This window comes from Paenibacillus sp. MAHUQ-45 (genome assembly GCF_058133325.1).
The window spans coordinates 57,672-173,014 of record NZ_JBYUPV010000010.1; the positions used below are offsets into that span (position 1 = coordinate 57,672).

90 protein-coding genes (2 of these 90 cut by a window edge) are annotated in these 115,343 nt (G+C 49.1%); 23 read left to right on the forward strand and 67 right to left on the reverse strand.

Going from position 1 to position 115,343, the window contains the following annotated elements:
* The 15 genes from AC3Y23_RS20745 to AC3Y23_RS20815 all read right to left on the reverse strand — a co-directional run.
* Positions 1-464, reverse strand: partial view of an ABC transporter permease gene (locus tag AC3Y23_RS20745; RefSeq protein ID WP_379202544.1) — the 5' end (the start) only. 562 nt of this gene lie to the left of the window's left edge; only the first 464 of its 1,026 coding nucleotides appear in the window; its start codon is at positions 462-464; its stop codon lies beyond the left edge, outside the window.
* Positions 465-468: 4 nt separating this feature from the next.
* Complete coding sequence (locus AC3Y23_RS20750) at positions 469-2,085, reverse strand: ABC transporter substrate-binding protein (RefSeq protein ID WP_379202546.1); 1,617 nt, start codon at positions 2,083-2,085, stop codon at positions 469-471.
* 45 nt (positions 2,086-2,130) lie between these two features.
* Positions 2,131-3,687, reverse strand: coding sequence for a hydantoinase/oxoprolinase N-terminal domain-containing protein (locus tag AC3Y23_RS20755; RefSeq protein WP_379202548.1), 1,557 nt, complete (start codon positions 3,685-3,687; stop codon positions 2,131-2,133).
* Positions 3,684-4,781 carry an S-methyl thiohydantoin desulfurase family protein gene (locus AC3Y23_RS20760; RefSeq protein ID WP_379202550.1) on the reverse strand — a complete coding sequence of 366 codons (1,098 nt, stop codon included), beginning with the start codon at positions 4,779-4,781 and terminating at the stop codon, positions 3,684-3,686. The genes AC3Y23_RS20755 and AC3Y23_RS20760 overlap by 4 nt, the downstream gene beginning before the upstream one ends.
* 102 nt (positions 4,782-4,883) lie before the next feature.
* Positions 4,884-6,464 carry a hydantoinase/oxoprolinase N-terminal domain-containing protein gene (locus AC3Y23_RS20765; protein WP_379202551.1) on the reverse strand — a complete coding sequence of 527 codons (1,581 nt, stop codon included), beginning with the start codon at positions 6,462-6,464 and terminating at the stop codon, positions 4,884-4,886.
* On the reverse strand, positions 6,461-7,573 hold the full coding sequence (locus AC3Y23_RS20770; RefSeq protein WP_175374215.1) for an S-methyl thiohydantoin desulfurase family protein: 1,113 nt from the start codon (positions 7,571-7,573) through the stop codon (positions 6,461-6,463). Before AC3Y23_RS20770 ends, AC3Y23_RS20765 begins: the two co-directional genes overlap by 4 nt.
* A gap of 253 nt (positions 7,574-7,826) precedes the next feature.
* Positions 7,827-9,548 (reverse strand): sigma-54 interaction domain-containing protein, encoded by a 1,722-nt coding sequence (locus AC3Y23_RS20775; RefSeq protein WP_379202554.1) that lies wholly within the window; start codon positions 9,546-9,548, stop codon positions 7,827-7,829.
* Between the two features lie 297 nt (positions 9,549-9,845).
* Complete coding sequence (locus tag AC3Y23_RS20780; protein WP_379202556.1) at positions 9,846-10,415, reverse strand: manganese catalase family protein; 570 nt, start codon at positions 10,413-10,415, stop codon at positions 9,846-9,848.
* A gap of 49 nt (positions 10,416-10,464) precedes the next feature.
* The gene (locus tag AC3Y23_RS20785; protein ID WP_379202558.1) at positions 10,465-10,731 is read right to left on the reverse strand and encodes a spore coat protein CotJB; all 267 of its coding nucleotides are present in this window, start codon (positions 10,729-10,731) and stop codon (positions 10,465-10,467) included.
* A gap of 3 nt (positions 10,732-10,734) precedes the next feature.
* On the reverse strand, positions 10,735-10,965 hold the full coding sequence (locus tag AC3Y23_RS20790) for a spore coat associated protein CotJA (RefSeq protein ID WP_379202560.1): 231 nt from the start codon (positions 10,963-10,965) through the stop codon (positions 10,735-10,737).
* Between the two features lie 237 nt (positions 10,966-11,202).
* The gene (locus AC3Y23_RS20795; protein ID WP_379202563.1) at positions 11,203-12,549 is read right to left on the reverse strand and encodes a hemolysin family protein; all 1,347 of its coding nucleotides are present in this window, start codon (positions 12,547-12,549) and stop codon (positions 11,203-11,205) included.
* Between the two features lie 18 nt (positions 12,550-12,567).
* A complete protein-coding gene (yfkAB, locus tag AC3Y23_RS20800; RefSeq protein ID WP_379202565.1) occupies positions 12,568-13,707 on the reverse strand; it encodes a radical SAM/CxCxxxxC motif protein YfkAB in 1,140 nt (379 codons plus the stop codon).
* Between the two features lie 281 nt (positions 13,708-13,988).
* Complete coding sequence (locus AC3Y23_RS20805) at positions 13,989-15,065, reverse strand: HD-GYP domain-containing protein (RefSeq protein ID WP_379202567.1); 1,077 nt, start codon at positions 15,063-15,065, stop codon at positions 13,989-13,991.
* A 196-nt stretch (positions 15,066-15,261) separates the two neighbouring features.
* Positions 15,262-16,089 (reverse strand): undecaprenyl-diphosphate phosphatase, encoded by an 828-nt coding sequence (locus AC3Y23_RS20810; protein ID WP_379202569.1) that lies wholly within the window; start codon positions 16,087-16,089, stop codon positions 15,262-15,264.
* Between the two features lie 77 nt (positions 16,090-16,166).
* On the reverse strand, positions 16,167-17,618 hold the full coding sequence (locus tag AC3Y23_RS20815) for a bifunctional metallophosphatase/5'-nucleotidase (RefSeq protein ID WP_379202571.1): 1,452 nt from the start codon (positions 17,616-17,618) through the stop codon (positions 16,167-16,169).
* A 419-nt stretch (positions 17,619-18,037) separates the two neighbouring features.
* Here AC3Y23_RS20815 and AC3Y23_RS20820 point away from each other — a divergent pair, with 419 nt between their 5' ends.
* A complete protein-coding gene (locus tag AC3Y23_RS20820) occupies positions 18,038-19,075 on the forward strand; it encodes an HD-GYP domain-containing protein (RefSeq protein ID WP_379202573.1) in 1,038 nt (345 codons plus the stop codon).
* A 753-nt stretch (positions 19,076-19,828) separates the two neighbouring features.
* A complete protein-coding gene (locus tag AC3Y23_RS20825) occupies positions 19,829-20,086 on the forward strand; it encodes a DUF7667 family protein (protein WP_379202575.1) in 258 nt (85 codons plus the stop codon).
* A gap of 965 nt (positions 20,087-21,051) precedes the next feature.
* Here the strand turns inward: AC3Y23_RS20825 and AC3Y23_RS20830 are convergent.
* Positions 21,052-22,911 (reverse strand): ABC transporter ATP-binding protein, encoded by a 1,860-nt coding sequence (locus AC3Y23_RS20830; protein WP_379202577.1) that lies wholly within the window; start codon positions 22,909-22,911, stop codon positions 21,052-21,054.
* Positions 22,912-22,915: 4 nt separating this feature from the next.
* Complete coding sequence (locus AC3Y23_RS20835; protein ID WP_379202579.1) at positions 22,916-24,676, reverse strand: ABC transporter ATP-binding protein; 1,761 nt, start codon at positions 24,674-24,676, stop codon at positions 22,916-22,918.
* Positions 24,677-25,113: 437 nt separating this feature from the next.
* Between AC3Y23_RS20835 and AC3Y23_RS20840 the strand changes: the two genes are divergently transcribed.
* A complete protein-coding gene (locus AC3Y23_RS20840) occupies positions 25,114-25,353 on the forward strand; it encodes a hypothetical protein (protein ID WP_379202581.1) in 240 nt (79 codons plus the stop codon).
* A 79-nt stretch (positions 25,354-25,432) separates the two neighbouring features.
* Entirely contained in the window at positions 25,433-25,681 is a 249-nt protein-coding gene (locus AC3Y23_RS20845) for a hypothetical protein (RefSeq protein ID WP_379202583.1), read from the forward strand.
* Positions 25,682-25,739: 58 nt separating this feature from the next.
* Here the strand turns inward: AC3Y23_RS20845 and AC3Y23_RS20850 are convergent, their stop codons facing one another.
* The 8 genes from AC3Y23_RS20850 to AC3Y23_RS20885 form a co-directional block, all read right to left on the reverse strand.
* Positions 25,740-26,663 (reverse strand): copper amine oxidase N-terminal domain-containing protein, encoded by a 924-nt coding sequence (locus AC3Y23_RS20850; protein WP_379202585.1) that lies wholly within the window; start codon positions 26,661-26,663, stop codon positions 25,740-25,742.
* Positions 26,664-26,840: 177 nt separating this feature from the next.
* Positions 26,841-28,238: a Fe-S cluster assembly protein SufB gene (gene sufB, locus AC3Y23_RS20855; protein ID WP_379202587.1), complete on the reverse strand. Its 1,398-nt coding sequence runs from the start codon at positions 28,236-28,238 to the stop codon at positions 26,841-26,843.
* A gap of 26 nt (positions 28,239-28,264) precedes the next feature.
* A complete protein-coding gene (gene sufU, locus AC3Y23_RS20860) occupies positions 28,265-28,693 on the reverse strand; it encodes a Fe-S cluster assembly sulfur transfer protein SufU (protein WP_379202589.1) in 429 nt (142 codons plus the stop codon).
* Entirely contained in the window at positions 28,680-29,903 is a 1,224-nt protein-coding gene (locus AC3Y23_RS20865; RefSeq protein ID WP_379202591.1) for a cysteine desulfurase, read from the reverse strand. The genes sufU and AC3Y23_RS20865 overlap by 14 nt, the downstream gene beginning before the upstream one ends.
* On the reverse strand, positions 29,900-31,201 hold the full coding sequence (gene sufD / locus AC3Y23_RS20870) for a Fe-S cluster assembly protein SufD (protein WP_379202593.1): 1,302 nt from the start codon (positions 31,199-31,201) through the stop codon (positions 29,900-29,902). Before sufD ends, AC3Y23_RS20865 begins: the two co-directional genes overlap by 4 nt.
* A 27-nt stretch (positions 31,202-31,228) precedes the next feature.
* Positions 31,229-32,011, reverse strand: coding sequence for a Fe-S cluster assembly ATPase SufC (sufC, locus tag AC3Y23_RS20875; protein WP_066374065.1), 783 nt, complete (start codon positions 32,009-32,011; stop codon positions 31,229-31,231).
* A 391-nt stretch (positions 32,012-32,402) separates the two neighbouring features.
* On the reverse strand, positions 32,403-32,864 hold the full coding sequence (locus tag AC3Y23_RS20880; protein WP_379202596.1) for a Dps family protein: 462 nt from the start codon (positions 32,862-32,864) through the stop codon (positions 32,403-32,405).
* A 191-nt stretch (positions 32,865-33,055) separates the two neighbouring features.
* Complete coding sequence (locus tag AC3Y23_RS20885; RefSeq protein WP_379202598.1) at positions 33,056-33,358, reverse strand: YunC family protein; 303 nt, start codon at positions 33,356-33,358, stop codon at positions 33,056-33,058.
* A gap of 221 nt (positions 33,359-33,579) precedes the next feature.
* Between AC3Y23_RS20885 and AC3Y23_RS20890 the strand changes: the two genes are divergently transcribed.
* Positions 33,580-34,095, forward strand: coding sequence for a hypothetical protein (locus tag AC3Y23_RS20890; protein WP_379202600.1), 516 nt, complete (start codon positions 33,580-33,582; stop codon positions 34,093-34,095).
* Positions 34,096-34,207: 112 nt separating this feature from the next.
* Here the strand turns inward: AC3Y23_RS20890 and AC3Y23_RS20895 are convergent, their stop codons facing one another.
* Positions 34,208-34,591, reverse strand: coding sequence for a DUF423 domain-containing protein (locus tag AC3Y23_RS20895; protein WP_379202815.1), 384 nt, complete (start codon positions 34,589-34,591; stop codon positions 34,208-34,210).
* Positions 34,592-34,758: 167 nt separating this feature from the next.
* On the opposite strand from AC3Y23_RS20895, the gene AC3Y23_RS20900 reads away from it, so the two are divergent.
* Positions 34,759-35,220, forward strand: a complete 462-nt coding sequence (locus AC3Y23_RS20900) for a hypothetical protein (RefSeq protein ID WP_379202602.1) — start codon at positions 34,759-34,761, stop codon at positions 35,218-35,220.
* An 87-nt stretch (positions 35,221-35,307) separates the two neighbouring features.
* Here AC3Y23_RS20900 and AC3Y23_RS20905 read toward each other — a convergent pair whose 3' ends face one another.
* On the reverse strand, positions 35,308-35,718 hold the full coding sequence (locus AC3Y23_RS20905) for a hypothetical protein (protein ID WP_379202604.1): 411 nt from the start codon (positions 35,716-35,718) through the stop codon (positions 35,308-35,310).
* A gap of 135 nt (positions 35,719-35,853) precedes the next feature.
* On the reverse strand, positions 35,854-37,443 hold the full coding sequence (locus AC3Y23_RS20910; RefSeq protein ID WP_379202606.1) for an amidohydrolase: 1,590 nt from the start codon (positions 37,441-37,443) through the stop codon (positions 35,854-35,856).
* A 68-nt stretch (positions 37,444-37,511) separates the two neighbouring features.
* Here AC3Y23_RS20910 and yhbH point away from each other — a divergent pair, with 68 nt between their 5' ends.
* Positions 37,512-38,750 (forward strand): sporulation protein YhbH, encoded by a 1,239-nt coding sequence (yhbH, locus tag AC3Y23_RS20915; protein WP_379202608.1) that lies wholly within the window; start codon positions 37,512-37,514, stop codon positions 38,748-38,750.
* 896 nt (positions 38,751-39,646) lie between these two features.
* Here yhbH and AC3Y23_RS20920 read toward each other — a convergent pair.
* The 5 genes from AC3Y23_RS20920 to AC3Y23_RS20940 form a co-directional block, all read right to left on the reverse strand.
* Entirely contained in the window at positions 39,647-40,816 is a 1,170-nt protein-coding gene (locus AC3Y23_RS20920) for an IS110 family RNA-guided transposase (RefSeq protein ID WP_379202610.1), read from the reverse strand.
* A 294-nt stretch (positions 40,817-41,110) separates the two neighbouring features.
* The gene (locus AC3Y23_RS20925) at positions 41,111-43,192 is read right to left on the reverse strand and encodes a methyl-accepting chemotaxis protein (RefSeq protein WP_379202612.1); all 2,082 of its coding nucleotides are present in this window, start codon (positions 43,190-43,192) and stop codon (positions 41,111-41,113) included.
* Between the two features lie 138 nt (positions 43,193-43,330).
* On the reverse strand, positions 43,331-44,176 hold the full coding sequence (locus AC3Y23_RS20930) for a sugar ABC transporter permease (protein WP_379202614.1): 846 nt from the start codon (positions 44,174-44,176) through the stop codon (positions 43,331-43,333).
* The gene (locus AC3Y23_RS20935; RefSeq protein ID WP_379202616.1) at positions 44,173-45,486 is read right to left on the reverse strand and encodes a sugar ABC transporter permease; all 1,314 of its coding nucleotides are present in this window, start codon (positions 45,484-45,486) and stop codon (positions 44,173-44,175) included. Before AC3Y23_RS20935 ends, AC3Y23_RS20930 begins: the two co-directional genes overlap by 4 nt.
* A 109-nt stretch (positions 45,487-45,595) precedes the next feature.
* Positions 45,596-46,918 (reverse strand): sugar ABC transporter substrate-binding protein, encoded by a 1,323-nt coding sequence (locus tag AC3Y23_RS20940; protein ID WP_379202618.1) that lies wholly within the window; start codon positions 46,916-46,918, stop codon positions 45,596-45,598.
* An 826-nt stretch (positions 46,919-47,744) separates the two neighbouring features.
* Between AC3Y23_RS20940 and AC3Y23_RS20945 the strand changes: the two genes are divergently transcribed.
* The 3 genes from AC3Y23_RS20945 (at position 47,745) to AC3Y23_RS20955 (ending at position 51,412) form a co-directional block, all read left to right on the forward strand.
* Positions 47,745-49,490, forward strand: coding sequence for an alpha-glycosidase (locus AC3Y23_RS20945; protein ID WP_379202620.1), 1,746 nt, complete (start codon positions 47,745-47,747; stop codon positions 49,488-49,490).
* Positions 49,491-50,322: 832 nt separating this feature from the next.
* On the forward strand, positions 50,323-51,033 hold the full coding sequence (locus AC3Y23_RS20950) for an SDR family NAD(P)-dependent oxidoreductase (protein ID WP_379202622.1): 711 nt from the start codon (positions 50,323-50,325) through the stop codon (positions 51,031-51,033).
* Positions 51,034-51,052: 19 nt separating this feature from the next.
* A complete protein-coding gene (locus AC3Y23_RS20955; protein WP_379202624.1) occupies positions 51,053-51,412 on the forward strand; it encodes a MerR family transcriptional regulator in 360 nt (119 codons plus the stop codon).
* A 278-nt stretch (positions 51,413-51,690) separates the two neighbouring features.
* Here the strand turns inward: AC3Y23_RS20955 and AC3Y23_RS20960 are convergent, their stop codons facing one another.
* Complete coding sequence (locus tag AC3Y23_RS20960; protein WP_379202627.1) at positions 51,691-58,899, reverse strand: pullulanase; 7,209 nt, start codon at positions 58,897-58,899, stop codon at positions 51,691-51,693.
* Positions 58,900-59,647: 748 nt separating this feature from the next.
* Here AC3Y23_RS20960 and AC3Y23_RS20965 point away from each other — a divergent pair.
* The 6 genes from AC3Y23_RS20965 to AC3Y23_RS20990 all read left to right on the forward strand — a co-directional run bounded on the left by AC3Y23_RS20965 (position 59,648) and on the right by AC3Y23_RS20990 (position 68,770).
* Positions 59,648-60,685, forward strand: coding sequence for a LacI family DNA-binding transcriptional regulator (locus tag AC3Y23_RS20965; RefSeq protein WP_379202629.1), 1,038 nt, complete (start codon positions 59,648-59,650; stop codon positions 60,683-60,685).
* A gap of 159 nt (positions 60,686-60,844) precedes the next feature.
* On the forward strand, positions 60,845-61,507 hold the full coding sequence (gene pgmB / locus AC3Y23_RS20970) for a beta-phosphoglucomutase (RefSeq protein WP_379202631.1): 663 nt from the start codon (positions 60,845-60,847) through the stop codon (positions 61,505-61,507).
* Between the two features lie 344 nt (positions 61,508-61,851).
* Positions 61,852-64,170: a glycoside hydrolase family 65 protein gene (locus tag AC3Y23_RS20975; RefSeq protein WP_379202633.1), complete on the forward strand. Its 2,319-nt coding sequence runs from the start codon at positions 61,852-61,854 to the stop codon at positions 64,168-64,170.
* A gap of 108 nt (positions 64,171-64,278) precedes the next feature.
* On the forward strand, positions 64,279-65,946 hold the full coding sequence (locus AC3Y23_RS20980) for a glycoside hydrolase family 13 protein (protein ID WP_379202635.1): 1,668 nt from the start codon (positions 64,279-64,281) through the stop codon (positions 65,944-65,946).
* A 904-nt stretch (positions 65,947-66,850) separates the two neighbouring features.
* A complete protein-coding gene (locus AC3Y23_RS20985; protein WP_379202637.1) occupies positions 66,851-67,711 on the forward strand; it encodes an AraC family transcriptional regulator in 861 nt (286 codons plus the stop codon).
* A gap of 207 nt (positions 67,712-67,918) precedes the next feature.
* Complete coding sequence (locus AC3Y23_RS20990; protein ID WP_379202639.1) at positions 67,919-68,770, forward strand: DegV family protein; 852 nt, start codon at positions 67,919-67,921, stop codon at positions 68,768-68,770.
* A 139-nt stretch (positions 68,771-68,909) separates the two neighbouring features.
* Here the strand turns inward: AC3Y23_RS20990 and AC3Y23_RS20995 are convergent, their stop codons facing one another.
* The 11 genes from AC3Y23_RS20995 to AC3Y23_RS21045 all read right to left on the reverse strand — a co-directional run bounded on the left by AC3Y23_RS20995 (position 68,910) and on the right by AC3Y23_RS21045 (position 80,324).
* Positions 68,910-70,439, reverse strand: coding sequence for an ATP-binding protein (locus AC3Y23_RS20995; protein WP_379202641.1), 1,530 nt, complete (start codon positions 70,437-70,439; stop codon positions 68,910-68,912).
* A 163-nt stretch (positions 70,440-70,602) separates the two neighbouring features.
* On the reverse strand, positions 70,603-71,295 hold the full coding sequence (locus AC3Y23_RS21000; RefSeq protein ID WP_379202643.1) for an ABC transporter permease: 693 nt from the start codon (positions 71,293-71,295) through the stop codon (positions 70,603-70,605).
* Positions 71,288-72,322, reverse strand: coding sequence for a PAS domain S-box protein (locus tag AC3Y23_RS21005; RefSeq protein ID WP_379202645.1), 1,035 nt, complete (start codon positions 72,320-72,322; stop codon positions 71,288-71,290). Before AC3Y23_RS21005 ends, AC3Y23_RS21000 begins: the two co-directional genes overlap by 8 nt.
* Before the next feature lie 169 nt (positions 72,323-72,491).
* Positions 72,492-73,193, reverse strand: coding sequence for a DUF2705 family protein (locus tag AC3Y23_RS21010; protein ID WP_379202647.1), 702 nt, complete (start codon positions 73,191-73,193; stop codon positions 72,492-72,494).
* The gene (locus AC3Y23_RS21015; RefSeq protein ID WP_379202817.1) at positions 73,177-74,097 is read right to left on the reverse strand and encodes an ABC transporter ATP-binding protein; all 921 of its coding nucleotides are present in this window, start codon (positions 74,095-74,097) and stop codon (positions 73,177-73,179) included. The genes AC3Y23_RS21010 and AC3Y23_RS21015 overlap by 17 nt, the downstream gene beginning before the upstream one ends.
* Positions 74,098-74,203: 106 nt before the next feature.
* The gene (locus AC3Y23_RS21020; RefSeq protein WP_379202649.1) at positions 74,204-75,139 is read right to left on the reverse strand and encodes a sensor histidine kinase; all 936 of its coding nucleotides are present in this window, start codon (positions 75,137-75,139) and stop codon (positions 74,204-74,206) included.
* Positions 75,136-75,855 carry a response regulator transcription factor gene (locus AC3Y23_RS21025; protein ID WP_379202651.1) on the reverse strand — a complete coding sequence of 240 codons (720 nt, stop codon included), beginning with the start codon at positions 75,853-75,855 and terminating at the stop codon, positions 75,136-75,138. Before AC3Y23_RS21025 ends, AC3Y23_RS21020 begins: the two co-directional genes overlap by 4 nt.
* A gap of 637 nt (positions 75,856-76,492) precedes the next feature.
* Entirely contained in the window at positions 76,493-77,272 is a 780-nt protein-coding gene (locus AC3Y23_RS21030) for an SDR family NAD(P)-dependent oxidoreductase (RefSeq protein ID WP_379202653.1), read from the reverse strand.
* A 432-nt stretch (positions 77,273-77,704) separates the two neighbouring features.
* Positions 77,705-78,145: a hypothetical protein gene (locus tag AC3Y23_RS21035; protein ID WP_379202655.1), complete on the reverse strand. Its 441-nt coding sequence runs from the start codon at positions 78,143-78,145 to the stop codon at positions 77,705-77,707.
* Positions 78,146-78,305: 160 nt separating this feature from the next.
* Positions 78,306-78,638: a hypothetical protein gene (locus AC3Y23_RS21040; RefSeq protein ID WP_379202657.1), complete on the reverse strand. Its 333-nt coding sequence runs from the start codon at positions 78,636-78,638 to the stop codon at positions 78,306-78,308.
* A gap of 24 nt (positions 78,639-78,662) precedes the next feature.
* Positions 78,663-80,324 (reverse strand): DUF262 domain-containing protein, encoded by a 1,662-nt coding sequence (locus AC3Y23_RS21045; protein WP_379202659.1) that lies wholly within the window; start codon positions 80,322-80,324, stop codon positions 78,663-78,665.
* 249 nt (positions 80,325-80,573) lie between these two features.
* On the opposite strand from AC3Y23_RS21045, the gene AC3Y23_RS21050 reads away from it, so the two are divergent.
* Complete coding sequence (locus AC3Y23_RS21050) at positions 80,574-81,968, forward strand: SpoVR family protein (RefSeq protein WP_379202661.1); 1,395 nt, start codon at positions 80,574-80,576, stop codon at positions 81,966-81,968.
* 236 nt (positions 81,969-82,204) lie between these two features.
* Here AC3Y23_RS21050 and AC3Y23_RS21055 read toward each other — a convergent pair whose 3' ends face one another.
* Positions 82,205-83,098 carry an AraC family transcriptional regulator gene (locus AC3Y23_RS21055; RefSeq protein ID WP_379202663.1) on the reverse strand — a complete coding sequence of 298 codons (894 nt, stop codon included), beginning with the start codon at positions 83,096-83,098 and terminating at the stop codon, positions 82,205-82,207.
* Positions 83,099-83,283: 185 nt separating this feature from the next.
* On the opposite strand from AC3Y23_RS21055, the gene AC3Y23_RS21060 reads away from it, so the two are divergent.
* Entirely contained in the window at positions 83,284-84,009 is a 726-nt protein-coding gene (locus tag AC3Y23_RS21060) for a hypothetical protein (protein WP_379202665.1), read from the forward strand.
* Between the two features lie 109 nt (positions 84,010-84,118).
* Here the strand turns inward: AC3Y23_RS21060 and AC3Y23_RS21065 are convergent, their stop codons facing one another.
* The gene (locus tag AC3Y23_RS21065; protein WP_379202667.1) at positions 84,119-86,014 is read right to left on the reverse strand and encodes a PrkA family serine protein kinase; all 1,896 of its coding nucleotides are present in this window, start codon (positions 86,012-86,014) and stop codon (positions 84,119-84,121) included.
* A gap of 225 nt (positions 86,015-86,239) precedes the next feature.
* Between AC3Y23_RS21065 and AC3Y23_RS21070 the strand changes: the two genes are divergently transcribed.
* Positions 86,240-87,142: a DUF2161 family putative PD-(D/E)XK-type phosphodiesterase gene (locus tag AC3Y23_RS21070; protein WP_379202670.1), complete on the forward strand. Its 903-nt coding sequence runs from the start codon at positions 86,240-86,242 to the stop codon at positions 87,140-87,142.
* 329 nt (positions 87,143-87,471) lie between these two features.
* On the opposite strand, the gene AC3Y23_RS21075 is transcribed toward AC3Y23_RS21070, so the two are convergent.
* Entirely contained in the window at positions 87,472-88,689 is a 1,218-nt protein-coding gene (locus AC3Y23_RS21075; RefSeq protein WP_379202672.1) for an aminotransferase-like domain-containing protein, read from the reverse strand.
* A 68-nt stretch (positions 88,690-88,757) separates the two neighbouring features.
* A complete protein-coding gene (locus tag AC3Y23_RS21080) occupies positions 88,758-89,414 on the reverse strand; it encodes a response regulator transcription factor (protein WP_379202674.1) in 657 nt (218 codons plus the stop codon).
* 286 nt (positions 89,415-89,700) lie between these two features.
* Here AC3Y23_RS21080 and AC3Y23_RS21085 point away from each other — a divergent pair, with 286 nt between their 5' ends.
* Both AC3Y23_RS21085 and AC3Y23_RS21090 read left to right on the forward strand, forming a co-directional pair.
* On the forward strand, positions 89,701-90,108 hold the full coding sequence (locus AC3Y23_RS21085) for a hypothetical protein (protein ID WP_379202676.1): 408 nt from the start codon (positions 89,701-89,703) through the stop codon (positions 90,106-90,108).
* Positions 90,105-91,169: a phosphodiester glycosidase family protein gene (locus tag AC3Y23_RS21090; protein ID WP_379202678.1), complete on the forward strand. Its 1,065-nt coding sequence runs from the start codon at positions 90,105-90,107 to the stop codon at positions 91,167-91,169. Before AC3Y23_RS21085 ends, AC3Y23_RS21090 begins: the two co-directional genes overlap by 4 nt.
* Before the next feature lie 376 nt (positions 91,170-91,545).
* On the opposite strand, the gene AC3Y23_RS21095 is transcribed toward AC3Y23_RS21090, so the two are convergent.
* The 8 genes from AC3Y23_RS21095 to AC3Y23_RS21130 all read right to left on the reverse strand — a co-directional run bounded on the left by AC3Y23_RS21095 (position 91,546) and on the right by AC3Y23_RS21130 (position 100,601).
* Entirely contained in the window at positions 91,546-91,800 is a 255-nt protein-coding gene (locus tag AC3Y23_RS21095; RefSeq protein WP_066373981.1) for an AbrB/MazE/SpoVT family DNA-binding domain-containing protein, read from the reverse strand.
* Between the two features lie 122 nt (positions 91,801-91,922).
* Complete coding sequence (gene trmL, locus AC3Y23_RS21100; RefSeq protein ID WP_175374163.1) at positions 91,923-92,387, reverse strand: tRNA (uridine(34)/cytosine(34)/5-carboxymethylaminomethyluridine(34)-2'-O)-methyltransferase TrmL; 465 nt, start codon at positions 92,385-92,387, stop codon at positions 91,923-91,925.
* A gap of 103 nt (positions 92,388-92,490) precedes the next feature.
* Positions 92,491-93,579, reverse strand: a complete 1,089-nt coding sequence (gene serC / locus AC3Y23_RS21105; protein WP_379202681.1) for a 3-phosphoserine/phosphohydroxythreonine transaminase — start codon at positions 93,577-93,579, stop codon at positions 92,491-92,493.
* Between the two features lie 104 nt (positions 93,580-93,683).
* A complete protein-coding gene (locus AC3Y23_RS21110) occupies positions 93,684-94,571 on the reverse strand; it encodes a hypothetical protein (RefSeq protein WP_379202683.1) in 888 nt (295 codons plus the stop codon).
* Positions 94,572-94,620: 49 nt separating this feature from the next.
* The gene (locus AC3Y23_RS21115; protein WP_379202685.1) at positions 94,621-97,371 is read right to left on the reverse strand and encodes a GH36-type glycosyl hydrolase domain-containing protein; all 2,751 of its coding nucleotides are present in this window, start codon (positions 97,369-97,371) and stop codon (positions 94,621-94,623) included.
* Between the two features lie 12 nt (positions 97,372-97,383).
* Positions 97,384-98,220, reverse strand: a complete 837-nt coding sequence (locus AC3Y23_RS21120) for a carbohydrate ABC transporter permease (protein WP_379202687.1) — start codon at positions 98,218-98,220, stop codon at positions 97,384-97,386.
* Positions 98,221-99,114, reverse strand: a complete 894-nt coding sequence (locus AC3Y23_RS21125) for a carbohydrate ABC transporter permease (RefSeq protein WP_379202689.1) — start codon at positions 99,112-99,114, stop codon at positions 98,221-98,223.
* A gap of 101 nt (positions 99,115-99,215) precedes the next feature.
* Entirely contained in the window at positions 99,216-100,601 is a 1,386-nt protein-coding gene (locus tag AC3Y23_RS21130; protein ID WP_379202691.1) for an ABC transporter substrate-binding protein, read from the reverse strand.
* 364 nt (positions 100,602-100,965) lie between these two features.
* On the opposite strand from AC3Y23_RS21130, the gene AC3Y23_RS21135 reads away from it, so the two are divergent.
* A complete protein-coding gene (locus tag AC3Y23_RS21135) occupies positions 100,966-102,033 on the forward strand; it encodes a LacI family DNA-binding transcriptional regulator (RefSeq protein WP_379202693.1) in 1,068 nt (355 codons plus the stop codon).
* Between the two features lie 118 nt (positions 102,034-102,151).
* Here AC3Y23_RS21135 and glnA read toward each other — a convergent pair whose 3' ends face one another.
* The 6 genes from glnA to AC3Y23_RS21165 all read right to left on the reverse strand — a co-directional run bounded on the left by glnA (position 102,152) and on the right by AC3Y23_RS21165 (position 110,241).
* On the reverse strand, positions 102,152-103,576 hold the full coding sequence (gene glnA / locus AC3Y23_RS21140) for a type I glutamate--ammonia ligase (RefSeq protein WP_379202695.1): 1,425 nt from the start codon (positions 103,574-103,576) through the stop codon (positions 102,152-102,154).
* A gap of 285 nt (positions 103,577-103,861) precedes the next feature.
* Positions 103,862-104,908 carry a 3-deoxy-7-phosphoheptulonate synthase gene (gene aroF / locus AC3Y23_RS21145; RefSeq protein ID WP_379202697.1) on the reverse strand — a complete coding sequence of 349 codons (1,047 nt, stop codon included), beginning with the start codon at positions 104,906-104,908 and terminating at the stop codon, positions 103,862-103,864.
* Between the two features lie 380 nt (positions 104,909-105,288).
* The gene (locus AC3Y23_RS21150) at positions 105,289-106,245 is read right to left on the reverse strand and encodes a 4-hydroxy-3-methylbut-2-enyl diphosphate reductase (protein WP_379202699.1); all 957 of its coding nucleotides are present in this window, start codon (positions 106,243-106,245) and stop codon (positions 105,289-105,291) included.
* A gap of 57 nt (positions 106,246-106,302) precedes the next feature.
* A complete protein-coding gene (locus AC3Y23_RS21155; protein ID WP_379202701.1) occupies positions 106,303-107,769 on the reverse strand; it encodes a sensor histidine kinase in 1,467 nt (488 codons plus the stop codon).
* Position 107,770: 1 nt separating this feature from the next.
* Positions 107,771-108,460, reverse strand: coding sequence for a response regulator transcription factor (locus tag AC3Y23_RS21160; protein WP_379202703.1), 690 nt, complete (start codon positions 108,458-108,460; stop codon positions 107,771-107,773).
* Positions 108,461-108,582: 122 nt separating this feature from the next.
* Positions 108,583-110,241: a S1C family serine protease gene (locus AC3Y23_RS21165; RefSeq protein WP_379202705.1), complete on the reverse strand. Its 1,659-nt coding sequence runs from the start codon at positions 110,239-110,241 to the stop codon at positions 108,583-108,585.
* Positions 110,242-110,466: 225 nt separating this feature from the next.
* Here AC3Y23_RS21165 and AC3Y23_RS21170 point away from each other — a divergent pair, with 225 nt between their 5' ends.
* Positions 110,467-110,637 carry a hypothetical protein gene (locus AC3Y23_RS21170; protein WP_379202707.1) on the forward strand — a complete coding sequence of 57 codons (171 nt, stop codon included), beginning with the start codon at positions 110,467-110,469 and terminating at the stop codon, positions 110,635-110,637.
* A gap of 600 nt (positions 110,638-111,237) precedes the next feature.
* Here AC3Y23_RS21170 and AC3Y23_RS21175 read toward each other — a convergent pair.
* The 4 genes from AC3Y23_RS21175 to AC3Y23_RS21190 form a co-directional block, all read right to left on the reverse strand.
* Positions 111,238-111,891 (reverse strand): response regulator, encoded by a 654-nt coding sequence (locus tag AC3Y23_RS21175; protein WP_379202709.1) that lies wholly within the window; start codon positions 111,889-111,891, stop codon positions 111,238-111,240.
* On the reverse strand, positions 111,888-112,970 hold the full coding sequence (locus AC3Y23_RS21180; RefSeq protein ID WP_379202711.1) for a sensor histidine kinase: 1,083 nt from the start codon (positions 112,968-112,970) through the stop codon (positions 111,888-111,890). The genes AC3Y23_RS21175 and AC3Y23_RS21180 overlap by 4 nt, the downstream gene beginning before the upstream one ends.
* 4 nt (positions 112,971-112,974) lie before the next feature.
* The gene (liaF, locus tag AC3Y23_RS21185; protein WP_379202713.1) at positions 112,975-114,096 is read right to left on the reverse strand and encodes a cell wall-active antibiotics response protein LiaF; all 1,122 of its coding nucleotides are present in this window, start codon (positions 114,094-114,096) and stop codon (positions 112,975-112,977) included.
* Positions 114,097-114,253: 157 nt separating this feature from the next.
* On the reverse strand, positions 114,254-115,343 hold the 3' portion of the coding sequence (locus AC3Y23_RS21190; RefSeq protein WP_379202715.1) for a methyl-accepting chemotaxis protein. It continues 845 nt past the right edge of the window; only the last 1,090 of its 1,935 coding nucleotides appear in the window; the start codon falls outside the window, past its right edge; it ends in the stop codon at positions 114,254-114,256.

Below are 115,343 nucleotides of genomic sequence, written 5' to 3' on the forward strand. Positions count from 1 at the left end.
AATACCAGCTGTAGGATCAGGCCCAGCCAAAAGGTAGGAATGGATACACCACCAACACTGAAAGTGCGGGTTAGCTGGTCTATCCATGAATCCTTTTTAACCGCTGATATCACGCCTAATGGAATGCCGATGACTACCGCAATCAACATCCCCGCCAGAATCAGCTCCAGACTGGACGGAAGGAAAGACAACAACTCTCGCAGTACCGGCTGGTGGGTACGAATCGAGGTCCCCCAATCCCCTGTGAACAAGCCTTTCATATAGGTGAAGAACTGTTGCGGCAGTGGCTTGTCGAGACCGAGCTCGATTCGGGCTGCCGCAATCTGCTCCGCATTCGCGCGTGGCCCCACCCAACGTGCAGCGGGGTCAGACGGAACCACACGTGCAACGGTAAATGTAATTACGGAGACTCCTGCCAGGACAAAGAGTCCCAGCAAGAGTCTTTTAATAATAAAGCGGATCATCAGCCTATTCCCGGTAAGTGTCGTAGAAGAACACTACGTTGGCATAATAAGGGTTGCTGCTGAAGCCCTTGAAGTTATCACGCAAGCCATAACCGTATTTCAGATCGAAGATGGAAATGCCCGGCACGTCATTAATCAGAATTTCCTGGGCTTGCTTGTACAAGGCAGCGGCTCCATCACGGTCGGCTCCGGCGTTCTTCCGCGCTTGATCGATCAAGTCGTCAAACTTGGTATTGCTGTAATAGCCCAGGTTATAGACAATTGGATTTTCAGTTTTGTAGGCAATGCTGAGGTAGCCATAAGGATCAGAGTAACCCGACCAGTAGTAGAGCAGGAACAGGTCTTGACGCTGGCTGGCATCTGGAGACTTGGCTAGATCCCATTGAGCATCCCAAGTCATCCCTTTAATCTCAAGATCTACGCCAACTTTTGCCAATTCAACCTTCAGCAGCTCAGCTACTTGACGCTCAGTATCGTCACCGGACAAGTAAGTGATCGACAATTTCCCTCCAGTTACACCTGCTTCTTTCAGCAGCTCTTTCGCTTTTTCCGGATTGTAGGAGTATTTGAATAGACTTGGATCTTGTCCCCATAACCCTTTCGGAAGGTAACCGGTTGACTGTTCTGCCATACCACCCATAATGTCTTTGACAATGCTGTCGTAGTTGATCGCATAGGCCAGAGCCTGACGTGCTTTCGGAGTGTTGAATGGCGCTTTCAGCGTATTGATTTGCAGCGTCAGGTTCTGGAATGCATCGGCCTTCAGAACTTGAACGCCAGATTTGCCGTCCAGTGATTTCAGCATTTCAGGGGTAAGCTGATTGGTGATATCGACTTCACCCGACTCCAGCTGCTGTACGCGGGTATTGGCTTCCGGTGTGGTTTTGAACACTACCTTTTCAAAGTTTTTAGGCTGCCAGCCTTTCCAGTATTCTGGATAGTCGGTCAGCACTAGCTCGCTACCCTTGGTCCACTTTTGTACAGTGTAGGGGCCAGAACCTGCGTCATTGCCTTGATTGATCCAATCTTCCCCATGCTGATCCAGCGCATCGGCGTCGAAGATAAAGGCAGAATAACCTGCAGAGACGATGCTATCCAGCGCTGCAGCATATTTCAGCTTAAATTCAACCGTGTATTGATCGACAACGTTAATTTCCTTGACGGCTTCCCAGATATAAGAAGCGCCCTTGCCTCTCTTGATGGTACGCTCAATCGACTTCTTGACCAGATCTGCGCTCAGCTCCGCTCCAGTATGGAACTTAACCCCTTTGCGCAGCTTGAAGGTCCAAGTCAGACCATCCTCCGATTTGCTATAATCTTCGGCGAGCAGCTTGTCGTAGCTCTTCGTTTCCGCATTGTAGCGCAGAAGTGTTTCGTACATGTTGTGCATCGCGATAATCTCATTGCTGAAGCTGTCACTTGGGTCCCAGAAGGTCATTACATCGGTATTCACACTGTAAACAGCAATGCCGCCTTTTGGTGCATTCCCGCTCGATGTATTGCTTCCGGTGCTACTTCCAGTATTAGCTGCCGGTGTATTCCCCTTGCTGCCGCAGGCTGATAACACCAGCACTACACTTAGCATCAGCAACAGCAGCGTATTTCTTGATCTCTTCTTCATCATTCTCTTCTCCCCACTCTCTGATCTCCTATTGGTAATACAAATCTATATTGTGAGCTGTCCAACAGCCTTTACCCGAATGCGTACAGCATTCCCTGGCAAATAAGCCAATGGCACCTCTTCAATATCTACAATCTCAACGGAATCGGCACTTGCACCGGCCGCTACCGCTTCCCCGGCAGCCAGCTGTCTGGCTTCCGTAAGCGCCTGGTCTCTGCCCCATTCCTCCAGTGAGTAGATCTTCTCGACCTGGCCACTCACTTCGGCAATAGTTACGCCGATGGCGTTGGCCACCTCGAAATGGAGCGGGCGAAGCACTTCGGACACACCAATCAGTTCATCAGGAAGAATAATGCTGCCTCCGCCGACCACGATGGCTGGGATCGAATCAGACGAGGTCTTCATCTTGTCGATGGCTTCCTCGACCAGGTTAATCATTGTCGCATAAGCTTCATCCACCAGTTGCGGAGACAAGTGAGTCAATTTCTCACGGTCCCCCAGCTCCGTCAGCCCTTTGGCTACTGCAATGTCAGTGGCAGTGAGTTCAGTACCGCCGAAGAGCAGCCCCTTCTCAGGTAACAGATACCCCACACTGTCCGGTCCAACGGTCAAGGCTGCACCCTCGCCGCGAATTCGTGTCCCACCGCCAAGTCCGAAGGACAGCAGGTCCGGCATGCGGAAGTTCGTGCGTACTCCGCCTATCTCGGCAACCAGAGAGGATTCACGCGGGAATCCCTGAACCAACACGCCGATATCGGTTGTGGTTCCGCCAACATCCAGCACCAGCGCTGCCTTGGCATCCGTCAGATAAGCCGCACCGCGGATGCTGTTTGTCGGCCCGGAAGCAATGGTCAATACCGGGAAACGGAGCGCGTAATCCGAGGTCATCAGCGTCCCGTCATTCTGCCCGAGGAAGATTCGTGCCCCATCAATGCCGTTCTCAGCCAGTGAGTCCTCAAACCCCCGTACCATCTGGCGTGCCACGTGAACCAAAGCTGCGTTCAGAATCGTGGCATTCTCACGCTCGATCAGTCCGATGCTGCCAATCTCGCTGGACAGCGAGAAATGGATGTCATCCCCGAGAATTTCCTGGAAAATAGCTTGTGCACGCTGCTCATCACCGGAGTCCACCGGTGAGAAGATGGAGGTGATCGCCACCGCGGCCACTTTTCCCTTCCATTCAGAAGCCATCTCTCGCAGTGCAGCCTCATCCAGCGGAGCGATTCTCCGCCCGTCGAATTCATGGCCTCCGCTGATAATATGACTTCCGACAAACACCTCATCCAGCAGTTCCTGCGGCCAGTTCAGGAACGGGGGAATTGCCAGACCAGCCGGAGCGCCGATTCTCACCACTCCGATCTTCGCCAGATTCCGCCGTTCAACAATTGCGTTGGTACAGTGTGTGGTCCCCAGCATCGCGAACCGGATTTCCCGCGGGTCAAGCTTGCTCTCTGCAAGCAGACCGGCGATAGCACGCTGAATGCCTGTCCCGATGTCCTCCGTTGTAGGCACCTTAATTTTGCTGACCAACTGTCTGTCTTTATCTATAATGACTGCATCTGTATGTGTACCGCCGACATCAATTCCGATTCTATAGCTCATCGAAGCACCCTTCTTTCCTTGCTTTCTGCACCTAGTGGGATGTAATCCACATCGTATCCGAAGTAACGCGGGCCCGCCGTTTCAATACCCTTCGCCGTTCTCCATTTTTCATTACAGGGAATAGCTATTACCGCCAGCCGATTACCGTAACGCAGTGATTCGGTAGTCACCGGCACGCCCGTCTCGGCATCCACAACGGTCAGCAGATCCGGCGTAGTAGCCACCACTTCACCGTCAGCCTCTGCCACCAGGAATTCATTCTGGAAGTACAGGGTGAACGTCCGGTCTTGATCCTGCCCCATGCCGCTGAGACTCACTTCGCCTTTCGTGAACCCGCCATCGTTGCGACGAAGCAAATTTCTGACCTTGCCGGTGAATAGCCGCGTACCTCCCACTTCAGCTACTAACGCCTCCACCGGACTCTCGTTCCGATGCTTCAGACTACGTACCGTCTCCCCGATACGCTGTGCCAGACTGAAGGTATGATGAATGCCGGCTTCCTTCAGCTGAAAGCCCTGCATCAAATAATCGCAGGTCGTTACCGAGCCTCCCATCGTAATCAGTGCTTGACGAGCGATTCGTTCACTCCATAAGCTATCCACACCATTCACAATTACGGAGTTTCCTTTCTCATCAGCCATCGCCACTGGACCGGAAGGGATATCCACCAGATGGAAGGTAACCATCTGCAGCTCTGGAAATGCACGTCCCATCCCGTCAATATCCACTAGTGGCAAGCCTGTTGTAGCAGCGAGGATAACGGGAATCAGAGAATTAATACCGCCGATCTCAATTGGAAAAATCGCGCTGATCTCCTTCCCCGTATGTGCTTTTAGCGCTTCAAAGGCCTGTAGGGGTTCTTGCCCTCCGGGAATCTTCTCCACTACTACCGTGGGCGCCCCCATCATACCAACGGACACTACCCAAGCTTCATCGTCCAGCTCTTCTGGCGAGATCAAGTTCACAGGGCCATATTTTTCAATAGCCGCCATAGCCATCAGTTGGCCCACATAAGGGTCACCTCCCCCACCCGTGCCCAGTACAGCAGCGCCTAATGCAATATCCTCCAAATGGTGACTTTCAATCTTACGCATACGCTCGGCTCCTTCATATGTCTTATCTTTTTTAGCAAATCAGTCCTGACTGTGAATCAAACGTTCAACTCGTCAAAAGCCTCTATCACCCATGCCTGCTCTTCACAGCTTAAGCTGTCCTACCGCTCTAATCCGGAACCGGATCACTTCTCCTGAGTAATAGTCGAAAGGAATCTCTTCCATCTGGACAAAAGAAATACTGTCCTCCAGGGCTCCGTCCTGCAGCAGCTGCTGGATCGCCTCCTGCTTGACCTTCTGCAGCGCCGCCTCCTTGGTCTCGTTCTGCAGCCAACAGATCCGATCCAGCTGCACCCCTACCGGCGCTACACAAGCGCCGACTGCGGTGCACAGCTGAAACGCCGGCGGCTGCACAAGCTCGCCGTATTTATAGAACAGCTTCTCCTTCAGCAGGGCGCTACCTCCACCTACGAGCACAACCGGCAGCTTGTCCCTCGCGGTCTGGAGCTGCTCAATCGTCTCGCGCAGCGTAGCAATGGTGCGGCGAACCACCTGTTCCGCGTCCGCTTCCCGCCAATGCCCAAGCGGTTTGCCGTATTCTCGGCGCAAAGGATGTTCCTCTGGCAGCCGCCGTAGAAAAGCCTCAGTCAAGCTGCCCGCCGCTGCTTCCAGCGGTTCCCCCTTTAGATGTTCGGGATTGGCTTGGCCCGCTTCTGATCCCGAAACGGGCCAGTCATGCCCAACAGTAATCTCTCCATCCCTGATATACACCGGGGTCTCGCCGCCAAATGGCAGAGTCACCACCTTCGGCAGCCGAAGGTTAACACGGATGCCCAGCAGTCTGGCGCTTTTGATATGCTCCTGCGGCTCTCCCCCGATGACCAGCCCTACCTCTGTTTTGCTGCCGCCCATGTCCACAACAATACAGTCGGGAATGCCGGTCAGATAGGCACTGCCTCGCAAGCTGTTGGCAATTCCCGATGCTACGGCAAATCCGGGAAAAGCAGCAGCCCGATCTAGGGAGAGAATCGATCCGTCGTTCTGTGTGAACCAATACGGGCAATGTAACTGTGCTTCACCGAACAGCCCTGAAAGCTGCTGGATTGAGTCCCGCATAACTTGGGAGAGCATGGCATTGATCAATGTCGCATTCTCCCGCTCCAAAAATCCTACACTGCCGATCTGGTGAGACAGGGAGATCGAGAGCTGCGGCAGCGCCTCACGGAGCAACGTCGCCATGCGCTGCTCCTCTTCTTCATAGAGCGGAGCGAAGGTGCCTACGATGGCCACTGCGCCTACCCCACTCTCTACCAGACGCCGGATGAGTCGATCCAGCTCCGGCTGGTCATTTTCCCCGCTTAGCTTCCGGCCCGTAAAATCAAAGCCGCCGGGAATCTGCTCCATCCATTTCACATGCTCCAGGAGCGCAGGCGGCCAGCCCAGTCCGTAATGGATTTTGGAAGGTTTGCAGATTCGTATGAGCGCCGTATCCGCAATTCCTTGACCATGGGACAAGACATTCAGTAGATGTGTGGTTCCTATGAAAATCCCTTTGACTTGCTGCGGTTCTATTCCATTCTCTGCCAGCAACTGTCCGATGACAGTCCGGATGCCTGACAAAATATCTGCCGTTGTCCTGGACTTGGCTTGCCCAAGCAGCCTGCCTGATTCGCTGATAATTACAGCGGCAGTGTAGGTGCTGCCCACATCAATGCCCATTCTCATTCCAGCCACCCCTTGCCAGCCAACAATTCAACAGGTGTGTAAGGCTCCATAATTCCACTGGCCTCTGGACCGATGTAACTCAACAATTCACCTGTCCGCAGGACGTTGGGAGCTGGAATCCCCATTACCGTCACCGTTATGCCTTCTTCAATCTCATCCACCATACAGGGAGATAGCCGTTCTTCATCAAGAACTAGCAGCAAATCCGGGGTGAGACATACGTATGAGTCACCGCGGCGGGCCGACAAATACTCATTTTTGTAGCGGATTTCTAGTGCAGCTCCTTCGTAGCGGCCGGTGCCGGCAATGTGAAAGCTACCCTCTACCAATCCGTCAACAAACTGCCGCAGCACGCCATAGATTTTGCCTCTAATCAGGACTTGCGGACGACCATAGATGGAATTAGAGAAGCAGGCATGGAAATCGCTCAAGCATTGCGGCACATCATTAGCCTCATGAGCAATCCGGCCAAGCTCGCAGGAGGTGCTTAACGTATTCGGAATAATAGCAGTAGACAACGCTTGTCCACTAACGCCTAATCCGGCAAAATAAGCAACTCCGCCCATGTCCTGCGTCGTCTGCATCACAAGCTGTGATAACAAGATATTATCCGGTTCGGCTAAGTACACCGTTTCTCCAGACACACTAGTCATCGCCAGCGAGTTCCCTTGGACCCCAGCTAGATGCAGTGAGGACATATGTAACTCAGGAAAGGTCCGGGACATGCCATCTCCATCCACCACCGGCAATCCGCACTGGGCTGCCAGAATCAGCGGAATAAGCGCGTTCGCGCCTCCAATATTAAGCGGCATCACTGCTGTTGCCCGGCGTCCGAGACGTTCCTCATAAGCACGGAGTGCCGTGATCACCTCCTGTCCTGAAGGAATCATCTCTTCACATAGGGCAGCTGATCCGGTGGCCCCGATGATCACAACGTAATCTTCAGCTCCCAGTTCACCGAAAGAGATAACTTCAATTCCACGCTGGTGATCGATTACCGACAGAGCCAATGCCTGAAAAGTGTAAGTATCTCCACCCCCGCCTGAGCTAAGCAGATTCGCACCTAGCCCGATATGTGCCAACTGTTCACCGGTAATTCTCCAGCCCATCTTTCTGCCCCCTTTCTTATGTCATTTTGTTTCTGAACACAGATAATTCCGAGAAACTTTTCAAATATTCAAGCTGGTTATTGGAGCCAAATCATTTTTATCATTTTAATTATCACTTTAAATTCTTTAAATTAGTTTAAAAAAGATAATATTTTAATATATATCTTTGTTTTTCTCTGTTTTTATCTATTTTTCTCATTTTTTAAATACAATAAAAATCCGATGATTCCCTGTCCTGAATTTTAAATCTGGGTTATTTAATTTTTAACTTCTTGATTTTGCGATAGAGGGTCGGCAAGCTGATCTGAAGCTTCTCTGCTACCATCCGTTTGCCTTCTGTATCTCTTCCGAGCTGATTCAACAGCTGAATGATCGTCTCTTTTTCGTGATTTTCTTCCAGATGACGAGCGCTACGCCGTCCCGGAGCCATTACCCCTGGAATTTGTCCGCGGATTTGCGCTGGCAGACTCTGTAGTGTAACCAGATCACCAATCTCTAGTTGAACAAAATGCTCTACCACGTTCTCTAGCTCACGGACATTACCCGGCCAGTCATACAGCAGGAGCCGTTCTAGCACCTGTGGCGAAAGCCGCTTCGGCATACGCCCGTATTTTAACGAGACGTTCTTCATGAAATATTCCAGCAACAGCGGGATGTCTTCCTTCCGCTCACGCAGCGGAGGGATGTGCAATGGAATGACGTTCAACCGATAATACAGATCCTCGCGGAATTTCTCTTCGGCCACCATTCTGTCCAGATTACGATGCGTAGCGGCGATAATGCGGACATTTACATCAATCGGCTCCATACCTCCGAGCCGCTCCACCTTACGCTCCTGGACTACCCGCAGCAGCTTGCCCTGCAAATGCAAAGACATATCTCCGATTTCATCAAGGAATATCGTTCCGCCATCGGCTAGCTCGAACCGTCCAGCCTTACTCTCATTCCGGTTTCCAATAAAGGCGCTGCTCTCATAACCAAAAAGCTCACTCTCCAGGAGCGTATCAGGGATCGCTGCACAGTTGATCGCGATGAACGCGCCATCCTTCCGGGAACTAGCCGCATGGATAGATTGGGCAAATACTTCCTTGCCCGTCCCGCTCTCTCCCAAAATCAGCAGGTTTACCTCGCTTAAAGCTACCCGCTGCGACATCTCCTTGATCGTACGAATCGGGGCACTTGTGCCCTTGATATCCTCGAAACGATAAGTGGTCTGCTTTTGAAAGAGATATTTCTTCCCTTCCAGCTTCTCGGCTTCGACTTGAAGCAGAATCGTTGCAAGCCGCCCACCATCATAGACCGGCTTCACACGTATCTTCCAATTGGCCCTGCTGCGGCCTGATCGTTCAGGAACGATCGTCCGCTCCTCTAAATCCCGGACTACTCTGAGATGATCCCAATCTCCAGGAGAAATCCACTCCTGAATAAAACTCCCCAAGACCTGTGTCCGCGGAGATTCCAGCAGACTGGACATTGCCGGATTCAACTCTACGATTCTTCCATCCGGGTCCATCACCAGCAGCGCCTCCTGTGCCACAGAGAGCATGGCACTTAGCTCTTTCTTGAGCAGGCTGTTCTCCGCGGCAAGCTTGCGACTGCTCTCGCTTCCAGCAAGCATCTCCCTAAAAGAACGGGCATAGCCTCTGATAACTGGAAGATTGGCAGCAAGCCACGCTGCGCCTTCCGGATTGTCCGCCTTCACCCACAACATGACTGTGGTGTTCAATCTATACCATAGGGCACGCAGCCCTTCTGACTCCTCTCCCGCTATTGCAGCAGAACCATAATCATCATTCTCCTGAATGGCTAGGCTTTCGACAATAACCTTCAATTCTCGAGCAATGAACGCAGCATCATAATGACCTGCACCCTTCCATTGCCTAATTTCCAGATTTACAGGCAAGAGACTCGATAACTGCTCTACCAGACCGTAAAGGCCTTGCCAGCTAAGACTCTCAAGTTGTTCTATACTCAATAATAAGCACCCTCTCATGAACAGGACTCACTAGTATACTCTACTAAATTATATGAATTCCTGTATACATGATTAGAAATATTGAATTCATTCTCGCATTTTTTGTCGAAAGAGTCCAGATTTTTTTACATAATTCCTATGAGTATTATTGGAATTTAATTTTACTAGCGTTTATCAACTGCTTTCATTTCATTAAATACAATTTTCGCCCATTTTATTTCTAAAATGATGTAGCATGAACATACAAAAAATCCCGTCACCCCATGGATGACAGGATTTTCTCGATTTGATCAACAATCAGAACACCTTCTTCTTTCCCCGATCATCAATCAAAATCTGTACCGACTCCTTAAAGCGCAGCGCATGCACAATCTCCCGCTCCCGCAGGAACTTCAGACTGTCTTGCAGATCCACATCATCCGTCATATCGATCAGCCACTGGTATGTAGCCCGCGCCTTTTCTTCGGCCGCAATGTCTTCATAGAGATCAGCGAGCGGATCTCCCTTGGCAGCAATATAGGTTGAGGTGAATGGGACGCCAGCGGCGTTATTATAGAACAGAGCGTGATCCCGGGTCGCATAGTTCGGGCCGAGTCCGGCGGCCTCCAGTTGCTCAATCGATGCATCTTTTGTCAGCTTATAGATCATTGTGGCAATCATCTCCAAATGCCCGAATTCCTCAGTCGAAATATCCGTTAACACACCAATCACCTTGTCAGGAATCGCATACCGTTGGTTCATGTAACGCAGCGCAGCGGCGAGTTCGCCGTCCGCTCCACCATATTGCTCCATCAGATAACGTGCCATCCGTACGTCACATTTACCGACCCGTACCGGATATTGCAATTTCTTTTCATAAATCCACATTCGGGACGTTCCCCTCCTTTAGTGAACTGCTGCTACCATAATCAGACCGCTACACTTGCCAAGGCCAAGGGGGCTGGTTCCACTCCCAAGGGCATTGGGAAAAGGCACGCCCAAAATTCTGTAGCGGTCCATACAGCTCCTGAAACTGGCCTGCCAGCCGTGTCCGTTCCTGGGTAATCTGGTTGAACTGCTCAATCGCCTTTAGATCCTCTGGATGGGTATTCAGATAGAGATTCAGTTCCACAAGCGCAAAATCCAGAACCTGCAGCTGCTCCAGCAATTCGTAATACCGTTGGTCGCATGGCTGTGCCTGCATGGCTTATCTCCCTCCTTTCGACTTCGACTTGGACTCATACGGACTGAATAGCGCCGGCCACAAGGTTCCGTACCTTAACGCTTCCGGCAGACTGAACTGGGGAAGATTCGGCGGCTGAAAGTTGATGAACTGGTTTGGGGGGACAACGTACGTCTTGAACGGTACTGGCGGGCAGGGATCAAAAGGCCCCCTAAACGGCGTATACACACGCTCCTGGGAATTCAATATGAACATCCTCCTTTGCTCATTTCACTGCTGGGGGCAGCAGTTATTCTGAACGCTTACCTTCGTAACTAATTTATGATAGGCAAAGGCGGAATACGACGGTTTGTGAAAAAAAAATCACTTGAATTCCCTATGCGACAAAAAAAAGGCCTTCCCCCCTCGTGCATGCAGTGCGCGATAGGAGAAGGCTTAATTTATAGCTGAAATATGGTTGGTACTCATTTCGTTCCTTCAAACCTGTGTTTACTATTCATTAACCTGAGATTCTTCTTCATTCTTCGCAGACGGCTCCCGGTGAATATTAATGCGGGTAATCCGCAGCCGGGTAGACTCTTCGACCTCAAAGACGACCTCGCCGACCACGACGCGCTTGCCCTTGGATGGATTGCCTTCCAGCTCTTTGAACAGCCAGCCGCCGATGGAATCCACTTCATCGTCTTCAATGACTATACCGGTCAAATCATTGACATCCTCGATTAGCATACGGCCTGCCACTGAAATGTACTCTCCGTTCTGCTCCACGCTGGGACGTTCATCCTCGAACTCGTCATGCAGATCCCCAACGATCTCTTCCAGAATCTCTTCCGCAGTTAGCAAACCGGCAGTTCCACCGTATTCGTCAACAACAAGTGTCATCTGAATCTTGTTCTTCTGCATCAAGCGCAGCACATGACTGATCTCCATCGACTCTGGCACGTTCGGAATCGGGCGAACCAATGTAGTCAAATCATTCTGCTGTTCAGGCGGTGCGAATAGTAAATCGGTAATGTGGATAAAACCAATAATTCGGTCTTTATCCTCCATCGCCACCGGGTAACGCGAATGCTTGGTTTCCGTAATAATGCGCATATTCTCTTCCAGCGAAAGGTTGCTGTACAGTACATCCATGTCCGTACGCGGCAGCATAACCTCACGAGCCAGCAAGTCAGAGAATTCAAAGATATTATCCATAAGCTTCATCTCATCTTTGTCAATAACGCCACTCTTGGCGCTTTGATTCATGAGAATGCGTATTTCTTCCTCTGAGTGAGCCGCTTCAGCTTCACTGGCAGGCTCAACGCCCACCAAACGCAATAGCCCATTCGCGGAAGCGTTGAGCACCCAGATAAAGGGCATGAACAGATTATAGAAGAACATCAACGGTGCGGATAGCAGCAGGGCTGAGCCTTCAGTTTTTTGAATCGCCAGCGACTTCGGTGCAAGCTCACCCAGCACAATATGTAAAAAGGTAATGATGGAGAACCCGATCACTACAGATACGGTAGAAATCAGCGTTTGATCTGTGACACCGAGCTTGAACATCAGCGGCTCCACCAGTAGTTCCGAAATAGCAGGCTCTCCCACCCAGCCTAGACCGAGTGAGGCCAGCGTAATCCCAAATTGGGTCGCAGACAGATAAGCGTCCAGCTTCTTGTTTACTTTTAACGCGTATCCAGCCATCTTGTTGCCCTCACTGACTAGCTGGGTCAGGCGTGACTGCCTGACCTTCACCAGTGAGAACTCTGCTGCGACGAATATGCCATTTAATAATACGAGCACCAGAACAAGCAAAAGATTAAGCAGCAATCTCCCTACTTCAAATTCCGTATGCACTATAACAACGCCTCATTTCTACAGGTTGATCGCTTTTCTTGATTTGAAATCAACACCCGGATAATACATATCCGCTACCAGAAGATTCGGTCCGCAGCAGCTAGCTGCATCACAGTGACAGTTCACTTCTTGGTTAAGCGGGTGCTGGGTCTGCCAGTCTGTAAAAATATCATCGAGCTTGTTGCTGCTGATGTTGCCAAACGCTGCGATGTCTGCAAAATCCGTCACAAATACATCTCCTGTAAACAGATTCACGTTCACGCGATTGCGTCCGTCTGGATCATTGCGAAGCGTAACATTTTTCTCGGAACGCAGTCGCTTCAGGAGCTTCTGATCTTCCTCCAGGAAGCTGCAGGCAAAGAACGGAAGAGTACCGAACAGCATCCACATCTCCGGATCACGGTGATCGAGCAGATCATGAATGGCAGCCTGCATATCCTTAAGCGACAACACAGGCAGCTTGGAGGCAAAGCTCGAAGCATACATTGGATGCACCTCATGGCGTTTTGCTCCCATATCGCCGATCAACCGGTGAATTTCTGGCAGCTTGGTATGCGTACGATAGTTGATCATGGATTCCGCAGAGATGAGCATACCGTCATCACTGAGTCTGCGGGAGTTCTCGATCATCGTGTCGTACAAGCGGTAAGCTGCTTCCTTCGCTACAGGATGGCCGCTGTTCGCAAAGCCAACTTCATGAAAATCATCACCATTAACATAGTTGAAAGAGATATGCATAACGTCCAGATAAGGAAGCAGCTTCTCATAACGGGAGTATGGCATGGTCAGATTGGAATTGATCTGCGAGCGAATTCCCCGCTCTTTGGCATACTTGAGCAGCGGGACAATCATATTGTCTACAGTAGAAGCGCGGAACATCGGCTCTCCGCCGGTAATACTGATCGTCTGCAGATGCTCCACTTCCTCGAGCCGATCAAGCATATTCTTAAGGGGCAGCATCTCTCCTTCTTTCATGGTAAGGCTGTCCCCGACAGCGCAGTGCTCACACCGCATATTGCATAAATTCGTAACCGTCATCTCCACACTGGTCAGTACATGCCGCCCGTACTGCCGCAGTGAAGTAATCGGGTCCCAAGGATCATAGCTTGGGGATAGCTCCTTCTGCGGGGATGATGACATTGGTCTTATAACATTCATTTGTGATAGCTCCTTCAAAGCTTAGTCCTTATTATTAACCTAAAACTCATCCGTATGAACGGATTATTATCCTATATCATACCACGAAGAACGAAAAAACTGCACTTTTGAGTTGCACTCGCCTGCTTTTTACTGATATTTTCTGAAAAAAACAGCATGCAGCGAAAAGATATCCGGGCCGTGTGCACTTTCGTACCCACCCGTATATCCATCTCGCTGCATGCGTGAGAGGCTGGAATTGCCTCATTGAGAAATCTATGAAGCGGTGCCAGCTGGCACCATTAATTGGCTACATCCACAATAACAATGGAGAGCATCACGGCAAGGTCGATTTCGAACGGAACCACCGATTCGCCCTCATGTCCGGTAAGAATGCGGACCACTGGACGGTGAGGAGTGTTAGGGTCAATTTTGACCACAACCCCGGTCTGGCCGGTGCTGAGCTTCACTGTAAGTCCTAGTGGATAGATGGCCACACGGTCCCGGAACAGTTCAAGCTGCCGCTGCTCATACAATGTGCCGGAGCCGACATAGAGCGCCTCTACCGCCTGATGGGGGAGCATCGCTTTCTTGTATACACGACTCGAGGTCATGGCATCATAAGAATCAGCCACGCCAATCCATTTGGCATACTCATGAATCTCCGCTCCCTTGAGTCCACGGGGATAGCCGGAACCATCAATCCGTTCATGATGCTGCAGCGCACAATGGGCGGCAAGCAGCGGAATATTCGGCTCATCCTTAAGAATCCGGTAGCCGATTTCGGTATGGGACTGCATCTGCCGGAACTCTTCATCCGTCAGTTTGCCGGGTTTTTGGACGATTTTAACCGGAATTTGCGTCTTGCCAATGTCGTGCAGCAGCGCCCCCAGACCAATGACCCGCAGTTCTGCTTGACTGTACCCGTGAGCGATAGCCATAACAAGCGTATAGAGACAGACATTCAACGAGTGGACATACAGATAGTTGTCGGCTGTATGCATTTCCAGCAGCATGATCATAGGCGTCTCCTGAGCAGACATTTCACCCAGAATGGAATCCATCACACCTGAGAATTTTTTATCCAGATGATAAAAACCCTTGGTAATTCCGGAAGCGCCGGACATGTCCTGGAACTGTGTCTTTATGACCTTGAGCGCCTGGTTGCGCGTCTCATCCTGAAGCATCCCCTCGATCACCACATCATCAGTGAGAGAATCCTCCACATATACATAGCCGATGTCGATCCTGCCGAGGCGTTTGATCAGTGAATCGGTGAGCTCTACGCCATCGGCGAGCAGAATCATACCTTCATCGCTATAAATTTTTTTACCCAGCCTCATGCCCGGTTGAAGCTGGTTGACGGATACTAAACGCACGCTGGTTCACTCCTGCCTTTAACGGTAGATTGCTATTCTGCTTGAAAACTTTGGGTCACACACCGTGTCTATACCGTTACCTTCAGAGAACTGGCAAGTACACTCATCGGTTTGCCTCGGATAACGCTTCCTCGGATACACCTTCTGGAAACAACCATAGCCGGGTACCGCTGTACCGATGGAATCTTAGAAATGTTTAACGCATAATAAACAACCAGAAAACAGCCGCCAGAATAAAACGGTAGATCGCAAAATGTGTCAATCTGATCTTTTGAATCCATCGCATGAACAGAATAACCACAAGATAAGCCACTACGAATGAAATCAGGAAGCCGATGGCAAAGTAACCGATCGTCTCACTAGTAAAATTACGATAAGAGTCCAGAAGCTCATACCCGGAAGCCGCACACATAATCGGAATGGCAATTAGAAAGGAAAAATCGGCTGAGGCTTTATAGCTGACCCCGCTGAGCATTCCCCCGGAAATCGTGGAGCCAGAACGTGAAAAGCCTGGCCATAATACAGAGATAATCTGATACAAGCCAATGGCCAAGGCCTGACCATAGGACAGATCATCCAGTTCATGGGCGGTAATACGAATCTTGCGACGGTTAACCCACTCGGCAACGATCATTAAAATCCCGCCGGCTACCAGCGCCCAGAGCACCGTACTGGCTCCGAAGAGGCTCTTGATGAAGTCGCGTGCGAAAAAAGCGACGGCCAGGGCCGGAGCAATCCCCAGAATCACGTGGATCAGATTCAGGCGGGACTCCGGCATTACACCGCCCCGACGCGTGCTACTGCGCCCGATCCCCAGCAAGTTAAGCACCCGATGACGGTAGACCAGTGCGATAGCCAGAATAGCACCCAGTTGAATAACGATCTCATAGGTCTTCATAATCGATTCCTGCTCGGCAAAACCCATCAGCTTGGCCGTCAAGATCATATGACCTGTGGAAGATACAGGAATAAACTCTGTGATCCCTTCAACAATGGCCAAAATAATGGCTGTAATAGTGTCCATACAATCCTCCTAATTCTGGCGGAATGAATATCAGGTACAACTTTGTTATTTTAAAATTTATGAAGCGCAGTCTTCATTCAGGCCTTCCCTTGTGTAGAATTGCTATTCCAACGGGGAAGGAAGCTTTCGTCTAGACTACCTGGTCGCTGCAGCTCCATCCGCAGCAGATCACGAAGGAAATGCGGAAGGAGGTAAACAGCATCCTTGCCGTTGGCAAGAGTCTCATAACCGATCCGGAAAGTGAACATGTCCAGCGTCCCGACTTCATACTCCCGATCATCTTCCAGAAGTTGGCCTTCGACAAAAACTGCAATATCGTTATCATAAGGCAAAACAAGTGGATCGTACAAGATATTTAAGCCATCTACTGCAAGACTGCCTAGCTGTTTTCCCCGGAAACCGTAGCCGTAGATGGCTTTATTACGAAAATCCTCCGTCAGACTCTGCTCCAAAGCTATGCGAATATCCCGCCCCTTAAGCTTGACTATGCAAGGATTGATCGGCGAAGGACACAGTCCATGCAGCATGCCCAGTGAAATATCTCCCTCCGGCAGTGGTCCCAGCAGTTGTCCGGTATTGACAATCGCAAGCTTAGCGCCTGTAAATCTGCGCACAGCCTGAGCGAGAAAATTGCCGAATGGGGATTCCCCCTGATAGTCAATCGGAAGCTCTCGATCCGTAATGGCCACCGATTCATGCAAAGCTTCCCGTCCCCGTTCCAGATGACTGGCGGCTGCAGAATGAATCATTTCCTCGCTCAGCTCAGGGGAAACAGCAAGGCATTCGCCCTGTACAAGTCTGAAACCAAGATCATGCTCCTGCCGTTCAAAAACAAGCCGGCCCAAATAACGGCCAAACTTGCCGGCGCCGCAGACAGCAGTACCTCCTATGATTTGCGGAGTCTCCAGCAGATGATGAGTATGTCCACCCAAGATGGCATGGACACCCTCCAGGTTCTCAGCCAGACGTTGATCTGTAGGCAGACCTAGATGAGATAGCACGATCAGAATGTCTACTTGTGAAGCCAGTAGGCTGCATTCCTTACGAAGCGCCTCTTCGGGGTCCAGTGCATCCCATCCCAGCAGGGCATAGAACGATGCAAAGGCCGCTGTCGCTCCTGTCACACCTATGCGGATGCCATCCCGGTCTAAGATAACATGGCGCTTCATCCAGTGCGGCGGCTCTCCGGTCGCGGTCTCTACAAAGTTGCAGCACACAACTGGACACTGCAGTCCGGAGAATACCGCCGAGAGCATCTCCGCAGTAAAGGTAAGCCCCTCATTATTACCAATGGTGACCGCATCGTATCCCGTCAGATTCAGAATATCAATGTTTGCCTGTCCCATCGTTCCTTCCGTCTCTATAGCTGCTCGATCCATATGATCGCCAACATCCAGTAACAAGAGTGGTTCATCGCCCACTGCGGCCCGTTGCTCGTCAATCATTGCTGCAAGTGGACTCATCATATCGAAATGACTATGTATATCATTGGTATGAAGTATCGTTAATCGCTCTGGTATAGGCTTCATCAATAACATCCTTCCCACCTGTATAAGGCCACCCTTTTATGGAAGCGCAGGCGCTTGATCTTTCAGAGCTTAGCATAACATTTCCAGACTCAACATGGTATATTCCAGTACTTACATAACCATTATACCAAGGCGTGCAAGTGCAATGAGACCTGCATTTTTGTACCTTTCTTTGCACCAGCTTCAGGAGGATGAATATGCATCCCTTCCTTCTTTGAAATACATGTTGGTTCGCAAATATACATCCCCTAGGCCTTAAAGCCTGTATAAGATTCGTAGAATTAGCCGTTTAGCATAAGCGAAATGTGCCGAAAGTTCAGCACACATCCGCAGATTGTGAATATTACTTGTTAACCATTGAATGTTTATCCTTTTCTTGCTATGCTGAGAAAAATTGACACATAAGGTGGCATAGGCAATTGAGAGTACACGTCATGGATGTTAAGCCGGGTGATTTTCTCGTCACAGACACCTTCAACGCCCGCGGGCTGCATGTATTGTCCAAGGGAACACAGTTGCGCATGGATGAAATATCCAAGCTCTTGCAACACGGTATTGATTACGTTGATATCGAATCATTGACAGAAACACTCTCCCCTCCCGATAAACCGTCCATCATTCAGACCGTTACCGCAAGCTTTGATAACATGATTGACGGTTTCGAGACCCTCTATTTGGAAGCGATAACTAAAGGCAGTTTCAATCCATCCCTGGTAGACGATGTTTTGCAGCCATCCTTGCAAACCTTGGACAAGCATAAAGACGTAGTAACCCTTCTTCTGCTGCTTGACCGGGAAGATGAATATACTTATAATCATTCCCTTCAGGTAGGTATGCTTTCCTATTATATTGCAACTTGGCTCGGTTATTCCAAGCAGGAATGCTACGAGATCAGCCGGGCAGGTTATCTGATCGACATCGGCAAATGCCGGATCTCTCCCGATTTACTGAACAAGCCGGGCAAGCTGACTTACGAAGAATTCGAGGAAATGAAGCGTCATACTACATACGGTTACGAAATTATCAGCAATTCCATGGACGACCCTACCGCTGCATTGGTTGCTCTCCAGCACCATGAACGGGAAGACGGCTCCGGCTATCCCGCTAATTTAACCAAATCCGAGATTCATCCCTATGCACAAATTGCCGCTGTGGCCGATGTGTATAGTGCCATGACTTCCCCAAGAGTATATCAGTCCAAGCAAGAGTTAATCTCTGTCCTGCACGAATTACATAATCTTAGCTTCGGCAAGCTGAACGGCAAAACCGTTCATGCCTTTATCCAGCATTTGATGCCAAATTTCATCGGCAAACGTGTCCTCCTCAACACCGGCGACATGGGCGTCATCGTCATGAACAACCCCGTAGATGTATTTCGTCCACTGGTGCAGATCGATCATAAATTCCTTGATCTGTCCCGCGAGCGTAGTGTGTCTATTGTGGAGATCTACACATAGGGCGGGGGCAACCCTCCCAAACCCTCCCTTCCTAAGGGAGGGCCCCAAGGGCGCCGCCCTCTGGACACCCGAAGGAACTGCGTGGTTGGCGGAATGGCGTGGCGTCGGTGGATGGATGATTTTGAGGGTGGGTGTGCTCGCCCTTGAGCAGTTCCTGTCTTGCTCCGCAAGATGCAGGACTGCTCAAAGCTTTACTGCGCTGGCCGCGCCCCGGGTAATGAAAACCCGGGGCGCGGCTTTTTGGGGTGGCCTCCGCGGTTCCCTCGCGGGGGCGGGGCTCGCCTTGAGTTCCCCCTACTTTGCTACGCAAAGGACCGGGGGCTACCTCAAGGCTTTTTGGGGTGGGGCCTCCGCTCTTCTCTCGCGGAGGCGGGCTTCGCCTTGAGTTCCCCCTTCTTTGCTGCGCAAAGGACCGGGGGCATCTCAAGGCTATTCGGGGTGGGGCCTCCGCTCTTCTCTCGCGGAGGCGGGCTTCGCCTTGAGTTCCCCCTTCTTTGCTACGCAAAGGACCGGGGGCATCTCAAGGCTTTTTGGGGTGGGCCTCCGCTCTTCTCTCGCGGAGGCGGGCTTCGCCTTGAGTTCCCCCTTCTTTGCTGCGCAAAGGACCGGGGGCATCTCAAGGCTATTCGGGTGGAGCCTCCGCGCTTCCCTCGCGGAGGCATTGCCGTTGCGGAGGCCGGCCAAGTTTATGGCCGGGTGCAATCGGTTAGACTGATCAGTAGAGTAGAACGTTGATCAGTCTAACCCGAAAGGATGAAACCTATGCTGCCGATTCATGGCCGTCTTGCCGAGCTATATACGCTGAGCCGCCAGCGGAAGCTGACAGAATCTGAAGAGCTGGAGCAGCAGCACTGCTTACAGGCGAATGCAGCCTACTGCTGGGAAATGGCCCGGCTGAATAATGAAGCCATGCTGGCGGCACGAACGCAAGATATCAACTGGCAGCAGAACATCGGCGCACAGATGGTTGAGCTGCGCACCTCTGGCCGGATCTCTAAACGCCGTAAGTAAGACAGTATCGTAGAGAAAGTAGCACAGTTGATCTACTATATAAATGGAACTGAAGCTTGAACGAAAAGGAAACTATATCAGCCGAACAAAAAATGAACAAACAACAAAGAGGAGCGAAGAGGGAAGTTTGGAATTGTAGACGCAAAGCATCACCTGAAAGCTTTTCATAGGAAAACTAGCACCGGATCATAGACTGTCGATAGATTCCAACCACTAGAATCGGTATACTCCCCTTCACCAGTCGTCTTAACAGTGATAAAAGGGGGCACCTCACCAACTAACGGCATTTTTGTATCTTATTTTTCGAAAAAGCAGGCCAGATGGGGTATTTTAGAATATTTAAGGTGCAATATTGCACTTAATCTCCACTAATCCCTAGCTGCAGTGGATTTAACGTACGAAAATGCCGTTAATTACACTTCGAGACTCCATATGTAAGCTCTCTTTTTACTTGGCTTGGTTTGTTACTTTAATGCATTCTTATGGAGAAAAAATCCGAATAGTATATACGATAGATTGCATGTAGAGGCGATAGTAGCTACCTGAAAAGGATCAGTGGATAGCAACTTAGGTCTTGAAGTTGATCACATGCAGGACTAGAGCGGAGGGCCTACGGGATTCTGCAGAAACGATAGTGGTCGCCTTTAAGACCCGGTTCCCCCCTCTAATTCCTTCTGCAATAAAGAAATCGGGCTTTAACAGTGATCGGAAGAACCCCCGACCCGCAGCGGCTTCACTCGCATCAAGCACTACTCCTTCTTTGATCCTGAAAACGAACAGCAAGATACTTCCAGCCTGTTCCAAATTACCAACGTTCTAACCAAAAAGCCCCCAGCCCCACGGTAGAGTGGAGTTGAAGGCTCTTTTGATGTCATCTTTTGAGGTCTTCTTTTTTATAAATCAGTTTATCAACTTGCCGTTAAAAGAGTTCTTCAGTTGTTTGCCACCTGGACCTAGACTTCGGTCTACAGGAACCGGAACTGTGCTTCGATCAATCCGTTGTAGACACCGTCCCGAGCAGTCAGTTCGCGGTGGTTGCCTTCTTCCTTGATCTCCCCGTGATCCAGTACCACGATCTTGTCGGCGTGGCGGATGGTGGACAATCGGTGGGCGACGATGAAGGAAGTCCGGCCTTGAAGCAAGGTTTTGAGAGCTTCCTGAATCTTGAGCTCGGTCTCGGTATCGATACTCGCCGTGGCTTCATCCAGGATCAAAATTCTTGGATTCGCCAGCAGCGCTCTAGCAAAGGACAATAGCTGACGCTGACCCATGGACAGTGCGTTGCCTCGTTCTTCGACCTCTGTGTCGTATCCACCGGGCAATTTGGTGATAAAATCATGAGCATCCACCGCTTTGGCGGCCTCCTCAACCTCCTGATCCGTGGCATCCAATCGTCCGAAACGGATATTGTCACGGATAGTTCCCGAGAAGATGAAGGTATCCTGAAGCACAACTCCGATCTGTCCGCGTAGACTCTCCAGGGTGACATCTCGGATATCTTGCCCGTCGATTGTGATTCTACCGGTGGTGATATCGTAAAAGCGGCTGATCAGGTTGATAATGGTACTCTTACCGGAACCAGTATGGCCCACTAGCGCAATGGACTGACCGGCTTTGACATCGAGATCAATACCTTTAAGAGCCGCCCGTCCCTTCTCATATTCAAAGATGACCTTTTCAAACTTGATATCGCCTCGAATGGTTGGGAGTGTCTTCGCACCCGGCTTATCGGATACGTTAGGCTTCTCGTCCAGATATTCAAAGATCCGTTCAGAGGAGGCCATAGCCACCAGAAGCTGGTTGTACATTTGACCCAGACGGTTGATCGGGTCCCAGAAATTGCTGACATAGGTACTGAAAGCAACCAGTAAACCTACGGTCAGCTCACCGGACTGGATGAGATAAGCACCGAGCCAGAATAGAATCAGGGTTCCGAAGCCGCCGGTGATCTCAATAATCGGACCGAACGCCTGGTTCATCGCCGAAGCTTTATCCCATGATTTCTTGCTATCTTTATTCATAGCATCAAAGTAATTCATATTCTCCAGCTCTTGGGTATACGCCTGGGTCACTCTGATCCCCTGAATGGATTCATTCAAGTGGGAGTTGATCCGTGAGTTCTTCATCCGTACATCCTGCCAGGCAATCCGGATCTTCTGCCGCAGCTTGGTGGAGACAAAGAACATGATCGGTACGGTAACCATTACCGCAAGACCAAGCTTCCAGTTGATGAGAAGCAAGATGACCATTATCCCGAGGAGCTGCACACAGTCGATCATCAGGTTGACGACCCCGTTGGTGAACAGATCCTGCAAGGAATTAATGTCATTCGTAACCCGTACCAGCACCGAACCTGCCGGTCGCTTGTCGAAGAAGTTAAAGGACAGCTTCTGAATATGTCGGAACAGGTCTGAGCGCAGATCATAAATCACTCTTTGCCCAATGATGTTAGTAAATTTGATCCGGTATATTCCGGCAATCCATTGAATCAGATACAGGACCACCACGCTCGCCGTAAGGGTATAAAGAAGCGTTAAGCTTGGACTTCCTGTCTTAGGTGCGATCGCCTTGTCTATCGCCATACTGGTCAGGAACGGCACCGTAAGCTTGGTGATCGTCCCCAGCACCATCATGACCAGTACAAGCGGCAGCATTTGCTTGGCATAAGGCTTCATGTAGCTAAACAGTCGCGTGAACTGCTTCCAGTCAAATGCCTTATCAATGACATCATCGTCCTTGTAGACGAACCGTTCGTCCAGCGTTTGCTCGGGCGCCGTTTTTTTCTTCGGAGTGGCTCCTGTACCCGAGTTGACTTGAGGTTCCATAACTTTACGCCTCCTTTCCTTCGGTTACTTTAGCAAGGTAATCTGCATATTGAATCCGGTACACATCCTGGTAAGGTCCAGGCACCTCGATTAACTCTTTATGGGTTCCCCGCTGCTGCACATGTCCTTCATTCATCACGATGATCTGGTCCGCATGGCGCAGAGAGGAAATCCGGTGGGCAATAATCAGCGTTGTCCGTCCACGCATAACCTCCTGGAAGCCGGTCTGAATCTCATGCTCGGTCTCCATATCGACGGCGCTTGTCGCATCATCAAGAATGAGGATACGCGGATTCTTAAGCAGTGCTCGCGCAATAGCGATCCGCTGCTTCTGCCCGCCGGAGAGGCCCATTCCCCGCTCCCCGACCACAGTATCATAGCCTTCGGGCATTTCCATGATAAAATCATGTGCTTTAGCCAGTTGTGCCGCACGGACGATCTCTTCCATGCTCACATTTTTTAGACCATAGGCAATGTTGTTGCGGATTGAAGAGGAGAACAAGAACGTCTCCTGGAACACAGTCGCAATCTGTGACCGCAGGCTACGCACACTGTATTCCCGGACATCCACCCCATCCAACGTAATATTGCCTTGATCCACATCATAAGCGCGCATCATCAGTTGGATAATTGTAGATTTCCCGGAGCCAGTGCCCCCAAGGAAGCCGATAACAGACCCTGCTTTGGCTTCAAAATCAATATCCGTAACCGCTGGCATTTTATTGCCGTATGCAAAGGTGACATGATTAAACGCTACATCACCTCTGACCTCATTATGAACCAGCTCCCGGGCGGTTTCGCTGTCTTTAACATCAATCTTCTGGTTCAGCACTTCAAGCACGCGCTCCCCTGAAGCCTTGGACTGCGTATAGTTGTTGATATGGAAGCCTAGACCCCATACCGGACCAATGATATACCAGATCAAGCTGAAGAATGCAACCAGCTCGCCCAGTGACATTTTCTCATGAATGACCAGTGTGCCGCCTACTCCGAGCAGGATCGCCACGCTAATCGATGCCAGCAGCTCCATCGCCGGGAAGTATTTGCTCCACAGCACTGCGGCAAAAATCTGGTTGTCCTTGTACCGTTCATTCCGGTGCGAGAACTTTTCGACCTCATGGTTCTCTCTGGCAAAAGATTTAACTGTCCGCACACCTGTGACGTTCTCTTGAACCGCTGTGGTCAAAGAACTTAGCGCCAGGCGCATCTCCTGAAAGGCAGGGTGTATCTTGGACTCAAATTTAAGTGCGACGATAGCCAGGAACGGCATGGTGATCAAGGTGATCAGCGTCAGCTGCCAATTGATCGAGAACATCATTATGGAACCGAATAATACCATGAAAAATACGTTAAGCAACTGGGCAAATCCGAAGCCAATGAACATCCGGATCGCTTCCAGGTCCCCGGTCAGCCGGGACATCAGGTCGCCTGTCTTCGCCGTGTCATAATAACGGAATGACAGGAATTGCAGTTTTTCATAACAGGCATTGCGTAGACGATACGCCAGGAAATTTCCGAGACGCCCACCAAAGAATCCGTGTGCAAATTGCAGGCATGCTTTTACAATCACAACAACCAGCACGGTGAGAGCCAACACAGGCACCTCGGTGAATTTCATTGGAACAATAACATCGTCAATCAACCTTCTTAACAAATTCGGGGTTATAAGCCCCACTGCAGTTGCGGCAGCCAAGCATACAATCGAAAGAATCAATAAGTGCAGTTTCTCCCGATAAAAGCCCCGCAGTTGCCTGAGAACATCCATGTCTCTCCTCCTTACGCTTTACGCAGCGTCGCTGGCTTTCATTATTAAGCCGGCTTCACAAGTATTTTTTAGCGCTTCCATTTTAGTGACTTTATGCAGTTTATCATCCATGTTTTAATGCGGCAAAGGGGAGAATCGACCGTATAACCCGTTATTTGCAATGAAAATGACATTTTCATAAAGGAAAAGGTCGCCTATGTCTTTAAATGCTTCCATTTCCTCCTGAATACTGTTGAATTAAGAATAAGCGAAATTCTTGGGGCAGGGGAACCCTCCCAAACCCTCCCTTCAGGGAGGGCCCCAAGGGCTGCCAGCCCTCTGGACACCCGGAAGTGTAAACCCGCAAACAGTGCGGCAATCGCGAACAGAAGCAGGCGGTAGCGGTAGGCCCGGCCCTCTGGGCCTTGTCATACGGTGCGGACGGATGAGTTACGGGGATGCGGGATGCGGCGGCTCTCCCTTCGGGAATCGCCTTACTTCGGCGCACGGGGATACGTTTAGAACCAGGTGAGCTACTGGCGGTGGGGCTGCGGCAGCTCTCCCTTTGGGAATCACTGGCGTCAGCGGTGACCGGACTTTTGTGCGGGGGAATGAGTTACGGCGATGCGAGCTGCGGCGGCTCTCCCTTCGGGAATTGCCTTACTTCGGCGCATGGGGCTACGTTTAGACACGGGTGAGCTATCAGTGGCGGGGCTACTTCGCTCTCCCTTCGGGAATCGCTGGCGTCAGCGGTGACCGGACTTTTTGTGCGGACGGATGAGTTACGGGGATGCAGACTGCGGCGGCTCTCCCTTCGGGAATCGCCTTACTTCGGCGCATGGGGCTACTACGTTTGTAGAACCAAGTGTGAGCTTTCGGCGGCGGGGCTATGTCGCTCTCCCTTTGGGATTCGCTGGCGTCAGCGGTGACCGAACTTTTTGCGCGGGCGGACGAGTTACGGGGATACGGGCGCGGCGGCTCTCCCTTCGGGAATTGCCTTACTTCGGCGTATGGAGCTACGTTTAGACACGGGTGAGCTACCTGCGGTGGGGCTACTTCGCTCTCCCTTCGGGATTCGCCTTATTCAACGAGTCTGTGAAGCCTCGCCATTAATATCATAGAATCCAATTCTCGCAGAGCGCTTCTGCCCGGATATGATCATTTGTCCCTTCCCGTCGATCATACCAAAGGTGGTACTCGCCTTGGGATAGTCATATTCGAAAAAAGCGATTTTACCGCTTATAGACGGCATTTTTCCATCCTGTAGTCTTACAGAATAAGGTAGAAATCCTAGCTCAGATGTGCTTGTCTGGTCTTCCAGATCAAGGGTGGCTGTCCACTTCAGCACACTCCGGTTATCAGTGATTTCATAGTAGCGGATGTAATCGGCCGTCCGGATGAAGAATTTACCGGCTTCTCCTTCAGGAAAATAATAATGATCCGTCAGGTCATCCGAATACTGGCTGCTCGCGGCCAGAGACTTGAGGGCTTCTATCCGTGGAAACTCGATGGCGGCGGCACGGGCTTCGGCCAGCTTGGAGCCCGACAGCTTCGTACTCAGGGCATCCGATGCCTTAGCCACATAAACCGTACGTTTTTCAGGTACCCACTGAACATAAGCGCCTGCGGCTTCAGAGATAAAACGCAGCGGAACCATCACCCGCCCCTGCTCCAAAGACACGGCTACAGGTAATATGAGTTTCTTACTGCCTACCACCACTGATTCTTGCCCCGGTACCAAAGTGATTTTCTGTGTCTTGTTTGTAATCATTATGGTCTTTGTGCTATTGTTCCAGGCAATGCTGACATTCGGGAGCTTCTGCACAACACCAAGTGGAACAATAACTGTATTATTCTTGATATAACTCTGAACATCAGTGTCGGCTGTTTCATTGTTAACAATCACAGAAATGGCCGATTCAGCAAACGTTTTGTGCTGATAGGAAAAAGACAAAATAGCAGCTAATACGGCTGCATATCCGCAAATGAGTAAAAGTTTTTTTAACATGAGGCCTCCTTGGTTGAACACTTTAATTAAACAGTACACGCTGTCTGCCCTAATGAAACAGCTAATATTTGGCATGATGAGAACAAACAAAAAAACGTGTCCGCACAGCCTGGATGTTTGTACCTCCAAGTTGCTGCGGACACGTTTTATATGTTAAATCCTAAAGACAGCTCTTGATTAACCGATGCTGCCTTCCATTTCGAATTTGATGAGTCTATTCATCTCTACCGCATATTCCATCGGCAGTTCTTTGGTGAATGGCTCAATGAAGCCCATGATAATCATCTGGGTCGCTTCTTCTTCAGACAGACCGCGGCTCATGAGGTAGAACAATTGCTCCTCGGATACTTTGGATACCGTCGCTTCATGCTCCAGAATGATGTTATCATTCTTGATCTCATTGTAAGGAATCGTATCCGAAGTGGATTCGTTATCCAGAATGAGCGTATCGCACTTGATGTTGGCTTTTGCGCCTTCTGCTTGACGGCCGAAGGAAGCCAGACCGCGGTAGGTTACCTTACCGCCGTGCTTACTGATCGACTTGGACACGATGGTGGACGTAGTGTCCGGTGCCAAGTGAATCATTTTCGCACCAGCATCCTGATGCTGATCTTTACCTGCTACTGCGATCGAAAGGACAGAACCCTTCGCTCCACGGCCTTTAAGCACAACAGCTGGATATTTCATAGTCAGCTTGGAGCCAATGTTACCATCTACCCATTCCATAGTCGCATTTTCTTCTGCAACCGCACGTTTGGTAACGAGGTTGTAGATGTTCGGCGCCCAGTTCTGGATCGTAGTGTAACGAACACGTGCGTTCTTCATACACAGGATTTCAACAACCGCGCTGTGCAGGGAATTCGTGCTGTAGATCGGTGCTGTACAGCCTTCTACGTAATGCACGAAGCTATCCTCGTCTGCAAGAATCAGCGTACGCTCGAATTGTCCCATGTTCTCGGAGTTGATACGGAAGTAAGCCTGCAATGGCACTTCACATTTCACGCCCTTAGGAACATAGATAAAGCTTCCCCCGGACCATACGGCACTGTTCAGTGCAGCAAACTTGTTATCGGCTGGTGGGATGATAGTTCCGAAGAACTTCTTGAACAGCTCTGGATGTTCACGCAGTGCAGTGTCGGTATCGGTAAAGATAACACCTTGATCTTCAAGATCCTTCTGCATGCTGTGATAAACAACCTCGGACTCATACTGAGCCGAGACACCAGCGAGGAACTTCTGTTCCGCTTCTGGAATACCGAGCTTGTCGAAGGTTTCCTTAATTTCAGAAGGAACCTCCTCCCAAGTCTTACCTTGCTTCTCGGAAGGTCTTACATAGTACTGGATATCGTCAAAATCAAGATCATCCAGGTTGCCGCCCCACTTAGGCATTGGCATTTTGTAGAATTGCTCCAGTGCTTTCAGGCGGAACTCGAGCATCCATTCCGGTTCGTTTTTGATTGCTGAAATTTCCCGTACGATTTCCGGGGTCAGTCCTTTACCAGACTGGAAAATGGACTTGTGCTCATCCCGGAAACCATACTGGTATTCCTCCAAATCAGGCGCTTTCTTAGCCATGGTGTCAGCCTCCTCGTTTGTTGTTATTAATGTTGCTCTTCTTCGTCTATGCCTTTACGAAGCGCGTTCCAGGCCAATGTGGCACATTTGATCCGCGCCGGAAATTTATTCACGCCCGAGAGGGCCTCAATGTCTTCATAGTCTTCGAACTCCACCGGATCACCCTTCATCAGCCCGGAGAAACGGTCAGCCATGTCCAGCGCAACCGCTACGGTTTTACCTTTGACAGCTTCGGTCATCATGGATGCCGACGACATGCTGATCGAGCAGCCTTCACCAGTATAACGTGCATCCTTGACAACGCCGTCCTCCACCTTGAGCTGAAGCGTAATGCGGTCGCCGCAAGTCGGGTTGTTCAGTTCAATCTTCAAGGCATCGTCCTCGAATGAGCCGCGATTACGTGGGTTCTTGTAGTGATCCATAATTACGCGTCTGTACAAATCATCCAAGTTCATAGCTGAAATACTCCTTTGCCTTGATTAACGCATCCACCAGCCGGTCTACATCCTCTTCGGTGTTGTAGAGATAGAAGCTGGCCCGTGCCGTTGAACTGACCTGCAGCCAGCGCATGAGCGGCTGACAGCAATGATGGCCTGCACGAACGGCAACGCCTTCTGCGTCGAGTACAGTTGCTACATCATGGGGATGCACATCCCCGAGATTGAAGGTTACAACGCCTACCTCGCGATTGCGGGGGCCATAAATCGTCAGATCGTCGATTTGGGACAACCGCTGCTCGGCATAAGCGGCAAGCTTCATCTCGTGACGGTGAATCTCATCCATTCCGATTTCCTGCAGGAAATCAATCGCAGCTCCCAGTCCGACAGCACCAGCGATGATTGGTGTGCCACCTTCGAATTTCCACGGAAGCTCTTTCCAGGTGGATTCATAAAGGCCCACATCATCAATCATTTCACCGCCGAATTCCACAGGCTCCATGGCTTCCAGCAGCGCTCTCTTTCCGTAGAGGGCACCGATGCCGGTAGGTGCGCACATTTTATGCCCGGACAGTGCGTAGAAATCACAATCCAGGTCCTGCACATCCACCTTAAGATGCGGGGTGCTCTGTGCACCGTCCACCACAATCACTGCACCATGACGGTGAGCGATAGCAGCAAGCTCCTTGATCGGATGGGTAACTCCCATAACATTGGACACATACGCGATCGCTACGATCTTGGTCCGGTCCGTGATGGTCTTCTCCGCATCCTCCAAGGTTATGTTACCATCCTGCTGCAGCGGGATATACTTCAGCGTTGCTCCCGTTTTCTTAGCAAGCTGCTGCCAAGGGATCAGGTTGCTGTGATGCTCCATCTGGGTGAGCACAATCTCATCGCCTTCGCCTACATTGGCAGGACCATAAGAGGAAGCAACCAGATTCAGAGCAGTTGTAGTACCACGTGTGAAAATGATTTCCTTCGTGCTGCGCGCATTGATGAACTTCGCAAGCTTCTCGCGCGCGCCTTCATAGGCATCCGTCGCCCGGCTGCCGAGAGTGTGCACGCCGCGGTGCACATTGGCATTGTCCCATTCATAATAATGCTTGATCGCATCAATCACCTGACGCGGCTTCTGCGAAGTTGCCGCGCTATCCAGATACACGAGCGAATGCCCGTTAATATTCTGGTTCAGGATAGGGAACTGTTCGCGGATGGTGCTATTCATTGTCCTAACTTCCTTTCCACTAGGGATTGGAGCTGGGTCCGCAGTCCCTCCAGTGGAATTTGAGACACGACAGGTGCCAGGAAGCCGTAGATGATCAACGCTTCCGCGTCACGTCTGGAGATTCCGCGGGACATCAGGTAGTAGACCTGCTCCGGATTGACCTGTCCTACGGAAGCGGCATGGCCTGCTGTAACATCATCTTCATCTATCAATAGAATCGGGTTGGCGTCGCCACGCGCTTTTGGACTCAGCATCAGAACCTTTTCAGTCTGCTGACCGTCTGCACGGGTTGCGCCCTTCTCGATCTTGGTAATTCCGTTAATGATCGAAGAGGCTTCCTCACGCATTACTGCACGGGTGATCATGTCACTTGGTGTGTTTTTACCGAAATGCTGTGCTTGTGTAGTGTAGTTCAGCTTCTGCGAACCGGAACCTACAGCAATAACTTTGGCATCAGAGCTTGAGCCATTACCCTTCAGGATCGACTTAGTGTCGCTTGCGGTATGGCCATAGTTCATCTCGCCGACGATCCATTCGATCGTTCCGTCATTATCCACGACAGCACGGCGATAGGTAATATCAGCAGTATCTGCACCCAGTTGGTGAACGGTAGCATAACGCACATGCGCACCCGCCCCAACGAATACTTCCACGGCACCGTTATGCAGACCAGCTTCTGCCTTGTCGGATACGTAGTTGTCTACATAGGTTACGGAGCTGTTAGTGTCCGCAACGACCAGGATATGCGGAACGAAAGCTGCTTCAGCGTCATCTGTAAGCAATACTGCCTGCAATGGCGTTTCAATAACGACATTCTTCGGTACATAGAGGAACACGCCTCCGTTCCAAAGTGCAGCATGCAATGCAGCAATTGAATGCTCTTCAGGCTTCACGGCTTGATGCAGGTACCGCTGAACCAAATCACCATGCTCTTTAGCTGCAGTCTGCAGGTCTGTGAAGATCACACCTTGTGCTGCGAGCTCTGGCGAGAGGTGAGTATATACTGTACCAGAGTTGCGCTGAATAATGAGGTTGCCCTGCTCCTGATCCTTCACCAGTTCTGCAATAGAAGCTGGGACTGCACTCAGGTCAGTCAGCGCTTGGCTTGATTTATAAGTTCCGTAATTGTCCACATTCCATGGATCAATCTTGGTTTTTTCAAGTTTAGGCAGTTCTAGTTCGGCTGCCAGTTCCAGTGCCTTCAAACGGCTTGCTTGAAGCCAGTTTGGTTCGCCATTGCCTTGCGATAGCTCGCTCAGAGCTTTGGCGTCCACCGGAAGAATGGTTTGCGTCGTCATAAGTGGTCTCCTCCTTCCTGGCGTCTCTTAAGCTTCTTGTCCTACAGTCTCGTCTTCAATGCCCAGCTCTTCCTTGATCCATTCATAACCCTCAGCTTCAAGGCGCTGTGCCAGCTCAGGTCCACCGGATTTCACGATACGGCCTTGCATCATTACGTGTACGAAATCTGGTTTGATGTAGTTAAGCAAACGTTGGTAGTGAGTAATAACCAGGAAGCCGCGCTCTTCGCTACGCATGGAGTTAACGCCTTCTGCTACGATTTTAAGAGCATCGATGTCAAGACCGGAGTCAATCTCATCCAACACGATGATCTTAGGGTCCAGCATCATCATTTGCAGGATTTCGTTGCGCTTCTTCTCCCCGCCGGAGAAACCTTCGTTAAGGTAACGGTGCAGGAATTCAGGGTTCATGTCCAGTTCCTTCATCTTCGCTTCCATTTGACGGATAAAGCGGATCAATGAAATTTCGTTGCCTTCCTCACGACGTGCGTTGATTGCACTGCGCAGGAAGTCGGAGTTAGTTACTCCGGAGATTTCACTCGGATATTGCATTGCCAGGAACAAACCGGCACGTGCGCGTTCGTCTACAGCCATCTCCAGAAGGTCTTCACCTTCAAGCGTTGCTGTTCCTTCAGTTACTTCATATTTAGGATGGCCCATCAAAGCGGAAGCCAGTGTACTCTTACCTGTACCATTCGGACCCATGATCGCGTGAATTTCTCCACCCTTCATGGAAAGGTTAATTCCTTTCAAAATCTCTTTTCCTTCAATTGTCGCTTTCAATCCCTCGATGACAAATTCTGCTGCCATAACTGTAATTCCCTCCATTTTTCGTGATTTGCGAAATCAGAAAGCTGCATGTGTATTTAGCAGGGTGTTCCCTGATTACCAGCACAATTAGATTGTATATCACATTAAAATTATTATAAATTGAAAAAGCATGATTATCAATGATTCTCATTAATTTTATTATAAATAAGGTTCTTTTACAAACGCTTATCTACATTTTCAAGTTATAAAAGTCTCTCCCTTCAAGCGTGATATGTATGAATTATATCTTTTGTGACAGAAGTCTACAAATTTTTAATACAATATAGAGAATTCAACCATTGCAAAAAAGAAAAGCCCCCAGCAGGAGGCTCGATTAGTCTCGAATTTTGATCATTCACGCTAAGAACGGCTTGTCCGCCGCCCTTGCTAATTATCCTAAAAAGGACCGAAGCATCCATTGCTGCTTCTCCAGATCGCTGCGGATTTTGATGAACAGGTCAGCTGTCGGCTGATCGTTTCCTTGTTCCGCCAGTTCAATGCCTTCCGTCAGCTCTTCCGCTACAGTCGCAAAGTCTTCAATCAGGGATTGAAGCATTGCCCGTGTATCCTCCTTGCCTGTCGCTTCCTGGATGGTAGCCAGTTCGAGATATTCCTTCAACGTAGCTGCAGGGCGTCCCTTGATGCTCAGCAGACGCTCCGCTACCTCATCCATTTTAAGCGTGATATCGTCATATAATTCTTCAAATTTAACATGCAGGGAAAAGAACTGTTCTCCTTTAACATACCAGTGATAGTTATGAAGTTTTACGTACAACACGTTCAGGTTGGCTACCTCACGGTTCAGAGTTTGCTCCAGCGAGGCAGTATCGACTTTGTTGGTTGCTTTAGCCATGTCTCTATCCCTTCCTTATCCGTTGATTAACCGGTGCAGGTTCCTGTCCGGCTTAGTGTTGTCTATTCTCCATTTACCCTTCCGTATGTAGGATGAACCAAGAAGCCTCCCCTTATGCCCCCTTTATCGCATTCAAAAAGGGCCCGCAGGCCCTCCGGACTCCCTATCCCTGGTAAAAGACACCTGGCATCTCAAAGCATGCGGAGCAAAGCCTCCGATCCAGGCATGCCCGGATGAATCCCCAGATTCTCTGCTTCTATAGTTACTGACTCCAGCGGTGCTTCGAGAAGTTGCGCCAACGTCCGCACGCCTACAGCACGTGCAGCAATAATTCCGCGGTCGCTCAGCTTCTCATTCAGCAGGCCAACATCCAGGGCACCGCACATAATGTAACCCCGGCTTGTGCTGATGGTGAGCAATGTTGTTTTGGGAAGTTTGACTTCCACTCCGACCAGTACATGGTCCCCTACCGTAATGGGCTCCAAAGTAACCACAGACAACACCTCCTTGTTTTGACGATCCACGATGTATTTGTATTCACACCCAGCTCTCCGCGTGTGGACGAAACGCCTATATTTTCCATATTAGCGAAGGGGGACTAAAGTCCGCAACCCCCTATAGCAAGGTATATGCTTTCGTCCTGTTTAGTGGTATAGTTTATTATGCTTTATTATTATTTGAAGGATCGTTTTCAAACGATTGAGCTGGGGGAAATATGGACAAAAAACTACAAAACACAGACGGCAATTATCTTTTCAACGTCGACATCCTGATCAATGCCCGTACTAACCCGCTTGCCTTGCAATATTTGCTTGAGATGTTGAACAACAATGACAAGATTACCGATTTCAACATTAATTCGGGCCTTGAATTGGGGCGTACAATAGACAGTCTTCTCCGTTCGGCTAAAATGGCTCTGCAACAAGAGACTCCCCCACCCACACCCATAAAATTGCCAGCGAAGCAGGCGAAGAAGCAATCAGCGCAGCAAGCGGCGCCACAAGCTAAGAATGCCCCTGACAACGGGCCTTCCGATGTTCATGGAAAGATCCGTCAGTATATTCAGAATAATCAGTTGGTACGCCTAAGAGCGAACCGTCGCGGACAGCAGGTATCCATTCCCTGCCGCATTTTGAATTTTGATGAGACAGACAACTCGATCAGCGTCTATCATGTCGATGAGAAGCAAGTTTACACCTTCAGTTTGTACGAGATCGACGAGTTTTCTTAAAGAACGGCATAACAGGCCACAACAAAGAAGCACCCGCCTTATCATCAAGGCCGGGTGCTTCTTTGTTGTTGGATCCAAAACATTCTTGTAAATAAGTTCGTAGAGTTTGTGACTAGCGTTGTGGCTTGCGTGCGAAAGCTTCCAGTGCCAGACATAGCCAGCCCGCAATGAAGCTCACACCGCCGAGCGGCGTGATGGCGCCGAGCACCTTGACTCCGGTAATACTCAGAACGTACAGGCTTCCAGAGAACAATACAATGCCAATCAACAGCAGCCAGCCCGCCCAGCGAAGTCGTGTGCTCTCTCCCCACTGTCCCGCGACCAGAGCAATCAGAACTAAGCCAAGCGCATGGAACATATGGTACTGCACGCCAGTCTCATAGACCGTCATGTAATGCTCGCTGATAACCGGCTTCAGTATATGGGCACCAAAGGCGCCAATAGCTACCGCCAGCATCGCCAGCAAGGCACCCCAAGCCATAAATGTGCGTTGCATCATAGACAACTCCTTAGAATATGCTTTCCCTATCTTAACGTATCACGACAGATCATTTCCAGCCGGAATCCATGAACTTTTTGCGTCCGGGGACTTGCTTTTAGCCCCACCTTATGAAAAAGTTAGGAGTACACATTTATTCTTAGCTTCAAAAAGGAGTGTAACCTGTGGAGTATAATGCTCAATCGAAGCCGGAGTCGCCGGACACAGAATTGGAAGAAGTGTTTTCCAACCAACAATCGCATGAAATTCAGGAACCTTACCACTACCAAGAGATGAAACAGAATTTCAAGCATTCTGGGCCTGGCATCGCTTCATTCGTCATCAGTATGGTCACCGTGCTCGGCTACGTCATTGCTTTTGTGATCGTAGGCGCGATGGCATCCACCGTATTCGATCAATCTGGGAATCTATTGGCTGATGCGTCTCAACTCATTATCACTGTTGGTTTTTCCGTACTGATTCTATCAGCCCTGAATGTGATCGGCGTAATTGTCGGCATCATCGGTCTCGTCCTGCGCAATCGTCGGAAGGTGCTTGGTATTATTGGCACCATTATCAATGGGGTCATCGTACTTCTTTTTATGCTGCTGATATCTACAGTCTTCGTCAATGCCGGCGGACTTTAATCCCGGTGATTCGCAGTAGACACAAACGGGTGTGCCCTCCTTGTCAGGAATGGCACACCCGTTATCCTTCATAATATAATTGCCGCGTCAGCCTCCCGTATCTGCCAAAGAAAGCTTCAACAGGATATGCTGCTTCAAGCTCTCATCGCCTTCTACGGTTTTGTCCACATATTCAAAGACCACAGAATCGCCCTCATTCAGACTCGCCGGTACATTCTCCGTGCCGAGTCCCAATTCGAATGATGTGGCCCCTTCCTTCGTCTCAATTTCCACAGAATGGTTGTCAATCTGACCGTTATAAATTCCAGTTCCCTTGATCGCACCAGCTTCCTCACTTGGCGAAGTTGTAGGCTCAGTGCTTTCAACCGGAATCACTGTTGGCACTGGCGTTGCACTGCTTTCGGCGGACTGGGCCGAGTTATTTCCGCTACAAGCGGTCAAAGCCACTAACAATACAGCTGCTGCTGCGGTGGCAGGGAATATACGTTTCTGTCTCATCTTGGCTGCCTCCTTGGAGTTCAGATCCTATTGTTTATAAAAATATTAAACCTACCCTATTATAAACGTATAACCGGGAGTTTTGGTTGCAAAAATATCCCGCAGACAGGTGCACCTCTGCAGTCTGACCATGGCTCAGGTCGCGCTATACGCCACCTGACCGTTCACGACGGTCATTTGGACCTTCACCTGCAACAGCTCCTGCGGATCGGCATAGATATCACGGTCAATAACCGTGAAATCAGCCCGGCGCCCGGCGGCGATGGCGCCACGCTCATGTTCTTCCCCGGCTGCTACAGCACTGCCGGACGTGAACAGTCCCACCGCTTCCTCTGTGCTGAGCTTCTCCCCAGGCAGATAGCCGTCATGGGTCTCCTCCGGCTTGCGACGGGTAACAGCGGCGTGCAGACCGAGGAATGGATTGATCGGCTCAATCGGTGCGTCGCTACCACCGGCGCATGGGATGCCCTCGGACAGAAGCTTGTTCCAGGCATACAGATAGTCCCTTCGCTCTGTCCCTACGCGGTCCAATACCCAAGGAAAATCACTGGCAACAAATCGGGGCTGGATATCCGCAATCAGCCGCAGCTGCTTCATGCGCTGGACCAGCCCGGCATTCAGCACTTGAGCATGGATGAACCGGTCCGGCAGCGCCGCGGACATTGGTAGCGGCGCATGCTCCATAGCCGTAAGCGTCATATGCGCAGCAGCATCCCCGATCGCATGGACCGCAATCGGAAAGCCCAGCCTGCGGGCAGCAACGGTGATCTCATGGATCTGCTCCTGCGTATAGATGGCGATGCCTGACGTATGCGGAGCATCGCTGTATGGCTGTTCCAATAGCGCCGTCCGCCCACCGATGGCTCCATCGGTAAACAGCTTGACTGCGCCAAGCCGAAGCCACTCATCGCCTTGACCGGCGCGAAGACCTAGCGCCTCTACCTCCGGCAGATAGGTGTTGTACAGCAACTGATGAGTGCGGAAGAACAGCCCCTCCTCATTAAGCTCCCGGTGAATCCGCAGCATGGTGTCCACACTGTCCAATAACCGTAGATCCTCGGTATGGACTGCCGTTAGCCCATGCGCCAAGGCATCCAGATAGCCGCGGCGCATCGCCTCTTTCTTGGCCGCGTAGTCCGGTGCGGGCTGCACGGCCATGAACGGTGCGGAAGCATCCTCGTACACCCAGCCGTTCAGACGGCCGTCCTCACCGCGCCCGTACGCGCCTGATGCGAAGTCAGGGGTTCCTTCCGTAATCCCGGCCCGGCGAAAGGCCTCGCTGTTCCCCAAATAAGCGTGGAAGCAGGTCCGGGTCAGGAAGACTGGATGACGGTCCGTGATCTCGTCCAGCTCTCCGATATGGGGAGCGACCGCCGGGCTGAACTCATTCTCGTTCCAGCCCAGGCCAAGAATCCACTGTCCGGCAGGCGTCACTTCTGCGCGCTCCCTGATCATGCGCAGCATCTCTCCCTTGGAGGACACACCGGTAAAATCAAGCATGTCCAGCTTCATCCCATGCATCCCCAGATGCAGATGGGAATCGACCAGACCGGGCAGCACATGAGCGCCCTCCCAGTCCACAGTGGAGTAAGACCGGCCTGTAAGCTGCAGGGCCAGCTCCTTGCCCTTCCCAACGGCGGTGATTACGCCGTTCTCAGCTACGATTGCATCTGCCACTCCGAGGTTGGACGGCAGCTTTCCATTTTTATATAGAATCGTTGTCATTAAGCTCTGCTCCTTTACGGGTCACTTCACCTTTTACTTTCTGAGATTATCACATATCCCTCGTCGCCATGAATATACTTTATTTACAAGCCGGCAAGGTCCGGCTTCACAGCGCAACTTATATCCATGGGGAGGTGGTCATCCTGTCGCAATCATCCGGTCCCTTTACCTTTGTCGTATCCAAAGAAGACTGGTCCCTGCACCGCAAAGGCCATCAGGATCAGGAACGCCATCAGCAGAAGGTCAGGGAAGCCATCAAGGATAATCTGCCCGACCTTGTTACCGAAGAGAATATTATATTGTCCGACGGCAAGCAAATCGTCAAGGTTCCAATCCGCAGTCTGGATGAGTATCGCATTATCTATAACTTCCGCAAGCAGAAGCATGTCGGGCAGGGTGACGGTGACAGCCAGGTTGGCGATGTGCTGGGGCGCGATTCTTCCTCTGCTCAGCCAGGCAAAGGCGAACGGGCAGGCGATCAACCAGGCCAGGATACCATCGAGGCCGAGGTTGACCTGGAGGATCTGGAGGATATTTTGTTCCAGGACATGGAGCTGCCGCACCTGAAGCCGAAGGACAAAGAAGAGATTGAAGTAAAGTCCATCGTCTTCAACGATATCCGCAAAAAGGGCATGATGTCCAATATCGATAAAAAGCGCACCCTGCTGGAGAATCTCCGGCGCAATGCCAGCAGAGGCACACCCGGCATCCACAGCATCAGCCCCGATGATCTCCGCTACAAGACTTGGGACGATATCACGGTTCCTCACTCCAATGCCGTTATTATCGCCATGATGGACACATCAGGAAGCATGGGTTCCTTCGAAAAATACTGTGCCCGCAGCTTCTTCTTCTGGATGACCCGCTTCCTGCGCCGCCAGTATGAGAAGGTCGAGATTGTTTTTCTGGCCCATCATACGGAAGCCAAGGAAGTTAGCGAGCATGATTTCTTCACTAGAGGTGAGAGCGGGGGAACTATCTGCTCCTCCGCCTACCAAAAGGCGCTAGACATTATCGATCAAAGGTATCCACCATCCAAGTACAACATCTATCCCTTCCACTTCTCAGACGGCGACAATCTCACCTCCGACAACGAGCGCTGCGTCAAGCTAATCGGCGAGCTGCTAAAGCGCAGCAACCTCTTCGGCTACGGCGAAGTGAACCAGTATAACCGCAGCAGCACACTGATGTCAGCCTATCGCCACCTGAAGCATGAGCAGTTCATGCATTATGTGATCAAGGATAAGAAAGAAGTCTACCAGGCGCTGAAAGCTTTTTTCGGCAAAAGAGAATCCGTGAACCGCTGACCGCGTTCCGATTGCCATTCACATTGAAAAAGGGCTGTCTCAAAATAGGCATATTCTTTGCTGAGAAGCCATCTGCTTAAAAAATAATGTAAAAAATAAAAAATGGCGGTGCTCAGGTGGATTCCTGAACCCGCCATTTTCTTTTTGTGGTAGACGATCCCCTTCTTGAGCAAGGGATGGGCAAGTGGGTGGGCATGCGATAGACATGCGATAGACATGCGATAGACATGCGATAGACATGCGGTAGCCGTACGAAAGTTATGCGACAGTCAAGCAACAGTCAAGCAACAGTCAAGCGACAGGAATGCGACAGGCATGCGATAGACTTGCGACAGCTAAGCGATAGACTTGCGACAGACTTGCGACAGACACTCGCTCTTCAGGCGCGCAGAGCCGCTTAAGTAACAGCGGATGTCATGCAGCGCTTAATCAACTGGAAATACTCCCGTTATTTATTCAAAAACGGCGTGTCTCCAAAAAATAACTGGAAAAACTCCTGTTAATCTCTAGCATACCCCTCGATTTTCATATAAAGAGGGAAATTAACTGGAGAATTTCCCGTTAATTCGAGTAAAACCCTTGAAAGGGGAGAATTAACGGTACATTTTCCTGCTATGAACGAATTAGTCAATTCCCCTGTTTTTCCTTTTAAACCAAAGGGTCTTCAATCCCTTGGGCACAGAGACAAAATGCGAGTCGTCGGCTGGCAATCTGCTATCCGTGGGTTGGTTACCACATATTATGCCTGCGTCGAAGGAGCTTTCGTAAACTGTTTTCGCACGTCAGATCATGGATCCTGTGCACAGGAAAATCACGGATTCTCCTCGAACCTTTCTCTTTGTCTCCATGCCCCAAGGATTCAATTCTCTCGGGATATTCACATTTTCCTATTCGGATTACGCCATTTTTTGTTCTGCGTCTACCGCAATCGACCAGATAAACCCAACTAACTCACGACCTATAGCAGCTATAGTTAAATTTCGATGTTTCCCACGTCTGACTAACTTTAGATACTTGCTGTGTAACCGTTCTTGGGCTTTCCATGACGTTTCATGGACATGAGCACTCTGTCCCTCCAGGCGCACGGCTAAATCTCCTTTTACAGCAGGACGGTGACGGTAACTCCATGCAGACTCTACCAAGGCGCGCCGTACCATGGAATTCCCGACTTTTGTAAGGCTCCCTCTTTGGGTGCTTGCTCCCGATGAATACTCCCGTGGTACAAGTCCCAGGTAACTCATGAGCTGGGCCGGTGAACGAAAACGCTCAAAATTCCCGATCTCGACAACTAAAGTCATCGCCGTTAGCAAGGCGATTCCCCGCAGACCTTGCAACGCTTGAATGACTGGCGCGTACGGACAAATCTGTGCTTCTTCTCGCATGGCGGCTTCAAGTCGCTTGATTCGCTCCTCCACTTCCCGGAGCTGCTGCAGAGATTCGGTGAAAACCCGTTCTTGAGCTACAGTATTAAACTTCAAGATGGACAGCCATTCCCGGTACCTTTTGGTCCAGCGTTTTTTCATGCCCTCTGGCGTGTGAATTTGGTGGCGCAACAGAAAATGAATCAGTCGTTGCCGAGCCCGATGTAGGTCTTGCCTAGCATCTTCACGGGCACGAATGAGATCTCGTAAGGCTTCGAGCTCTGCAGTCGGCACATAGATCGTGGTCAATTCTCCTGCTCGGTGAAGCTGAGCTAGTTTTTCTGCATCTCGGCGATCGGTTTTTATGGCATCGCCGGGGCGCTGTGGAATACGCGAGGGTGCGATCACCCCGCAGGAAATTCCCATCTTCGTCAGCCAACGATATAGGTCGTACCCGGTAGGCCCGGCTTCATAGCAGACCTCAAGCGTAATCCCTGCACCTTTGAGTTTCCGAATCAATCGAGCTACGGCATCGGGGGTGTGGGGAATGGCTCCATAATATCGAGCGGGTTCTCGACCTTCGTCTGCAATAGCCACTGCAATTTTATCTTTAGATACATCCAAACCTACGTATTTTATGGTATTCTTCATAATAACAGCTCCTTTCGCATGTAGCTCTGAAATGGTTGTCCTTTCAACTTCCATTTTAACCTACGGTGTGCGAACAGGGGCTGCCTTTCGTTCATCATAACTGTTATTCCGAAGCTCCGCTCAGAGTCCAGCTTCAAAGGTACGGTGTGAAAACTTACACCGGACTCTGACCAGCCGCCATGCACCCCATGCACAGTCATTCACCCATGTACTGCCATGCCCCGATGCACCGCCATGTACCGCCAGCACCATCATACACTCTCATGACCGCCTGCTCTACGACATGCGCACAACTGTACAAGCTCCCATTTCATTCACAACTCTTGAGCTTCCTACACCCTAAGAGAATCACTGAAACGAAACCAGCGATTTCTTCAGTTCCTCAGCTAATGCCTCCAGCTTGCCGGACAACACCACAAGTTCTTCGCTGACCACGGACTGCTCGCTAGACATGGACGCAACCTCTTGCGTGGAGGCATTGCTCTGCTGCACCACGGCGCTAACGCTCGCCATAGCGTCGCCAAGCTGCCGCTGAAAGGCAATCAGTTCGTTAACCGCAGCTGTAGAATTCGCAATATGCTCGAGAAACTGTTCCATTTCTGTCTGTACCTGACTGAAGATCACAGAAGATTCTCGTACCGAATCAATCTGCTTCCCGAATAGCGGCGCGGCTTCATTGACCACACTCACCGTATTCTCAATATTCTGCCCGATTTCCTCCGTAATCTGCGATACAGACTGAATGGACTGATTCGACTGGTTAGCCAACTGACGGATCTCATCAGCAATCACGAGAAAACCTCTTCCCGCCTCTCCGGCTCTTACCGCTTCTATAGAAGCATTGAGCGCCAGGATATTCGTCTGCTTGTTGACAGCAATCATTGGACTAAGGATGCTACGGATCAAATGTGTGCTTTCTCGCAGCTTGGCCGAATTACCCTGTATGAGATTCATCAGGTTCACCACCGACTCACTCTGCTCTACCAGCAGCCTCATGGTCTTCGAGCCTTCGCCGCTGACGGCAACGATTTTGCCGGCTGAGCTGTCCATGGTAGTGTTCAGCTCCGTCACTTCCTGCATTTTCTCCCCCATAATCTCCACATTACGGTGGCCACGTTCGGCCTCTGCGGCCAGACTCGCTGCCCCACCGGCGATTTCACTCGTGGCAGCGGCCACCTCTCTCGCATGTAGTGAGGTAGTGCCCGACACCTTTACCAGTTGCGCAGAGGTTGAAAGCACCCCGTCTGCCGACAGTCGACTTTGGGTAGCCAACCATGAAATCTGCTCCATCATCCGGTTGAAGCTGTGGCCGAGCCGGCCGATCTCATCCTGGCTTTTAAAGTTCGTACGAACCTGAAGGTTACCCTTCTCGCCCTCCTCCATCAAACCAGCCAGCTTCCCGAGCGGCTTGCCAACCAGGCGCAGCAATAGATACCCGATCAGCAAGGCAACAACCGCTGCTGCCAGCACGACGGATAACGTTATGTACAATAGTTTGTTGGCTGAGCTTGTAAAATCACTGACCGGCGCATAGCCGATCATCGTCCAGCCACCGATACCCAGCGGCTGATAGACTACCAATTGAGACCGCCCCTGTTCATTCGGTGCAGTGAAAGAATGGTTGGGCTGCATCCCTGCTGCAGCATCCGAATTGTCTTGGCTTTTCACTATGGCCGGAGCCTTAATGAAGGATTCCTGCTCCAGCAGCCTGGAGTCAGCCGCATACACAATCACGCCTTCAGGTGTGACAATGCGGATCTCACCGCCATTACCAATCTGAAGGTTGTCCAGCAGACCGGTAATGGCGCTTCCTTTTACCTCAATCAGCATGTAATATTCTGCCTCGGGATGCTGCATATTTCTCAGCAGTCGACCCATTGTCAGAGAAGGCTCGCTGTACACGTCGAAGAAGCCCTTCTCCCTTACAGGGAACCAGACCGGATTGCCCTTGGCGTCTTCGATCTGTTTCACTCGAGCGATTACCCCCTCATCACTCCGAACAGCACCAGTTCCCGTAGACTTGTAAGAATCGACATCGACCAGGCTTTTTGAGAGTAGCCGGATCCCGGACAGCCGTTTGTCCGAATCCCGGACAGAATCCAGCTTGCGGCGGATACGATCCTCCGCAGCGGCCTTGGACACCGTTCCTACTTGTTTATTATTAGCGCTCTCCAAATCGGCTTTTAATGCCGGGTCTACAGCGAACTGCCGTGAGAGCGCCTCATATTCAGCCAGCAGAAATTCCAACTTGTCCGCAGCCTGCACAATAGACTGGCTCGAAGCCGCCGCCACCTCATCCGTGATGATGCCCTTGGCCGTATAATAGGATGTCAAACCAAGCACAGTGGACAGCAGGACTATGGAACAGAACACAATGAGAAACAGCTTCATGCCAACTGACTTGAACCGTGTAATCCATGACCGTCTCATAACTCTTTCTCTCCCCATGATTGTAGAAATGTCAAAAAGGGATACAGCCCTCCACATCTTGCGTACAGGCTGTACCCCTTTCCCTTGAAGCTTATGTGTTGGCTTGCCAGTTGAACCGTATAAGCCTTGCGCTTGAAATTAACCTTTGCTAGCCCCCGCTGTCAGACCGTCTACAAGCAGACGCTGCAGGAAGCCGAACAGAATCATAATCGGCACCGCGATAAGCACCGCACCGGCAGAGAATAAAGTGAAGTTCGTATTCTGCTGGCTGTTGACCATATCCCACATCCCGACCGCCACGGTCCAATTCTCCTTGGAGCGCAGAATCAGGCGGGCAAAGATAAAGTCTACCCATGGGCCGACGAACTGGGTCAATGCCATGTAGGTAATCATCGGACGGGATAGCGGCAGAATAATCCGTGCGAAAATTCCGAAATTGCTCGCGCCGTCGATCCGGGCCGCTTCATCCAGCGAGCGCGGAATCGTATCCAGGAAGCCCTTGGCGATAAAGGTACCGCCGAGCGGTGCGCCAGCAGCGTAGACGATAATCAGCGCCAGATGCGTATCGAGCAGATGGAACTCTTTTAGCAGCAAATAGATTGCAATCATACTCATGAAGCCAGGGAACATACCAAGAATCAGAATCGTGGACAGCGCCGTCTTACGGGCCTTGAACCGGAATCTGGAAACGGCATAACTTGTGAGCAGTGTAAGCACGACCCCAATCAGCATGGACATGATCGAGATCTTCAGCGTATTGGCATACCACTGACCGAACATATAGACTGGTGAAGTAAACAGCTCGGTGTAATGAGCCAGCGTAAATTGCTCAGGGATAAACGTTTTGCTGTACAATGATTTACCAGGACGGAAGGACGCCATGAGAATCCAAATCGCCGGGTACAGCGCAGCTATCGACAGAATGACAAGTACAATATAGCTCGCAGTCAGGCGGACCGTTTTACCAAGTTTGTGTCCGATCATTGGATCATATCCTCCTCTTTGAACGACTTCGTCCGGCGGTAATTATACAGGGAGAATGAAGCAACAATGATAAAGATGATAATCCCTATTGCCGAAGCCATGTTGTATTTGTTCTGATCGAGCGTCAATTTGTAGAGCCAGGTTACGAGCAAGTCTGTTGATCCGGCATATTGATAGTCTCCGTTGACTGGGCTACCGCCTGTCAGCAGGAAGATGGCGTTAAAGTTATTGATATTGCCCGCAAACTGCGTAATCAGTGTAGGCGCTGTGGAGAATAGCACCATCGGCAGCGTTACAATACGGAATTTCTGATATCCGGATGCTCCATCAACCTCTGCCGCTTCGTACATATCACGCGGAATGGTAGTCAGGACGCCCATAATCAGCAGCATGGAGACCGGAATTCCGACCCACATGTTAACGATAATAACCGTTACTTTGGCCCAGAAAGGATCAGTTAACCACGGGAGACCACCTAGCCCAAAATAACCGAGATACTGGTTGATGGGTCCGAATTGTCCGTTGAACAAGTTGCGCATCAGGAGAAGTGAGATCAGCTGCGGTACCGCGTAAGGCACAATCAGAATGGCTCTCCAAATTCCCTTGAAACGAATACCCTGCTGGCTGACCAGTAACGCCACAAGCAAACCGCCAAAATAAGTGGTCACTGTAGACAGAACCGCCCAAACAATCGTCCAGGTCAAGACGCCATAGAAGGTATGGCTCCAGGATTTCAGCACCAGCAAGCTGCGGAAGGTCTCGAATCCGACCCAATCCACCAGTTTGGCCGGCGGCATATGTCCAGGTGCAGAATAGTTTGTGAACGCCAGCATGATCATGAAGATGATCGGCATGATGGTGAAGAACAGAATCCCCACGGTTGGCAGAATCAGAAACGTCTGCGCAAACTTGTAATCCATAATATAGCGAACCGTCTGCTTGAAGGTGTTCGCTTGATGACCGGCTTCGCGTTCGGAGCCGATCTTATAGGCATCTCTAATATTCATGTACCAAGCGGCAAGAAAGAGAATAAGTACAAGAATCGTGATCAAACTTTGAATCAGAATGAAAATGGAATGGTCTCCCTGGACCATCTTGCTAACGCCCTTTACCTTCTCCAGGTGGCTGGGAGTTTCCCCTAGCGTCACTATTCCCCATAAAGCTCTTCCGAGATTTTGAATAAAGTAATAGACGGCTAAAGCTTCAGCAGCTATGAAAATAAGTCCCTTGATGAATTGGCGATTATATATTTGTCCCAATCCCATGAATAACGTCGACAGTATTGCGGCTCTCGTTCGGTGTCGCTGCATTTCTCATCCATTCTCCTCTCCGCGCGGAATTCAAGGAAACTGCCCGCCATGCGGCGGGCAAATGAATTCCACTGTGTGCTGTTCAAGCTATTGCTAAGCGCACTTGCTATTATTGAGCCGATGTACCATTGTTCAGATCCTTGATTTGTTGAACTGCTTTGTCCATGGCTACCTTAGGATCAACATCCTTATCCCAAATTTCAGGAAGCGCAGCATTCACAGGACTCCATACGTTACCCATTTCAGGAATGGAAGGCATCGGTTGGGAGTTCTTGGCTTGTTCTGCAAAAGCGGACACGTATGGATCGTTCTTGATTTGCGGATCTTCCAACGCTTCTTTGTTGGTTGGCACCGAACCAATAATCTTGTTCAACTCAAGCTGGGATTCCTTGCTGGTTGCAAAATGCGCATACAACTTGGCAGCATTCGGATACTGTGTGAACGAATTGACTGCATAGATTTTGATACCGGAGAACGTGATTGCTGTTTTACCATCAACGGTAGGTACTGGCGCAAGTCCAAGGTTCTCGCCCAGAGCTTCTCTGTAACCGCCCAGTTCCCACGGACCTGTAATATCCATAGCTACGTCACCGGAGTTGAACAGGCTGCGCTTGATATCAGCATTGATATCGCCGCTCTTGATTGGCAAGACTTCCTTCAGCTTGGCAAAAACATTCAGGCCTTCGATGGCACCTTCATTGTTCAGACCAATATCATCTTTGTTCGTGCCGTTATCACCAAAGAGGTAACCACCAGTCGAAGCCACGAACAAGTAGTTGTAATACAGGTTGCCTACTTCCCACATGATGCCGTATTTGTTCTTGGATTTATCTGTGAACGTTTTGCTAAAGGCAATAACGTCATCGAAGGACTTCGGTGCTTCTTTTACCAGAGATTTATTGTAGAAAAGGGCATAAGTCTCAGCCGCTCTTGGATAGCCGTACAATTCCCCGTCAAACGTGGAGCCTACGATCGAAGCCTCTGTGTTGTCAGCCTTGGTCTGCTCGGCAAAAACATCGTTTGGAAGCAACAGGCTTGCACTCGCAGCTTTACCAAGGTTGTCATGCGGAATGTTGATAACGTCGGCAGCCAATCCAGATGGTCCGTCCTGGGTTAGTTTGGTCACTTGGTCTGGACCTGGCACTTCTTCGATTTTGACAGGAACATTATATTTGGCCGTGAATTGCTTCGCGATTTCTTCCGTGAATGGTCTTTCCTCTTTGCTCTCCCAGACGATCAAGGATGCGCCGTCTTCAGGGACGATGTCACCAGCAACTGCGTTCCCGCTGTCTGTATTCGTTCCTCCATTGTTAGCAGGTGCGTTCGTCGCGGCTGCATTCCCTCCATTATTGGCTGTATTGCTGCCACACGCTGTAATGGACAGGACCATAGAACATGCTGCGGTGAGAACCATGAGCTTTTTCAACTTCATTGCAATAACCCCTCCCAATTTGTATACCACTTTTGATGAAGCATTATGATGATGACAAAATGTTGTGCAAGAACTTGCGCAAACGATTTCAGAAGATACAAAAAAAATATTCGTTTTTCCGTTCGTTCTGTATGTATTCGCTTAAACAAGTTTTAGAAAGCGCTTCATCACTGAATTAATCATACAACAGGAATGAATGATTGTAAAAACGTTTGCACATAGTGTATTTAGGTATTTATCCTTATTTAGAAAATAAAATGGGCAATTATCTCGCTTTTTCGCACGATATCTCCTATTTAATACGATTAATTAAGATTTAACCATCAATTTTCCCTTTAATAGATACTTATATATCTTAGCAAGCGCTTTAAGCAGGGATTTTAGAACCCTTTAGACCCAAGAGGGGAAGATTTACAAAGTGAAAAATAGTGCAATGGTTTGAACAAAGTTATTGAACCCCTTGTTCTTCCATGCTATAATCCAAATCAATACAGGGCGCTCTTTCCAAATACAAAGGCAATGTTACTCTCAGGTACAACCTCGGCAGACTATTTTGCTAGGTTGTGCCTTTTTTGCCTTGATCGGGCAAGTACAGTGCGGGAGTTCCTGTCGCTATCCCTCACCCGCATCACCTACACTGTCTGCCCTATCTGCAACGTGCATCCTGATCTATACCGAAGTTTGGTAACCGTTTTCCTGTTAGAAATCATGCTTTTGTTGCACAAAATTCTGTGCAAATCCATTATTTGTATGCATAAAAGGGTACACTGGGTTCATAAGTTCCCTTCAGGCATACGACAACCACATTTTAGGGAGGAATTCATTCATGTTATTGGAAGCTGTATACCATCGTCCGCGCTTGAACTGGTCTTATGCCTATGATGAAACTACCATTCACCTCCGCCTGCGGGCCAAAAAAGGGGATCTCACCGAAGTATTCGCCTGGGCCGGAGACAAATACGCCTGGGATGCCACCAAAGAGCTGATCCCGATGACGCTTTTCACCTCTGATTCTATGTTCGACTATTGGGAGTGCGAGTCGGTACCGTTGCACCGCCGCTTGAAGTACGGTTTTCTGCTGCAAAAGGACACTGAACGCATTTGGATGACCGAAAGCGAGTTTCAGAGTAACCGTCCCGAGAACCCCAACAAGCTTTTCGAGTTCCCGTTCATTAACCGGGTGGATGTCTTCACCCCCCCAGCATGGGTAAAAGACACCGTATTCTATCAAATTTTCCCCGAGCGCTTCGCGAACGGTGATCCAAGCCTGGACCCAGAGAACGTGCAGCCTTGGGGCGGAACCCCGGCACCGGACAATTTTTTTGGCGGCGATCTGCAGGGTGTAATTGACCACCTTGACCATCTCAGCGAGCTTGGCATCACTGGTATTTATTTCACACCCGTCTTCTCGGCGACCACGAATCACAAGTACGACACCGAGGATTATTTGAGCATCGATCCCCACTTTGGTGATACGCAGACGTTGAAAAAAGTCGTTGACGCCTGCCATGAACGCGGAATTCGTGTGCTGCTCGACGCCGTCTTCAACCACTCCGGACGAACCTTCGCACCGTTTGTGGATGTGCTGGAGAAAGGCGAAACTTCCCGCTACAAGGACTGGTTCCATATCCACAAATACCCGCTGGATGTCGTCGATGGTATCCCTTCTTATGACACCTTTGCATTCGAGCCGATGATGCCGAAGCTCAATACGGAGAATCCGGAAGTTAAAGAATACCTGTTGAAAGTAGCTGAATACTGGATCAAGGAAACCGGGATTGACGGCTGGCGCCTCGACGTGGCCAACGAGGTAGATCATGAGTTCTGGCGCGATTTCCGCAAAGTTGTGAAAAAAGCCAATCCCGACGCCTACATTCTCGGCGAGATCTGGCATGAGTCTGCACCTTGGCTGGAGGGTGACAAGTTCGACGCCGTCATGAACTACCCGTTCACCGATGCTGTGCTGGACTTCTTCGTTCTCGGCTCCCTGGATGCCGAAGGCTTCGCCAACTCCATTGGCAGACAGCTGTCGCGTTACCCGCTGCAAGCCAGCGAAGTGGCCTTCAACCTGCTGGACAGCCATGATACACCGCGCCTCCTGACGTTGGCTGGCGGTGACAAGAAGAAGATGAAACTGGCCGCACTGTTCCAGTTCACTTACATGGGCACGCCTTGTATCTACTACGGCGATGAGATCGGCATGGACGGGGCTGGCGACCCGGATTGCCGCAAGTGCATGGAATGGGACCCTAAGAAGCAAGATCGCGCCCTGTTCGATTTCTACCGCAGACTGATCGACATCCGGGCCAGTCATCCGGCACTGCGCACGGGTACGATCACTTTCCTGGAAGCGGCAAATCATGGGTCCAAGCTTGCATATGAACGCCGCCTAGGTGACGACATCGTCATTGTCATGGTGAATACAGATGAGACGGCTCAGACACTCCGCGTTAACGTTGATGAATCACGTTGGGAGAATGTAATCACTGGCGATTCACTTCGTGCTGACCGTGGCAAGCTTACCGTCAAGCTCCCGGCTTACGGGTACACGATTATTAAGGCTGTTGTTTAAACAGCTCACGCATACAAGACACTTTACCCTGTCTTCGTGACTGGCTAGATAGATAAATAGAAAGGACTATCCTCTTAGCGATATGCTCCCCGTATAGTAGACAGGTGAAATAATAAAAACCTGTTTCTGTACGGGGAACATACCACTGAAGCCAGAAATGGCCTGAGGATAGTCTTTTTTTACGCAAATGTACGATTTCAGCATTTTTCATACAGGGTTGTGAGCTAAGGCTCATGAAAGTTTTTTAAAATGACGGGATTGTGTATTGAGTGACACCTGTGGTGCTTTACTCACGATCTTGACTATGGTTCAGCTATAGCATAAAGCTTAAATAACTACTTCCGTTTTCGTTGATTTGGAGGCTTGATGATTAAGCTCAGTTTTCAGTCAAACATAGCGTGAAATTACAGTATAAAAAACCAAATCCCCTTTGCAGACAAACACAACTTACACTTCAAACCCAATGCATAAATTATTTTCATAACAAGATATTAATATTGTTGTATTCATTTTGGATATAACTCAAAATCAGTGATTGATTCTTGTCTCGGCAAGTAACGGACTCCAGAGGCTTTATTCCTATAGATTCAACCATTCAGCAAGACTAACGGACTCCAGAGACCTTATGCGCGGAAATCTTGTTCAAAATCTATTGTTTGGGACGAAATAACGTCACCTGAGTCCGTTTCACAATCCATTAGCAATTTCATGTGCAAATAACGAATATATAGTCCGTTAACTTTCACGTTTTAAAAAAACTTGACCTCAACTTAGGTTTAGGTTGTATCTTTTTAGTTGTAACTAACTGAAATATAAATTGGAGGGAATAAACATGAAGAAATTCGCCTTTGTAACAGGTGCTAATAAAGGAATTGGATATGAAATTGTGCGACAATTAGCGGAAAATGAGTATCATGTATTTTTAGGAGCACGAAATGAGGAGCTAGGGCAAAAAGCCGTGCATTCCCTGGGCTCATCAAATGTTTCGTTTGTTCCCGTTGATATTTCTGATACACAATCTATTCAAACCGCAAAAAATAAAATCCTTGAAGTAAGTGATCACTTGGATTTATTGATTAATAACGCTGGGATCGCCCTTGATTTTGGTATTCTCCCGAGTGAATTAAAACTTGAGACACTACGGCAAGAGTTTGACGTTAACTTCTTTGGCACATTCCAAATGATTCAAACCTTCTTACCTTTGGTGAAAAATTCTCAGGGTGGAAAGATCGTTAACGTAACAACAGATATGGCTTCACAAACCATGTTCGCGAATGGCGACATCCCTCAGCTCAATATACTGGGCTATAACTCAACAAAAACGGCTGTTAATTCATTAACATTAGCATTTGGTACAGAATTTGGTACAAGTGGGCCTGAAATTCTAGGGGTTACACCTGGCTTCACAACTACGGATCTTAATCATAATTCTCCAGGTGGTAAAACAACGGCAGAAGGTGCAGAAATCATTGTTAAATACGCATTAAGTGATACAAACTATAACGGTAAAATTCTTGATAAAAATGGGATTATCCCTTGGTAATCCTCCTGAGGAGAACGTAATGAATTATACTATTGGACAAGTTGCACAAATGAATCATTTATCGATCTCGCAATTACGCTTTTACGAAAATAAAGGACTGTTTCCTTTTCTCAAAAGAACCGAAAAAGGAGATCGGGTATTTGACGAGGGTGCACTTAAATTTCTGGAAATCATCTTATGTTTAAAAAATACCGGGATGCCAATAAAGGACATTAAGCAATTTGTTGATTGGTCGATGAGCGGGAATGATAACTCCCCTCAGCGGCTAGAAATGATGAGACAGCACGAAATTACTGTTCTACAACAAATTCGAGATACAGAAGAAAATCTTAAAAAAATTCAAGAAAAGATCTTAAAAATTGAATCTGAAATGAATTAAGAAATAGACATTTGGCTAAAAAAACCTCACCCTCCACTTAAGCGTGGAGGGTGAGGTCTTTTTTGGGTTATACCGAACCAGTACGAGCACTGGTTCGGAAACAATCTTTTGACTTGGTTAGTAACAACTTGGTTAGCAGCATCTGGTAGTAGTATTTGGTAGTAGTTTTGATAGAAGTATTTGGTAGTACCTTTTGGAACTCCTAATACTGCCTATTGTGCAGCTATTCAAATCCATGAGCTGCCAACCTTAGGTACTGCCCGCCCTGGCTTTAGGCGTTACAGCGCCAGCAGATTATAGATTACCTGCGCGCTTTCAGCACGAGTCAGTTGTTCCTGAGGAGCAAATACACCGTCTTCTCGGCCCAGCAACAGCCCAAATTCCACGGCAGTATTCACCTCAGACTTCGCCCAATCGCTGATACGTAATGCGTCGGTAAAGGTACTGGCTGCTGCCTGAACATTAAACTTCTTGTCTTGCTTGACCTCAAGCGCCCGGACAAGCATAACAGCCATCTCTTCACGGGTGATTGTAGCACTCGGCGCGAAAGCATCCTCGCTCCGCCCTTTAACAATACCCAACTGCGCTGCTGTTGTTACATAAGAAGCATACCAAGCGTCATCCGCAACATCTTTAAAATCGTTCTTTCCTTGCCCGTTCACGCCAAGCGCACGGATTAAGAGCGCGGTGAATTCCGCACGGCTGACGCTGCTTTTTGGTTCGAATACACTAGCCGATACACCGGTCACGACCTGCTTAGCTGCCAGTGATTTAATCGCAGGAGCAGCCCAATACGTCTGCGGCACATCCTTGAATGTGGTATTGATCTCAAGTGCGGCATATTTACTGAAATGTGTAACCTCAGCGGTTATAGTATCGCCCTGAATCACGCCGCCAGCGTACTCCGGTTTCCCTTGATCCGGCAAGTGGAAGACGCCGGTCCATTCCTTGTTCGGTTGACCTTTGAGCTTGAAGGACAAAGTCAAAGGCTGCTGGAATACCGTTACCGGGATGCGGCTTCCGTCTTTTTTAACAACATATAGATTGAAATCATAGATATTCGATACGGAAGTGGTGCGTACGCCGTCCTTGTTCAATTCATCCAACAGTGACCGGACGGCAGTTTCCTGCAATGCACTGATTTCGAAAAGAATCTGGGCCGTCTCCGCATCTTCTCCAGATACACGCCCTAACAGGTCTGCAAGCAACTTATTAGGAAGTGTAATACTCAAAGAATCTGTCTTAATAACCAGACTATTGGTTCCCAATACCTGTGCAGCTTGAACCGGCAGCAGAACCGCAGTTTTGCCTGGGATAAGCCCCACTTCAACCTTGCCGTCTTGGCTACCCTTCAGGCTGTCCACGGATACAATCTGCGGGCTACTGGACGGTGCAGTGGTTGAAACCGTGCCAGGAATGGAGCTCTGCGCTGGTAGTGCCGTAAATGGCGACGCAGACTCTGGTCTAGGTGTTGCCACCGGTGCTGGCGTTGCTTCCGGTGTCGATGTGGCATCTGGTGTAGGTGTGACCACAGGTGTTGGCTTCATCTCAGGCGTCGGTGTTGGTGTCACTACAGGCGTTGGTGTTGGCGTTGGTTCCAAGCCAGGCGCAGCACCAAGAATCACAGTTCCGCCATCATTACGACCAGGCAGCTCAAGCGTAAGCTTTTGATCACCAGATACAGTATAAGTTGTGTTGCTGTATTCGTCTTTGACAAGCGTTCCCGCCGCAAAAGGCACCGGAATCTGAGCAGAGACAGCATCACTCTTGGTGTTGATGACAGTCACTACATTTTCACTGTTGTACTGCTTGTTAAAGGCCAGATAACCCAGTTCGTCCGAGCCAGCCAGCTTGGTCCGTACTCCCTTGGCGAACACTTTGGAATACTTGGCCCGGATATTCAATAGCTTGCTGTAATGATCGTGGAGCCCTTTCTCCGCAGTCAATTGCTCCCAGGGCATATCCGAGCGATTCTCGCTGAACTCGCCTTTGGACATATCTCCGGCATTCTTGCCTGAGCGGCCCAGCTCTTCGCCGTAGTAAATAACCGGCTGTCCCTTGGCCGTTATCTGTAGCGCAGCTGCAACTTTCAGCTTGCCTTTGTCCCCGCCGATATATTCGGACAAGAAGCCGTCTTCATCATGGCTGCTCAGGAATTGCGCCATCATCCGGGCATTGCCGATTTTGGCTTCCCGGTCTTGAAGATAGGCATCGGTATCATTGATTTTACCATTTGTGAAATCACGGGCAGCGCCCTTGAAGCCGAAGTCCAGCAGACTGTCCATCTGTCCACTCTCCAGCGTTCCCCCGTCATTGTCGGTCGTTCCGCCAAAATATTCTCCTACTAATTTAAAGTTTGGATCGATGGCAGTTAGCGCGTTCTTGAAGGCTTTCCATGTCGTATCCTCCACATGCTTCACAGTATCCACGCGGAAATAGTCAATAGTGTCTCCGCGCTGCGTCCGCGCATTGTTCAGCCAACCGCTTTGCCAAGCAATAATTTGCTCGCGCACTGCTGGATCTTCCGTCCGGAAATCTGGCAAGCCTGCGAGTTCACCTCGTATAGGATCTGTGTCCGCAGACACACCATCTGTGCGTAACATGCCGGCAAAACGCGCCTTATCTTCAGGAGTGATGTTCGGACTGTTATCCTCTGGCTTCAAACCGTACCCTGTATGGTTGAGTACAACGTCCACCATGATCTTAATCCCCTTGTCATGCGCCTTGTCGATCAGCTCCTTGAAGGTATCCATATCGCCAAGGTGCTTGTCGAGCTTGGTGAAGTCTTTGGCCCAATAGCCGTGATAGGCGTACTGCTTGCCACCAAAGCTAGCCCCTTGATTAAAATCAATATTATCCACAATCGGCGTGATCCACAGCGTATTGATGCCAAGTTCCTGCAGATAATCGAGACTGTCGATCATCCCTCTGAAATCCCCGCCATGATAGGCTTCGAGGTGATTTTTATCAACATTCTCATTATTACCTGGATCTCCGTCCTTGAATCTGTCCGTCAGGGCAAAATAAATCCGCGCTTCATCCCAGTCAAAATCAAGCTGGTCACCAGAATACGTTCTGGCTTTCACCTCAAGGGTAGCTGTGTGCTTATGCTTGTTGCCATACTGATCGACCAGGACAATCGGAATATTCTTTATTCCCGCCGGGATGGCATCCTTGACAGCCACAGTCTGCTGCATCAGCTCCGTATCCAGCTTCACCTTGGCAGGCCCGCCCAGTGCAGTTAGATCCATATAGGCTTCCTTATACGTTACAGTCTCATCGGAATTCGTTTTAAGGGTTACCACCGCATTCTGATTGGAATGAATTGCAGCGGGGTGTACCTCCGAGACAATGCTGACGTCTGGAATATGGTAGACGACCAGGGACTCGCCATTCACTGTATTTTTCGGATCTGTAAATTCGGTGGTACTTCCATCTTTAGTGACCAAGAATGTGTATTTGTAGGTTCCCTGCTCTATGTCAGTCAGAGAATAGCTGAACCATTCGCTAGCAGGGTCGTATGCCATCGGATATTCTGTACCATTCACCTTGACCTTGACGCCAGTGATTGCGTCTTGGCTTCCACTTCTGAACAAGACCTCATCACGGTATCGGAATGTAATCGTCCCGTCTTTCAGTACAGGGCCACTGATGCTCGGCTTGATATCCAGCTCTTTGACCATACTGGTGACATTGACCTTGGTGAACATCTCTCCTGGTGTGAGCGGAATTAGCCGATCATCCGGGTAATCCTGCTTTGCCGTGTTCCAGTCTGTGCCTTTACGAAGCACAAACCCGACATTCGTAGCGTTCGGTGCCACTTCGATCAGAACGCTTGCGGTTCCTTGTTCAAATGTTGTGAAGTCGATCTGATCGTTCTTGGCGCCAGTGTTCCAGACCCAGAGATTCCAGCCTGTATAATTCTTGTCCTCACGGGTATAGGTAAACTGGACATAACGCTTGTTATCCACTGGTTCTGTAGTGACTTTGACTGTAATCTTCGTCGATAAGCCGCCATAAGAGACAGTAATCATAGCGGTTCCCGCTGATTTGGCTTTGACCAACCCTTTGTTCGTGACTTCAGCCACATCCGGTTGTTCAGACACAAAAGTTGCTTTTGCCGTCACATTGCTTCTGCTGCCATCATCATATTTGGCGAATACAGCACTCTGATGACTGTTGTTCACCTGAAGCGCATAACTCGCAGGATCACTCTCCAGCGAAGTCAGGACAGTTGCGGCAGACGCTTTCTTGATAATTACTGCGGTGAGCGGCTCCAGTGTAATGGAATGGGTCGTCAGATTGAACCCGCTCTGGCTCGCGGCAGGAATAGGTGTTGTTCCGGCCTGAGCACCGTCAACCAGCACCTCACCGTTCGTCAAATCCTCAGATAGCGTAAGCGTTCTAGCGGTGCTATCTCCGTTCATAAACACATAATAGGTGCCGGTGCCATCGGTGGCCTTGTTTTTGTAGCCGATGACGAGATCGGTGGCTTTAACCTCAGGTGACGCAATCAGAGTCACGTTGGAATCCACGAGGCTTTTGTCAGCCAGTCGGAAAGCATTGGTCGATTTCCGCAGCTCCACCAGGCCAGTCGTGTACTTTCTCGTGATATTCTCCACCGGGAAGCTTACTTCATCCGTTGCTCTGCTCCAATCGAACATATTGATAGCATCCGAAGAATCATAAGAGTCATGGATAAAATAACCGAAGGAGACCCCATCCTTATCCTTCATCTCCGTATATTTATCCTCAGGAATGCCGCTGTCCTTCCACTGCTTCGTGCGTCCGTACTCCTGACCCGCATGGATAAACGCCGTGCCTTGAGAAGTCAGCACCAACAGGTTACCCAGCCTGATTCGCTTCTGGATCTCCAGCTCATTCTCCGGGATCGCCGGGTCTTTCTTGATTGACTGCGCAATCACGTCATGGAGCGGCAGATTGTCATGGGCATCAATATACTGCACCATATCGCCTGGACTATCCGCAGGCGTATTGGACGGCTGTGCCTTGATATTGTTCAGGATCGTGCTGATCTGACGCGCACCGCCTGTAATGAATCTCGGCTCGCCCTCAGAACCAAAGCCGGATTTCAATTCATTGCGGAACTCGTCAGAGAACACCCCGACACTGTCCGTCTTATCCATCCAATCCTGATCCGCACCTTTGCCAGCAAGGGATGGATCAGAGGCCCCACCACCGAAGGTCCGCCAGCCTTCACCGATGAACAGTGCCTTCGGATTTAGCGCAGCAGCGGCATCATAAGCGTTCTGCACCGAATCGTATGTGGCATCGCCCATCATGTCCCAGCGCATTCCGTCGATTTTATACTCGGAGAACCAGTACCTCACAGAATCCACCATCAGCTTCTCGGCCATCTTGTGGTTGGTCGCCAGATTATTGCCAAAGCCACCGATAAAATTGCCATTCGCATCCTGGAACGCATAGTAGTTCGGCACGATGTCGTTCAGCAGTTCTGTCTTCGCCATGTGGGTGTACACCACATCCAGCACCACACCCATACCGGCTCGATGCACAGCATCAATCAGGCCCTTCAATTCCTTGATCCTTAGTTCCGGGTCGGCAGGATTCTGCGAATAAGCCCCGTCCGGAGAGAAATAACTGTGGGGATCATACCCCCAGTTGTACTCATTTCCTTTTGCCGAATAATTCAATTCCCGCTGATCCATCTTCGTCTCATCCCCGTAATACCAAGCCATTACAGGAAGCAGTTGAATATGAGTCACGCCCAAGGACTTGATGTAATCCAGCTTCTTCTCAAAAGCCGCATATGATCCCCAGCGCTTGCCATCCAGACTGACTTCAATAGAAGGGTCAGAGGTGAAATCCCGGACATGCACTTCATAAATGATAGCGTCTTCACGTTTCTCATAACCACTAATATCGGCATAATTGAAGCCAGCAGGATTACTCCCACTCAAATCGACAATCGCCGCTTTACCAACAGTGTCGCCGCCCTCTCCCGGCGCTCCTGTTGTGTCTACCGTGAATACCGCCATGGATTTGGCATAAGGGTCTAGGACATCTTTCGTTACCCCATCATTAGTGACTTCATATTGATAGTAAAAGCCTCTCACATCGCTTGCTGCTGCACCTGTCAGATCTTCCGACTTCAGCTTGACCGACCAGACACCCTGTTCGCCCCGTTCCAGCGAAACTGTGCCCACAAGGACATTAGCGTCATTCTTATCGTAAATCTTGGCTAATACCGAGCTGGCTTTGGGAGCCCACAGCTTCAGTGTCGCCGTCTTCTCGGCGGGATGATAGGTTGCACCAAGATCGTCTCCCGTATAGTTGTACATCTCATCTAGCATTCTCCACCCGGAAGAAGCCGCTACGGTCTTGCCCGCATAAGTCACACTCAGTGGTGTCTGATCCAGTTCAAAGACTTCGGTCTCCACTTCGATCGCGGTGGGGCTGGTAACCGTTACGGATGTAACCGGAATAACGCTTCCCGCCTTATCCTTCACGGAAATCGCTGATTGCAGCGTACCCGAATCGAGCCCGTCCGTCAGGGTGAAGCCCAGAAGGATTTTCTGAGTGGATAGAACCTCAGCAGATACCAATCCGATCGGTACCTCGCCAAACGGAGAGACATAGACATTATTATCGCCTTCCCGTACCCAGAGCTGATTGTAGCGGTCCAGCAGTGTAAAACCTTTATCTCCACCATCCTTATCGCCGTTTGCCGGATTCAGGACAAGAAAGCCGATTTTCTTCGCATTCTCTTTCAGCTGAATATCGGCATAAGCCCCGAAACGGTCTCTTTGTCCATCCGAAAATGGCGTGGCCCCACTCGGCCAATTCGCGGATTCTGCCGCAACATCTCCCCACAGCCACAATCCATGCGCGCCGTAGCTGTTGTCCGATCTAATGTAATGCACCCGCACCGTATTAGCAGGAAGTGTAACCGGCTCATATGGTGTAATTACGTCAGAGCCTTCCTTGATCCAAATTTCGTTCGTCTGCGGTGTATTGATTGCAAAAAACTTGTCCCCGGCATCCTTCGCCTGCGTGCTGCGGTTCACTACCAGGAACGAAAATTTCTTGGCCCCTTCCTTCAGCGGGATGTCTGCATAAACACCATAGGCATCCCTCTGTCCTTCTGGAAAAGGTGTTGCCCCACTCGGCCAGTTCTCGGAAGGTGCTGCGGCACCGTCCCACACCCACAATCCCTGATTTGCATAATCTTCGGACACCCGGTTGTAGTGAACCCGCATGTGTCCGTCTGGTACAGGGCTTACTATACCTGGTTCCGATAAAAGTTGCGTTTCAGCACTTTCACTTTGGGTCGTCTCATTGAGTTCCAAAGCCTCTTCTGTTGCTGCCGACTGAGAATTGTCCACAAGTATGGCTTCCGTCGCTGCTGCCTGTACAACTGCCGGATGAAGCCCTAAGCTGGATAACAGCAGAACAATAACCATCCCTGCCGCAAAATATTTCTTGATCCAAAACGCCCGTTTCATTCCGTTAACCCCTCCATGAATTCCTTGATTTCATCACAAGTGTGCTTTATTCATAGGTTACTGTTCTAATTCTCTCATCCGATTCAACTGCCTGATCCCGGAGTTCTTAAGGAACTCTTTATGTAAGTTTTGCCCCAGTAGTTATCGCATGGCAGGCAGCTTCTTTGTCCTATGGCGGCTTGTCAGGCCTCTGTTAAACACCACATCCTCCTTCACAAAATAAGCCAATGATATTTTTAAAGAAATACATAGCAACGTGAACATCTGAAAACATCACTCTCTAGCGGTTAACACTACTACAAAATTGCGCAAACGTTTGCAAAAAGTTCTAAGAAAAATCTAATCTACTAATAATTACATAACCTTTCTATCATCTTGCGATAAAAAACAATACTTGAAAGCGCTTGCCGCAATTTGATTAACATACTAATCCCAAAATCAAGAAGTTGTCAATAAGATTTTGTAGTATCTCCGTTCAAATCTCACTTCCTAAAATCTCTTTTATGCACAACGTTTGCACTGAAATATATGCAACAAATCATCATTTATACCCTATTTTCTCCTAAAAACTCATGAAATCATCGCTATTCTAGCTCTTTAGTGAAAATATACAAACCTGGTGGCAAAAATCCTGTACCCTCTCCAAAAGTGGCTTTTTCCTTGTCCTGACGGACTTTTTCTATTTACAATTGACAGTACTTCGATTAATATTACTGTGTAAAGCAAACGGTTCCATAAGGAGGTTTCTATGACAGTTACCATTAAGGATGTGGCGAAGAAAGCGGGAGTATCCCCCTCCACAGTATCCCGGGTGTTGTCAGGCCATCCCAGAATCAGCCTGGAAACCTCTCGTAAAGTTAAAGCGATTATGGAGGATATGGGATACACTCCCAATATGATGGCCAAGAGTCTGGTATCGAAGACTACAAACAGTATTTGCATTATCCTTCCGAAACCCGCAGAAGAGCTGTTCTCCAACCTGTTCTTCATGGAATTGATTCGCGGGATTGTTACGCAGGCCAGCCGATCCGGTTACGATGTACTGATTAGCTCCGGTGCGAATGAAAAGGAAGAACTGGAAGCCGTCTCCCGCCTACTGAAAGGGCGCCGTGTGGACGGTGTAATTCTGCTGTATTCACGCAAAGATGACGCTGTGATTGATTTTCTACAGGCGGGTGACTACCCCTTCGTACTAATCGGTAGAAGTGACCGCTATGAGAATATATTATCTGTCGATAATGATAACGTCATGGCAGCGTACGACGCTACGAATCACCTGATTTCCATGGGACATGAGCGTATCGGCTTCGTCAGCGGCCCGCCCAACCTCATCGTTTCTCGCGATCGTCTGGAAGGTTACCGCAAAGCCATGCAGAACAGCGGGTTGACCATGCGTCCGGAATGGATTGTGGAAGGTGAATTCTTGCAGGATAGCGGCTATAGGGCGATGTCTTTCTTCATGAATCTCCCGAACCGCCCCACTGCGCTGGTCGCAGTGGACGATATGGTGTCCTTTGGCGTACTGCGCGGATTGAACGAACTGAAATATAAGGTTCCCGAAGATCTGGCGATTGTCAGCTTTAACAACATTCCGTTGTCCGAGCTGTCCAGTCCCCCTATCAGCAGTATTGATATCGGTATCTACCATCTGGGCTATACTGCCTCGCAGGTACTGATTCAAGGCATACAGAAGCCGAACAATGATGCCGGTTATACGAATAGATTTGTAATTCCACACCGTCTCATTGTCAGGGAGTCTTCCATGCACGCACCAAGCAAGCCGTAACAAACCAGGAACAAATAAATGAAGCATCCAAGCTTCATTTATTTTTTGGATCATTGTTCAAACGTTTGCGCTAATATGCAGAACAATTACTTTCTCGCTCCATTCAAATGCGCATGCCCAGAAGAACTGCCGCGTATATCTTTCTAGGAGGTTCCATTCATGACAACCATTCATGCCTGTTTATTCGATTTGGATGGTGTACTTGTAGACACCGCCAAGTATCATTACATCGCCTGGAAGGAGCTGGCTGATGATCTCGGCTTCCCTTTCACCGAGCAGGATAACGAACGCCTTAAAGGCGTCAGCCGAGCGGCATCGCTCGACATTCTGCTAGAGATTGGAGGGCTAACTGTGGACGAGAACGAAAAGGCTAGGCTGGCTGATAGAAAAAACGCCCGCTATGTTGAGTACATCTCCTCCATGGACAGCTCAGAGATTCTACCCGGTGCCCTTCAATTCCTGCAGGAATGCCGGCAGAATGGCATCAAGGTCGCTCTCGGCTCTGCCAGCAAAAATGCGATGACCATCTTGAACAACACCGGATTAACCCCATACTTCGATGCTATTATCGATGGCACTCATACCAGCGCTGCCAAGCCTGACCCTGAGGTGTTCCTGCTGGGAGCCAAAGCCTTGGGCGTAGAGCCAGCTCACTGTGTCGTCTTTGAGGATGCCGAAGCTGGCATAGAAGCCGCTACCCGTGCCGGAATGGTTAGCGTCGGTATCGGCTCCCCAGCCACCCTTGGCGCCGCCAATATGGTCATCCCTTCCCTGAAAGAGCTGAAAGTTTCGGCGCTACGGGAATCTTTTACCAGTGTTTAACCAACATTAAGTTATACACCTAGCGGCCGCGAAGCGGCCCTGCCTTATTCAATATGAAATGAATAAATAAATGTTTTGGAAGTTGGGAGTGGAAGTAACGGAGAGGAAAAATTGGGAACTGTAGAAGCGATAGCGCTCGCCTGAAAGCTTTCTGCAGGAAAGCTCGCATCGGAAGCATAAGCTAATCAAATTTCTACCCTATCTTAAAGTTTACATAGGAAATAGGATTATAACAGCGATCGAAAGTCCAAACTTTCCTTGGAGTTACTGACCTTTTCTCCCAAGCACCAAGAGAATTTATTTTTTCAGTTTATCCATCCCCAACTTAAAAGGAGCCGATAATCTTGAAGCAATATTTGAAAATTGATGAATGGTCCATTATCGAAGAATCGTTTGATCCGGGAACCCAGGAAATTTCCGAGAGTGTGTTCAGCATCGGAAACGGATATATGGGCGGACGCGCCAATTTCGAAGAGCAATATAGCGGTCACAGCCTGCAAGGCAGCTATATGGCAGGCGTATACTATCCCGATAAGACACGGGTTGGCTGGTGGAAGAACGGCTATCCCGAGTATTTTGCCAAAGTACTGAACAGCACGAACTGGATCGGGATCAATATCGATATCGACGGGACTACACTCGATCTTGCCAAATGCACAGTGACCGATTTCCGCCGGGTCTTGAATATGAAGGAAGGTACGCTGTCCCGCAGCTTCACGGCTACACTGGAAGATGGCAAACAAGTCAAGGTTGAGAGCATTCGCATCGTCAGCATGACCCGCCAGGAAATCGGCGCGATTCGTTATTCCATCGTTCCACTCAACTTCACTGGCCAGCTCTCAATTACGCCTTACCTGGATGGCGACATCAAGAACAAGGATGCTAACTATGACGAGAAATTCTGGAATGAAGTCGAGAAGAAAAGTGAGGGAGATAGCGGCTATCTCACCCTGAAGACCAAAAAGCTCGATTTTCACGTTACCTCGGCTATGGCCTTCGACATTCTCGTAAACGGCGAGAACACAGCGGCGCAGGCGGAAGCCATCGAGCAGGAAAAATACGTAGGCAGCCAGGTTGCTATAGCGGTACAGCCGAACGATCAAGTCGTGATCTACAAATATGCTGCCAACGTAACGTCTCGCAATCATGGTCTCGGACAACTGGTGGATGCCGCCAAGAATGCACTGCAAAGCGCACGGGAAGCTGGTTTTGTGGCACTTTTGACTGAGCAAGCAGATGCCTGGAGAGATAAATGGAAGGAAAGCGACATTATCATTGAAGGCGACGTGTCCGCACAGCAGGCGATCCGCTTTAATATTTTCCAATTGAATCAAACCTATAACGGTGAAGACGACCGTCTGAACATCGGGCCGAAGGGCTTTACCGGTGAAAAATATGGCGGCAGCACATACTGGGATACCGAAGCGTATTGCGTGCCTTTCTATCTCAGTACGGCAGATGCCTCCATCGCCCGCAACCTGTTAATCTACCGTTACAAGCACCTGGAAAAAGCCAAGGAAAACGCCCGCAAGCTCGGCTTCACCAAAGGCGCCCTCTATCCGATGGTGACGATGAATGGCGAGGAATGCCATAACGAATGGGAAATTACGTTCGAGGAGATTCACCGCAACGGGGCGATTGCCTATGCTATCTATAACTATGTGAACTATACCGGAGACCAATCCTACCTCGGCCAATACGGACTTGAAGTGCTGGTGGAAATCTCCCGCTTCTGGGAAGAACGTGTGCATTATGTAACCCACAAAGACAAATATGTCATGCTCGGCGTTACTGGACCGAACGAATACGAGAATAACGTCAACAACAACTGGTACACGAACCGTATTGCATCCTGGACGATGGAATACACGCTGGAAGCCCTAGCTTACTTGCAAGAGAATGAACCAGCCCGCTACGCAGAATTATTGGAGAAGCTAGAGCTTCAAGATAGCGAGCGGGGCAAATGGAGCGAGATTATCGCTAAAATGTACTATCCTGTTGATGAAGAGCTGGGGATTTTCCTCCAGCAGGACGGATTCCTCGACAAAGAGATCATTCAGGTCAAGGATGTGCATCCAGATCATCTACCACTTAACCAGAAATGGTCATGGGATCGGATTCTACGTTCTTGCTTCATCAAGCAGGCGGATGTGCTGCAAGGTCTATACTTCCTCGGTGACCGTTACGATCACGATACGAAAAAGCGGAATTTCGACTTCTACGAGCCGATCACCGTGCATGAGTCCTCCCTCTCCCCTTGCATCCATGCGATTCTCGCTTGCGAGCTGGGATACAAGGAAAAGGCTTATGAAATGTACCTGCGCACCTCCAGACTGGATCTGGACAACTACAATAATGATACGGAAGACGGCTGCCATACCACAAGCATGGCGGGAACCTGGATGTCGATCGTTCACGGCTTCGGCGGTCTACGCGTACTGAATGGACGGTTGAACCTGAACCCTTCCAACCCAGGTCACTGGACGTCCTATTCCTTCAAAATCATGTTCCGCGGCTCTCGTCTACTGGTTAGCGTAACCGATACCCAGGTAACCGTGACCAATGAGACCGATATTCCGGCCTCGCTCACGATTTATGGTCAGGAATATACAGTGAATGGACTGAGCAATGTGACTGCTCAAGGGACCAACGTTACCGCATAATCTGCCCGTATTCTCCCGGCCCCCGAGGCTGTCTGCTTTCGGGGGCCGGGTACTGTTTAGCGGTTTGTATTCGGATGGAATGTAAACAACCTCAAAGGAGATCTCACTATGAAAAAAGCATTTTGGAAAGAGGCTGTTGTCTATCAAATTTATCCCCGCAGCTTCATGGATAGCAACGGTGACGGCATCGGCGACCTGAAGGGCATTATCTCCCGTCTCGATTATCTCCAGCAGCTTGGCGTAGATGTCGTCTGGCTCTCCCCTGTCTACAAGTCGCCCAATGACGACAACGGTTATGACATCAGCGACTATGAAGATATCATGGATGAATTCGGTACACTTCAGGACTGGGAGGAACTATTGGAAGGCCTCCACACCCGTGGGATCAAGCTGATGATGGACCTCGTGATCAACCATTCTTCGGACGAGCATGCCTGGTTCGTGGAATCCCGTTCTTCCAAGGACAACCCTTACCGCGATTATTACATCTGGCGTCCCGGCGGTCCAGACGGCAAGCGCCCTAACAACTGGAGCTCCATTTTTAGCGGCCCGGCCTGGGAACTGGACGAGACTACTGGTGAATACTATCTTCATCTTTTCTCGCGCAAGCAACCGGACCTCAACTGGGAGAATCCGCAGCTGCGCGATGCGCTCTACAAGATGATTACGTTCTGGCTGGATAAAGGTGTGGACGGACTGCGGATGGACGTTATCAACCTGATCTCCAAAACGCCAGGCCTTCCTTCCTCAGGTGATGCCGAGCTTGGCGGTGGTGGTGAATACTACATGAACGGCCCAAGAGTGCATGAATTCCTGCATGAAATGAACCAAAAGGTACTCTCCAAGTATGACGTCATGACCGTCGGCGAAACGCCAGGGGCGTCTGTGGAAGATGCCATTCTATATACTGGCGAGGATCGGGAAGAATTACAGATGGTCTTTCAATTCGAGCATATGGACGTTGACTCCGGCCCTAGCGGCAAGTGGGAAGTAACACCATGGACCCTGCACCAGCTGCGCGGAATTCTGCATAAATGGCAAGTCGGCCTGGCTGAGCAAGGCTGGAACAGCTTGTACCTGAACAACCATGACCAGCCACGCATGGTATCCCGTTTCGGTAATGATGGGGAGTACCGTGTCATCTCCGCCAAAATGCTGGCGACCCTGCTACATACGCTGAAGGGCACCCCGTATATTTACCAAGGCGAAGAAATCGGGATGACCAACGTGAAATTCCCTGTTCTGGAATACTATCAGGATATCGAGACCCTCAACATGTACCGTGAAAAGGTCACTGAGGGCGGCGCCGATCACGACACGATTCTGAATGCTATTTATGCCAAAGGACGGGACAACGCCCGGACGCCTATGCAATGGGATGGGTCTGCCAATGCAGGCTTCACTACCGGAACACCTTGGCTGCGGCTAAATCCGAATTATAGCGAGATTAATGTGGAGCAGGCAGTGGCCGATCCCGATTCGGTGTTCCACTACTACCGCAAGCTGATCGCGCTGCGCAAAGAGAACCCGATTATGGTCTACGGAGCATACAAATTGCTGCTTCCTGAACACGACTATATTTATGCATACACCCGTACCCTGGACAAAGAGCAGTGGCTCGTGCTGCTGAACTTCAGTGATGTTCCGCAGCCTGTAGATCTTCCATCGGAGCTTGCAGCCGTCAAGGAACTGGTGATCGGAAACTACGGGGAGGCGTCCTCTGACCGCAGCGTTCTGCGGCCATACGAAGCGAGCGTGTATCGGTTAGGGAACTGACGAGGTTCGTGCTAAGCAACTGCAGAAAACCGTGCTCGGTGACTGGCGAGATCCGTGCTAAGCAGGCGTATTCCGGTTAGAGAACTAAAGAGGTCCGTACTAAGTGACTGACGAGACCTGTGATAAGAAGACGTATTCCGGTTGGAGAACTAATGAGGTCCGTACTAAGTGACTGACGAGACCTGTGATAAGAAGGCGTATTCCGGTTGGAGAACTAATGAGGTCCGTACTAAGTGACTGACGAGACCTGTCTCCCTGAGTTATACTATTAGAAAGTTTGAATTTTGAACTGAAAATAAGAAGCTACCTCAACATCAGTGCTTGCTTCGCCAAGTAACGGAACCCAGAGTCCTTATTGCTTATAAATCCAGTTATTCTGGAAGATAACGGACTCCAGAGACGCTATGGGCAGAAATCGTGCTCATATTCCGCTGTTTGGCAGGAAATAACGTCATCTGAGTCCGCTACATATTCGTGGGTACTTCATGTGGAAAATAACGGTTTTACAGTCCGTTAGCTCCCATAAATGAGCCTGAAACTACTGATCCGGTTGTGTTTATGAAGTAGTTTTGACCAAGATCTTGTGGCAACCATTGATTATGATGTTGGGCCGTAAAAAATAGAAAGAAAAGTTTGGAACTGTAGGAGGGATAGCGACCGCCTGAAAGCTTTCCGCAGGAAAGCTCGCATCGAAAGCATAAGCTGTCTCCAGATTTCCACCGTTTGAAACGGAACCAATCAAGAAATCTGGAGACAACAGCGGCCGGAAGTCCAAACATTTTCTGTAGTTACGACCTTACTCTATTTAAAGATATCAGTTCGGTCACCTGTCTTCAGAACGCACGGAAGAACCGGATGAACAGACCCGGGAATGATAGTATGGATTCAGAAGGAGATGGCGCACTTGGAATGGTTGATTCGAATGAAGGATGCTCTGGATTACATGGAGAACAATTTAGAGGAACCGCTGAATATTGATGAGATTGCAAAGGTAGCTTGCTCTTCGCCCTTTCATTTTCAGCGTATGTTCAACCTCCTAACCGGATTCACGGTATTCGAGTACATCCGCAAGCGGAGATTGTCGCTTGCGGCGCAGGAGCTGAGCGTGTCGGACATTAAAGTGCTGGACGCAGCACTGAAATACGGCTACGATACCCCTGAATCTTTTTCCAAAGCGTTCCGTAAGCTGCATGGGGTGTCCCCTTCAGCCGCTCGCGAGAAGGGCGTGCAGCTCAAGGCCTTTCCACGCCTCTCTTTCCATCTATCATTGAAGGGAGATAAAGAAATGGAATACAGAATTATCGAGAAAGATAGCTTCAGAGTGATCGGCAAGTCTATCGAGGTATCCTTGAAAGATGGAGAAAACCTGCGGGAGATCCCAGCCTTCTGGAGTGCCGCCAACGGAGACGGGACCTCTGACCAATTGATTGAGATCGGCGGAAAAAAGGATATCCTCGGGATCTGCATGGGTGTGGACCACCCCAACGAGAAGCTCTCCTATTGGATCGCCGTAGAAGATGAGTCCAATACGGACCCGCAAGAATATGAAACGGCTATTGTTCCCGCCGCCACCTGGGCTGTCTTCACCTCGGTAGGGCCGATGCCGCATACGATTCAGGACGTCTGGAGCCGAATCTTTCAGGAATGGTTCCCCAGCACAGCCTATGAACATTCAGGCGGACCCGAACTTGAACTCTACCCTCTCGGTGATGTGAGCGCAGAAGACTACCGCTGTGAAGTATGGATTCCGATTAAGCAGAAATAAGCGTTACATTTCCCATTACCCAATGAATCTCCATAACCCAAGACGGCCGCCCGAACACCGGGCGGCCGCTTTTCATATCATAGAGCAGATGCTTGGCATTCTATCCCCGCGGCTATTTTCCATTTTGAGAAATGGCTTCGACTTGGTATAATAAACAAATTATGTGGATTATATAAAAAGATCCGATACTCGGTGAAGGAGAATTTCATGTCTACTGTAAAAATTTTTTCAGACAGCACTTCCGATTTGCCACAAGGCTGGAAAGAGAAGTATGATGTCGGCATCGTCCCGCTATATGTAATATTCGACGAGGGTACTTATAAGGATGGAGTGGATATTACGCCCGAAGAGGTATACCGCAAGGTTGCTGCCAAAGGCAGTCTGCCCAAAACCGCCGCACCTTCGCCGGCTGACTTTATAGCAGCATTCACCCCGGTCATTGAGAGCGGCGGCGATATTGTCTATATCAGTTTGTCCTCTGCCATATCTTCTACATATCAGAATGCCCTGCTAGCTGCGGGTGAATTCCCAGATGGAAGAATTGAGGTCATAGATTCGGAGACACTGTGCGGGGGAATCGCCTTGCTCGTCATGAAGGCCGTGCGTGCCGCCGCCAAGGGGCATAGTGCAGCCGAGATCGCAGAGCTCCTTAAGACCGCCAGAAGGAATATGGACACGCAATTTGTAGTCGATACACTAGATTACTTATATATGGGCGGACGCTGCTCCGGTATGCAGAATTTTATCGGCAGCCTACTCAAAATCCGGCCGGTGCTGAAGCTGATTGACGGTAGTATTGTTCCGGTCAGCAAAGTCCGTGGCAAGAAAGAAAAAGCCGTCGAGCAGATGCTTCAGAACGCGCTTCCCGACATCAAGAACATGGATAAGGAACTGCTTATTGTAGCCCATACCATGGCTGAAGAGGATGCAGAGTACCTTAAGCGTGCGCTGCAGCAAGCCACAGGCGCTCAAGAAATTGCCGTTATTGAGGCCGGTTGTGTAATCGGCAGTCATTGCGGTCCGCATACGGTGGGTCTTATGTATTTGCGTGAATCATAATTTCAATACTATAAAAGCAAGCATGGCGGGCTGCCCGGAAGTCAGAAACTGACTACGGGCAGCCTTTGTGATCTGACGGCTAAAGCGCCTGGTCACCAATAAAGTAACCCTTTGGACGACTGTAGTCTACCACCTGTACTTACAGTTCAAACTCGCCCATGTCCTCCTCCTTCAAAAAGGGCAGCATGAAGCGAAAGGTAGAACCTCGCCCCTCCTCACTTTCCACAAAAATCGTGCCTCCCATCAGCTCTACCAACTGTTTACAGATCGCCAGCCCGAGGCCTGTCCCACCATATTTACGCGTATGCGACGGGTGAAGCTGGGAGAAGGATTGGAACAAGAGATTCAGTTTGTTGTCGGCAATGCCGATACCTGTATCCCGTACCGAGAACTCCAGCAGGTAATTCGGCGAATGCGGCAGTACGATGTTCTTCACGGACAAGGTGACGCTACCCTGCTCCGTGAATTTCAAGGCATTGCCTACGAGATTAACAATGATCTGCCGCAAACGGCTGGGATCGGTAGTCAGCACTTCGGGGACACTGGTATCGGCCCACCATCGCAAAGCCAGCTTCTTCTCCTCGGCCTTGGGTGTGAACAGGTCTACAATGCTGGACATCATTTCCCGCAGATCGAACATTTCCGACTGTAGGGTCATTTTGCCTGCTTCCATTTTGCTAAAATCAAGGATATCGTTCAGAATACTTAGCAGACTGTAACTGCTGCTGCGCAGAATCTCCGCATAGCTCCGCTGCTCCTCGCCAAGCTCCGTCTCCAGCAGCAGATCCGCCATCCCGATCATCCCGTTCATCGGCGTCCGGATCTCATGACTCATCATGGCCAGAAAGTCGGCCTTGGCCCGAGCAGCCTTCTCTGCAAACTCCTTGGCCCGAATAATCTCCCGCTCGTTCGTAATATCGCTGAATACAATAACAGCGCCTTCGATCGTACCATTGTCCACGATTGGAGCTACCCGGTAATTCACTAAAAAGCTGGTTCCATCCTTACGCCAGAAGATTTCTTCCTCCATACTACGTGTAACCCCGTCTCTGACCGTCCGATTGATTGGAGATTCCTCCAGAGCGTAATGCGAGCCGTCTGAGCGGGTGTGCTGGATATGCGAGAAGCTGTGAATGCCGATGAATTCATCCAGCGTATAACCAAGCATCTCCATTCCCGCCGGATTGATGAAGATCGTATGTCCTGTTTTGTTCACCCCGAAGATGCCCTCTGATACGGAATTGAGAATCAGGCTATGCCGATCGTTCAATTCTTTGAGATGCCCGGGGCTGCGGATATCGTCCACACCAATGTAATTGGTGATGTCTTTGACAATCGCGTAGACGCCTGCCACTTCGTTCTCAGCTTCTATGGGCAAAAAGGTGATGACCACCCGGTGAAATTCCCCGTTAGGACGTACCGTATCCATCTCAAAGCTGGAGGATTCACCCTGAAGCGCCTTGGCAAACTGCCGTCGGCATACCAGCTGATAGTCCGCAGTTGAAGCCTCCAGCACCGAATGGCTGTTCAGTCCTTCAAATTCCACTCCTGACCGTTCCTTGGCAGAACGGTTCACGCCCAGGCAGTTCCCCTCCGTGTCCAAAATGTAGATGGGATCAGGGTGATTCTCATATAGAATAGAGTGGTTTTCCTTATCCATAGCCTTCATCCTCTCCGTACTCCCCCAAGATTAGCTTGTACAAGGGCATCATTGCGTTCAATCCACATATTATAACAAGTTCTGCAGGGTAATTCATGAGTAAAGAGAGGTGTTTTCTATACCAAAAATAGCCTCCTGCACAAGTGCAGGGGCTATTCTATGGCCTAAGGCATCAAGCGATATCCTCTGTTTCGATCTTACGAATAGATAAATACGCAATGGCGATTCCGATAAGGCCAAGGCTGATGGAAACGGCGGCAAAATTGCCTAAGCGCGACTGGTCAAATCCGCCGGAAATCAGCGTCACAAGCACCACCGACGAAATGATCGTGGCTGAGATCGATTTCTTCCGCATCCCGAAGTACAAGGGAATGAGTCCAATCCCTGCTGCATAGAGTGCCCCTGCTCCCAGCTTCACCAATTCGTCTTTCACCAGAATCCAGGTTAGTTGACCAGGAATGATCTGGAAGAAGTGATTGATCCAGAACAACAAGGCCCCTAACACCAGATCTGAAATAATAATCGTACAGAAAGTGAAGAGAAAGACGATCACCAATTTGGCGATAAGTAGCTTTTTACGTGGAATAGGATACATGAAGAGTACGCTAATTGTGTTGCTTCTGTATTCTTCGATAATCAGTCTGCCCAGCAAAGCTGCAGCAAAGATAATGAATACCGCTTTTACAAAAACGAACAATCCTTCAAAAACATCCCCGAATGATGTGAAGGCAGGAACCTGCTCATTCTGGTCCATAAACAGTACAAGTACCATAAAACCCAGGATGATTGGGTTCGCGATGAGCACGCCCTTGATGGTTCCTGTCAATTTATACTTACGAATTTCCAGTGATATTAATTTAAGCAATGCCCTCACCCCCGATCAATTGCAGAAAATAATCTTCCAGCGAATGCTGCTTCCTGCTAAGGCTCGCAATATAGACATCTCCGAGAACGAGCGCTTTGTTCAGTGCCTGCTGCGAAACACCTTCGTCATATACGCGGATGATTCCAGCGTCCATCGCCTTGAAATTCGTGAGACTCAACTTATGCTGCAGCACATAGACCGCCTTGGTGATCTCCGGGGTCGATAGTTCGATATAATCTGTATTGAGTCCACGAATCGTGTCCATCGCTACTTCGTCCACGATCGGAGCGACCCGGTAATTCACTAGAAAGCTGGTTCCATCCTTACGCCAGAAGATTTCTTCCTCCATACTACGCGTAATCCCGTCTTTGACCGTCCGATTGATTGGAGATTCCTCCAGGGCGTAATGTGAGCCATCTGAACGGGTGTGCTGGATATGCGAGAAGCTGTGAATGCCGATGAATTCATCCAGCGTATAACCAAGCATCTCCATTCCCGCCGGGTTGATGAAGATCGTATGTCCTGTTTTGTTCACCCCGAAGATGCCCTCTGATACGGAATTGAGGATCAGGCTATGCCGATCGTTCAGCTCTTTGAGATGCCCGGGACTGCGGATATCGTCCACACCAATGTAATTGGTGATGTCTTTGACAATCGCGTAGACGCCAGCCACTTCATTCTCAGCTTCAATGGGTAAAAAGGTGATGACCACCCGGTGAAACTCCCCGTTAGGACGTACCGTATCCATCTCAAAGCTGGAGGATTCACCCTGAAGCGCCTTGGCAAACTGCTGTCGGCATACCAGCTGATAGTCCGCAGTTGAAGCCTCCAGCACCGAATGGCTGTTCAGTCCTTCAATCTCAGTCCCTGATCTTTCCCTCGCCGCACGATTTACCCCAAGACAGTTGCCCTCTGTGTCCAGGATATAGATGGGATCTGGATGGTTCTCATATAAATCCTTAAACACATATTCTTGCGAAATCATGGGCTTCAGAATAGAATGCTTATCCTCATTCACAACCCGCATCCTCTCCGCTCTCTATAAGATCACTCCAGCTTCAAATCAATCGCCAAATCAGACTATTTCTCTATCATAACAAGATCATTGAACGAATTCATGAGTAAAGAGAGGTGTATTATAGCCAAAAAATAGCCTCCTGGCATCAGACAGTGGCTATTTCAGTGGCCTGAAAGGATCAGGCGATATCTTCGGTTTCCACATTGCGAATCGATAAATAGGAAATTGCAATCCCGATCAGACTAAGGCCAATGCATACAGCAACCATATCACCCAAGCGGTATTGATTGAAATCCCCGGAGATGACAGAGGAGAGAAGCACCGCTGAAATAATGGTAGCGGGAACTGATTTCTTAAGCATCCCGAAGTATAGCGGAATTAGGGCAATGCCAGCGGCATACAAGGATCCGGTTCCCAGCTTCACAAGTTCAGACCATAGCAGCGTCCAGCTCATCTCCCCCGGGAGGATGCCTGTATAATGATTAATCCCATTCATAATGGCCCCCAGGACAAGTCCGGATACGATAATGTTCATTAAGGTGAACAAGAAGATGCAGATTAACTTAGCAGCGAGCAGCTTTTTACGCGATATGGGATACATGAAAAGTACAGTGACTGTATTGTTCTTGTATTCCTCAATCACCAGCTTGCTGATCAGAACCGCGGCAAATACAATATACACCGCCCTCAGTAACATAAATAATCCGTCAAACATATTTTCAAGCGTAGTGAAGGCGTGTGAGGGTTCGTTCCGGTCAATCAGCAGCATGAACACCATCATAGCCAATACTGCCAGATTAGCGATAATTATCGCTTTGGACATGCCCTTCAGTTTATTTTTGCGGATTTCCAACGAGATGAGTTTAAGCAATTCCTTCACCCCCGATCCGTTCCATAAAATAATCTTCCAGCGAATGATGCTTTCTACTAAGATTCTCAACGCCGACATCACCGAGAACGAGCGCCTTATTCAGATCGCTTAGTGTAATCCCATCATCATAAATACGAATCAGACCCGGGTCCATTACCTTGAAATTGTTCAAGCCCAGCTGGTGCGACAGTACGTACACCGCCTTGGTGGAATCCGGTGTAACCAGCTCAATATAATGCGAGTTCCGGCCGCGGATGGACTCCATCGATACTTCTTCCATCAGCCTGCCCTCACGGATTACGCCGATCGTATCGGCAACCTGCTCGATTTCTCCCAGCAGATGGCTGGAGATCAGCAGGGTCATTCCGTACTCCCGGCTCAACATTCGGAATACATCACGCAGCTCCTTGATCCCAACAGGGTCGAGACCATTAATCGGCTCATCTAAAATGAGCAGTTCCGGCTTCGTCATTACCGCTCTGGCAATGCCGAGCCGCTGCTTCATGCCCAGCGAGAATTGTTTTACCGGCTTATTATTAATATCTGACAGCTTTACCAGTTCCAAGGCCGCGGTAGCGGATTGGGGATCATAGTAGCCCATATACTCCCCATGCAGCATTAGATTCTCCCTGGCGCTTAGTTTGTCATAGAATACGGGATACTCAATAATGCAGCCCATCCGTTTCAGCATTTCATAAGAGCCGGGGGTCATTTTTTCACCGAAAAATTCAATTTCTCCGCTTGTCGGCTTGACCAGGTTCGTGATCATTCTCATCACTGTAGTCTTCCCCGCCCCGTTCGGCCCCAGAAAGCCATAAATCTCCCCCTGCTTGATGGTCATATTAACATCGCTTACCGCTTCCTTACCTTGGTATACCTTCGTTAAATTCCGTGTCTGAAGGGCTGTTACCATATCCACTGTCTCCTTTGTCATTCGTCTCATTCATATTTCTTATTGTACATAACGGAATCTTCTTTTTTCTTAACCAATCCTTACGAAATTCTTAAGTTCAGGGACGTTACCGCTCTATGTGGGAAAAAGAAACTGTAAACGCTGTTCGGACATGCGGTTTGCTAACTAATGCAATCGTCCCGTTCATCTGCTCGGTTAATCTTTTCGTAATGGTCAGACCGAGTCCGCTGCCCTGATAGGTTCGATTGCGCGAATCCTCCAAGGTGTACAGCCGCTCGAACACCTGATTCTGATGAGTAGCCGTGATGCCTTTCCCGCGGTCCCACACCTCTATATTCACTTGTGACCCGTTTGTAAAAAGCCGTAAGCCCAGCACACCGCCAGCAGCGCCGTAGTTGATTGCATTTGACAGCAGATTGGATAGAATCCGGTCCAGCGCTTCCTCATTGCCCATGATGTACACCGCTTCGTCCGGAATATCAATCTGCACCTCGCTGCCCTGGCCGCTCAGCATATCGTAGAAAGAGAGGATATTCCTCCGGCACACCTCGTTCACATCGATCCGGGAGAGGGGGATATCACGATCCCCTGCTTCGAGCTTCGCCAGATCAAAAAAGGTATTCATCAGGGAGATCACTTCCTCCGCCTTGCGGTGTATGGTATGCAGCATAACGTCCCGTTCCCGGGCAGGCATACTCTCATCATGCAGGACGGTCTCGATGTACCCCAGTACAACCGTTAGCGGTGTTTTCAAATCATGCGATACATTGGCTAACATGCTCCGCATTTCTTTCTCCAGCCGGACCCTCTCCATACTTGCCTTGTGGTTGACGTCCAGCAGACGATTCAGATCAGTCAATAGGACACGCAGCTCCGGGTTGCGGCTGAACAGCAGCAGCCTTTCCTGTGAACACGTATCCAGAATACTGTTCAGCTTGTGATGAATATAGGCAAGCTGGCGGGCAGTTGTCCTCGACTTTCGGTACTGCCACAGAACGACCAGCAGCAGGATGACAATCACCACGCCAAGGATGGCGATCATTGCACCTCAGCCCCCAGCTTATATCCGATCCCCCACAGCGTCTTGATGTATACCGGCTCAGAAGGATCATCCTCAATCTTCTCCCGCAGTCTTCTCATATGTACATTGATTACATTCTCTTCGCCATAATACTCATCCTCCCACACGCTGGCATAAATTTGGGCTTTGGTGAACACTCTGCCGGGGTTCTGCACCAGAAGCTTAAGAATATGGAATTCCTTGGCCGTAAGCTTCACCTCTGTCCCATTCTTTAAGGTTGTAAAATTATCCAGGTCTACGATCAGTCCCTCCAGGTTAATCATCTGCCGGGCCGGGGCCGCTGCTTCTATCCTAGCGTTCCTCGCTGCGGCATAACCCGCCCGGCGGATCGCTGCCTTCACCCTCGCTACTAGCTCAATCATAGAGAAGGGCTTCGTGATATAGTCATCCGCCCCGAAGCCCAGACCGAGTGCCTTATCTACATCGCTGTCCTTTGCAGACATGATCAGAACAGGGACAAGGCTATTAGCCCGAATCGTCTGTAGAATATCCGTCCCGCTTCGCTTGGGGAGCATGAGATCCAGCAGAACAAGCTCATACGCGCCGCTGCGAAAGACGCGCTCTGCCTCCTCACCGTCATACACCGCCTTGACCTCAAAACCTTCTTTTACAAGATAAGATGAGACCATTTCACTGATGCTTTCATCGTCTTCGATCAGCAAGATCCGCTGCTGCATTCCATCGTCGCCTCCAATAATCAAGCTATTAAATTGCTGGATAATCTTCTATGTAGAGCGCATTTAAAAACAAACATATTTAAGAAAAAAGAGAGCTTATTTAAGAAGGATCGAAGTTAATTAACGGCATTTTCGTACCTTAAATCCTCTGCAACTAAGGGTTTTTGGAGATTAAGTGCAAAATTGTACCTTAAATCTTCCAGAACACCCCATCTAACGTGCTTTTTCAAAAAATAAGATACAATAATGACCTTATTTTCCTCATTTACCTATTTCAAAGAAAAATAAGGCGCAAAAATGCTGTTAATTGAAGAGGTGACCCTCTTTTTCACTGCTAAGACGACTGATGAAGGGGAATATACCACCTCAAGCGGTTGAAATCTGGCTGCAGCCTTTGCTTCCGATGCGTGCTTTCCTGCGGAAAGCTTTCAGGCGAGCGCGGTGCTCCTACAGTTCCAAACTTCTCCCTTCGTTCCTTCTCGCTTTTCGTTACTATCTTTTGTTCAACTTATATAGCTGAAATTCATATTCTTTTATCAAAGTATACCAATTACTTCTAGATCTGAGTAGCAAAAACAGGCCGCTCATCAGTCAAGAATGACTGTTAGCGGCCTGTTTATTTATATGTTGCAGACGACTATCTAATTATCGAACAACCACCATCAACCATAAGCACATGACCAACGACATACGAAGCCATGTCGCTCAGAAGGAAGACTACCGCGTTGGCTACTTCTTCTGGCGTTCCGTAGCGTTTCAGAACCGGAAGTTGGGCAATGGCTTGCTCAAGCGCATCTACATCGTCTGTGAGCAATTCTTCATAGCGTCTCATCATTTTGGTAGGAACTGGTCCTGGAGCGACAATATTCACCCGAATTCCTTTAGCTGCAAGCTCGGCCGCTGCTGATTTACCCAAACCAATAACCGCATGTTTACTTGCAGAGTAAGCAACATCCCCCGCCATAGCAATTGTTCCATGCAAAGATGCACAGTTAACGATCGCACTGCCCGGTTTCATGTGTGGCACTGCATACTTCATCAGAAGCTGTTGTCCTCTGACATTGACATCAAACACTCTGTCGAAGGTTTCGGTCTTATAATCCTCAAGAAGCTCATTATCCCCTGTAATCGCCGAGTTGTTGTACATGTAGTCAATCGAACCAAAACGTTCAATGGTTTGGTTGACCAGGGAAATAATTTGTTCTTCCTTGGCCACATCCGTTTGGATGAATGCCGCACTTCCTCCAAGCTCCTCAATTTCGCGTACAGTCGCAACGCCATCCGCTTCAGACCGGCTTGCGATCACAACATTGGCTCCGAGCTCCGCTAAACGCAGTGCTGTAGCTCTGCCAATGCCTGTACCCCCACCTGTGATAATTGCTGTCTTCCCTTTGAATTCCTCAAATACTCTGAACATTATGAAGCACCTCGTTGTTAGTTTTTCAGAATACGATTGAACCATATACACCCTGTGGAGGTATAGGAAAATCTATCCTTTATCTATCATAACATCTCTAGAATTAATTCATATGTAAATTGTTCCATATCGATATTAATTTAGTTCTTAATTATTACTTTCATAGATTCTTACAAAGAGTAGGCCGTCATTGCGGAGAATGTTTGGACTTTCGGTCTTTGTTGTCTCCAGATTTTTCAATTGTACCGCTTTTCGCGGATAACATCCGGAGACAGCCTGTGCTTCCGATGCGAGCTTCCTCCGGAAAGCTTTCAGGCGAACGTGTTATTAGTATTATGAATAAAGAGGCTCTTGAAGTTAATGCTCTTCAAGAGCCTCTTTATTGATCCAACGTATCGATACGCTAAGGAGCCTGCTTACCCAACATTTAGATTATCTATTTCGTAAATTGTTAGTTAAATCCACTGCCCCATTAATAATATCCATTTCATATTCGATGTCATTATTTTCAAATGCTTCAGTATTTAAATACATTTTATCTTGTTGAGCTTGTTTCACCATTTGATATAGATTAGTTTGCAACTTGTCATCTAAGTCAGTAAAGTATTCTTGTTTCACAATAGACAGCCCTTTATCATAAAGGGTGTTAGCTATTTTAAAAGCAAGATCATATTCATTTGGATAACCATCACTTAGTTCTAAATCAATCTCTCCGTTCTCGCTTAAGATTTCATAAATAATCAATTGAATCTCGTTCACTAAATCATTAATTTCAATTTCCGCTAAGAATTTACTACGGTTGATTTGTCTTTCCTGCTCTCTATCATCCCTAAAGTAATTAATAAGACTTAACAATAAAGAAATGGCTTCCATAAAAAAATAAATACCTCCGAGTTATTTAGATTAATATCAATATTATAACTATTATTTTTTCAACCAACTGAGACTATCACTAATTTTCACTCATAAGTTTTTTAACGTATTCACAGTATTAGCAGTGTTTCACTTATCCCACAAGCAACCTAGCTCATTTTTAATCTATTTCAGAAAGTGAGATGTACGCCACTGGGTTGCCCCTACCAAATTTCTTTAACAATTGACCTTGGGCAAGTTGCAATTTATTGAAAATCTCATGACCTGCGTCGGTTCCTTCAAATTTCAGCTTCCCCTTATATTCTCCTTCTTCTACAACTTCCCAGCTAGTGGGTTCAAAAACACATACGACCTTGCCCTGGTCGATACCTACTGCATACTTAATGTGTTCGATACGGTTCTTGTTCATTCTCCAATGCTTTCGCGTAGCTTCATAATGATTTCGTTCTCTCAGGCCTCTATGAATTTTAAATAATACAATTTCTTCTCTCATCTATAACATCTCCTATTCTATTACTTACAGTCTCCAGATTTCTGCTGCAATGCCAGCTAACTTCTCAGTTCGTGCTTGGATTGAGACGATATCCCACTTCGGATAATCAACAAGCTGCTTGGTCATTAGAATTGATGATTGCTCATAATTCTTCTTCTTTTCTTCAAAGGGGTTATTGGATGCTGAAATATTCAAACTTGAACCCAGTAGAGTCAGATTCCCAATTTTATTGACATGGACACCATGTAAAGCTGAGTTGTCCACCCCCAAATACAACTCCCAGTCGCTGTATTCTTTCTTATTACCTCTGGATTTGATCGTTTTTGGCATAATATGCTCGATATGGACAAGAGATCGGTTTGCTATACTCTTCTCTTTACTGAAGTTTACATGGTAATCCTCAATACGCTCCAATATGTATTTACATTGATCATCTTGTCTAAAATTCTTCGTTGTAAAATTAGCAATGAAATCTTCGTCCGATGGAATATAATCAGCCCTTGTCAGCACCCCTTTTATAAATTCTACACAAGTAGAATCTACCGGAGCATTTAGCGCCAAGTGATTGAAGATTGGATCGAGATTATTCGTCGACCAGCTACAGATCGCTCGTCTCAATGCAAATGTCTCAATCAAGGTAAGTACAGTTACAAGCTGCTGTTCCGTCACTTGGTTTTTAAGTAATTTCAACAAGAGCGTATAGCTAGTCGCTACTCCAATTGCATTGATCGCCCGTAATTTTTCATTAACAGATTGATACTTTGTAGTGGCTGTACATATTTGGTTATATAAAACCGCATATTCTTTGAGATCGTCTACCAAATCTACAATAGAATCTGACTTATCAACTACGGTTTTATATCGATCATATAATCTATTAAAAGAAAATACACCTTCAGTCTTGGATAGCAATACTTGTCTAAAAAAGCGAAGATGATCCAACTGCCCAACAAGCTCAACTATTTCATCCCATGTTTCAACAATATCATCAAGTTCATCTTCGGAAGTACGCGCAGCTTTACTTAAGATGTAGTTTTTTATCAGGTCTGCTGCTGAGAGAGATAATCCCCGATCATTCAGAGTTTCAAATAATCTAAATGCATCCTTATGGGACATAACTTGAATTAAAACTACTTTCAATGAGCCGATAATCGTCTTTGCTAATTCCACCAAATCATTTTGTTTAGAAAACTGATCAATAAAAAATTGATACCCCGAATACATATTCGAATTCGTCATCTCTTTTATTTTCCGATCAACAATCGTTGCAAAATCATCCTTGTCCAGCTTACCTGGTATAAGTTTAGGCAGGTTTTGGCTGAACATTGTAGAACAATGCAAATATCCGTGAAGAGCCTCTCCAATTGACAATTCCTGTGCACCCCCGCTCTGAATTAAACTGTCGCGCAGAGCAGCAATGAGCAAGGAGAGCGTTGTCAGACGTTGTTGTCCGTCAACAACTTCAAATTGATTCAACTCAATATTATGCTGAGGATTAATAACCACTATAGAACCAAGGAAGTGATCTTCCCCAACTTCTATGTTCTGAATATCATTCCATAAATCCATCCATTGGTCTTTGCCCCATAGATATCTTCTTTGGTACACAGGGACAATAAACTGTTCATTTCCAACAGAAAACAAACGCATTACCGACATTTCATTAGCTTCAATGGTTTTCTTCAATGAAAATTACCTCTCTCTAGTTCAATGGTAGTATATTAATGGGAATATTCGACATATACACCTATAAAACCTTCATATTTGGAAATTCCAAGCGTATAACCTTTGACTTAGAAACCAAGAAATCCCCCTCATCATACTTCTATCTCTCCACCCATATACATAAGAAGAACAGCTCCCGCTTAAGCGCGGAGCTTACGTTAGACTCTGCCAGTACACGGTGCGTTAGAAGAAGGAAGGAGAGATGGGTTCATGCCCGGCGATGATGAACTGAAAGCGCTAGAGAGGGCCATTGCGGAGATTACGGAGATTGCTACCGGCTTCGGGCTGGATTTCTATCCGATGCGGTATGAGATCTGTCCTGCCGATATTATTTACACGTTCGGTGCCTATGGGATGCCGACCCGGTTCGGCCATTGGAGCTTCGGAAAAACTTTTCATAAAATGAAGTCTCAATATGATTTCGGCTTAAGCAAAATCTACGAGTTGGTCATCAACTCCAACCCGTGCTATGCGTTCCTGCTGGATGGCAATTCGCTCATCCAGAACAAGCTAATTGTAGCTCACGTGCTGGCCCACTGCGATTTCTTCAAGAACAATGCCCGCTTCTCCATCTCCAACCGGAATATGGTCGAGAGTATGTCGGCTACGGCTGACCGGATCGCCGACTATTCGGTGACCTACGGCACGGAGGCCGTAGAGAGCTTTATTGATTCCGTACTTGCGATCCAGGAGCATATCGATCCTAGCTTAATCCAGCCGCGCAAGCTCGGTAAGACCCATCTGCTGGAAGCGAAGATGAAAGACCGCAAGGATACACCACCCGGCAGCAACGCTCCAGCCAACCCTTATGACGAACTATGGAAACTGGATCAGGTCAACGCAGTTCCCCCGGAGCCAGTACCTAGTAATCGTGCTTTTCCGCCAGAGCCGGAGAAGGATATCGTCTGGTTCATTCAGCAATATTCCACATCGCTCGAGGATTGGCAGCGGGACATTATGACGATGCTGCATGACGAGATGCTCTATTTTTGGCCGCAGATGGAAACAAAGATCATGAACGAAGGTTGGGCTTCCTACTGGCATCAGCGGATCGTACGCGAGCTGGACCTGACGTCGGAGGAAACAGTGGAATACGCCAAGCTGAATTCCTCAGTGGTGCAGCCCTCCCGCCAGAGCCTGAACCCCTACTACCTCGGCCTAAAAATATTCGAAGATATCGAGCGCCGCTGGGATCGCGATAAAATCTTCGAGGTACGCGAGCTGGATTCCGACACCTCTTTTATCCGCAGCTATCTGTCCAAGGAACTGGTCAATGATCTGGATCTTTATGTCTTTGAGAAGAAAGGTCCTGAGTGGAAAATTACCGACAAAGCCTGGGAAAATGTCCGAGACCAGCTGGTACTGGCTCGCGTGAACGGTGGCTCCCCTTACCTCGTCATCAAGGATGCCGATTATGAGCGGAACGGCGAGCTGTACATTGAACATCGCTATGAGAGCATTGAGCTGGACCTGAAATATTTGGAGCGGACGCTCCCGCATATCTATGCCTTGTGGGGCCGCACGGTGCATTTGCAGACGGTTGTGGAGGAGAAGAAGGCGCTGTTCACCTATGATGGGAAAAAGGTGCAGCGGCGGTTTATGTAACAAAAGGTTTGACCACCGCGTTGAGCCAAACCTCGCGCCCCGAGAGGCACACGCGGTACGGAAATTGCAAGAAGATGCATATATAGGAAAAGCCCGCTCGCACTATCCTGTGCGTTGCGGGCCTTTTTGACGATCGATACAATAGGAATACTATCAGACAAATATTGTGAGGGGCGTAGAAGTACAATCCCTCGTCGGTTAGACTTTTAACCAAACCACATCTGGCACGCAGATTATTATTGCTCTGATCGTTCTTTCACAGGCACATAAATCTCCATCACCGTATCTACCCGAGAATGACAGCGCTCGTCGTAGAACTCAAAATCCAGCTTGCCCTCATCATATATATAATTGCTCCCAGGAAACCAGTCTTCAAAAATATACTTCCAAGTGCTCTTGATCACCTGAACAAAATCCCTCTGATCCTTACCCTCCGAGGTATCCACGGGTGGCGTAGTAAACACAGCATATTCGGCTTCAGGAACTTGGGCAGTCAGCATATCCCCGGTCACCTGGTCGAAGTCTTCTACAATCACACCCAGCAGATATGTGGCGTTTCCGTTTTCAGAGGCAGGGATACATAACCCGACCTCCCCATGCTTAGGCGGATTCAAAATATCGTACATTTTGGATTCCAAATTTTCTCCTTCATATTGACTCCAGAAAGAAGCGACATCCTTCGTATAGTTACCTTCAGCCACATTCGTTTGGATTCCATAACCGGCAACCTTGAAAGCTGGCTTCTTTACAATAATAGGGTTCATCAAATAACCTCCGATTTCAAAAATAGTTCCATCCTGAAGAAATCCATCCATCCGCGCAGCATACTGCGAGGGGCTGTAACCAAAAGCTTTGCGGAACGCCTTGGTAAAACCGCTCTGTGTCTCAAAGCCATAATCTTGCGCGATATCTATGATCCTTCTTCCATTAAATAATTCAATTGAGGCCAAAGACAGCCTCCGGCTCCGTACATACTCCATTACCGTCATTTCTTTGCACAAACTGAACACCCGGCAAAAATGATACAACGAGTACCCGGATGCAGCGGCAATATCTTCAGCCGTTAAATCTTCTTTAATATTTTGTTCAATGTATTCGATGCATCGCTCAATATCCTTACTGTAATTCAAGCACTCACCCAACCTTTCCCCGTACGGTGATTTCATTATAACAACTGGCTGCCAAGGTGACTGTTCCTGTTTTGCTAAAAAAATCGGGGTTGGGAAAATACCCTCATCGCTTTATGTTGTGTCATTCAGGTTCCAGGATGAATAGAATAGGCTGATATCATTATCTTACAAATGGAGGTATTCCCATGAATTATTGGCACCAATATTCCAGCCGGCAAGATCATCCACAGCCCGTTTATCCATATACACCTCGTTACACTCAGTACCCTTATTCTCATTACTTTCATCACCGTTCGGAAGGTATTACAACTCCTCCTCCCCAAGACAACCAGAATCCGAAGCAGCATATTGTGAATGGTCAATTGAACGCAAGTGTGGACAGTGGGCAAGGCATTACTGTAAAAACAGGAGCGGACGTTGGCGGTAAGCATGGCGCTGGGTTTAATGCCGGTGGACATCTAAACTACAATGGCGTAGGTACGTATGCAGATGGTCACCTGGGGTCAGAGCAATATGGCATCCACGCACAGGCCAACACTCATCTGAACAGTAGTCAAGGCTTTGGGCTCAATACCGAGGCACAGGCCGGGGGCAAATACGGGATTAATGCACAAGCGAATTCGCATCTCAGCGCCAGTCAAGGCGTCGGATTTAATACTGAAGCGCAACTGGGTGGCCAGTACGGATTAAACGCTAATGCAGAGGGGCACTTAAGCCAAAGTCAGGGTGCTGGGTTCAATACCGGATTGCACCTTGGTGGAGACAATGGTGTTGGGGCACAGGCCAAAGCCCAGTTTGGGGGCGGTCAGGGAGCTGGCCTTGGAATCAACGGGCACTTTGGCAAATACAACGGGGAGTTGGGCTTTAATCTAGGCGGCAAAATCAATGAATCCAAGGATTCAGAGGAATAAAGAAAAAGGAATATCCTAAGCCAGTTGCGATGGCTCAGGATATTCCTTTTTAATTTAAATTATATAGCTGCTGTCCCTTAAGTTACTTCCCGTTCAACCTATATATTCATCAGCGGTTCAGCAGGCTGCCGACATAGCGCAACAGTTCATTGGCGCATACTGGGCAGTAGTTGTGCTCATCGATGAGACGTCTCGTCACCTCGTTGATCCGTTTCAGCTGGCTCTCATCCGGGGTTTTGGAGGAGGTTGTGATTTTGACAATATCCTTGAGATCGGCGAACAGCTTCTTCTCAATGGCTTCACGCAGCCGGTCATGATTGTTGTATTCGAACTTCTTCCCTTTACGGGAATAGGCGGAGATCCGAATCAGAATCTCTTCCCGGAACGCCTTCTTGGCATTCTCGGAGATGCCGATCTGCTCTTCAATGGAGCGCATCAGCCGCTCATCCGGCTCCATCTCCTCATCGGTGAGAGGATCACGGATTTTGGACCAGTTGCAGAAGGCCTCGATGTTGTCGAGATAATTCTCGAACAGTGTTTTGGCCGACTCTTCGAAGGAGTAGACGAATGCCTTTTGCACTTCGCTTTTGGCTAAAATGTCGTATTCCTTGCGGGCAATGGAGATAAAGTTCAGATACCGCTCCCGCTCCTCCTTGGTGATGGAAGGATGCTGGTCCAGGCCGTCCTTGATCGCCCGCAGAACATCCAATGCATTCATGCACTGCAAATCACCTTTGATCAGCGCACTGGAGATCCGGTTGATGACATAGCGTGGATCTATGCCGGACATCCCTTCGTCCTGATACTCAGTTTGCATTTCCTTCAGGTCCGCTTCCTTGTAGCCCTCAACCTCTTCCCCGTCATACATCCGCAGCTTCTTGATGAGATCCATCCCCTGCTTCTTGCTCTCCTTCAGACGGGTCAGAATCGAGAATATCGCAGCGGCACGCAGCGCATGGGGGGCAATATGCACATGCTTCATGTCGCTTTGGGAAATGAGCTTCGCATAAATTTTTTCCTCTTCAGAAACTCTGAGGTTGTACGGAACGGGCATGACGATCATACGGGACTGCAGCGCCTCATTCTTTTTATTGGAGATAAAGGATTTGTACTCCGTTTCGTTGGTATGGGCCACAATAAGCTCATCCGCACTAATTAACGCGAACCGCCCAGCCTTGAAGTTCCCCTCTTGGGTCAGCGACAGCAGGTTCCAGAGGAATTTTTCATCGCATTTCAGCATCTCCTGGAATTCCATCAGTCCCCGGTTGGCTTTGTTCAACTCCCCGTCGAAACGATATGCGCGCGGATCGGACTCTGAACCGAATTCAGTAATGGTGGAGAAGTCGATGCTGCCAGTCAGATCGGCAATATCCTGCGACTTGGGATCGGATGGACTGAAGGTACCGATGCCCACCCGCTCTTCCTCCGACAAAATGACGCGCACTACGCCAACCTTCTCAATGTCGCCACCGTATTCGTTCTTCAGTCGCATTTGGCAGGAGGGGCACAGGTTGCCCTCGATGCGCACATCAAGCTCTCGTTCAATCTCGGGACGCAGCTCATGCGGAATCAAATGCAGCGGGTCCTCATGCATCGGGCAGCCCTCAATAGCATACACGGCACCTTCCGGCGTTCTTGAATATTGCTCCAGGCCACGTTTGAGTAGCGTAACGAGTGTCGATTTCCCTCCGCTGACAGGCCCCATCAAGAGCAGAATCCGTTTGCGAACATCCAGGCGCCGCGCAGCGGAATGGAAGTATTCCTCCACCAGCTTTTCCACGGCCCGGTCCAGACCGAAAATCTCCTGTTCAAAAAACTTATACCTCTTGCGTCCATTAATTTCCTCTACGCCGTGAGATTTGATCATGTCGTATACACGGGAGTGAGCGGTTTTAGCGGGAGATGGGTCTTTCTTCAGCAGTTCAACATATTCCTTGAAGGTGCCGTTCCACGCCAAACGGTCGTTCTCAGCCCGATACGAAGCTATACGCTCAAAAATGTCCATTGCTCGCTGCCTCCTCTTGCGCTCCTATTGCTCCTCTATGGCTCCAAATGGCTTTCAAAAGTGTATTACATACCTATGCGGCAAGCCCCGAATAGTTGACCTATTTTTTGCTGTGCTATAATAGAGAATCAGTAAATCACCCCACAAAGTCAGGCATGGACGATTATGCCTGTTTTAAATATCGGGCGCAGACCCTGCGAGTATGGGGTACAGGAGTGACAAACTATGGCCGTACGGCATGAAACGGAGCTGTATGCTCCATTAAAGGTTTTTTTTGAAAAGCAGGGTTATGAGATCAAGGGCGAGGTACGGACCTGCGACCTGGTAGGCATTCGTGAGAACGGGGAGCCCCCGCTGATTGTGGAGCTGAAAAAATCCTTCAACCTCGCCCTGCTGCTGCAGGGGGTTGAACGGCTAAAGCTTAGCCCGAACGTCTATCTTGCAGTCGAGCGCAATCGGGACAAGAAGGGTGCGGTCAATCAGCGCTGGGGCGAGCTGAGCGGACTGTGCCGCCGGCTCGGCATCGGGCTCATCACCGTGACCTTCTATAAGACGAAGGCGCCGGTGGTAGAAGTGCTGGCCGAGCCGGACGAGACCTTGCCCGCCGGGCGCGGCGGTGGTCGAAAGCGCGAGCGCCTGCTCTATGAGTTCCATGAGCGCAGCGGCGACTACAACACCGGCGGCAGCACGGGCGTTAAGCTCGTCACCGCCTATCGGGAGAAGGCGCTGCGCGTGGCTCTTGCGCTGCAGGAGGCGGAAGCCGAGCTGCAGGGAGTCCGTTCAGCGCGCGGCAGCGCTGAACGGGACGCTGGGACGGCTGCTGCGGGGCAGCCGTCGGAGTTCGCTTCCGCCGACACAGCGGAAGCGAAACAGTCCGAGCTGCAGCTGCTGGCTGCTCGGACTGAGATGGCCGCCGCTGGCAGCGCGGCGGCAGAGCGCTCCGCCGGCATCACCCCGGCGGAGCTGCGCAAGCGCAGCGGAGTGCCCGGCGCGGCGGCCATCCTGCAGCACAACTACTACGGCTGGTTCCTGCGGATCACCCGTGGCCGCTACACCCTCACCAAGGGCGGGCATGCCGCCCTGGTGGAATATGCCGCTGTCACCGGAAACCGGACAGCGGGCCTGTAACAGCAGCGATCCTTTCCGGCCCAGCTTTATAGCCAACTAATTCACCAGTAACCACACATCAGACCTGTGACACTAGAGATCCTATCCGGCCCAGCTTTATAACCGACTAGTTCGCTGGGAACCGGACAACGGACATATATCAACAGCGCCGTCAGCAGCTTCCGGCAGGGCCAAAGAATAGCTCGCATGCATATGACTCCGCAAGCGCAATCCGAGCGGCGGCCAAACTTCACCGCCCTATAAACAAAAAGCATCCCGGCCCACGGGATGCTTCTTCACGTTATTCAAGTCACGCCTGTTCCGGGGCAGCGTACACCCGACCAGCCACTTTAGCTACGGGCGGTAAACTCGGTAACCGCCTCGCTCATCAGGTTCATGCCGAGCAGCAGTTCATCACGGCCCGGATGGGTAAAGTTCAGACGGATATATTGCCCCCCGCCATCTACACTGCACAGAGGTCCGGGCAGAAAGGCAACTCCCTTACCAAGCGCGCAGCGGAGCAGCGCATGGACGTCCAATCCCTCTGGCAGGGACACCCAGAGGAACATGCCACCGACCGGAAGATTATATGAGCTTTGCTTCCAGGCGGGGCGCTTTAGCAGCTCAATCATCAACTTGAATCGGGTATGATACTCCCGGTTCAGCAGCTTGATATGCTCCCGCAAATCAAATGCGGAAACATCCAGCAAGTGATGTAGCAGCCGCTGGTTCAGAGAACTCGACTGCCAGTCCGCCATTTGCTTGGCCGCAGCCATCATTGAAATCAGCTCCCGGCTGCCAGCCGCCCAGCCCGTGCGCAGCGCAGGAGCAACCGTTTTACTAAAGGAGCCGATGTAGAGTACATGTCCACCGTCACTGACATTTTCCAGCGCATAGAGCGATGGGTACTTGGCGACAGGATGCTCATTGTACCGCTCAAAGTGCAGATCTCCATAAGAATCATCCTCTACAATCAGCACATCATGCGCGATACAAAGCTCCAGAATCTCCTTGCGCCGCGCAAGACTCCATAGAACTCCGCTTGGATTGGTAAAGCTCGGCGCTGCATACAGCATCTTGGGACGGTGCTGAAGGATCTGGCTTCGCAGATGATCTGGAAGCAATCCATCACTGTCGCCCTGGACTGGAATAATCACCGCACCTTGCATCCGCAACGCCTGAAGCATGCCCGGCGAAGTTGGATTCTCGACCAGCACACAATCTCCAGGATCAATATAGACCCGGGATAGTAGATCAATAGCCTGCTGGCTGCCTGTTGTCAGTAGCACTCCGCCTTCGGCGACGGCCACTCCTTTGGCTTTGAGCCAGTCCCCCGTTAGCCATTCACGCAGTGGCCCATACCCCTCGGGATCTCCATACTGAAGAGCCCCGGCATCAACAGAGATGACCGTGGATGCTGTCTCGGCAAGCAAGGACAGCGGGAATAACTCTTCCGCAGGTAATTCTTCGGCTAACGATATCATGGAGCCTCTCCGCGTTTGGGTCCGTATGCTCAGGAGCTGTGATGACAACAGCGTGTGCGCACGTGCGGAAAAGTCGTATTTCATGCGAAATTCCCCCTCCCTCGTTCCAAGAATATTCAGACCCTGTCAGCATTATGTCGTCCTGCTCTAGCTCAAGCGTAGATTTGTCGATGCTGTCTGGAGAAGAGAGCGAATTTCTCAATCGCTTGTGCCCTTGTGGTGACATCCAGCTTCACATAGATTTTGCGAAGATAGTTATCAATGGAGCGCCGACTCACATCAATCTCCAGCGCAATTTTGTCATATGTGACCCCCTGCACAATTCGTTCCATTATAAAAGTCTCTGTCTGGGTTAATTGCAGAACGCTGTCGAGTCCTTTGGACGGGGATATCGGCCAGAAGCCCTTCTTGATCCATTCGAGCGGAACAGAGAGAAAACCTTCCCGTAATCCATTAATCAACTGAAGCAATTGTCCGGGTGAGGCACCTTTGGATAGTATGCCGCTGGCCCCAAGTTCTATAAATGACTGCAGCAGTTCTCTGCCATCTTCATCGGTCATAACAACAAAATGAGAGGTTGGCGAACTGTTCTTCATATCAAACAGCACACTCTCTACCTCTCCATCTGGCATTTGATAATCGGTAAGCACCAGATCAGGCTGCTTCTCCCGCACTACTGCGGCCCCTTCGGTCCATGTAGAATACATCCCCAGAACCTCCAGCTCTCCCCCTTCTTCCAGAATCAATTTCGTTCCAAGCATGCTTGTGGGATGACATCCCACAATGACCACCTGCCAAACCTTCATCATTGACGCCCAGACCTCCTGCTTTATATGTATTTACCCAGAATGGAAAGCGCCGCGGCGTTTCCGGTTTGACGCAAGCAAGGATATATGATGTCTTATTGATTTATTCCTCTCTATTACTTACCTTGAATACGTCCCACAGATATTCCAATCTATAGCAAATTGTATCGCAGTAGTTTAATAGGATGCAATTATTTTTTATCATGATCTGACTCTCTTACATTTTTGCGAAAATAATCAAAGTCTGATAGAATGGGGACTTGAAAAGAACAAGCCCCGAGGTGATAAAATGCAACCGCTAGCGGAATCGACACCGATTCAATCGCGCCGTACAGCTGCGAGAAACGGCTCGTCCGTAAAATGGTTTTTACTGTTCTGGGTTGTGATGATCGGAATTGGCGTTTATGCCGTGTATAGTTACACCAACCATCTGAAGCAGCAAGTGCTGAGTCAGCTCAGCGCGCAAAGCCAGCAGCAGCTTACCGTTTTGAAGACCGATTATGAGTCCAAAATCGCCGCTCTCTCTGATGAAGTGAAGGAACTGCAGAGCACTGTGCAGACCTTCAATGAACTGTTGACCTTCACCAAGGACAATGCGAGTGCCAAGACAGACAATAGCAACAAGCTGTATACCCAGCTTAGCGAGGTACGCAAGCAGCTTGATGCCCTCAAGAAAGAAATGGATCTACTCAAATGATGACACCTGTCAAAAGAGTCAACCGCTTCTTCATGATGCTAACCGCTCCGTTCATCGGCCTCTTGATTGGTCTATGGTGGATTCAACCCCCGCTTGATTTGCAGCTCCATGTAGATCAATTCTCTCCTGTTCAGGGACCTATGGCGGAGACTGGCTTACTCAAACAAGAACTGATCCAAGCCCAGGCTACTGCAGCCTACACCATAGATTCTGTGAGTGCCAGTGCCAAGCTCTACAAAGCCACCACCAACGAAATGAACCAAATTGTGAATACAGCTCAGACGCAGGCCTCGCGCCCACAGATCATTTACAATCGCCGGATTAGCGCCAGACTTGGCATTCCTTCCGAAGTCGTTAGCAGCGATCGTGTTGTCATCGAACTGTTCCAGCTTAATCCAGGAAATTATAAAGCTTATGCTCTGAAAATCAAACTTAAAGATGCATCAGCCGCAACCATGAGCCTCGCGGATGCAGTGAACGGAGCGGAGACCACAATGCAAGCCGTCAGCCGCAGCGGCGCTATCGCCGGGATTAATGCTGGTGGTTTTGCAGACAAAGATGGCAAACGCTATCCGTTAAGCACAACTGTAATCGGGGGCCAATATTTGAACGGCTTTGAGTCCAGCTATAAGGACCTTAGCTTCGTCGGACTGAATAAGAACGGCAAGCTGATCGGCGGTAAATTTTACAGCCGAGAGCAATTGGACCAGTTGGAACCACAATTTGGCGCAACCTTCGTTCCTGTTCTTTTGAAGGACAGCATGAAGATGCCGATCCCGGAGAAGTGGAAGACATCACCCAAGCGAGCCCCTCGCACAGTGATGGGCAAATATAAAGATGATCAGCTCCTGATTCTGGTCGCTGACGGATACAATGAAAATGGCAGTTCCGGTGCTACGCTGGAGGAATTACAGAACAAGCTCTTTAATATGGGAGTTATAGATGCATATAATTTGGATGGAGGAGGCTCTTCCTCGCTGATCTTTAACGGAAGAGTCGTGAACAAGCCTTCGGACGGTAATTTGCGGCCTGTGCCTACGAATTTCCTGTTTTTTAAGTAATATGATAGATTGTCTATGCCACTTCTCACATTTACGTTTATTTTTACCAGATGAACGGGTATAATCATGATAACGAATACAGTCCCTTTTGGAGGTGCCCGGCATGTCGTTTTCATTGACCTTTTGGATTGTTACCCTTGTTTTCGCTTTATTCCTGACAGGCATTTTGACTGCCTCTTACAACGAAGATAAAACCAAAGGCCTCTAGAGAATTTTCGATTTTGCGTGAAGCAAACACAGGACCGCTTGGCCCCTCTTTCAAAAAGTGACTGGCGAGCCCGGCTGAATAAGAAAAAGCACCGCAGAAGCGCGGTGCTTTTTCTTATGTAATCATAGTTTGAGTGACCTCTCTATCCGAGAAGCCGAAACCGTTATATTATGCATGTCTTTGCAAATGAGTCATCTCTGTAAGGCACTCGGCACAAATATAACGATCTTTATACTCGCTTACTTCTTCCATCGATCCGCAGAACACACATTTCGGACGGTAGCGCTCCAAAATAATATGGTCGCCTTGTACCAAAATTTCCACCGGATCTCCTTCATTCATTTGATATCTCTTGCGTAAGGATTTTGGCAGAACAATTCTACCAAGCTGATCCACTTTGCGAACTACTCCAGCAGGTTTCATATCTAACTTACACCTCTCCTGTTCAACTAAATAATGGATTACATATTTATATCGGACCTGTACTAAGATTTCGTTATGAAATTGTCGAATCCTGCTGAATTATTAAAAAAACATGTCTTATTTTAAACAAGTTGTGGAAAATCCAGCTGACGAAGCGCTTCGTATACAATAATCGCTGCCGAATTTGACAAATTAAGCGATCTCACCGCTGTACTCATCGGCATCCGCATGCAGGTTTCCTTCCCTGCTTCGAGAATCTCTGCAGGAAGACCCTTGGTTTCCTTGCCAAACACAAAGAAATCGCCATCCTGGAATTCAAAATCACTGTACCGCTTGTCCGCCTTTGTCGTTGCATAGAAAAAACGTCCTTCGCTGTATTTCTCCAGAACTTCCGCAAAGGAATCATGATATTCAATGTGGACCGCATGCCAGTAGTCCAGCCCTGCCCGTTTCAGTGTAGCATCATCCGTGCGGAACCCCAGCGGGCGTACCAAATGTAGATGCGTACCTGTCGCCGCACAAGTGCGTGAGATATTGCCGGTGTTTGCCGGGATTTCCGGCTCGACCAGAACGATGTGAAGTGCCATAGTCTGTAATTCCTCTCTGTCCGGACTTAAAGCCGCCCGGGATTGTTGATTTTTAAAGCAGAAAACCTTCCGCCTATTGGCGGAAGGTCAGGAACAGCGATCATTAACCTTGAGTTTGCCGGAAATGCTTCATGAAATCGGCAAGTGCCTTAACGCTCTCGTAAGGAACAGCGTTGTAAATGGAAGCGCGCAGGCCGCCAACACTACGATGACCCTTGAGACCGATAAAGCCTTCTTGTTCAGCAGCTTTTACAAATTGCTTCTCCAGGTCTTCCGACTGCATCCGGAACGTAACGTTCATGATGGAGCGGCTGCCTTGATCTGCAACGCCACGGTAGAAACCGTCGCTTCCATCAATGTATTCATATAAAAGACCGGCCTTTTCACGGTTTTTGGATTCAACTCCAGCCAAGCCGCCCTGCTCTTCAATCCATTTTAACACTTCATTAACCATATATACAGAGAAAGATGGTGGCGTATTGTACAGAGAGTTATTCTTCGTATGAGTGCTGTAGCGCAGGATCGTCGGAATATGGGAAGGAGATTCAGCAATAAGCTCTTCCTTCGCGATCACAACTGTTACCCCGGACGGTCCCAGATTCTTCTGGGCACCTGCGTAAATCAGGCCGAACTTGTTCACATCGAACGAGCGACTCAGAATATCACTGGACATATCGCCAATGAGTGGAATAGAACCGGAATCCGGGTACTCCGCGTACTGTGTGCCTTCGATTGTTTCATTCGACGTTATATGCAGATAAGCCGCATTGTCCGCAGCCTTGATGGAGCTCAGCTCAGGAATCTTCAGAAATTTCTGATCTTCCGAGGAAGCTGCGACATGAACACCGCCCACCAGCTTAGCTTCTTTGTAAGCTTTATCAGCCCAGCTGCCCGTCATCACGTAGCTGCCCACTTTACCTTCGGAAAGGAAGTTGAGCGGGATCATTGCAAATTGGGTACTCGCTCCACCCTGAGTGAACAAAACCTTATAGCCTGTCGGGTTGCCCAGCAGTGAAAGCAGACGCTGTTGTGCTTCATTATGCACAGATTCGTATATGGCTCCACGGTGCGACATCTCCATAATAGACATTCCGCTCTCCCGAAAATCCACAAACTCCGCTTGTGCGCGTTCTAGTACTTCTAACGGCAATGCCGCAGGACCGGCATTAAAATTGTATGCTCTCTTGCTCAAAACTCTCCCACCCTTTCTCTACTATGAATCTGGATATCGATATGATAGCAGTAATCTCACACACCAGCAAGTATAATTATTCACATAAGAGATGAGTTTATACCCTAAGAAAGCTTGAAAAACTCATAAGAACGGCGCCAGTGCTTGCTTTGACGCGGTAAAAGACTAATGTTCACAAAAACTTCAGGAGAGATCACATGGCCTTCTCCCCACAAAGCTATTTTTGAAATCGGGAAATCTCCGCTTTCTCTCAGACCGATTCCACTTGGCTTATGAATCAGCTCCCAGTTGAAATCTACTTCGCCTTTGGCGCCTATGGAGAGCAGGCAGTAGAATGGACGATCCGGCTGGCGCTTCCACCCCAATCGTTCTCCATCCGTCAACAGCAATTCCGATGTATAAGCGGATTCGGGCTTCTCAACAGAAATAACCCCTGGCATCCGTAGTTCATAGTCCACTCCGACCGGATTATTGTCGATCCCGACAAAATTATGAACATATTCTTCTGTTTCGATAGTCTTTGTTCCTTTGTTTTCAAACGTATAGTCAATGGTCAATGTATTCTGAGCGATGGCTATCCTCTTAGTTAAGAGCATACTGTACCCATTACACTCCATTGGCTGTACCGTATACGTGATGGAGTCCGAACTGGCCTCTATTTCAGTAACAAACGAAGTCCGCTTGTAATCCCCCATAAAGGTGTAGGGGTCCAGATCCTCCCTCTGCAACAGGCCGACACCTGGCTTCGGGAACCAGCCGCCCACCGGAGCCTCGTCATATCCAATGGCCTGAGAAATGGCGAATTCGTTACATAATCCGCTGCCGCCGCTACCATGTCCGGGAATCAGACTTTCCGGCACACAAAACGTGTGTTTTCCCTGCTCTAGAGTTACTTGTGTGATAAATCCTGTCCAGTCGAAACGGGAGCCTGTATAGGCTCCCAACTCAGCAATTTCGACCGACAGGATGCCATTCGATAATATATTGCTCATATAGAATGCGTCCTTTCCGTAATACAAGGGTTAGACTTGGAACAAATGATTACGCCAGCTCTACTTCAATTAGATGGCGCTTATCGGTTGATAGAGCGTTCAGTTCTGTACGTGGGATGATAACCCCTTCTACACTGCGCTGCAACGCCACAGGGTTACCATTCAGTGTAACTCCCTGGATCTGATACTCTCCATATGCAGAACGATTAGCGGAAGTGTAGACGACCTCCAGTTCACGCCCTGCGAAAATAGTCTTAATTCTTGCCTGCCCATTGTGGTCGAACTGCTCTTGTACCAGTTTAGGCTGAAGCAACAAGTCGCCCAGCTTTCCTTTGATACCGAACACTTCTGTCACCATAGTCAGCAGCAGCCAGCTGGCCGAACCGGTCAAATACGTGTACATACCGCGGCCCTGCTCATTGATATACTCCGGAATTCCCGGATACATCCGGCTGGTGGCAAAGTCAGCACTAAGCTGATACAAGGAATCCAGCACTTTCCGGCCTTCCTTAACATATCCGCGTTTATAGAGTGCATTACCATACATAATCGTCATATGGCTGAACATTGCACCGTTTTCTTTATGTCCGAAGGCAAAACCAAAGGCACGGCCCAGGTTCTGCTGAATGCCGCCAAAACGGGAATTCAACCGGTAGCCGATTTTGTCATCCAACAGATTTTTCTCAACAGCGTTAATAATACTCGGAATCTGCTCAGGTGCAGCAGCATGGCCGAGAAGCGGGAACACCTGACCGGTCAGCGTCATGCGGACGCCGCCAGGGAATTCTCCCTCTACGCGTTCACCGTCATTATTGTAATAACCGTTGAACCAGCCGCCGCCGTCTTCGGTTTGTACCCATTCATTGCTGCGCAGGTGATCGAAGATCCAATTAGCCTTACGCTCCAGATCTGCTACTACCTTGTCAATATCCAGTGCCACCCGCACACCACTAACTTTATTCGGCGCTGCCGCATAGTAGCGCTCGAGCTGTTCGTGCTTGCCGGATACCGAGGTGTAGTCCACACCTTCGCCAAGAGAATCGAGCAGCAACGTCATCTCTTCCGCCAGTTCGACGGTCGACAGACCCTTGCGCTCCTTCAGGTCGCGCAGCAGGCGGGCAATATCAAGCAGGTTGCTAGCATAGAAGGATGTGAAGGTCACACTCTCTCCACGGTCTGCCCCCATATCCAGTCCGTCATTCCAATCGGCGCCTTCAAGCAGAATGTTGTTGTGCTCTCCGACGTTGAAGAATGGAACCAGGTTTTGCAGGAGAATATGTTCCAGAATGGTACCGGTATAGACTTCGCCGGAGGTCGTTCTTAGCGAGCTACCTGTCTCGGCATCCCATGAAGTATCGCGTTTCTGGGCACGATTCATGAAGACGTCGCGGAAGTAGATTTGCTCCTGCAGCAAGAAATCAAGATCTCCGCTCTGATCCAGATACAGCATGGTAGTCAGGAACGGCCAAGCCCCGTGGTCCATCCATACCCGCGGAATGTTGTTGCGGTCAGCGATGAATTCGCCAGGCTGCGAGCCAATAATCGTCGCATTACTGCCGTCAATCCGCACACCGGCATAGTTGTTCAAGAGCAGGCTCCGTACTTCTTCCGGCTCCATGATAAGCAGGGCGAGGCAGTCTTGCCAGAGGTCACGCCAGCCGCGTCCCCCTCTGCCATAATCGTGATATGGCAGGAAGGAGTTTCCGTAAAGTCTTCTCAGCACCGGTTGAAGGGTTACCCATTTCATCCACTGATCGACATCATGTTCACCAGTGTGGAATTCAACGGTGTTCACCTTGTCGTTCCAGAACGATTTATTCTCTTCCAGTTTAGCATCAAAGGCTGCAGCTGTACCGTATTTCTGCATCAGCACAGGAATATTGATCCGCTCGCCTTCAATCGCCAGCACAATAATGTAAGAATGGCTTTCGCCTGGATTCAAGACCGTCTCCGCAAACCGAAGTCCACCCAGCGCCTCATACCCTTCCAGCTCGGCTTCAGCGTAGGTGGCTGGCTTGCTGTTCAGCACTACAGCCTCCGGCCAGTCCAGGCTTCCACCTTCACCAATAAATTCTTCCTGCACAGGGAAGAATCCAACTGGACCGCTTCCGTTCTCTTCTGCTCCGAATACCCCATACGAGGTGTGATTTACACGGTGACCGCGTTCATCGAAGGAGAGTGCCGGTTGTACTTCAATGCCGAACGGGGAGGTATAGACCCGGTTCAGCAGCGATGTCACATGACGGTGATCGCGCAAGTCATCCGCAGACCGGGCATACAGCGGAATAGCCGCTGTCGATGTCAATGTGATTTTCTCAATTCCTGTATTCGTTAGAACGACCTTCGTCAACTCTACCTTATCTTCACCGCATGGCACAAAACTGGTAATCTCGGCAGAAATGCCGAATTCTTTATTGCTACGGGTTACCCGGTGATAGAGAAGGCCAGCCTCGAGCTCAGACTCGTCAGCGTTGTCCTTATAGAAAGCTGCGTTTTGTTTGGCAGAGTTTCCTGCTGCCGACCACGCCCCTTTACCTTCTACGTATACCCAGAAGTTACGCGAAGCCCGCGAATTATGCAAATCCTCAACCGACAAAGGCGGTGTCAGAAACGTATTATGTCCTGAAGTAGCCTGGCCGTGAAGCTTAGGCGTGATCGAAGACATCATGCCACCCTCATTTACTAAAGGAAAATATAAAAAACTGCTGCGATCTGGCTGTGGAAGATTGAACTCCCCATTGTTTCCTATAAATTTCCAGCCTTTGATTTCATTGCGCTCCACTAATATCCATCCTCTCATTTGTATTGCTGTTTACGCTTTAACCGCACCTGCCAGTGCACCATCGACAATGTATTTCTGGATGAAAGTGTACAGAATGATCAGCGGAGTAGATACGATCATAATACCGCAGGCCAGCATCGGCCAGTTATTGCCGTATTGGCCACGGAATTCCTTCAACCCGAAGGTGATCGGATAATTATCCGGGCTAGGCAGATACATGACCGGGCCGACAAAGTCATTCCAGATGCCGATGGCTGTCAAAATGACGCCGGTGGCAATCACAGGTCTCATCAATGGCATAATAATCTGGAACAGATAGCGGTTATAGCCACAGCCGTCCATCCCTGCTGCTTCGTCAAGTTCACGGCTAATGGATTTGATATAGCCAGTGAACATCATAAAGACGATGCCTGTTCCGCTTGTTTTTAACAGGATATAACCCAGTTTTGTATCATAACCTACAAATCCGAGTTCCTGCTTCATGGCGAGCATCAGTTTGAACTGAGCTACCATTGGATTGGGCAGAAACTGCGAGAGCAGGAAGAACATATAAATAAAGCCACTCCACTTCACATATCCCCGTGCCACCGGAAAAGCGCCGAAGAGCGACACGATGAGTGTCAATACCGTGGCAACCCCCGTATACAGCAGGCTATTGAGGAAATAGTTAGAGAAATTCCCCTGTACCCAGGCATCCTTGTAATTGTTCCACTGAATATTAGAAACAATTCCCATAGGGTCCAGTAGATACTCCGTGAAGGACTTGAATGAAACGTTAAAGACGAAGAGTAGCGGTATGATGTACAGCACGAGAAGTATCGCTACAACGACGTAAGAAAGAGTTTTGGCGGATCTGGAGTCTTTCATCTAGTATTCCACCTCTCTCTTGCGCATTTGTTTTACAGCGATCACAACAAAGACAAGAATGATCAGGAACTGTACAACAGAAAGCGCAGAAGGCAGACCCATCTCCAGACTGCCACGGAAGGTCTCTTTGTAGACATCATAAGCCATCGTTCTGGTATTGAAGCGTCCGTCTGTTGTGGCCAGAATAATATCAAAGGTGGACATGGCACCGATGATCGACAGGAGCATATTGACCGTAAAGGAAGGAGCGATCAGCGGAAACGTAATGTTTTTGAACGATTGCCATCTACTTGTACCGTCGATATATCCTGCCTCGTACAGATCCTTCGGTACGGATTGCAGTCCGGCCAGAAAGATCAGCATGGAATAGCCCATGTACATCCAGATTTGTACAAATATAATGTAGCCGAAGGCATGGGTGAAGCTTCCAAAGAACATATCTTTATAACCGAACAACGCATTGTATAGATAGTTCACAGGACCGCTGAGCGGATCAAACATCATGCTCCATACTAGCGCCACTACCGCAACACCAAGAACTACCGGTAGAAAAAATACCGCACGATAGAAATAATCACCCTTTAGCTTCTGATTAATGATCACAGCCACCAATAGCGCAAGTCCGTTCTGCACAACCGTAACAATCACCATGAAATAAAGAGTTCGTATAATGGAGTCCACGCGTTCGCCTGAATTGCCAGAGAAGAATACATCATAGTAATTCTGCAGACCAACAAACTTCAATTCACTACCAGGCACATTCTTTATATTTGTAAACGAATAAATGACCGTCATCACTGAGGGTCCGAAATAGAAAATAACATACAACGCCAATGGCACCAGCAAAAATAGAAAGGGCACATAGCGCTTTATACCTTTACCGAAGGGATACATTCGCTCACCTGCCTAATTTTGATTCAAAATAAAGGATCGGGGCCTGCACAGGACAGACCCCGAAGCTGCACAGTATGTTTAATTCTTGAACCTTTAGCAGTTTATTTAGGCGCAGCCGCTTCCCATTCTTTCTGTTGCACATCGGCGAGTTCTTTGGCCGTCTTGAATTCGCCGCCCGGAGCCAGGTATTCTGTGTGTACGCCTTCAGCAGCAAGGTGCTCGCCGACATTCACACGGTTGATCATCAGAATTTCGTAAGCCAGTTCAAAGTCTCCGCGCAGGTATGGCGAAAGCTCTTTATCGATGAACTCGCTCTCGGTTTGAATATTGTCTTGTGTTGGCAGGAAGCCGGCCGCTTTCACATACGCTGTGTAGTTATCCGGCTCAGAGAAGAACTCCAGCCATTTCAGCGCGCCCTCTTTGTTCGGGCCTTTCTCTGCGGCATACCAGGTTACATCGTATTTTCCAACAAGAGAATTGTTCTTCGCTGCATCTTCAGTAGCAGGGATCGGGAAGTACCCAAATTTCAAATCCGGATTAGCAGTTGCAATAGTTGGTGCATCCCAGGTTCCGTCGGCAATCATCGCTACTTTACCTGTAGCAAAGAAGGACGGTGCTGTTGCATAGTCGATACCCATAAATCCATCAATGATGTATTTATCCTGAAGCGTCTTCATCTTATCCAGAACCTCTACAGATTCTGCATCATTGTAAGCCGTTTCTCCCTTCCATACACCCTCGATCCATTTGTTCTGGTCACCGCCGCCAAGAATTTTCGCTTGCAGACCGAAGACTGGCAGTTTCAATGGCCATACGTCTTTACCAGCCACTACGATTGGCGTAATGTTCTTATCTTTCAAGGTATCCAGCACTTTGATGAACTCCGTCCAGGTCGTTGGAACGGAAAGCCCGTTTTGCTCGAAGATTTCTTTATTGTAGAAGAATCCTGACATCGCGACTTTACCGGTTGGCAGGGCATATACTTTTCCGTTATAAGTACCCGCCTTGGCAATATCGTTGGCATTGTAGTTCTTCACGAAAGCTTGGTCGGATAGATCCGCAATCAGACCGGAATCGATCCACTGCTGCCAATCTGGCACTTTCGCACCCGGTGTCCAATCCTTTGGAGACAGTCTCATCCCGGACAGGTCGGCAAGAACGTCAACATCACCAGCGGTAATTCTTGCTCTTTGCGCCTGTTTAAACTCGTCATCAGGCCCGGTAGTGGTGTACTCCACCTTGTATTCAGGATATTTCTCTTCAAATTTCTTGTTGATTTCTTGAATAGCTTTGTTAATGTTCTCTTGCTTCCAATGCAGGATCTTAACAACCTTCTTCTCACCGGATGCAGATTTTCCCGTTGCCGCATTCGATGGAGCGTTTGTAGCTTCCCCACTTGCACCATTGCCGTTATTTCCGCCTCCGCATGCTGATAATCCCAGCAAAAGAACAGAACTTAGCAAGACTGCAGAAAGCTTCTTTACCATTTTGTTACCCCCCAGAATAAATTGTTCTAACATTACGAAACACATGTCCAGAAAATATCTGATGTTTCGAACAATAGAAGCCAAATCCAGAAAGCGGTTTCGTAATTTTTATTATTACATCGTTGTTTATTTTTGTAAAGCGTTTTTTAAACCCCTGGCTAATTCCTCAAAAAAACCTTGTAAAACAAGGATTCCCCCTCAATCCCCCCTGTAACAGCCTGTTCAAGCATTGACTACCTTTCGTTTAAAATATAAAATAAAATCCGAAACTATTTCGTAAATATGCATTCAATTCATTGAAAAATACAGAAACATATAAAATTCCCGCCTATCACGTTGTTATTTAGAATAAGGAGGTCTTTTAATGACCTATAACATTAAGGATATTGCTAAACTTGCAGGCGTTTCGGTATCGACAGTTTCTAAAATCATCAATAATTACAGTGACATTTCTGCTAGTACACGCGACAAGGTGCTACAGATTATCCAAGAAACTGGCTACGCTCCTCCCATTTCATCCAAACCACGCTCAACCAAATCTTCACATTTGATCGGCGTTATTTTTGCCGGGATGCTGAATATCGATTTCACCCCTCCATTTTTCGTAGAGGTTCTAAACGCCTTTAAAAAGCAAATGGGTCTGCTGGGTTATGATCTTATCTTTTTCTCCAATGAAAAGTTTACAAACGGGGGTATCAATGATTATCTGGCCCGGTGCTGGCATTACAACGTCGATGGATGTGTGCTGCTCTCCGGAGAAGAGCTAGAGAATTCCATCACAAAACTGGATCACAGTTCGATTCCTTGCATCGGTGTCGATATGAAGCTGTTCGGGTCTAGCTCCGGCTACATCATGTCCGATAATTTCAAGATGTCCGCTAAAGTCGTTGAGCATTTCTATTTGCAAGGCTACCGTGAACTCGGTTATCTCGGGAGTAATCAGGAGTCAGAGATATCAAATATGCGTGAGAGCGGCTACCGCAAAGCTATTGAAGATCTGGGAATGTCAATCAACGAGGACTGGTTTTTGAACGGGGATAACTTTTTTGAATCCAGCGGATATGAAGCTATGACGCGAATGATCGCTAACGGCAACCTGCCCCGGGCGATCTTCGCTGCCTCCGACCAGATCGCCATCGGCGCAATGCGCGCACTCAAGGAAGCCGAGATTTCGGTACCTGATACAGTCGCCATTATCGGCTGTGATGACATCGAGGCTTGCAAGTACACGACACCCTCTCTAAGCACAGTCCGCCAGAATAAAAATAAACTTGGGCGGCTCGCCGCCTTGATGCTTTATGACCTTATTAACAATCAGTCGAGCACCAGTTCCTTTCTTGTTGAGCCTGAACTTATCATTAGAGAGTCCTGTGGCGCCTCTAAGCCGTCATGTGGCCTATCACTACCGAAGACTACCACTGCACCGCTGTAAAGCTCCAAGGAGCTCTGAGAGGCCCTCAGCATATTAATTGACAGAAAAGCCGCTAAAAAGCCCCCGGGAGGTGTCCCGGGGGCTTTGCAGGTTGAACATTTATTAGATTAGCAACGGATTAGCAATCGAAGTACAGGGAGTACTCATGTGGATGAACACGGATATTCACTGCTTGAGCCTCAGAACGCTTCAGACCAATATAGTTATCGATGAAGTCTTTGGAGAATACGCCGCCTTCTGTCAAGAACTCATAGTCTGCTTCCAAAGCATCAAGCGCTTCGCCTAGGCTTCCTGGAACACTGCGGATCTTCTCTTTGTCTGCATCTTCCAGTTCATAGATGTTCTTGTCAAGTGGACCATAACCCAATTCTTGCGGGTTGATCTTCTTCTTGATTCCATCCAGACCTGCCATCAGCATTGCGGAGAAGGCCAGGTAAGGGTTCGCTGTGGAATCCGGTGTACGGAACTCGATGCGACAGCCCTTAGGTGTCACAGCAGCTACCGGGATACGAACTGCAGCGGAACGGTTACCTTTGGAGAATACCAGGTTAACCGGAGCTTCGTAGCCAGGAACCAGACGTTTGAAAGAGTTAGTGCTCGGGTTAGTCAAAGCGATCAGCGCCGGAGCATGGTACAGAATACCTCCGATGTAGTTCAGCGCCATTTCACTCAGGTTAGCATATCCGCCTTTTTCATAGAACAAAGGAGAATCGCCGTCAAAGATGGATTGGTGCACGTGCATACCGCTACCGTTATCACCGAACAATGGTTTTGGCATGAAGGTTGCTACTTTGCCGTATTGACGAGCTGTGTTATGCACGATGTATTTATAAGTCAAAAGGTTGTCGGCTGTTTTCTTCAAGGTGTCAAATCGGAAGTTAATTTCCGCTTGACCTGCAGTTGCTACTTCATGGTGATGACGCTCGATGCGCAGTCCTGCTTCTTCCAAGATACGGCACATTTCGCTACGGAGATCTTGTTGGGTATCAACTGGTGCTACAGGTACATAGCCGCCTTTTACACCAACTTTGAAGCCGAGGTTACCGCCTTCTTCCTTGCGTCCAGTGTTCCAAGCTGCCTCTTCGGAATCCACGAAGAAGGAAGAGCTGTTCATACCACTCTCATAGCGAACATCGTCAAAAATAAAGAATTCAGATTCCGGTGCAAAGAATGCTGCCGTACCTACACCGCTCTTTTGCAAGAACTCTTCTGCTTTAACTGCGATACCACGCGGGTCACGCTCATAACGTTCGCCATCAGGAGTGAAAATGTCGCACATGATGTTAAGCGTCGGGTGTGCCGTAAAAGGATCGATATATGTCGCTTCAGTGTCTGGCATCATAACCATGTCAGATTCTTCAATTCCGCGGAAGCCGGCAATGGAAGAACCGTCAAAAGCTACACCATTCACAAAAGTTTCTTCTTCTACTTCAGAAGCAGGCAACGAAATATGATGCGCACGTCCACCCAAATCTACAAACCGGAAATCCACCCACTCAATGTTGTTCTCTTTGATAGTTTGCAACACTTTTTCAACCGACATGATATTTTCCTCCCCAAGTTTCCGAACATTAAGCCGCTCACAGTATGCAAATGTTCTTGTTTTATATTTTTTTTGCTGTCGTCATTATAAATCTCATACCTAACATCGTCAATGCTTATGTCAGGTATTTCTTGATTCCATGTAAGATTTTCTAACGCTTTAGTGAAAATGGTAAAAAAGGTCCGTCCAGCCACACATCTTGTCCGGTCCAAAATCAAATAGCCCGCTTATCCCAGTAATGACGCGGGATAAGCGGGCTATTTGAACAGCAGATATGAGCAAAAATTACACAGTTACTACAGGTTCAGGGCCTTGAGAGAACTTACGTCCAACCAGCGGAGCGAGCTTCTCAAGATCTCTAAGCAGGTTGTCGAACTGATCCGGGAACAGTGATTGTACACCATCGCCAGTCATGGAATTGTCCGGATCGGTGTGCATTTCGATAATAAGGCCGTTGGCGCCTGCAGCGACGGACGCCTTGGACATTGGCTCCACCAGTTCACGACGTCCGGTGCCATGGCTAGGATCAGAGATGACCGGTAGATGGCTCAGACTTTGCAGAACCGGGATCGCCGAGAGGTCTAGTGTATTGCGGGTGTACGTCTCAAATGTACGAATACCACGCTCGCACAGCATAACATCACGGTTACCGCCTGCCAGGATGTATTCTGCTGCATTCAGCAGTTCGTCATAGGTCGCACTGAAACCACGTTTGAGCAGCACAGGACGCCCACAGGTGCCCAGCTTGCGCAGCAAATCGAAGTTTTGCATATTACGTGTACCTACCTGTAGAATATCTGCGTGCTCCGCACAAATATCTACGTATTCCGGAGTCATAACTTCGGTAATCGTCAACAGACCATGACGTCTGCCGGCTTCTGCCATCATCGTCAAGCCTTCTACACCCACGCCCTGGAAGCTGTATGGTCCTGTACGTGGCTTAAATGCACCGCCGCGGAGCACTTGAGCACCAGAGGCCTTCACTAGGCGGGCAATCTCATCGATTTGTTCCGGGGATTCAACAGCGCAAGGTCCGCCCATGATGACGAGGTTCTCGCCACCAATTTTGACACCGCGAATATCAATGATTGTATCTTCCGGGTGGAAGTCACGGCTCGCCAGTTTGTAGGATTTAGAGATTTTAACGACATTCTCTACCCCTTTCATCTGCCGCAGATGCTCAGCCAGCTTAGGTGTAACACCTCCAATCAGACCAATGACGGTACGGTCAGCACCGCGGGAGAGGTGGACCTGCAGCCCCTCTTTTTCAATAACTCTGATAATATCCTGCACCTGTTCTTCCGGAGTTTGGTTCGATGTAATGACGATCATAATTAATCTTCCTTTCCACATTTAACGTAATTTATTAGTCAGTGTTTGTGCACTTCGTTCCACTATGACGCTTTTAAGCTTTTTAGCTTTTTAGCTTTTATGCTTTTAATCACTAAAGCAATTCTAGCGGAAAATACCCATTTCGTCAACCCGCCGTGGCCCATTTTCACAAAACAGCCCGATTTGAAAACGCTCAAATTTCCAGACTCTAAAGCCTGAAAAAGGATTCAGCAAATTACGAAATGGAAGCGAAAGGAATATTATCATTACATCTGTAAGTGTGGTTGAGAAAAGTTCTATCCCATAACAAAAAAGCGCACACGCCGAAATCCGGTGTAATACGCTCTCTTAATCCATCCTATAAGTTCAATGTCAGGAGATTAGTTCGTGCTCGCTGTCTTGTTCTTGACCGGCGGCAGCAGCTTCGCCATATTCACAGTACGCTTAATCTCCCAGGTTGCCGGAACCTCAGGATCATACTGCTCCAAATAATTGATGACTTCCTTCGTAATCGGGGTTGGTGTAGAAGCGCCTGAAGTTACCCCTACCTTCTTAACACCCTGCAGCCATTCCGTCTTAAGCTCGGAGACGTCCGAGATTCGGTGGGCGGGTACACCAGCAATTTCTTCCGACACTTGTGCCAGACGATTGGAGTTGTTGCTGCGCGGATCGCCCACGACAATGACAAGATCAGTCTGTCCCGCTTGCTCTGCCACAGCCTCCTGCCGCACCTGGGTAGCCATACAGATCTCGTTATGGACCTCGGCGCCGGGATACGTCTCCAGCAGTTTTTTCATAATATGCTTGATATCCCATTGACTCATTGTGGTCTGATTCGTAATCACAATTCGTGAGGAAGAAACCGAGAGATTCATGATCTCCTCTTCCTTCTCGATCAGGTGCACATGCTCCGGCGCAATACCGACCGCACCCTCAGGCTCAGGATGACCCTTCTTGCCGATATAAATGACTTCATATCCTTCTTCAACCTTTTCCCGAATCAGGTCATGCGTCTTCGTCACATCGGGACAGGTAGCGTCTACAGTAGTCAGGCCTTTGGCCCGGGCCACCCGGCGTACCTCTGGCGACACTCCATGCGCAGTGAAAATTACTGTACCGCTGTCGATCTTGTCCAGAATATCCAGACGATTAGTACCATCGAGGGTAATAATTCCGTCGTCCTCAAACGAGTTGGTAACGTGACTGTTATGCACAATCATGCCCAGTATATAAATCGGCCGGGGCAAATCGAGATTTTGCGCGGCCTGCCGTGCCATAACCATAGCATCGACCACACCGTAGCAATAGCCCCGGGGCGATATTTTGATGACTTCCATGACTTCACCAGCTTTCTGCTGTCGTTGACTGCTGTAATAGTTCTCCTAAATTATACCCTATTCCAGCGGCGGAGCAAAGAGAAGGGGCAACCAGATCACGAACGTGGTGCCTTCTCCCTGTCGGGTGACAACTTCAACCGAGCCGTCATGCTCGTCAATAATCCATTTGGCGATGGAGAGACCGAGGCCAATTCCTTCCGTGATCCCCCGCGATTCGTCTGCACGGTAGAAGCGATCGAATATATGCGGGATCTCATCTTTATCCATACCAATACCCGTATCACTGATCCGAATACCTACCTGGTTCTGATAGAAAACAGTATCAAACACTACCTCACCAGATGGTGTGTATTTGAAGGCATTGTCGATGAAAATAAACAGCATTTGCTGCAAATAGTCCTTGTTGCCGACAATGTATTTGCCATTCAAGTGCGACATAGACCCTGGTCGCCATTCCGCCTGATGCGGCAAGAATGACGCACGTCGCGCTACTTCCATCATCATCGGCTCCAGCGCAACCGGTTCCTTGTCAAACGTTCGCCCGGTATCGGCACGGGCCAGAGAGAGCATATCGGCCACAAGACGGCTCATCCGCTTGGATTCATCCGCAATGTCCTTCACCGACTCAAGAGACAGCTGGCGGATGGCGGCATCGTCCAGTGCAGGATTCCCTCCTGGTTCCATCTCCCAGACCTTCTGCAGCAGATCAATATTCCCCCGAATCGTCGTCAGCGGAGTTCTGAGTTCATGGGAAGCATCTGAGACGAAGCGCCGCTGCGCGGCATAAGAATCTTCCAGCTCTGTATAAAAACCCTCCATCCGCCCCAGCATGCTATTTACGGTCTGAACCAATCTGCCGATTTCGTCCGGAGGACCGTCATATTCGATGCGGGAACTGAGATCTGTTCCGGTCTGAATGCCGTTCGCTGCCTCGATTACCTTGCCGATGGGTCTCATAGCCTTGCGGGCCAGGAACAGACCAAAGGTAAACGCTGCCACCAAGGTCGCAAAGGAACCGGCGACCAGAATGTTTTTCAACCTTTCCATCATCCGGTCTTCCTGGTTGGTTGGCGTGGCTACTTGCAAAACAGCCAATGGGGCACTGCCAGGCATCGGGGTCAAGGGCGTCTGATACATGATGAAATGATAGCCTGCAAGCGTCACCTGCTTGAAGCCTTTTTCCTGCATAATGTTGTTCTTATCGGGAACATCGAATTTCAGCCCCAGGCTCATCATATTATCCGACTGCTGAATAGCTCCACTGTCATAGATACTTATCTGCACCAACATATTGGCTTCCTCGAGGCGTGTTGCCTGAGAAGGAATCACATTGACGTTGAGCAAGGAGCCGTCGATTCCCCAACGCGGCAGAAGCTGCAGCTGTTCTACCTGCTTTTCAACACGGTCCTTCAAATCACCGTAAGTATTTATATACACAAAAGCATAAATCGCGGCTGATAGTCCCAGCAGCATTATAGCCAAAATCCCCGAATACCAAGCAGTCAGCCGCAGCTTAATAGACATGCTAATTGTCACCTCTTAGAATGTAGCCGGCTCCCCGGATAGTCTGGATCAATCGTTTGCCGCCGTGTTCCTCTGTCTTCTGGCGCAGCATGGCGATATATACTTCAAGCACATTTGATTCTCCGCTGTAGTCGTAGCCCCAAATCTTGTCCATAATGAGATCGCGCGATAGCACCCGTTTGGGATTCTGCATGAATAGATGCAACAGCTCGAATTCCTTGGCGGTCAGTTCCAGCCGCTTGCCATCACGCGTAACCTCCCGAGAGTCCACATCAAGGGTAATATCCTCATAAGCCACCGCCTGATCACTGCCACCACCCTGCTCGCTCTTACGCCTTAACAACGCACGGACACGGGCCAGCAATTCCTCTAATGCAAACGGCTTCACCAAATAATCGTCCGCGCCTAGATCCAGGCCTTTGACCCGGTGCTCAATCTCATCCTTGGCGGTGAGCATCAGAACGGGCACATTGCTGCCGCCTTCCCGCAGCCTCCGGCAGACTTCAAAGCCATCCACCTGTGGCATCATGACATCAAGAATGACCACATCGGGATCATTTGCTATTACCGCACGCAAGCCGTCTGCGCCATTCGCAGCCGTCTTGACATCGTAGCCTTCAAAAGCCAGGCCACGCCTCAGCATAGAGATAATTTTCTCATCGTCATCAATAATTAGAATATTCGGTCGCATCCAAACAGCCCCCATTGTCCAGTTCTATATATAAATATTGTACCAGCGAATCGGAAAAATGACATCTTTGTACATTAAAGACGGAAGGGCGAACCCTTCCGTCTGATTGTATCGTGCCTCTGTTATTGCCGTTGTTTCTGTGTAGTATCAAAATCGTTCTTATTGCCAATCGTAACATCAAGGTTCAGTTGCTTACCGTCACGGACAACGTTGAGTGTAATCTTGTCACCCACCTTGAGGGATTGGATATAAGTGATCAGATCCTGATTGGTCGCATATTTCTTGCCGCCTACTCCGGTAATAATGTCGTAAGGACGAAGGTCTGCGTTATAAGCGGGAGATCTGAAGACAATATCTGCAACCACAGATCCTTCTTTAATATCAGTTCCCATTTGTTTGGCCACTTCATCAGTAATCGTCATGAGAGTTGCACCAATGAACGGAACGGGCTCTTTTGGAATCGCTTGGTTCGCTTCCAGCTTGTCAACAACATTCTTGATTGTATTCACAGCAATCGCGAAACCAATACCTTGTGAATCGGTACTTACAGCTACGTTCATACCGATGACTTCACCGTTCACATTGAGCAACGGACCGCCAGAGTTACCTGGATTGATAGACGCATCTGTTTGGAGCAGGTTTTTATAGTTTCTTGTGCCACTGCCGTCTTCTTCATTGATATCAATGCTGCGGCCTTTGGCGCTCAGCACGCCTGCAGTAACGGTATGGTCGAACCCTTGCGGGTTACCAATCGCTACGACTTCCGAACCGACCTTCAGCGAATCGGAATCGCCCAGCGCTACTACAGGGAAATTGTTGTTGCCTTCAATCTTCAGTACAGCCAGATCCAGATCTTTGCTGGAGCCGAGCAGTTTGGCTTCGTAAGGTTTGGTGTTACCATCTACTGTCACCTGAATGACATCTGCACCATTGATTACGTGCTGGTTGGTCAGGATATATCCAGCCTTATCGTAGATGAAACCTGTACCAATCCCGTATGGAACCAGTTGAGAGGAAGAACCCTTGTCAGATGGAGCTTGCTGATCCGGTTCTGACTGGGAAGAACCACCGCCACCGAACTGATCTCCGAAAAAGAATTGCGAGAACGGATCATTGTTGTTCGGGCTGCTTTGTCCTCTGCCGCGCGAGCTTTGGTTCACGAGCGTCTCAATCTTGACGACTGCCGGTCCTACATGATCCACCACGCCTGAAACATCGCCTTTTCCAGTAACCAGGGACGCCGTTGTCGTCGAAGGCTTCGCCATGGCGCTTTCGCTCGGCGCTGAGGCAGATACATTTGATCCGCTTCCGTTACTTGAGCTCGCTGCATCTGGTGTGAACCAGTTGCCGCGGTCCGCCATGTACATCGATCCTGAAAGGACGATCATTCCGGCGAGAAAAGAAACCAGCACTGTTTTAAACGAGCTTTTCGGCTTGCGATTGTATTGCCATCCGTTACCGCCGCCGTCACCGTTTCCACCATTGTTACCCTTGCCTCCACCGTTTCCCTCATAACCTGTAGGGCGGATCGTCGGGCTGTAAGAAAGTGATTTTACGGGCTGAGGAGGTGTAATTTCCACCCGCTCCGGTTCCCGCCGGTTGTAGTGTTCTACATCGCTGTCGTTGTCCAGTTCTTCTTTATTCAAGGATTTAAAAGGTCCGTAAGAGTAATAGTATGATGAGCTTGTTTCGGAGGACTGGTTGCTATCGCTACCGTTGTTCCATTCCCGATCAGATTCAGGTTCGTTATCACGGTTAAATCTGTTTTTGTTCTCGTCCATGTTTCTTTCCTCCCGTGCCCTGCCTATCGTGTGGCAAGGTTTAATTTGTTTTCATGGTCTTATTTTGTACTTTAAACCTTAAGGTCACATTAAAAACAATTTAAGCGCAGATAAAAGATAGGCGCAGGCGGATAGAAATGAAAAGATAGAGAGTAGAGGGCGGAGATTACTTGTGTAATTCTAGATGGGATCGCTTAGTGGGGATCATAATCACGTGGGCTGGGATTGCCGGCGGAATCATATCACGTGGGCTGGGATTGCCAGCGGGATTATATCACGTGGGCTGGGATTGCCGGCGGGATCATTTCACGTGGGCTGGGATTGCCAGCGGGATCGTATCACGTGGGCTGGGATCGCGGGCGGGACTTTGTCGAACTAGTGCTGAATCAGTATTAATAAGTATCGCTGAACCTTTAAAAGTTCATACCTACTACAAAAAGGCACTATAAATTGGATCATACCTCCAACTTATAGTGCCCTTCTATTTTTATGACCGACTTGGAGAATATATAGAACGCATTAAAATAACAAACAAAGCCTATAAGTTACTCCGAAGAGTAATTAATGGCATTTTTGTACCTTAAATAGTCTGCAGATGGGTGATAGATGGGAATTAAGTGCAATATTGTACACTAAATCTTCCATAATAACCCTTTGAGGGTGCTTTTTTCGAAATTAAGATACAAAAATGCCTCTATTTATATTATTTGTCTATATTAAGGAAAAATAAGGTGCAAAAATGCTCTTAGTTGGGAAGATAGCGCCATTTTCACTGTTAATAAGACTTGTGCAGAGGATAGGAGATCTTTGAGCTAAAGTCCTAACTTTAGCAGAATAACGCCTGGTATTCTGTGTGAATATGAACTACAACTTTAACATAAGCACAATACCTCTACTTTAACTTTAACCTCAACATAAGCACAGTACTTCTACTTCATCTTTAACTCAACATAAACTCAGCACTTCTACTTTATCTTTAACCCGACATAGCTTCAACTACCCCTGCGCCCAGCCCTTCCGGTAGGCGTAGATGGCAAGCTGCGTGCGGTCATCCAGCTCGCACTTCATCAGCAGGTTGCTAACATGCGTCTTGACGGTCTTAATGCTGATATGGAGTTCTTCGCCAATATCCTTGTTGCTCTTACCCTCGGCAATGAGCAGCAGCACTTCCTTTTCTCGCTCAGTGAGACCAGAGGAGTCCCCCTGCACAGTACGCTGACGGATGCCGCGGGTCAGTGCCTGCGACACATCGCCGGTCATCACTGGCATGCCTCGGTATGCACCCTGCAGCGCATAGATCAACTCCTCTGCGGAAACAGTCTTCAGCACGTAGCTGACCGCGCCGGCTTCAATCGCATCGACGACCAGATCATCCTCGAGAAAACTGGTCAGGATGACAATTTTGAGGCCGGGAAACTCCGACAAGACGGCTCTGGTCGTCTCTGCCCCGTTCATAACCGGCATCATCAGGTCCATTAACACAAGATCAGGCAGAGTCTGTTCGTCGCTAGCACGCAGCATCTCCAGCGCTTGCTGTCCATTTGAAGCTTCACCAATGACCTCAAAGGTCGGCTCCAGCATGAGATAGGTTTTGAGGCCCATCCGAACCATATCATGATCATCCACCAGCAATACTTTTATGGCACTCATATCCTGTCCTCCTCTTCCCGGTATTCAGCATCAGTGACCTTCGGCAGTTGCCGCTCCTGGTCACCCTGAATAAATTTGGGGATATGTACGCGAATGGTCGTTCCTGCTCCCTTACGGCTAATAATCTCTACCTGGCCGCCCAGCTTTTCCGCACGTTCGCGCATTGTGGTGAGTCCATACGACCCTTGTTTTTGCTGGACATGCTCAAAGCCCTGACCGTCGTCGCTGATGCTCAGCACTACCTGCCGGGGCCCTTCACGTAGTGACAGACTAACGAGACGCGCCTCCGCATGCTTGACGATGTTGGCCATCGCCTCCTGAATGATCAGGAACAGTTGGTGTTCTATGGCCTCGGATAATTCCCCCTGCAATTCCAGCTCTTTAATACCCTTTAAGCCGTTTTGACGACAATAATCAGGGAACCATTTTTCCAGTGCTTCGAACAGGTTCCTGCCTTCCAGCTCTACCGGACGCAATTGCGCGATCAGCGCACGCATCTGCTTCTGTGCCATTTGAGACATCGTAATCAGCTGATTCATCACAGTCTGTCCGTGCGCCTGGTTGATTTCCAGCACTTTAGGCAGCGAAGAGGCGGACATATGGATCGCGAACAGCTGCTGGCTCACCGTATCATGCAAATCACGGGCCATCCGCCGACGTTCCTCCAATACCGCACTCTCCGCTGCCTTTTCCTTCTCGATGACTTCCTGCTCCCCAAGACGCTGCAGAAGCTTCATCTTATTCTCCACCGTATCCATCATCACATTAAATTCATGGTACACCCTGGAAAAAGACTGATCGTCACTCTCCGGCATCCGCACAGATAAATTACCTTTGGCCACCTGCAGCATGTTCAGATCCAGATGATCAATCCGCCGCTGCATGCGCTGTCCGGCCATATATCCTACAATGACGGCGAACAAGACAATGCCAATCGTCAGGTATACCCACATCCGGTAGTCCACGACCTCAATATAACCGAGACAAGTGCCCGCATAGACAAGCCCTGCGGACACCCCGCCGCTGAGCAGGAAATAGAACAACAACACCCATTTAGTATTATGAAGTATTGTTCCCATCTCTCTAGCCCACCGACTTCACTTTAACATCTCCGATAAAAGCACTGACGGTGATACGGACTTTTTTGCCGCGTTCCTTATAATATGGCGTCTTGAACTGTACATTGCTCATGAACCCGCTACGAGATTCATCCAACACTTGCATATCCCCGATGAACGAGCTGCTGTTAACCGAAACGCCCAGATCCATATCATCGGGAATAAATACCTTAATGTCACCGACAAAGGCGGAGATGTTAATCTTGGTCTCCCCGTAAGCGATCTGCGCGTTGGTGAGGTCAATGACAGTGTCGCCGATAAATTGCGAGATGTTTGTGTGCTTCAGTTGAAAATGATCGCGGCCCATATGAATATCACCGATAAACGCCGACCGGTTACTTGTCTCCTTGCCGCTGTGATGGTCATACTCCTCGTCCCATTCTCCATGTCTGCGGGCGTGGCGTTCCTGACGCTCCTGGTGTCTACGTGCATGACGCTCCTGACGCTCCTGATATCTTTGAAAATGACGTTCCTGCTTCTCTCTATAGCGGGGTCCGGAAGAGCCAAACTGGCCCTCCTCTTCCCGCTCATCCTTGTGCAGATAACTTTCCCACTCCGTATCCTTTGGAGCTGCTGCCTTCGGCTCTTCAAAGGAAGAGGATCCCGAAAACTTGCCGAATTTCTGCTCAAATTGCTCATCCAGTGTGGACTCCATCGGTTTTGGAGGTTCGACATCCAGCGGATTGTTCCCCGAAGGGAAGTAGCCCGGCGGCGTTGGCGGCACAGGAGGATCATTCCTGCGCGGCTTGAAAATGACATACAGCCCACCGCCGATCAGCATCACCGGAATGAACATTTTGAAAAAATCACCGGCCGACAGGTAGAACCAACCTAAGTTTCGTCCCAGGAAATAGACCCCGATCGCCAGAAAAAACAGTCCTCCAATGGCCGATGACCCCCTAGAGCTATAATCTCCGGTGGACAACAGACGTTGCAGGCCCAAAAAAATCAGAATAGCCGGCCAGAAGTTGGAGATCACATACCCTATGCTGAAATCGGTATATCCCAGCTGCCTCAGCATAAACATGCCACCGATGCCGATGAGCACTAGCCCGCTCAGGATCTGGCTCGAAACCCTTCGTTTCATGCTTGATTTCCCCCTTTAAATGGAATTTCACTCTTCGCTTACCCTATGACCTCAGTTTACCGGAAGACAAGGTCTTGGTACAGCGGCGGGAGAAGGAAAAGTCCCTCAGTCTAGAGGCTGAGTCGTATGGGATTATATTGAAATTAAATACAGATTATTAGCGATTTCCGTGAATTTTAAAGCGGAGCACGAGGTGCCGCAACTGTTCTGCCATCTGGCCCAAGCCTACGGAGGAAGAGGTTATTTCCTCTGTAGATGCAAGCTGCTCCTCGGTAGCCGCTGATACAGAATCCGTAATACTGGCAGACTCCTCAGAGATACTCCGAATCTGTTCCATATGCTCTGTTACCCCCGCCACCTCATGGGTCATGGCCTCCACTGCACTGGCGAGCTCCTCCAGGGTTGAAGCCGACTGGTTCACGGTTCCTGAAATCTCGGCAAACGAATGGCCGGATAGACTGACTGCTTCGATACCGCTGGACACTTTCTCCTTGGCTTGCTGCATTTCTGCAGTCACTTCCTCGACATGTTGCCGGACGGATTGCACCAATTCACTGATACGGGAGGCGGATTCCTCTGAGTTAAAAGCAAGCTTCCGCACCTCGCTGGCGACCACCGCGAACCCCCGGCCCTGCTCTCCGGCACGAGCTGCCTCAATAGAAGCGTTAAGTGCCAACAGGTTAGTCTGACGAGAGATACCAGTAATCACATCCACGATAGTATCAATCTCCAGCGAGCGTTCCTCCAGTTTGAATACAACCTGATCCAGCCGTTCCACTGTCTCCTGCACACGGTGGATTTGCTGGACCGCTTGCTCTGCGGCTGCATTACCGTCCGTGGCCGCTGCAGAGGTCTTAATCATCCCGACTGATACCTCCTGCATTCGGCTCGACAAGCTCCCCATTTCTTCAGATATATACTCCATACTCCGCGCTCCACTTTGCACACGCTCGACCTGTCGCTCGCTCCCCGTACACAACGCCTGTACCGCCACACTAACCTGTTCTATGGCCTGATTGGTCTGCTCGGCGCCAGCAGTTAGCTCCTCAGCAGACGACGATACCAAATCCGTCGTTTCCTGAACTCCCATAATCATTGCTCTCAGATTATCAACCATGTTCTGAAAGCTGCGGGCTACGTCGCCAAACTCATCCTTTCTTCGGGTATCCACATTTTCTGTCAGGTCGCCTTTGCTAATCACTTCGGCAGCGGTCTTGAGCTTGTTCAGAGGTCGAGTAATAGTGCTG

Excerpts from the sequence above, each read along its gene's own strand:
- AC3Y23_RS20750 (WP_379202546.1), bottom strand. The coding sequence starts at position 2,085 with ATGAAGAAGAGATCAAGAAATACGCTGCTGTTGCTGATGCTAAGTGTA.
- AC3Y23_RS20755 (WP_379202548.1), bottom strand. The coding sequence starts at position 3,687 with ATGAGCTATAGAATCGGAATTGATGTCGGCGGTACACATACAGATGCA.
- AC3Y23_RS20760 (WP_379202550.1), bottom strand. The coding sequence starts at position 4,781 with ATGCGTAAGATTGAAAGTCACCATTTGGAGGATATTGCATTAGGCGCT.
- AC3Y23_RS20765 (WP_379202551.1), bottom strand. The coding sequence starts at position 6,464 with ATGAGAATGGGCATTGATGTGGGCAGCACCTACACTGCCGCTGTAATT.
- AC3Y23_RS20770 (WP_175374215.1), bottom strand. The coding sequence starts at position 7,573 with ATGGGCTGGAGAATTACCGGTGAACAGTTGGCACATATCGGGCTAGGT.
- AC3Y23_RS20780 (WP_379202556.1), bottom strand. The coding sequence starts at position 10,415 with ATGTGGATTTATGAAAAGAAATTGCAATATCCGGTACGGGTCGGTAAA.
- AC3Y23_RS20785 (WP_379202558.1), bottom strand. The coding sequence starts at position 10,731 with ATGCAGGCACAGCCATGCGACCAACGGTATTACGAATTGCTGGAGCAG.
- AC3Y23_RS20790 (WP_379202560.1), bottom strand. The coding sequence starts at position 10,965 with ATGTTCATATTGAATTCCCAGGAGCGTGTGTATACGCCGTTTAGGGGG.
- yfkAB (WP_379202565.1), bottom strand. The coding sequence starts at position 13,707 with ATGAATGTTATAAGACCAATGTCATCATCCCCGCAGAAGGAGCTATCC.
- AC3Y23_RS20810 (WP_379202569.1), bottom strand. The coding sequence starts at position 16,089 with ATGGACACTATTACAGCCATTATTTTGGCCATTGTTGAAGGGATCACA.
- AC3Y23_RS20815 (WP_379202571.1), bottom strand. The coding sequence starts at position 17,618 with ATGAAGCCTATACCAGAGCGATTAACGATACTTCATACCAATGATATA.
- AC3Y23_RS20825 (WP_379202575.1), top strand. The coding sequence starts at position 19,829 with ATGAAACCTATGCTGCCGATTCATGGCCGTCTTGCCGAGCTATATACG.
- AC3Y23_RS20830 (WP_379202577.1), bottom strand. The coding sequence starts at position 22,911 with ATGGAACCTCAAGTCAACTCGGGTACAGGAGCCACTCCGAAGAAAAAA.
- AC3Y23_RS20835 (WP_379202579.1), bottom strand. The coding sequence starts at position 24,676 with ATGGATGTTCTCAGGCAACTGCGGGGCTTTTATCGGGAGAAACTGCAC.
- AC3Y23_RS20840 (WP_379202581.1), top strand. The coding sequence starts at position 25,114 with ATGCGGGATGCGGCGGCTCTCCCTTCGGGAATCGCCTTACTTCGGCGC.
- AC3Y23_RS20845 (WP_379202583.1), top strand. The coding sequence starts at position 25,433 with ATGAGTTACGGGGATGCAGACTGCGGCGGCTCTCCCTTCGGGAATCGC.
- AC3Y23_RS20850 (WP_379202585.1), bottom strand. The coding sequence starts at position 26,663 with ATGTTAAAAAAACTTTTACTCATTTGCGGATATGCAGCCGTATTAGCT.
- sufB (WP_379202587.1), bottom strand. The coding sequence starts at position 28,238 with ATGGCTAAGAAAGCGCCTGATTTGGAGGAATACCAGTATGGTTTCCGG.
- sufU (WP_379202589.1), bottom strand. The coding sequence starts at position 28,693 with ATGAACTTGGATGATTTGTACAGACGCGTAATTATGGATCACTACAAG.
- AC3Y23_RS20865 (WP_379202591.1), bottom strand. The coding sequence starts at position 29,903 with ATGAATAGCACCATCCGCGAACAGTTCCCTATCCTGAACCAGAATATT.
- sufD (WP_379202593.1), bottom strand. The coding sequence starts at position 31,201 with ATGACGACGCAAACCATTCTTCCGGTGGACGCCAAAGCTCTGAGCGAG.
- sufC (WP_066374065.1), bottom strand. The coding sequence starts at position 32,011 with ATGGCAGCAGAATTTGTCATCGAGGGATTGAAAGCGACAATTGAAGGA.
- AC3Y23_RS20880 (WP_379202596.1), bottom strand. The coding sequence starts at position 32,864 with ATGGCTAAAGCAACCAACAAAGTCGATACTGCCTCGCTGGAGCAAACT.
- AC3Y23_RS20890 (WP_379202600.1), top strand. The coding sequence starts at position 33,580 with ATGGACAAAAAACTACAAAACACAGACGGCAATTATCTTTTCAACGTC.
- AC3Y23_RS20895 (WP_379202815.1), bottom strand. The coding sequence starts at position 34,591 with ATGCAACGCACATTTATGGCTTGGGGTGCCTTGCTGGCGATGCTGGCG.
- AC3Y23_RS20905 (WP_379202604.1), bottom strand. The coding sequence starts at position 35,718 with ATGAGACAGAAACGTATATTCCCTGCCACCGCAGCAGCAGCTGTATTG.
- AC3Y23_RS20910 (WP_379202606.1), bottom strand. The coding sequence starts at position 37,443 with ATGACAACGATTCTATATAAAAATGGAAAGCTGCCGTCCAACCTCGGA.
- yhbH (WP_379202608.1), top strand. The coding sequence starts at position 37,512 with ATGAATATACTTTATTTACAAGCCGGCAAGGTCCGGCTTCACAGCGCA.
- AC3Y23_RS20920 (WP_379202610.1), bottom strand. The coding sequence starts at position 40,816 with ATGGAAGTTGAAAGGACAACCATTTCAGAGCTACATGCGAAAGGAGCT.
- AC3Y23_RS20925 (WP_379202612.1), bottom strand. The coding sequence starts at position 43,192 with ATGAGACGGTCATGGATTACACGGTTCAAGTCAGTTGGCATGAAGCTG.
- AC3Y23_RS20930 (WP_379202614.1), bottom strand. The coding sequence starts at position 44,176 with ATGATCGGACACAAACTTGGTAAAACGGTCCGCCTGACTGCGAGCTAT.
- AC3Y23_RS20935 (WP_379202616.1), bottom strand. The coding sequence starts at position 45,486 with ATGCAGCGACACCGAACGAGAGCCGCAATACTGTCGACGTTATTCATG.
- AC3Y23_RS20940 (WP_379202618.1), bottom strand. The coding sequence starts at position 46,918 with ATGAAGTTGAAAAAGCTCATGGTTCTCACCGCAGCATGTTCTATGGTC.
- AC3Y23_RS20945 (WP_379202620.1), top strand. The coding sequence starts at position 47,745 with ATGTTATTGGAAGCTGTATACCATCGTCCGCGCTTGAACTGGTCTTAT.
- AC3Y23_RS20950 (WP_379202622.1), top strand. The coding sequence starts at position 50,323 with ATGAAGAAATTCGCCTTTGTAACAGGTGCTAATAAAGGAATTGGATAT.
- AC3Y23_RS20955 (WP_379202624.1), top strand. The coding sequence starts at position 51,053 with ATGAATTATACTATTGGACAAGTTGCACAAATGAATCATTTATCGATC.
- AC3Y23_RS20960 (WP_379202627.1), bottom strand. The coding sequence starts at position 58,899 with ATGAAACGGGCGTTTTGGATCAAGAAATATTTTGCGGCAGGGATGGTT.
- AC3Y23_RS20965 (WP_379202629.1), top strand. The coding sequence starts at position 59,648 with ATGACAGTTACCATTAAGGATGTGGCGAAGAAAGCGGGAGTATCCCCC.
- pgmB (WP_379202631.1), top strand. The coding sequence starts at position 60,845 with ATGACAACCATTCATGCCTGTTTATTCGATTTGGATGGTGTACTTGTA.
- AC3Y23_RS20980 (WP_379202635.1), top strand. The coding sequence starts at position 64,279 with ATGAAAAAAGCATTTTGGAAAGAGGCTGTTGTCTATCAAATTTATCCC.
- AC3Y23_RS20990 (WP_379202639.1), top strand. The coding sequence starts at position 67,919 with ATGTCTACTGTAAAAATTTTTTCAGACAGCACTTCCGATTTGCCACAA.
- AC3Y23_RS20995 (WP_379202641.1), bottom strand. The coding sequence starts at position 70,439 with ATGAAGGCTATGGATAAGGAAAACCACTCTATTCTATATGAGAATCAC.
- AC3Y23_RS21005 (WP_379202645.1), bottom strand. The coding sequence starts at position 72,322 with ATGCGGGTTGTGAATGAGGATAAGCATTCTATTCTGAAGCCCATGATT.
- AC3Y23_RS21015 (WP_379202817.1), bottom strand. The coding sequence starts at position 74,097 with ATGGTAACAGCCCTTCAGACACGGAATTTAACGAAGGTATACCAAGGT.
- AC3Y23_RS21020 (WP_379202649.1), bottom strand. The coding sequence starts at position 75,139 with ATGATCGCCATCCTTGGCGTGGTGATTGTCATCCTGCTGCTGGTCGTT.
- AC3Y23_RS21025 (WP_379202651.1), bottom strand. The coding sequence starts at position 75,855 with ATGCAGCAGCGGATCTTGCTGATCGAAGACGATGAAAGCATCAGTGAA.
- AC3Y23_RS21030 (WP_379202653.1), bottom strand. The coding sequence starts at position 77,272 with ATGTTCAGAGTATTTGAGGAATTCAAAGGGAAGACAGCAATTATCACA.
- AC3Y23_RS21035 (WP_379202655.1), bottom strand. The coding sequence starts at position 78,145 with ATGGAAGCCATTTCTTTATTGTTAAGTCTTATTAATTACTTTAGGGAT.
- AC3Y23_RS21040 (WP_379202657.1), bottom strand. The coding sequence starts at position 78,638 with ATGAGAGAAGAAATTGTATTATTTAAAATTCATAGAGGCCTGAGAGAA.
- AC3Y23_RS21050 (WP_379202661.1), top strand. The coding sequence starts at position 80,574 with ATGCCCGGCGATGATGAACTGAAAGCGCTAGAGAGGGCCATTGCGGAG.
- AC3Y23_RS21060 (WP_379202665.1), top strand. The coding sequence starts at position 83,284 with ATGAATTATTGGCACCAATATTCCAGCCGGCAAGATCATCCACAGCCC.
- AC3Y23_RS21065 (WP_379202667.1), bottom strand. The coding sequence starts at position 86,014 with ATGGACATTTTTGAGCGTATAGCTTCGTATCGGGCTGAGAACGACCGT.
- AC3Y23_RS21070 (WP_379202670.1), top strand. The coding sequence starts at position 86,240 with ATGGCCGTACGGCATGAAACGGAGCTGTATGCTCCATTAAAGGTTTTT.
- AC3Y23_RS21075 (WP_379202672.1), bottom strand. The coding sequence starts at position 88,689 with ATGAAATACGACTTTTCCGCACGTGCGCACACGCTGTTGTCATCACAG.
- AC3Y23_RS21080 (WP_379202674.1), bottom strand. The coding sequence starts at position 89,414 with ATGATGAAGGTTTGGCAGGTGGTCATTGTGGGATGTCATCCCACAAGC.
- AC3Y23_RS21085 (WP_379202676.1), top strand. The coding sequence starts at position 89,701 with ATGCAACCGCTAGCGGAATCGACACCGATTCAATCGCGCCGTACAGCT.
- AC3Y23_RS21090 (WP_379202678.1), top strand. The coding sequence starts at position 90,105 with ATGATGACACCTGTCAAAAGAGTCAACCGCTTCTTCATGATGCTAACC.
- AC3Y23_RS21095 (WP_066373981.1), bottom strand. The coding sequence starts at position 91,800 with ATGAAACCTGCTGGAGTAGTTCGCAAAGTGGATCAGCTTGGTAGAATT.
- trmL (WP_175374163.1), bottom strand. The coding sequence starts at position 92,387 with ATGGCACTTCACATCGTTCTGGTCGAGCCGGAAATCCCGGCAAACACC.
- AC3Y23_RS21110 (WP_379202683.1), bottom strand. The coding sequence starts at position 94,571 with ATGAGCAATATATTATCGAATGGCATCCTGTCGGTCGAAATTGCTGAG.
- AC3Y23_RS21115 (WP_379202685.1), bottom strand. The coding sequence starts at position 97,371 with ATGAGAGGATGGATATTAGTGGAGCGCAATGAAATCAAAGGCTGGAAA.
- AC3Y23_RS21120 (WP_379202687.1), bottom strand. The coding sequence starts at position 98,220 with ATGAAAGACTCCAGATCCGCCAAAACTCTTTCTTACGTCGTTGTAGCG.
- AC3Y23_RS21125 (WP_379202689.1), bottom strand. The coding sequence starts at position 99,114 with ATGTATCCCTTCGGTAAAGGTATAAAGCGCTATGTGCCCTTTCTATTT.
- AC3Y23_RS21130 (WP_379202691.1), bottom strand. The coding sequence starts at position 100,601 with ATGGTAAAGAAGCTTTCTGCAGTCTTGCTAAGTTCTGTTCTTTTGCTG.
- AC3Y23_RS21135 (WP_379202693.1), top strand. The coding sequence starts at position 100,966 with ATGACCTATAACATTAAGGATATTGCTAAACTTGCAGGCGTTTCGGTA.
- glnA (WP_379202695.1), bottom strand. The coding sequence starts at position 103,576 with ATGTCGGTTGAAAAAGTGTTGCAAACTATCAAAGAGAACAACATTGAG.
- aroF (WP_379202697.1), bottom strand. The coding sequence starts at position 104,908 with ATGATCGTCATTACATCGAACCAAACTCCGGAAGAACAGGTGCAGGAT.
- AC3Y23_RS21150 (WP_379202699.1), bottom strand. The coding sequence starts at position 106,245 with ATGGAAGTCATCAAAATATCGCCCCGGGGCTATTGCTACGGTGTGGTC.
- AC3Y23_RS21155 (WP_379202701.1), bottom strand. The coding sequence starts at position 107,769 with ATGTCTATTAAGCTGCGGCTGACTGCTTGGTATTCGGGGATTTTGGCT.
- AC3Y23_RS21160 (WP_379202703.1), bottom strand. The coding sequence starts at position 108,460 with ATGCGACCGAATATTCTAATTATTGATGACGATGAGAAAATTATCTCT.
- AC3Y23_RS21165 (WP_379202705.1), bottom strand. The coding sequence starts at position 110,241 with ATGGACGAGAACAAAAACAGATTTAACCGTGATAACGAACCTGAATCT.
- AC3Y23_RS21175 (WP_379202709.1), bottom strand. The coding sequence starts at position 111,891 with ATGAGTGCCATAAAAGTATTGCTGGTGGATGATCATGATATGGTTCGG.
- AC3Y23_RS21180 (WP_379202711.1), bottom strand. The coding sequence starts at position 112,970 with ATGGGAACAATACTTCATAATACTAAATGGGTGTTGTTGTTCTATTTC.
- liaF (WP_379202713.1), bottom strand. The coding sequence starts at position 114,096 with ATGAAACGAAGGGTTTCGAGCCAGATCCTGAGCGGGCTAGTGCTCATC.